The organism is Streptococcus salivarius (genome assembly GCF_000785515.1).
In the GTDB taxonomy this organism is placed as follows: Bacteria; Bacillota; Bacilli; order Lactobacillales; family Streptococcaceae; genus Streptococcus; species Streptococcus salivarius.
Map to the genome: position 1 here is coordinate 1,857,819 of NZ_CP009913.1, position 115,343 is coordinate 1,973,161.

General features: G+C 41.0%; 109 protein-coding genes and 1 pseudogene (2 of these 110 cut by a window edge). 22 read left to right on the top strand and 88 right to left on the bottom strand.

Annotated features, from left to right (window positions below; translation table 11 throughout):
• Positions 1-511 carry the 3' portion of a carbonic anhydrase gene (locus SSAL8618_RS08520; RefSeq protein WP_038676691.1) on the top strand. It extends 272 nt beyond the left edge of the window, so only the last 511 of its 783 coding nucleotides appear in the window; its start codon lies off the left edge, out of view; the stop codon is at positions 509-511.
• Between the two features lie 85 nt (positions 512-596).
• Positions 597-1,049 carry a GNAT family N-acetyltransferase gene (locus tag SSAL8618_RS08525; RefSeq protein ID WP_037602498.1) on the top strand — a complete coding sequence of 151 codons (453 nt, stop codon included), beginning with the start codon at positions 597-599 and terminating at the stop codon, positions 1,047-1,049.
• A 16-nt stretch (positions 1,050-1,065) separates the two neighbouring features.
• Here the strand turns inward: SSAL8618_RS08525 and SSAL8618_RS10645 are convergent, their stop codons facing one another.
• The 4 genes from SSAL8618_RS10645 to SSAL8618_RS08545 form a co-directional block, all read right to left on the bottom strand.
• Positions 1,066-1,728 (bottom strand): hypothetical protein, encoded by a 663-nt coding sequence (locus SSAL8618_RS10645; RefSeq protein ID WP_037602500.1) that lies wholly within the window; start codon positions 1,726-1,728, stop codon positions 1,066-1,068.
• 87 nt (positions 1,729-1,815) lie between these two features.
• The gene (locus SSAL8618_RS10245; protein ID WP_126405088.1) at positions 1,816-2,328 is read right to left on the bottom strand and encodes a hypothetical protein; all 513 of its coding nucleotides are present in this window, start codon (positions 2,326-2,328) and stop codon (positions 1,816-1,818) included.
• Positions 2,329-2,422: 94 nt separating this feature from the next.
• The gene (locus SSAL8618_RS08540; protein WP_038676693.1) at positions 2,423-3,367 is read right to left on the bottom strand and encodes a serine hydrolase domain-containing protein; all 945 of its coding nucleotides are present in this window, start codon (positions 3,365-3,367) and stop codon (positions 2,423-2,425) included.
• Complete coding sequence (locus SSAL8618_RS08545) at positions 3,367-4,122, bottom strand: CppA family protein (RefSeq protein WP_022495893.1); 756 nt, start codon at positions 4,120-4,122, stop codon at positions 3,367-3,369. Before SSAL8618_RS08545 ends, SSAL8618_RS08540 begins: the two co-directional genes overlap by 1 nt.
• Before the next feature lie 173 nt (positions 4,123-4,295).
• On the opposite strand from SSAL8618_RS08545, the gene SSAL8618_RS10440 reads away from it, so the two are divergent.
• Positions 4,296-4,967, top strand: a complete 672-nt coding sequence (locus tag SSAL8618_RS10440; RefSeq protein ID WP_080730936.1) for a CPBP family intramembrane glutamic endopeptidase — start codon at positions 4,296-4,298, stop codon at positions 4,965-4,967.
• Between the two features lie 89 nt (positions 4,968-5,056).
• On the opposite strand, the gene gla is transcribed toward SSAL8618_RS10440, so the two are convergent.
• Positions 5,057-5,923 carry an aquaglyceroporin Gla gene (gene gla / locus SSAL8618_RS08555; RefSeq protein ID WP_037602504.1) on the bottom strand — a complete coding sequence of 289 codons (867 nt, stop codon included), beginning with the start codon at positions 5,921-5,923 and terminating at the stop codon, positions 5,057-5,059.
• Between the two features lie 120 nt (positions 5,924-6,043).
• Here gla and SSAL8618_RS08560 point away from each other — a divergent pair, with 120 nt between their 5' ends.
• The gene (locus SSAL8618_RS08560; protein ID WP_038676696.1) at positions 6,044-8,311 is read left to right on the top strand and encodes a Xaa-Pro dipeptidyl-peptidase; all 2,268 of its coding nucleotides are present in this window, start codon (positions 6,044-6,046) and stop codon (positions 8,309-8,311) included.
• 79 nt (positions 8,312-8,390) lie between these two features.
• Here the strand turns inward: SSAL8618_RS08560 and SSAL8618_RS08565 are convergent, their stop codons facing one another.
• The 4 genes and pseudogenes from SSAL8618_RS08565 to SSAL8618_RS10450 all read right to left on the bottom strand — a co-directional run.
• On the bottom strand, positions 8,391-8,771 hold the full coding sequence (locus SSAL8618_RS08565; protein WP_038676698.1) for a hypothetical protein: 381 nt from the start codon (positions 8,769-8,771) through the stop codon (positions 8,391-8,393).
• A 124-nt stretch (positions 8,772-8,895) separates the two neighbouring features.
• Positions 8,896-9,261 (bottom strand): hypothetical protein, encoded by a 366-nt coding sequence (locus tag SSAL8618_RS08570; protein WP_013991116.1) that lies wholly within the window; start codon positions 9,259-9,261, stop codon positions 8,896-8,898.
• 217 nt (positions 9,262-9,478) lie between these two features.
• The gene (locus tag SSAL8618_RS08575) at positions 9,479-9,775 is read right to left on the bottom strand and encodes a bacteriocin immunity protein (protein ID WP_038676700.1); all 297 of its coding nucleotides are present in this window, start codon (positions 9,773-9,775) and stop codon (positions 9,479-9,481) included.
• Positions 9,776-10,573: 798 nt separating this feature from the next.
• Positions 10,574-10,708: pseudogene (locus tag SSAL8618_RS10450) on the bottom strand (Blp family class II bacteriocin); the annotation flags it as partial.
• Positions 10,709-10,961: 253 nt separating this feature from the next.
• Between SSAL8618_RS10450 and SSAL8618_RS08585 the strand changes: the two are divergent.
• Together SSAL8618_RS08585 and SSAL8618_RS10890 are read left to right on the top strand one after the other, a co-directional pair.
• A complete protein-coding gene (locus tag SSAL8618_RS08585; RefSeq protein WP_014634987.1) occupies positions 10,962-11,702 on the top strand; it encodes a response regulator transcription factor in 741 nt (246 codons plus the stop codon).
• Between the two features lie 581 nt (positions 11,703-12,283).
• Positions 12,284-13,033 (top strand): sensor histidine kinase, encoded by a 750-nt coding sequence (locus SSAL8618_RS10890; RefSeq protein ID WP_014634988.1) that lies wholly within the window; start codon positions 12,284-12,286, stop codon positions 13,031-13,033.
• Positions 13,034-13,119: 86 nt separating this feature from the next.
• Here SSAL8618_RS10890 and SSAL8618_RS10935 read toward each other — a convergent pair whose 3' ends face one another.
• From SSAL8618_RS10935 to SSAL8618_RS08725, 25 genes are all read right to left on the bottom strand, one after another.
• A complete protein-coding gene (locus SSAL8618_RS10935; protein ID WP_038676702.1) occupies positions 13,120-13,521 on the bottom strand; it encodes a hypothetical protein in 402 nt (133 codons plus the stop codon).
• A gap of 328 nt (positions 13,522-13,849) precedes the next feature.
• Positions 13,850-14,017, bottom strand: coding sequence for a hypothetical protein (locus SSAL8618_RS10650; RefSeq protein ID WP_002884432.1), 168 nt, complete (start codon positions 14,015-14,017; stop codon positions 13,850-13,852).
• 476 nt (positions 14,018-14,493) lie between these two features.
• Positions 14,494-14,724 (bottom strand): bacteriocin class II family protein, encoded by a 231-nt coding sequence (locus SSAL8618_RS08610; RefSeq protein WP_021143664.1) that lies wholly within the window; start codon positions 14,722-14,724, stop codon positions 14,494-14,496.
• Positions 14,725-14,883: 159 nt separating this feature from the next.
• The gene (locus SSAL8618_RS08615) at positions 14,884-16,629 is read right to left on the bottom strand and encodes an ABC transporter ATP-binding protein (protein ID WP_038676705.1); all 1,746 of its coding nucleotides are present in this window, start codon (positions 16,627-16,629) and stop codon (positions 14,884-14,886) included.
• Positions 16,622-18,379, bottom strand: coding sequence for an ABC transporter ATP-binding protein (locus SSAL8618_RS08620; protein WP_038676707.1), 1,758 nt, complete (start codon positions 18,377-18,379; stop codon positions 16,622-16,624). The genes SSAL8618_RS08615 and SSAL8618_RS08620 overlap by 8 nt, the downstream gene beginning before the upstream one ends.
• Before the next feature lie 63 nt (positions 18,380-18,442).
• Positions 18,443-18,838 carry a hypothetical protein gene (locus SSAL8618_RS08625; protein ID WP_014634994.1) on the bottom strand — a complete coding sequence of 132 codons (396 nt, stop codon included), beginning with the start codon at positions 18,836-18,838 and terminating at the stop codon, positions 18,443-18,445.
• 153 nt (positions 18,839-18,991) lie between these two features.
• Positions 18,992-19,519, bottom strand: coding sequence for a VanZ family protein (locus SSAL8618_RS08630; protein WP_038676709.1), 528 nt, complete (start codon positions 19,517-19,519; stop codon positions 18,992-18,994).
• Between the two features lies 1 nt (position 19,520).
• Complete coding sequence (gene rlmN / locus SSAL8618_RS08635; RefSeq protein ID WP_096832658.1) at positions 19,521-20,630, bottom strand: dual-specificity RNA methyltransferase RlmN; 1,110 nt, start codon at positions 20,628-20,630, stop codon at positions 19,521-19,523.
• Positions 20,631-20,693: 63 nt separating this feature from the next.
• A complete protein-coding gene (locus SSAL8618_RS08640; RefSeq protein WP_014634996.1) occupies positions 20,694-21,422 on the bottom strand; it encodes a YutD family protein in 729 nt (242 codons plus the stop codon).
• 54 nt (positions 21,423-21,476) lie between these two features.
• On the bottom strand, positions 21,477-22,832 hold the full coding sequence (locus tag SSAL8618_RS08645; RefSeq protein WP_038676711.1) for a bifunctional metallophosphatase/5'-nucleotidase: 1,356 nt from the start codon (positions 22,830-22,832) through the stop codon (positions 21,477-21,479).
• A gap of 274 nt (positions 22,833-23,106) precedes the next feature.
• Positions 23,107-23,337, bottom strand: a complete 231-nt coding sequence (locus SSAL8618_RS08655; protein ID WP_002884558.1) for a Blp family class II bacteriocin — start codon at positions 23,335-23,337, stop codon at positions 23,107-23,109.
• A gap of 479 nt (positions 23,338-23,816) precedes the next feature.
• A complete protein-coding gene (locus SSAL8618_RS08660) occupies positions 23,817-25,160 on the bottom strand; it encodes a DEAD/DEAH box helicase (protein WP_038676713.1) in 1,344 nt (447 codons plus the stop codon).
• A gap of 73 nt (positions 25,161-25,233) precedes the next feature.
• The gene (gene mraY / locus SSAL8618_RS08665) at positions 25,234-26,256 is read right to left on the bottom strand and encodes a phospho-N-acetylmuramoyl-pentapeptide-transferase (protein WP_013991131.1); all 1,023 of its coding nucleotides are present in this window, start codon (positions 26,254-26,256) and stop codon (positions 25,234-25,236) included.
• A gap of 1 nt (position 26,257) precedes the next feature.
• Positions 26,258-28,525, bottom strand: coding sequence for a penicillin-binding protein PBP2X (pbp2x, locus tag SSAL8618_RS08670; protein ID WP_038676715.1), 2,268 nt, complete (start codon positions 28,523-28,525; stop codon positions 26,258-26,260).
• A 3-nt stretch (positions 28,526-28,528) separates the two neighbouring features.
• On the bottom strand, positions 28,529-28,849 hold the full coding sequence (ftsL, locus tag SSAL8618_RS08675) for a cell division protein FtsL (RefSeq protein WP_002891750.1): 321 nt from the start codon (positions 28,847-28,849) through the stop codon (positions 28,529-28,531).
• Between the two features lie 2 nt (positions 28,850-28,851).
• Positions 28,852-29,802 carry a 16S rRNA (cytosine(1402)-N(4))-methyltransferase RsmH gene (gene rsmH, locus SSAL8618_RS08680; protein ID WP_002888254.1) on the bottom strand — a complete coding sequence of 317 codons (951 nt, stop codon included), beginning with the start codon at positions 29,800-29,802 and terminating at the stop codon, positions 28,852-28,854.
• A 113-nt stretch (positions 29,803-29,915) separates the two neighbouring features.
• Positions 29,916-30,944 (bottom strand): DUF6287 domain-containing protein, encoded by a 1,029-nt coding sequence (locus tag SSAL8618_RS10710; RefSeq protein ID WP_038676717.1) that lies wholly within the window; start codon positions 30,942-30,944, stop codon positions 29,916-29,918.
• A 30-nt stretch (positions 30,945-30,974) separates the two neighbouring features.
• Positions 30,975-31,436 (bottom strand): Wzz/FepE/Etk N-terminal domain-containing protein, encoded by a 462-nt coding sequence (locus SSAL8618_RS08690; RefSeq protein ID WP_038676720.1) that lies wholly within the window; start codon positions 31,434-31,436, stop codon positions 30,975-30,977.
• Between the two features lie 141 nt (positions 31,437-31,577).
• A complete protein-coding gene (locus tag SSAL8618_RS08695) occupies positions 31,578-31,976 on the bottom strand; it encodes a DUF805 domain-containing protein (RefSeq protein ID WP_021143652.1) in 399 nt (132 codons plus the stop codon).
• Between the two features lie 205 nt (positions 31,977-32,181).
• Positions 32,182-32,646 carry an IS200/IS605 family transposase gene (tnpA, locus tag SSAL8618_RS08700; RefSeq protein ID WP_002883780.1) on the bottom strand — a complete coding sequence of 155 codons (465 nt, stop codon included), beginning with the start codon at positions 32,644-32,646 and terminating at the stop codon, positions 32,182-32,184.
• Positions 32,647-32,840: 194 nt separating this feature from the next.
• A complete protein-coding gene (locus SSAL8618_RS08705; protein WP_038676722.1) occupies positions 32,841-33,233 on the bottom strand; it encodes a DUF805 domain-containing protein in 393 nt (130 codons plus the stop codon).
• Between the two features lie 94 nt (positions 33,234-33,327).
• Positions 33,328-34,578 (bottom strand): glutamate-5-semialdehyde dehydrogenase, encoded by a 1,251-nt coding sequence (locus SSAL8618_RS08710; protein ID WP_014635007.1) that lies wholly within the window; start codon positions 34,576-34,578, stop codon positions 33,328-33,330.
• 1 nt (position 34,579) lies between these two features.
• Positions 34,580-35,383, bottom strand: a complete 804-nt coding sequence (gene proB / locus SSAL8618_RS08715) for a glutamate 5-kinase (RefSeq protein ID WP_014635008.1) — start codon at positions 35,381-35,383, stop codon at positions 34,580-34,582.
• Positions 35,384-35,502: 119 nt separating this feature from the next.
• On the bottom strand, positions 35,503-37,092 hold the full coding sequence (locus SSAL8618_RS08720) for a hypothetical protein (protein WP_038676724.1): 1,590 nt from the start codon (positions 37,090-37,092) through the stop codon (positions 35,503-35,505).
• A 2-nt stretch (positions 37,093-37,094) separates the two neighbouring features.
• Complete coding sequence (locus SSAL8618_RS08725; protein ID WP_038676726.1) at positions 37,095-37,826, bottom strand: ABC transporter ATP-binding protein; 732 nt, start codon at positions 37,824-37,826, stop codon at positions 37,095-37,097.
• Positions 37,827-38,100: 274 nt separating this feature from the next.
• On the opposite strand from SSAL8618_RS08725, the gene SSAL8618_RS08730 reads away from it, so the two are divergent.
• Positions 38,101-38,832 (top strand): DUF554 domain-containing protein, encoded by a 732-nt coding sequence (locus SSAL8618_RS08730; protein ID WP_038676728.1) that lies wholly within the window; start codon positions 38,101-38,103, stop codon positions 38,830-38,832.
• Between the two features lie 351 nt (positions 38,833-39,183).
• Here SSAL8618_RS08730 and addA read toward each other — a convergent pair whose 3' ends face one another.
• From addA to SSAL8618_RS08805, 15 genes are all read right to left on the bottom strand, one after another.
• A complete protein-coding gene (gene addA / locus SSAL8618_RS08735; protein ID WP_038676730.1) occupies positions 39,184-42,837 on the bottom strand; it encodes a helicase-exonuclease AddAB subunit AddA in 3,654 nt (1,217 codons plus the stop codon).
• Complete coding sequence (gene rexB, locus SSAL8618_RS08740) at positions 42,827-46,147, bottom strand: ATP-dependent nuclease subunit B (RefSeq protein ID WP_038676732.1); 3,321 nt, start codon at positions 46,145-46,147, stop codon at positions 42,827-42,829. The genes addA and rexB overlap by 11 nt, the downstream gene beginning before the upstream one ends.
• 248 nt (positions 46,148-46,395) lie before the next feature.
• Positions 46,396-47,769 carry a GHKL domain-containing protein gene (locus SSAL8618_RS08745; protein ID WP_022495868.1) on the bottom strand — a complete coding sequence of 458 codons (1,374 nt, stop codon included), beginning with the start codon at positions 47,767-47,769 and terminating at the stop codon, positions 46,396-46,398.
• Positions 47,770-47,802: 33 nt separating this feature from the next.
• Positions 47,803-49,113 (bottom strand): ATP-binding protein, encoded by a 1,311-nt coding sequence (locus tag SSAL8618_RS08750; RefSeq protein WP_038676734.1) that lies wholly within the window; start codon positions 49,111-49,113, stop codon positions 47,803-47,805.
• Between the two features lie 280 nt (positions 49,114-49,393).
• Entirely contained in the window at positions 49,394-51,133 is a 1,740-nt protein-coding gene (locus SSAL8618_RS08755) for a DUF6287 domain-containing protein (protein ID WP_038676736.1), read from the bottom strand.
• Between the two features lie 9 nt (positions 51,134-51,142).
• Complete coding sequence (locus tag SSAL8618_RS08760; protein ID WP_002884593.1) at positions 51,143-51,403, bottom strand: hypothetical protein; 261 nt, start codon at positions 51,401-51,403, stop codon at positions 51,143-51,145.
• Positions 51,404-52,219 (bottom strand): ABC transporter permease, encoded by an 816-nt coding sequence (locus tag SSAL8618_RS08765; RefSeq protein WP_004183421.1) that lies wholly within the window; start codon positions 52,217-52,219, stop codon positions 51,404-51,406.
• Between the two features lie 8 nt (positions 52,220-52,227).
• Positions 52,228-53,013 carry an ATP-binding cassette domain-containing protein gene (locus SSAL8618_RS08770; protein WP_002891779.1) on the bottom strand — a complete coding sequence of 262 codons (786 nt, stop codon included), beginning with the start codon at positions 53,011-53,013 and terminating at the stop codon, positions 52,228-52,230.
• Positions 53,014-53,022: 9 nt separating this feature from the next.
• Positions 53,023-53,535 carry a hypothetical protein gene (locus tag SSAL8618_RS08775; protein WP_038676738.1) on the bottom strand — a complete coding sequence of 171 codons (513 nt, stop codon included), beginning with the start codon at positions 53,533-53,535 and terminating at the stop codon, positions 53,023-53,025.
• A complete protein-coding gene (locus tag SSAL8618_RS08780) occupies positions 53,532-55,130 on the bottom strand; it encodes an Hsp70 family protein (RefSeq protein WP_022495864.1) in 1,599 nt (532 codons plus the stop codon). The genes SSAL8618_RS08775 and SSAL8618_RS08780 overlap by 4 nt, the downstream gene beginning before the upstream one ends.
• A gap of 325 nt (positions 55,131-55,455) precedes the next feature.
• On the bottom strand, positions 55,456-56,151 hold the full coding sequence (locus SSAL8618_RS08785; RefSeq protein WP_022495863.1) for a hypothetical protein: 696 nt from the start codon (positions 56,149-56,151) through the stop codon (positions 55,456-55,458).
• A 4-nt stretch (positions 56,152-56,155) separates the two neighbouring features.
• Positions 56,156-56,602, bottom strand: coding sequence for a LytTR family DNA-binding domain-containing protein (locus SSAL8618_RS08790; RefSeq protein WP_022495862.1), 447 nt, complete (start codon positions 56,600-56,602; stop codon positions 56,156-56,158).
• A 210-nt stretch (positions 56,603-56,812) separates the two neighbouring features.
• Positions 56,813-58,540 carry a zinc ribbon domain-containing protein gene (locus SSAL8618_RS08795; RefSeq protein WP_022496198.1) on the bottom strand — a complete coding sequence of 576 codons (1,728 nt, stop codon included), beginning with the start codon at positions 58,538-58,540 and terminating at the stop codon, positions 56,813-56,815.
• A 51-nt stretch (positions 58,541-58,591) separates the two neighbouring features.
• Positions 58,592-59,773: a DUF6574 domain-containing protein gene (locus tag SSAL8618_RS08800; protein WP_022496197.1), complete on the bottom strand. Its 1,182-nt coding sequence runs from the start codon at positions 59,771-59,773 to the stop codon at positions 58,592-58,594.
• A 116-nt stretch (positions 59,774-59,889) separates the two neighbouring features.
• Complete coding sequence (locus SSAL8618_RS08805) at positions 59,890-61,275, bottom strand: Cof-type HAD-IIB family hydrolase (protein WP_021143635.1); 1,386 nt, start codon at positions 61,273-61,275, stop codon at positions 59,890-59,892.
• 71 nt (positions 61,276-61,346) lie between these two features.
• Between SSAL8618_RS08805 and SSAL8618_RS08810 the strand changes: the two genes are divergently transcribed.
• Both SSAL8618_RS08810 and SSAL8618_RS10655 read left to right on the top strand, forming a co-directional pair.
• Positions 61,347-62,315, top strand: coding sequence for an asparaginase (locus tag SSAL8618_RS08810; RefSeq protein WP_037602584.1), 969 nt, complete (start codon positions 61,347-61,349; stop codon positions 62,313-62,315).
• 3 nt (positions 62,316-62,318) lie between these two features.
• Positions 62,319-62,462, top strand: coding sequence for a hypothetical protein (locus tag SSAL8618_RS10655; protein ID WP_002884712.1), 144 nt, complete (start codon positions 62,319-62,321; stop codon positions 62,460-62,462).
• Between the two features lie 47 nt (positions 62,463-62,509).
• On the opposite strand, the gene SSAL8618_RS08815 is transcribed toward SSAL8618_RS10655, so the two are convergent.
• The 14 genes from SSAL8618_RS08815 to SSAL8618_RS08880 all read right to left on the bottom strand — a co-directional run bounded on the left by SSAL8618_RS08815 (position 62,510) and on the right by SSAL8618_RS08880 (position 77,986).
• Positions 62,510-62,722, bottom strand: coding sequence for a helix-turn-helix domain-containing protein (locus SSAL8618_RS08815; protein ID WP_022496194.1), 213 nt, complete (start codon positions 62,720-62,722; stop codon positions 62,510-62,512).
• 9 nt (positions 62,723-62,731) lie between these two features.
• Positions 62,732-63,340 carry a DUF2975 domain-containing protein gene (locus SSAL8618_RS08820; RefSeq protein WP_022496193.1) on the bottom strand — a complete coding sequence of 203 codons (609 nt, stop codon included), beginning with the start codon at positions 63,338-63,340 and terminating at the stop codon, positions 62,732-62,734.
• Between the two features lie 191 nt (positions 63,341-63,531).
• The gene (locus tag SSAL8618_RS08825) at positions 63,532-63,969 is read right to left on the bottom strand and encodes a hypothetical protein (RefSeq protein WP_022496192.1); all 438 of its coding nucleotides are present in this window, start codon (positions 63,967-63,969) and stop codon (positions 63,532-63,534) included.
• Positions 63,970-64,589: 620 nt separating this feature from the next.
• Complete coding sequence (locus tag SSAL8618_RS08830; protein ID WP_004183442.1) at positions 64,590-65,096, bottom strand: hypothetical protein; 507 nt, start codon at positions 65,094-65,096, stop codon at positions 64,590-64,592.
• 11 nt (positions 65,097-65,107) lie between these two features.
• Positions 65,108-67,138: an ATP-dependent DNA helicase RecG gene (recG, locus tag SSAL8618_RS08835; RefSeq protein WP_257001904.1), complete on the bottom strand. Its 2,031-nt coding sequence runs from the start codon at positions 67,136-67,138 to the stop codon at positions 65,108-65,110.
• Between the two features lie 120 nt (positions 67,139-67,258).
• Positions 67,259-68,362 carry an alanine racemase gene (gene alr, locus SSAL8618_RS08840; protein WP_038676741.1) on the bottom strand — a complete coding sequence of 368 codons (1,104 nt, stop codon included), beginning with the start codon at positions 68,360-68,362 and terminating at the stop codon, positions 67,259-67,261.
• Positions 68,363-68,389: 27 nt separating this feature from the next.
• Entirely contained in the window at positions 68,390-68,743 is a 354-nt protein-coding gene (acpS, locus tag SSAL8618_RS08845; RefSeq protein WP_038676744.1) for a holo-ACP synthase, read from the bottom strand.
• Positions 68,744-68,748: 5 nt separating this feature from the next.
• Complete coding sequence (locus SSAL8618_RS08850; protein WP_038676746.1) at positions 68,749-69,777, bottom strand: 3-deoxy-7-phosphoheptulonate synthase; 1,029 nt, start codon at positions 69,775-69,777, stop codon at positions 68,749-68,751.
• A gap of 84 nt (positions 69,778-69,861) precedes the next feature.
• Positions 69,862-70,893, bottom strand: coding sequence for a 3-deoxy-7-phosphoheptulonate synthase (locus SSAL8618_RS08855; protein WP_038676747.1), 1,032 nt, complete (start codon positions 70,891-70,893; stop codon positions 69,862-69,864).
• 23 nt (positions 70,894-70,916) lie between these two features.
• Positions 70,917-73,466, bottom strand: a complete 2,550-nt coding sequence (gene secA / locus SSAL8618_RS08860) for a preprotein translocase subunit SecA (protein ID WP_014635034.1) — start codon at positions 73,464-73,466, stop codon at positions 70,917-70,919.
• 182 nt (positions 73,467-73,648) lie between these two features.
• Positions 73,649-73,993, bottom strand: coding sequence for a hypothetical protein (locus SSAL8618_RS08865; RefSeq protein ID WP_223896456.1), 345 nt, complete (start codon positions 73,991-73,993; stop codon positions 73,649-73,651).
• Between the two features lie 2 nt (positions 73,994-73,995).
• A complete protein-coding gene (manA, locus tag SSAL8618_RS08870; RefSeq protein ID WP_038676749.1) occupies positions 73,996-74,943 on the bottom strand; it encodes a mannose-6-phosphate isomerase, class I in 948 nt (315 codons plus the stop codon).
• A gap of 65 nt (positions 74,944-75,008) precedes the next feature.
• The gene (gene scrK / locus SSAL8618_RS08875) at positions 75,009-75,902 is read right to left on the bottom strand and encodes a fructokinase ScrK (protein ID WP_038676751.1); all 894 of its coding nucleotides are present in this window, start codon (positions 75,900-75,902) and stop codon (positions 75,009-75,011) included.
• A gap of 182 nt (positions 75,903-76,084) precedes the next feature.
• Positions 76,085-77,986, bottom strand: coding sequence for a sucrose-specific PTS transporter subunit IIBC (locus SSAL8618_RS08880; protein WP_038676753.1), 1,902 nt, complete (start codon positions 77,984-77,986; stop codon positions 76,085-76,087).
• A gap of 189 nt (positions 77,987-78,175) precedes the next feature.
• Between SSAL8618_RS08880 and SSAL8618_RS08885 the strand changes: the two genes are divergently transcribed.
• On the top strand, positions 78,176-79,618 hold the full coding sequence (locus SSAL8618_RS08885; RefSeq protein ID WP_038676755.1) for a sucrose-6-phosphate hydrolase: 1,443 nt from the start codon (positions 78,176-78,178) through the stop codon (positions 79,616-79,618).
• An 8-nt stretch (positions 79,619-79,626) separates the two neighbouring features.
• A complete protein-coding gene (locus tag SSAL8618_RS08890) occupies positions 79,627-80,592 on the top strand; it encodes a LacI family DNA-binding transcriptional regulator (RefSeq protein ID WP_038676758.1) in 966 nt (321 codons plus the stop codon).
• Positions 80,593-80,682: 90 nt separating this feature from the next.
• On the opposite strand, the gene nusB is transcribed toward SSAL8618_RS08890, so the two are convergent.
• The 12 genes from nusB to uvrA all read right to left on the bottom strand — a co-directional run bounded on the left by nusB (position 80,683) and on the right by uvrA (position 90,426).
• Complete coding sequence (nusB, locus tag SSAL8618_RS08895; RefSeq protein WP_002884506.1) at positions 80,683-81,117, bottom strand: transcription antitermination factor NusB; 435 nt, start codon at positions 81,115-81,117, stop codon at positions 80,683-80,685.
• On the bottom strand, positions 81,110-81,499 hold the full coding sequence (locus SSAL8618_RS08900) for an Asp23/Gls24 family envelope stress response protein (protein WP_002884704.1): 390 nt from the start codon (positions 81,497-81,499) through the stop codon (positions 81,110-81,112). Before SSAL8618_RS08900 ends, nusB begins: the two co-directional genes overlap by 8 nt.
• A gap of 70 nt (positions 81,500-81,569) precedes the next feature.
• On the bottom strand, positions 81,570-82,130 hold the full coding sequence (efp, locus tag SSAL8618_RS08905) for an elongation factor P (RefSeq protein ID WP_002884532.1): 561 nt from the start codon (positions 82,128-82,130) through the stop codon (positions 81,570-81,572).
• Between the two features lie 115 nt (positions 82,131-82,245).
• On the bottom strand, positions 82,246-82,701 hold the full coding sequence (locus tag SSAL8618_RS08910) for a deoxycytidylate deaminase (protein ID WP_002884736.1): 456 nt from the start codon (positions 82,699-82,701) through the stop codon (positions 82,246-82,248).
• Between the two features lie 18 nt (positions 82,702-82,719).
• Positions 82,720-83,781 carry a M24 family metallopeptidase gene (locus SSAL8618_RS08915; RefSeq protein ID WP_022496297.1) on the bottom strand — a complete coding sequence of 354 codons (1,062 nt, stop codon included), beginning with the start codon at positions 83,779-83,781 and terminating at the stop codon, positions 82,720-82,722.
• Between the two features lie 132 nt (positions 83,782-83,913).
• Complete coding sequence (locus SSAL8618_RS08920; RefSeq protein ID WP_223896458.1) at positions 83,914-84,636, bottom strand: hypothetical protein; 723 nt, start codon at positions 84,634-84,636, stop codon at positions 83,914-83,916.
• Positions 84,626-85,447 carry an ABC transporter ATP-binding protein gene (locus tag SSAL8618_RS10715; RefSeq protein WP_038676759.1) on the bottom strand — a complete coding sequence of 274 codons (822 nt, stop codon included), beginning with the start codon at positions 85,445-85,447 and terminating at the stop codon, positions 84,626-84,628. The genes SSAL8618_RS08920 and SSAL8618_RS10715 overlap by 11 nt, the downstream gene beginning before the upstream one ends.
• Positions 85,448-85,575: 128 nt before the next feature.
• Positions 85,576-86,436: a thioredoxin family protein gene (locus SSAL8618_RS08930; RefSeq protein WP_038676761.1), complete on the bottom strand. Its 861-nt coding sequence runs from the start codon at positions 86,434-86,436 to the stop codon at positions 85,576-85,578.
• 266 nt (positions 86,437-86,702) lie between these two features.
• Positions 86,703-86,903 carry a hypothetical protein gene (locus tag SSAL8618_RS08935; protein ID WP_004183464.1) on the bottom strand — a complete coding sequence of 67 codons (201 nt, stop codon included), beginning with the start codon at positions 86,901-86,903 and terminating at the stop codon, positions 86,703-86,705.
• A 36-nt stretch (positions 86,904-86,939) separates the two neighbouring features.
• On the bottom strand, positions 86,940-87,089 hold the full coding sequence (locus SSAL8618_RS10660; protein ID WP_162837454.1) for a hypothetical protein: 150 nt from the start codon (positions 87,087-87,089) through the stop codon (positions 86,940-86,942).
• Positions 87,090-87,274: 185 nt separating this feature from the next.
• The gene (locus tag SSAL8618_RS08940) at positions 87,275-87,505 is read right to left on the bottom strand and encodes a DUF3923 family protein (protein ID WP_038676763.1); all 231 of its coding nucleotides are present in this window, start codon (positions 87,503-87,505) and stop codon (positions 87,275-87,277) included.
• 95 nt (positions 87,506-87,600) lie between these two features.
• Positions 87,601-90,426: an excinuclease ABC subunit UvrA gene (gene uvrA / locus SSAL8618_RS08945; protein ID WP_038676765.1), complete on the bottom strand. Its 2,826-nt coding sequence runs from the start codon at positions 90,424-90,426 to the stop codon at positions 87,601-87,603.
• A 296-nt stretch (positions 90,427-90,722) separates the two neighbouring features.
• On the opposite strand from uvrA, the gene SSAL8618_RS08950 reads away from it, so the two are divergent.
• The 3 genes from SSAL8618_RS08950 to SSAL8618_RS08960 all read left to right on the top strand — a co-directional run bounded on the left by SSAL8618_RS08950 (position 90,723) and on the right by SSAL8618_RS08960 (position 93,406).
• The gene (locus SSAL8618_RS08950; RefSeq protein WP_037611177.1) at positions 90,723-91,667 is read left to right on the top strand and encodes a magnesium transporter CorA family protein; all 945 of its coding nucleotides are present in this window, start codon (positions 90,723-90,725) and stop codon (positions 91,665-91,667) included.
• Between the two features lie 69 nt (positions 91,668-91,736).
• A complete protein-coding gene (locus SSAL8618_RS08955; protein ID WP_002884401.1) occupies positions 91,737-92,408 on the top strand; it encodes a DUF1129 domain-containing protein in 672 nt (223 codons plus the stop codon).
• A 116-nt stretch (positions 92,409-92,524) separates the two neighbouring features.
• Positions 92,525-93,406, top strand: coding sequence for a DUF4300 family protein (locus tag SSAL8618_RS08960; protein ID WP_038676767.1), 882 nt, complete (start codon positions 92,525-92,527; stop codon positions 93,404-93,406).
• A gap of 121 nt (positions 93,407-93,527) precedes the next feature.
• Here SSAL8618_RS08960 and rpsR read toward each other — a convergent pair whose 3' ends face one another.
• Genes rpsR through rpsF form a run of 3 tightly spaced genes read right to left on the bottom strand, consistent with a single transcriptional unit; the run spans position 93,528 to position 94,629 of the window.
• Positions 93,528-93,767, bottom strand: a complete 240-nt coding sequence (gene rpsR, locus SSAL8618_RS08965) for a 30S ribosomal protein S18 (RefSeq protein ID WP_000068665.1) — start codon at positions 93,765-93,767, stop codon at positions 93,528-93,530.
• 41 nt (positions 93,768-93,808) lie between these two features.
• Positions 93,809-94,327, bottom strand: a complete 519-nt coding sequence (locus SSAL8618_RS08970) for a single-stranded DNA-binding protein (protein WP_002891844.1) — start codon at positions 94,325-94,327, stop codon at positions 93,809-93,811.
• Positions 94,328-94,338: 11 nt separating this feature from the next.
• Positions 94,339-94,629: a 30S ribosomal protein S6 gene (gene rpsF / locus SSAL8618_RS08975; protein ID WP_038676771.1), complete on the bottom strand. Its 291-nt coding sequence runs from the start codon at positions 94,627-94,629 to the stop codon at positions 94,339-94,341.
• Between the two features lie 204 nt (positions 94,630-94,833).
• Here rpsF and SSAL8618_RS08980 point away from each other — a divergent pair, with 204 nt between their 5' ends.
• Both SSAL8618_RS08980 and mutY read left to right on the top strand, forming a co-directional pair.
• A complete protein-coding gene (locus SSAL8618_RS08980) occupies positions 94,834-95,787 on the top strand; it encodes a hypothetical protein (protein WP_038676773.1) in 954 nt (317 codons plus the stop codon).
• 1,167 nt (positions 95,788-96,954) lie between these two features.
• On the top strand, positions 96,955-98,106 hold the full coding sequence (mutY, locus tag SSAL8618_RS08985) for an A/G-specific adenine glycosylase (protein ID WP_038676775.1): 1,152 nt from the start codon (positions 96,955-96,957) through the stop codon (positions 98,104-98,106).
• 297 nt (positions 98,107-98,403) lie between these two features.
• On the opposite strand, the gene SSAL8618_RS08990 is transcribed toward mutY, so the two are convergent.
• The 3 genes from SSAL8618_RS08990 to polA all read right to left on the bottom strand — a co-directional run bounded on the left by SSAL8618_RS08990 (position 98,404) and on the right by polA (position 102,279).
• Positions 98,404-98,664: a hypothetical protein gene (locus tag SSAL8618_RS08990; protein ID WP_002884687.1), complete on the bottom strand. Its 261-nt coding sequence runs from the start codon at positions 98,662-98,664 to the stop codon at positions 98,404-98,406.
• A 20-nt stretch (positions 98,665-98,684) separates the two neighbouring features.
• Positions 98,685-99,086 (bottom strand): DUF6608 family protein, encoded by a 402-nt coding sequence (locus SSAL8618_RS10940; RefSeq protein ID WP_038676777.1) that lies wholly within the window; start codon positions 99,084-99,086, stop codon positions 98,685-98,687.
• Between the two features lie 553 nt (positions 99,087-99,639).
• Entirely contained in the window at positions 99,640-102,279 is a 2,640-nt protein-coding gene (gene polA / locus SSAL8618_RS09000) for a DNA polymerase I (protein ID WP_038676779.1), read from the bottom strand.
• 229 nt (positions 102,280-102,508) lie between these two features.
• On the opposite strand from polA, the gene SSAL8618_RS09005 reads away from it, so the two are divergent.
• The gene (locus tag SSAL8618_RS09005; protein WP_038676782.1) at positions 102,509-104,857 is read left to right on the top strand and encodes an endonuclease MutS2; all 2,349 of its coding nucleotides are present in this window, start codon (positions 102,509-102,511) and stop codon (positions 104,855-104,857) included.
• A 101-nt stretch (positions 104,858-104,958) separates the two neighbouring features.
• On the opposite strand, the gene SSAL8618_RS09010 is transcribed toward SSAL8618_RS09005, so the two are convergent.
• Together SSAL8618_RS09010 and SSAL8618_RS09015 are read right to left on the bottom strand one after the other, a co-directional pair.
• A complete protein-coding gene (locus SSAL8618_RS09010) occupies positions 104,959-105,501 on the bottom strand; it encodes a CvpA family protein (protein WP_037602641.1) in 543 nt (180 codons plus the stop codon).
• Positions 105,498-105,812, bottom strand: coding sequence for a cell division protein ZapA (locus SSAL8618_RS09015; RefSeq protein WP_004183554.1), 315 nt, complete (start codon positions 105,810-105,812; stop codon positions 105,498-105,500). Before SSAL8618_RS09015 ends, SSAL8618_RS09010 begins: the two co-directional genes overlap by 4 nt.
• 316 nt (positions 105,813-106,128) lie before the next feature.
• On the opposite strand from SSAL8618_RS09015, the gene rnhC reads away from it, so the two are divergent.
• The 3 genes from rnhC to recD2 are packed head-to-tail and all read left to right on the top strand — an operon-like array spanning position 106,129 to position 110,244.
• Positions 106,129-107,019: a ribonuclease HIII gene (rnhC, locus tag SSAL8618_RS09020; protein WP_038676784.1), complete on the top strand. Its 891-nt coding sequence runs from the start codon at positions 106,129-106,131 to the stop codon at positions 107,017-107,019.
• 18 nt (positions 107,020-107,037) lie between these two features.
• On the top strand, positions 107,038-107,679 hold the full coding sequence (gene lepB, locus SSAL8618_RS09025) for a signal peptidase I (RefSeq protein WP_002884233.1): 642 nt from the start codon (positions 107,038-107,040) through the stop codon (positions 107,677-107,679).
• Between the two features lie 60 nt (positions 107,680-107,739).
• Positions 107,740-110,244: an SF1B family DNA helicase RecD2 gene (gene recD2 / locus SSAL8618_RS09030; protein ID WP_038676786.1), complete on the top strand. Its 2,505-nt coding sequence runs from the start codon at positions 107,740-107,742 to the stop codon at positions 110,242-110,244.
• A gap of 51 nt (positions 110,245-110,295) precedes the next feature.
• Here recD2 and SSAL8618_RS09035 read toward each other — a convergent pair whose 3' ends face one another.
• Genes SSAL8618_RS09035 through tsaB form a run of 5 tightly spaced genes read right to left on the bottom strand, consistent with a single transcriptional unit; the run spans position 110,296 to position 113,467 of the window.
• Positions 110,296-110,622 carry an AzlD domain-containing protein gene (locus tag SSAL8618_RS09035; RefSeq protein ID WP_037611255.1) on the bottom strand — a complete coding sequence of 109 codons (327 nt, stop codon included), beginning with the start codon at positions 110,620-110,622 and terminating at the stop codon, positions 110,296-110,298.
• A complete protein-coding gene (locus tag SSAL8618_RS09040) occupies positions 110,609-111,301 on the bottom strand; it encodes an AzlC family ABC transporter permease (protein ID WP_038676788.1) in 693 nt (230 codons plus the stop codon). The genes SSAL8618_RS09035 and SSAL8618_RS09040 overlap by 14 nt, the downstream gene beginning before the upstream one ends.
• A 51-nt stretch (positions 111,302-111,352) precedes the next feature.
• Positions 111,353-112,366 carry a tRNA (adenosine(37)-N6)-threonylcarbamoyltransferase complex transferase subunit TsaD gene (tsaD, locus tag SSAL8618_RS09045; RefSeq protein WP_038676790.1) on the bottom strand — a complete coding sequence of 338 codons (1,014 nt, stop codon included), beginning with the start codon at positions 112,364-112,366 and terminating at the stop codon, positions 111,353-111,355.
• The gene (rimI, locus tag SSAL8618_RS09050) at positions 112,366-112,821 is read right to left on the bottom strand and encodes a ribosomal protein S18-alanine N-acetyltransferase (RefSeq protein ID WP_038676793.1); all 456 of its coding nucleotides are present in this window, start codon (positions 112,819-112,821) and stop codon (positions 112,366-112,368) included. Before rimI ends, tsaD begins: the two co-directional genes overlap by 1 nt.
• On the bottom strand, positions 112,781-113,467 hold the full coding sequence (gene tsaB, locus SSAL8618_RS09055; protein WP_038676795.1) for a tRNA (adenosine(37)-N6)-threonylcarbamoyltransferase complex dimerization subunit type 1 TsaB: 687 nt from the start codon (positions 113,465-113,467) through the stop codon (positions 112,781-112,783). Before tsaB ends, rimI begins: the two co-directional genes overlap by 41 nt.
• A 260-nt stretch (positions 113,468-113,727) precedes the next feature.
• Here tsaB and SSAL8618_RS09060 point away from each other — a divergent pair, with 260 nt between their 5' ends.
• Together SSAL8618_RS09060 and rnjA are read left to right on the top strand one after the other, a co-directional pair.
• Positions 113,728-113,958, top strand: a complete 231-nt coding sequence (locus SSAL8618_RS09060) for a DNA-dependent RNA polymerase subunit epsilon (RefSeq protein WP_022495963.1) — start codon at positions 113,728-113,730, stop codon at positions 113,956-113,958.
• Between the two features lie 4 nt (positions 113,959-113,962).
• A protein-coding gene (rnjA, locus tag SSAL8618_RS09065; RefSeq protein ID WP_002884294.1) for a ribonuclease J1 crosses the window boundary here: on the top strand, positions 113,963-115,343 show its 5' portion. The gene runs 302 nt beyond the window's last position; the window shows 1,381 of its 1,683 coding nt (coding positions 1-1,381); it begins with the start codon at positions 113,963-113,965; the stop codon falls past the right edge of the window.

A 115,343-nucleotide genomic window follows, 5' to 3' on the forward strand; every position in this document is an offset into this window, starting at 1 on the left:
AGCTCAAGTTGAAAATAACGGGCATACGATTGAAGTCAGCTTTAAAAATCCAAAGAATACCCTAACGATTGGTGATGATGTCTATAAATTACAGCAGTTTCATTTTCACGCACCTAGTGAGAATGAAATTGATGGTCAGACTTATCCTCTAGAGGGGCACTTCGTCTATAAGACAGATAATGGAAAAATCACAGTTATCTCAGTTCTCTATAATTATGGCGATGAAAATCAAGCCTTAAAACAAATCTGGGATAAAATGCCTCAGGCGGCCAATACAGAAACCGAGCTTCCTCAGGCTATATCACTAGACGATTTCTATCCTGAAGACAAGGACTACTACAACTTCGAAGGTTCCTTGACAACACCTCCATGTACTGAGGGTGTTAACTGGATTGTCTTCAAGAATCAAGAAACCGTTAGCAAAGAACAAGTGGAAAAATTCACCCAAACCCTTGGATTTGAAAATAACCGCCCTATCCAAGATACAAACGGTCGAAAAATTAAAGAATAAAACAAGATCAAAAGCTTGATGATACCTCCTCGCATCGAGCTTTTTTTCATTGACAACTAACTATAGACTTTGTTACACTTGCCCTATGATTATCAAACATACAAGAGACACACTCTCAGAAACTTACCTCGATGCCGTAGCCATCCGAAACACTGTTTTTGTAAAGGGTCAAGGCGTTCCTCGCTCCATCGAGATTGGTGCGAATGAAGCCTACTGCATCCACTTTGTTCTATATGATGACAAAGGCAAGGCTGCAGCAACCGTACGCCTACTACCGAATAAAGACTTGACTCAGGTTACCCTTCAACGTATGGCGGTGCTTGTTGACTACCAAGGTCAAGGTCTGGGGAGCATTCTCCTAAAAGAAGTTGAAGATTTTGCACAAGAACAAGGCTTCCAGACTATTTCTCTCCATGCTCAACTCGGTGCACTTAAGTTCTACCTCAATAATGGCTATCAAGAAGTCGGTAACATCTTTGAAGAAGCTGGTATCCAACACATTACTGTTGAAAAATCCTTAATAAGCAAAAAAGCTTAAGCAGTTGACCTACTGCTTAAGCTTCTTCTTTTGTCGCAAATATAGGATAACCATGCTCGACAGCTAGAACTGTCACATTTTTTCTAGCTTTTAATCTCTCTGTGATTTTTTTCCAGCTACGATTTCCCATAATGATAACGATTATCGTTACCATATAAACTAAAAAAGCAGGATATCTAGCAAAGTCGGTAAATGTCAATTTTAAGGACTCCAGAATTTTCCTGAGTATAAAGGCGTAACCAATCACAATATGAGTGAGTCCACAAAAGTACCCTAAACATATAAGCAAATACTCTATTTGAAGCTTCTTGGAACGCCTCTTGTAGAGCAACTTATAGTCTTGACCATACTTTTCAAAGACAGGAAAATGAATGTCAAACCCTCTTCTCATACGAAGGACTCTTAAATCGGGTTGGGCACGATACCCAAGGCAATGAATCAGTTTGTATAGTAGCTCTCTTATCAAAATATAAAAAGAAATAATAAGGTTAGATAACAAGCTAATAAATACCAAAACTACAAAAGAGACTACATCTCTATCCGTCGTCAAAAAAATGATCACCACTGTAAAACACATACCACAGACAAAGAGACTACTCCCGTTAAGCATGCAAAAGAGCAGACTCAGAAACCGAGGGACAAATCTACTTTGTTTAGGTGGCTTAAGCGACCGTTGCATTATGAACTCCTTCTTCATGATTCCAATCAAAACATGGTAATTTTTGATTAACTTGGTGAGCCCTTCGCATAAGCATCACTTTAGTCTTTATTTCTTTAGAAAAATAGGGTAAAAATACTCCTCTGAGATAACTTTTAAGTTAAAATAACGGACAAAGTGACTTTTCAGATGTATGAGCCATCTTACAGAAAAAATCAAAACACCACATAAGAGCAAGAAGATTATATAGCCAACTTTTCCTAAGGTGAAGCTATAACCGATTAGAATAACTAAGATGATTAAGAGATAGAGTCTACCAAGAGTCGCTAGGAAATAAAGAAATTGATGTCTAAGAGAGCGCTTATCATATAGTATTTTGTAGGCATTTGTCGTTTTTTCAAAAAATACTATATATGACATTCTACCTCGGTAATCCTCTTCTCCAAAGGGGCGGGCATGGTAACCACAGAAATGAAAAAGTTTAAATATGATACCATTCCCCATCCTATAAAATGTCACAACCAAAAGTACAACAGCAATAACTTTTGGAATATTCACCTCTTGCCCGACCTGACCAACACCAAATAGATGCTCCAACCATACAAATGTAACATAAGACAAGACTATCAAACATATCTTCAAAAAGATAAACAATTGTGTCGCCCCGACACTAATCTCACCTTCTAGAGGATTAAAAGATGCCCCTCTTCTATTTTTATTTGTCAGAATGTACCAACTCCTCCTTCATGATTTCAATCAAAGCGTCTCTATCCTTAATCCATTGAGCTCTCTCATCCTTGTAGTAAGTGCGATTACTTAGGAAAATCGCCGCACGTTGAGCTGGGATGTTAATCAGAACAAAGGTACCTGTATAACCAGTATGAAGAATCCAATCCCCTTGGAGGTCCCAAGCGACACTACGTTCCTTATTGGATTGGCTGATATTCTGCGTCAGATTTTTAGCAAAATCATCCCTCAAATAATGGTCAACAAAGATTTCTAAGTCCTTTAGGGTTGAAAAGATGCCTGCTGAACCTGTATGCTCTTTGAGCACTCGAGCCTTGGGATCGTGAACAGTTCCTCCCGGAATTCCCTCAACAGTTGGAACAGCAACCTCAACTGGCCCAAACCGTGTTTCAGACATACCAAACGGTTGAAAAATCTCGCTGTCAAAGAGCCTGTCCAGTCTTTGTCCAGAGACTTTCTCAAGCATCAAGCCTAGGAGAATAAAATTAATATCGGTATACAAGAAAGGTTTATCAGACTTAACTTTGATGGCATTAATAGCAGAAATCAAGCCAGCTTGGTCTAACTCATCACGGTTTGGAATAAAAGGATCAATGCCGCTACTGTGAGAAAGAAGCTGACGAAGGGTTAGCGTCTTATCCACTACTGCAGGATAGTAGGTCGATAGTTTCTCGTCCAAGTCCAATTTTCCCGCCTGCAAGTAGAAAAGACAGAGGGTCCCTACTCCTACCACCTTGGAAACACTAGCTAGATCATAGGTCAGTCCTGGAACTACCGGAATATTTCCATCCTGAGTTCCTAGATAATGCTCCTGCCAATCTTGTCCGTCATAAAGTGCAAGGCTGGCACCCGGGAAGATGTCAGCCTTGATGTAGTCTGTAATTGTTGACAATGTTTGTTTAAAATTAGTCATTATTTTGTTAGCCAAACCTCAATATTACTCATATCAGTCAGTGCGAGTAGGCTTTCTTTAGTATCTAGATAACTTGAGAACTGTTCCTTTTCAAGTTTCTCATGCAAGGCAACCAAGTCGTAGTCTTCAGCTACCTTAAATTCTAGAATTTCCAAATCCCAAGTCTGGTCTGGACTCACTTGGAGGTCAGGACCTTCTGCTTTCTCAAAGTGGATAGACAAAGGCAATTCTTCGCCAAAAAGATTGTCGTAAAAGAAAGCTGCTTGAGCTGTATCAACAACGTTCAAGGTCAAAGACTCGACCGTAAAGTCTGACACTCCTTTGAAATCTTCTTTTTCTTCAACATCTGCGTATTCAACTGTCTTGAGAGTAGACAAGTCATCTTCGGCATGCATCAAAATAAGACCATTCTCAGGTGAGATTGTTTCAAAAGCATACCCTTTTTCCCCTTGGAAAATAGCCTTGGCTTGGTGATCATCACGCGCCAAAAGGTACTCAATCTCAAGTGGATCTGAAACCTTGATAACCACTTTATTAATTTTCTTAGGGCCTTCAACCGCACGGCAACGGTAAGCTGGTGACTCCTCAATCACAAAAAGTGAGTTACGGTCTGTCCAATCTGTGAAGACCGCAAGGGCATTTTCCTCAGTCAAAAGCTTAAATCCTAATGTATTTTGGTAAAAATCAATATTTTCTTGTCTGTTATTCACACGAAAGATTGGTGTGTGAAACTTAAAATTCCCTGATTGCGTCATGACAACCTCCATTCTTTTCTATTTTATCCGAAAAGAGCCTGTGTGACAAGGATTTTCCTAAGAAAAAACAGGATTGTAATTTTTTCACATTCTTTCACATAAATTATGAAAATCATTATATTATATTTACCTTAGGACTAGCTATTTCCTCATTTTAGAGTATAATAGAGACTATGAAAACTCTTGTCAATAATCTGGCATTTAGACATGCCTATCAGGGATTTTTTTTACTGCTGATGATAGCTATCCCAAACCTGGCTTTAGGTATGACAACGTCATATAACAATCAGACTGGGTTGACCTTCACTAGCCTTGAAAGCTGGGGAATTATCGCTGTCAATCTCATTATTTTTTACATTACCTATCTTTGGGCTAAAAATGAAGGTTTGCTTACTCGCTTTAAACTAGACCGAAAGGATACTAAAGCTATTATCTGGGGCTTTGTGCTTATTTTTCTGATGGGAGTTATTGGGAGCAATCTTATGCTACTGACTCACACCAACTACCATGCAGAACTTCAAAGAACTCTTACGACAACGCCTATCCTACCAGTAGCCATTGGCATGATGACCACAGCCTTCTTACAAGAGCTACTCTTTCGCAAGTGGATTTTCTCTTGGCTGGCTCCTTATTCGACAGTTGCTGTTTTAGTGAGTACCGGTCTCTTTTGCCTATTCCATATGCCTACCAACCTTGCCCACTTCCTCCTTTATATTGGAATGGGCTTGGCTCTCTCTATGATTTACCAAAAAAGAGAAAATCTATCAGCGGCTATCTCACTTCATGTCCTATGGAATCTTTTCACCTTAGGTGCTACAATCCTGGTCATAACTACTCCTATGTAACTGAGAAAACTTTCTCAGTTTTTTTGCTACTTTTAAAATTTTTAGCGTAAAAAAAATCTGAAGCTTGAACTTCAGATTTTTTGTATTGATTAAAGGTAGAGGGCTTTGAACAAGTATACAGCCAAAATTCCTGCAAGGATTGGAGCTACAACTGGAACCCAAGCATACCACCATTTAGAATCACCTTTGTGCTCACCAAGAACTGATGTTGGCAAGATGTGGTGAAGAAGACGTGGCATCAAGTCACGGGCTGGGTTAAGGGCTGGTCCTGTAGGTCCACCAAATGAAAGAACCAAGGCACAAACCAAGAAACCAACACCGATGTGAGCTACAGCAAGAGATCCATTCGCCATTTGGCCTGTTACAGCTTCTTTATCATACCCATATTGGACTGCTTGTGAGACCAATTTGTGACCAAAGTAGTTGTTAGTCAAGGCAAGGGCACCAAAGAAGAGAAGGAATGAACCTGCAAACTCATTGGCAAAACCGTTAGCCCATGCACGATTACGATTTTCTGGAGTATCATCATGATCGTCAACTGCTGAGATCGTTGAGAAGGTACCAAGAATATTGTTAGGGTTCTCAGTTTGTACATAGTAAGGTTGGTGAACCCAAACCACGATAGCTTGACCTACAAAGGCACCAAGAAGTTGTGCAATAAGGTATCCAGGAACACCTACCCATGAGAACAAGCCAGATGCAGCAAGTCCAAGTGTGAAGGCAGGGTTGATGTGGTTACCAGAAACATCACCAAACATAAGGGCTGGCATCATAACACCAAAACCATAACCAAAGGCGATTACAATCCAACCAGATTTGTTACCTTTTGTTCCCTTAAGCTCAACGTTGGCAACAGCACCATTACCAAGTGCTACAAGAAAAGCAGTCGCGATAAACTCAGTGAGGTATTTCAAAACCCATTCACTGGTGAACGCTTCTTTTAGAAAATCATTCATTTGTCTCTTTATTTCCTTTCGATTTTACAATAATTTAGACATCTATCATTTTATCAAGTATAATGTCTGATGTAAAGATATTTCTGAAATGTTTACGTATTATTTTTGAGGTTTTTGAATATGAAATTTAATCAGTTTAGTTACATCCCAGTTAGTCCTGAAATAGCTTGTCAGGAACTTCGTTCTTTAGGATTTGAAGTCTCTCTAGATGCTAGTGCCAAAGCCAATTTTGAGGCCTTTGTTCGCAAGTCCTTCCTCTTCTTTGAAGACACCGACTTAGCTTTGAAAAATTGGATTGCTGATACAGAGACTGACCTCCTAACCTTCTTCCAATCAGACCGTTCTTTGACTGCTGATGTCTTTGGTTTGGTGGCTCTTCAAATGCTAGGATTTGTCCCTAATGTAGACTTTACAGATAGTGTTGCTTTCCTAGAGGAAATGGCTTTCCCAATTACTTTTGATGGTAGCCTTAATAACCTCCATCAATTGCTAGCAACACGCACACAGTCTGGCAATACCTTAATTGATCAGTTAGTAGCTCAGGATTTGATTCCTGTAAGTAATAACTACGTCTTCTTTAACGGTAAGAGCTTGGCAACATTTGACACTAATCAGCTTCACCGTGAGGTGGTTTATGTTGAAACACCTGTAGATACCGATAAAGATGGGCAGTTAGACTTGGTCAAAGTGACTATCTTACGTCCTGATGTGGACTTCCCAGTTCCAGCCATGATGACCGCAAGCCCTTATCAACAAGGGACTAATGAGCCTGCTTCAGATAAGCTTACCCACAAGATGGAAGGTGATTTGCTCGTCAAACCAGCAGGTGAAATCTCCCTTAACCAACCAGAAATTAAGACACCAGAGGCAGACCTTACGCCTATCAATCCTGTCACGAAGGCTCAGGAGCGTTTTGCTCACACAGATACCTACACGCTTAACGATTACATGTTGGCTCGTGGTGTGGCTTCTATCTATGTGTCGGGTGTCGGTACCTTCAATTCTGAAGGCTTCATGACCTCTGGAGACTATCAGCAAGTTCTGGCCTATAAAGCTGTCATCGACTGGCTCAATGGTCGTGCACGCGCCTTTACTAGCCGTAGTAGACAGCATACCATCATTGCAGATTGGGCATCTGGTAAGGTGACTACTACCGGACTTTCATATTTGGGTACCATGTCCAACGCCCTTGCAACAACTGGTGTCGACGGTTTGGAGATGGTTATCGCTGAAGCGGGTATTTCTTCTTGGTACGACTACTATCGTGAAAATGGACTCCTCGTCAGTCCTGGAGGATACCCTGGTGAAGATCTCGACACCTTGACCGAATTCACCTATTCTCGTGCCCTATTAGCTGGAGAATACCTACGCCACCAAAAAGACTACCAAGCCTACCTCAAAGAGCTAAGCACAGCCATTGATCGTAAGCATGGTGATTATAGCCAGTTCTGGCATGACCGTAACTATGTGCAGTTCGCAGATCGTGTTAAAGCTACTGTTGTCTTTACACATGGTAGCCAAGATTGGAATGTCAAACCGATTAACGTCTATCAAATGTTCAATGCTCTTCCAGACTCTCTTGAAAAACACCTCTTCTTCCACAATGGTGCCCACGTTTACATGAATGCCTGGCAGTCTATTGACTTCCGGGAAAGTATTAATGCCTTGATTTGTCAGAAACTCCTTGGTTTGGAGAATGGCTACACACTGCCTACTGTTATCTGGCAAAACAACCAGTCTGAACAGACCTGGGAAGTCCTCGATAACTTTGGACACGACAATGGTAAAAACATTCAGCTTGGTGAGGCTGAAGCTAGCATCACTAACCATTACGAAGAGGAAAGCTTCACCAAATACGGTAAAGCATACCAAAGCTTCAAGGATGACCTCTTTGCAGACAAAGCCAACGCCATTACCTTGGACTTTGAACTTGACCAAGATGTCCAAATCAATGGTCGTGTCCACCTAGAGCTCAAGGTTAAGTCTAACACAAACCGTGGTCTCATTTCGGCCCAATTTCTAGAAATGGGTGACAAGAAGTATCTCGCACCTATTCCCGCACTCAAACGCATGAATCTAGATAACGGCCGTCTCTTCAAGGAAGAAGCCTTACGTGAATTACCATTCAAGCAGGCAAAATATCGTGTCATTACCAAAGGACACCTTAACCTGCAAAATCGCAAGAACCTCCTTAGCATTGAGAATGTCAGTCCAAATGAATGGATGACTATCGGCCTGGACTTGCAACCAACCATCTACAAACTCAACAAGGGCGACAAACTCCGACTTGTTCTCTATACCACAGACTTTGAACACACTATTCGTGACAATAGTGACTACGAATTAACCGTGGACCTAAGCCAAAGTCAGATGACATTGCCTTATTAGTATTTATCGCAAAAAATCCCATAGGATGAGAACTCCCATGGGATTTTTTTATTGTGTGAAAATAAACAAGATTTAATCTTCAATTTTTACGATTCATTTTAATGTTATTTAAACAAATGATGTAGCCAAGACAGTGGAACAACACAAAGATATGCCAGAAAAAATAAGGCATTAAGCTGTCAGATTTAGTCAACGTATAAAAAAGAAAAATGGCAACTAATAAAATAGAGAACCACAGCGTCTTCTTAACGAATAAAAAGTATTGATGCCATATCTCTTTATCACCCAAAGTAACTTTAGATTTTTTACTTAGGAAAAGATGCATCAAAATCTCTGCTAGACTGCTAAGTACTGTTAAAACCAGAATCTTACTAAGAGGAATACCTAAAAAGAATCCCATCCACTCAATAAGCAATTGGGACAAAACAATGGCCGTAAGGGCACGTAGATTTTTTGACATAAAACTTAAACCTCACACTTCTCTCAAACAGAAAGTTTTTACAATACCTAGAAAGTTACCAAAGCATAGATAAGCACTTACAGCCTCGCTATTTTTATAGGCGTGTCTATCATAAACTGCCATTCTAACCTCGTTCACTTTGTTTAATGATTTTAAGCACTCTAGGTGTCAGAAAAACTAGTAAACAAATATCCAAAACAATCACAACAATAATGATTAGACGCCATTCGGCATCTCTCACCGTCAGCAAACGATAAATACCAGCTAAAATAATAGCCAAATGCGCCAAGCCCATACCAGCGTAAATTTGTTTAAGAGTAAACTGTCGTTCTTCAAGTGGACGACGGTCAAGCTCTCGCTTAATCAACAGGGGCAACACAAGTAAAAAGATTGATAGCAATACTAAAGGCAGCCAAAATAAGAAAGAAGAACCATTATATAATAATTCTAAACCAATATTTCCACCTATCAAACCAAAGGCAACAACCATGAGTCGTAAATAACGTAACGTTCCTGAACGAAGTCGGTTAAGATAAGGTATCGCACTCTCCTTTCATCACAATCACTTGTCCGCTTGGCATAATCATAACTAGGACTTAAGGATCTTTCTCTGCTCCTCAACAGATTGGAAAAGAACCTTTTTGCCCCATCTTCCTTTTCTCACTGGACAACTCAACCTTAAAACCAAGAAATCCTCCCTAATGACATCAATAGCCATAACGAATCGCTAGCAATTTTCGCAACTCTGCTATTCGCTCCTCGATAAAGGGAGACAAGGTCAGCTGGTCTTTTCTGACCACTTCGGATATTTCCAGTGACATCCTGCTTAAGATATAGGGAGTGGCTGAACGAGAGTCTGCAAGTTCCGTTCGGTAGGAGTGCAGGACCTGCTTCAAATCAGCATAATCTGACTTATCTCCAATAGTTTCAATTACTTCATCGATGATAGCTACTGCTTGTTCTCGTCTCTCTTTGCCTCCTGCAAACCATTTAAGTCCTGTCATTAAGAAAACCTCCTTATTTCTTTCAACTAATTTTTCAATCACATCTTTAGTATAGCACTCTGATAGTCATTTAAAAGCCAGCGTCCCAAAAAGTGGCTATATGTCCCGAGTAGTAAAAAAAAAGACTGAATATCATTTTTGATTCAGTCCATGTCTTATTGAAAAAGCTTTAACTAATTCTTTCTATACTGCCTATAGACTCCAAATAAAAAGAAAAAGAATCCTATTGATGCTAACAAAAGTTGATAGATATTTCCTGATGACAATAGTACTTTGCTATATAAATATATCATCGCAATAGTCGAAAAAATGATTAGGTATTTCTTCATTTGTATCACCTAGCTTATACTCCTTATTTTGTCAATTACTTACTTCTCTATATTATGGTTGATATACTTGATGCCCCATAAAAATAGTACGAAACCCAATAATGAAAAAAAAACCTACAAATATAGCGATAACTTTTTGATAATAGAAATCTGTTGTCAAAAAACGAAGGCAACTAAGTGTCAGTAACAAGAAACAAGCTAGGGAAGCTTTTAATTGATTTAACACAGTTGGTTCTTCTCTTCTTGTCATTATTTTTCGAATGAGCAATATATCAACCACAACCACTAAGAGGGCTGCTACGATGTAGACCAATTGGAATACGGATGATAAGTTATGAAGTAATTGACTAAAAAAAAAGTACCAGTAAGGATATGCTAACTACTTGGGCAATGACAAATAGCACTATATCCCTTTTTGAAACTCTATGTGTCATTGTTGTTCTCCTTAACAGCCAAGTAAGGCTACTCCACCTCCAATAGTTGCACCTACGGCGACAGAGGCCCCACACATTCCCCATCGTTCCCAATTGACTCGTCCTCCTTCAACACTAGCAAGTGTTTCAAGGTCGAGGGTGTTAAAGTTTTCAATTGTTTGAGTTCCCATGGCAACTACCTCCTAAAATTTTTATCGTGTGATCTCTCAATCACATCTTCAGTATAGCATTCAAGTGTCTCTATCAGAGCTAGCGTCCCAAAAAGTGGCTATATGTCCCGAATGGTAAATTCATACTATAAATATCACATGATATTTTAATCTTCTTTTCATCTAATTGTATAACTAAGTCATATTATGATATAATATTACATATTTATGAGTATAAAAACAACAGCATACAAAAATTTGGAGGGAACTACAATTGGATATATATATCTTAGAGGACAATCTCATTCAACAAGGACGACTGGAGATGGTATTGTCTCAAGAGTTAAAAAAATACAATAAAGACTTATCTATTGTACACACCTTTGATAAGCCTCAGCAATTTATAGAAGCGATTGATTCAACAACTTCTAACCAGCTCTTTTTTCTTGATATCGAAATTAAGGGAGAAAAATTAAAAGGGCTCGATATTGCTAAAATCATTAGGGAAAAAAATCCCTACGCTACTATTATCTTTGTCACTACCCACTCAGAGTTTATGCCACTAGTTTTTGATTACCAAGTATCTGCCCTAGACTATATTGATAAAAGTCTCTCTGAAATAGAATTTAGGAAAAAGATAACCAGAGCTTTAGCTATAACTATGAAACCACTTGGAATAGAGAATGACGAGATTTTTGATTTTCAAACACAACATACAGCTATTCGCATACCTTTAAACCAAGTTATCTATATTGAAACTTCTCCGCAAAAGCATTATGTGATACTCCATGGTACAAACAATCAAATGACCTTTCGTGCAAATCTAAAGGACCTTGAAAAAGCTAGTCCTTCACTCGTATCTTGCCATCGTTCGTATCTCATTAACCCTAACAACATTATAAGAATCAACAAATTAAAACGTGAAGTCGAAATGACTGATGGTAGTATCTGTCCTTTTTCACGTACCAAAGCTAAAATGCTGATGGATACTTTTAAAAGAAGGAACCTTCAATGATTATTTTTTTATTTTTGCTTACTGTTGTCTCTGAATGTTTCAATATTTGCCTGTTTCTTTACTTAATAAACAAAAGAGTTTCAATTAGGCATTTTCTTATTATCTTATTTTGTCGCATAGCATATACCAAAATATGTAACAGTCTATCCTGGAAATTCTTATTCTACTTTAACGAAGAAATATTCTATCTTTTATTATCTTTTTTTATATCACGAAAGCCCTACTTACAATCAAAGCTTAAAATATTCAATGCTCTTTTCCCCACAACTCTTAATAATATCAGTTTTAGAGTAATCATTTTCTTTATATTTCCTTTGTTTGGAATCAGTGTTGAAACAATAAAAGTTAATTATCTTATAGCTGTCTCATCTTCTTTCCTAACTATTTTACTATCCTTTCTTTTAATAAAATTATTCAAGGAAAGCTTTGGAGTTATACAGAAAAGACGATTAGCCCCTCTCATATCAAAGAGTATCATTATTGCTGATATCATTATGATTGCTTATACATTTACCCAGCAATATCTCGTCTACCTCGAAAACACTACTCATACATCCACTCTGATAATCAGGAAGTTAATTGTGGTTATTTATCTAGTCTTGTTCTTTATCATGCTTATCTTCTTAGATAGAAATATCCGAGCAACAATACAAAGTCAGTTGGACTTTCAAAAAGATATTCAACTATCGCATCTTAAGAATTATAACAAACAGATTGAAAACCTCTATCAGTCGGTTCGAAGTTTTCGTCATGATTATGCCAATATTTTAACAACACTCAAACTTGGTATCGAACAAAATGATATGGCTATTGTGAAAGAAGTCTACGACTCAGTTCTAAAAGATTCCGATAAGCATTTAAAATCGAAAACATTTGATTTAACTCGCTTAATAAACATAGGAGATAACACTATTAAAAGCCTACTTGCATCTAAGTTCCTAGAGGCAGAAGAAAATAACATTGATGTCTCTCTAGATATTCCTGAAACTATCAAACTTGAGGGTATGGAGATGGTCGATTTTATTACTGTCATATCTATCTTTCTAGACAATGCGATGGAAGCATCGATTCAGTCTGACATACCAAAAATGCATATTGGCTACTTCAACCATGGTAATAAACAGCTCTTTATTGTCCAAAACTCGACCCGGGAAGAATTCATTTCGATTACCTCACTTTTTGAGAGAGGTGTCTCAAGTAAAGAAGGTAATCGAGGTATAGGTTTGGCCAACGTTAGGAATATCCTAGACAACTATCAAAATATTTCTTTAAAAACTGAAAGTATGACTTTTGCATTTACACAGGAACTTAATATATCGAAAAAAGCTTGACTAGTTTCAAGCTTTTTCTGTTGCTCCATCTTACTATTTATGAAAGTATCTTCTAGATTACCTACAGAATAATCAAGTAAAATCATTTATTGTTTAAAATAGTTTTTGACTTGCAAGTAAGCTAGAAAATCACAGAGGATTAACAAAAGCATTAATACGGCTAGTACTATACGGTCTGTGGTATCACTGAATGTTAGTAATGTGTAAAACTCTACACAAAGCACTAGCAATGAGATGACAAGAAAGACAATGAAAGACTGCCGTATTGTTAACGGATTTACTGAATCTGGACGCTTCTTAAGCATACGGCAGAGCAGACCATTTACAAAAATAACTACTAAAGCTAGTGCTCCGACTGCTAACCAAATCTCTGGAGAGGTCTTGCTTTTGTAGAGAGAAATACTGGTACTTATAAGGAAAACTGCCAGTACAGCAGTGACGACCCTAGAAAATCGCAATACTCTTGAACTAACATTCTTTAACTTCATGATAAAACACCTAAATTATGAATAACCTCAGTCAGTCTTGTAAACTGAATAAGCTATTACATTTAACTCTATTCCTTTCTGTATTTTTTATACTGCTGTAAGATCTCAAAAAAGACCTTAGCGATTAAATTCTACTGGAGATGTAATACAATAGCGTCATTAGTACTGATATTTTAAATAAGCGAATATACATATCTTTGTTCTTTCTATTACAAAGATATGCAATCAAATATAATACAATTTCCGCTATCATTAGCAAGAATAATTTTACTTCGGGAACATCAACAATAAGCATTTGCAAGCACCTCACATTCAAGGGGGCCAAAAGTTACTTTTTAAACTGTGCCCATTTTTTAAAAAGCAGACTATAAAGAAGCAAGGTCAGGCCTAGCAAGTTAATGGTATGGTGGACTGCATCCAAACTTCTAAATAGATTAGCGAGGCCCATTCCGATGAGAATGGTAGCCAGTAAATACGGTTTTGAGTTTTTGAACATACTTTTCTCCTTAAAGTGTTTTTAGCTATCTGTGCAAAGCTATGAATTTTATTATAGGTTGCAAGCCAACAAAAAAGTAGTGACATAAATGTCACTACTTGTCTGACCTTATATCCTTGATAATCGTACACATAAGAAAGAGAAAAAGACATAACCCAATAAGATTTAGGCATTGAAGTCTAAAACTCAGTTTTTCTCCCAAATTATGTAAGGCAACAAGGATGAAGCCCATAGACATCATTAGAGACACTAGGCGTTTTTTAGTCATGAGTACAAATACCTCTTCTTTTATATCGAAGTTTTCAACCATTATTCACAGACCAGCAATTGACAAAGTCCTTCAATTAAGATTTCTTTTTAGCGGAATTGGTAGCTTTGTGTTTTTCAAGAAATGACATAATAGGCTTATCCAAAAAAGTCATCACAGCCATGAAAACCATCCCTAAAATATAACTTTTCAAATCAAACATAATCCATCACCACCAGCATGTTGCTCCATAACCAACACCACCTACGATAGCACCTCCGGCTGCTCCTGCGACAGCACCTTGCCAAGTACGTGTTTTGATACCTAATCGTAAACCATTACCAACTCCTGTAGCTACTCCTTGTTTAGCAAAACCTCCCCAGCTACATCCGCCACCTTCAACGTTTGCAAGTGCCTCGAGATCGAGTGTTTCAAAATTGTTCATTGTTTGTGTTGTCATTCTAACAACCTCCTAAAATATTATTTTTTAGCTTTTTCTCTCAAGCTATGGTTTTATTATAGGTTGCAAGCCGACAAAAAAGTAGTGACATAAATGTCACTACTCGATTTTGATTTTTAAGAAATCTTTTCGAATATAGAATCTATGGTCTAGACTAACTTACTCTCCTTCCATTGCACCTGCTTGTAGGCTGTACATCTTGTGGTAAGTACCACCGAGGGCTAGGAGCTCCTCATGGCTACCGTGTTCGATGATGCGGCCCTTGTCTAAGACATAGATGCAGTTGGCATCTTGGATTGTCGATAGGCGGTGGGCAATGGCAATGGTTGTGCGTCCTTGACGCATTTTTGCTAGAGAATTTTGGACAATAGCCTCTGTCTCCGAATCAATATTGGCTGTCGCTTCATCCAGGATTAGAATTTTAGGTTGGCTAGCAACGGTCCTAGCAAAGGCTAGAAGCTGACGTTGACCGGTTGAAAAACTTGAACCTCGTTCGGAAACTGGAGCATCATAACCTTCTGGAAGTTTGTCGATAAAGTGGTTGGCATCCACAAACTCAGCAGCGGCTTTGATCTCTTCATCAGTTAAATCCTGATACATTGCAATATTGGATTTGATTGTACCATGATAGAGAAAGGGTTCCTGAAGGACAAGACCAATGTTCTTACGCAGCTCTGCCTGACTATAATCGCGAATATCCACACCGTCAAGAAGAACTCGTCCTGATTGGAACTCATAAAAACGCATGAATACGTTGATAATAGAGGATTTTCCGGAACCTGTAGAACCAACAAAGGCGATGGTTTCACCTTTATTGACAGAGAAGGAAATATTATCTAAAATCTGGTGCTTACCATCATAGGAGAAGGAGACATTTTCAAAGCGAATATTCCCCTCAGTAACCTTGGCATCTGTGCATCTCTGTTTAGGCTCATAGGTGCGCTCGTCGATCAAGGCGAAGACCCGACCTGCTGAGACCATCGAGGTTTGCAAGGTTGAGAAGTTTTGTGTCACTTCAATCAAGGGATCAAAGAGGCGGTTAATATACTGGATAAAGGCATACATGGTCCCTGCTGTGATGCCCAAATAGATACCTCGGTAGCCAAAGTAGGCCATGAGAACAGCATAGCCCAGAAGCTTCAGTAAACTCATGGCTGGGCGTAGAAAGAGAGAATCCAGTGACATGGAACGGCTGGCGTAAATCAGATGTTCCTCATTAATAGCATCAAACTCTTTTTTGAGACGTTCCTCTTGGTTAAAGGCCTGAATGATGCGAATCCCTTCGATACTCTCTGACAGTTTGGCATTTATATCTGAAAGCAAGGCTCTGGTCTTTTCAATGATGACCACTGATTTTTTGCGGTAGAGATTAACCAAAAGAACAATCAGAGGAAGAAAGAGCACAATAAGCCCGGTCAGACGAATGTCCAAGATCATCATGGTGTAAAGGGTGGTAACAAAGATAAAGATAGCCGAAATAAAGCTAGACAGAATCCCTGAGAACATCTCGCTAATAGTTTCTGTATCATTGGTCAAGCGGGAAACGATAGAGCCTGCTGGAGTTTTGTCAAAGTAAGACATACCTAGTTTCTCCATATTGGCAAAGGCATCTCGGCGAATATCCCTGACAATACTGTAGGACACACGCGCAAAAAAGAGATTTCCCAAATACTGGACTAGCGTCTGCAAAAGATAAAGACCATAGTAACCAATCAGAATCAAGCTTGCCGCCTGATTCATATCATGAAGATAGTGGTCGATAAAATAAGAGGCCACAAGGGGAATGATACTCTTAATAATCGTTGTGGACAAGAGGAAGGTCAAAGCTAGAAAGGTCAAGAATTTGTAAGGCTTGAGATAAGTCAAGAGACGCTTAAAGACAGACCATTGGTTTTGATTAGGCATCAACTTCTCCTCCTTCCATTTCTAACTGTTGAGACTCATAGGTCTTGGCATACCAACCACCCTGAGCTAGTAAGTCCTCATGACGGCCCCGTTCAATGATACGACCATTTTGCATGACTAAGATGAGGTCAGCGTGCACCACCGCACTAAGACGATGGGCGGTAATGATCGTCGTCTTATCCTTGCGGGTATGTTTAAGATTGTCAATAATGGCATGTTCTGTCTTGGCATCAACCGCAGATAAGGAGTCGTCCAAAATCAAAATATCTGGATCCAAAATCATGGCACGACTTATGGCCAGACGTTGTTTTTGACCACCTGATAGGCTGACACCCTTTTCACCAATGATTGTTTCAAAGCCTTCAGGCATAGCCTTGATATCCTCATAAACTTGAGCCAACTTAGTCGCTTCTTCCACCTTTTCAAAGGCGAGGTCAGGATTACCAAAACGAACATTGTCTAAAATGGAACTGGCAAAGAGAAACTGGTCTTGGGGAACATAGCCCATCAAGCTACGCAAGTCTGATAGGCGATAGTCTCGGATGTCATGTCCATTTAAATAGATGGCTCCTTGATTGACATCGTGCTCCCGCAAGAGTAACTTGACAAGGGCCGTCTTTCCTGAGCCAGTCTGTCCAACCAAACCAAGGGTTTTCCCCTTGTCCAAGGTGAAATGAATATCTCTCAAAGTATCCTCATCCTCAAAAGCAAAGCGGTCAATCGCATACTCTAAGCGACCATTTTCGATACTTGGGAGAGGATGCGCAGGATCTTGAACATCTGATTCCTGTTCCAGAAGATTTTCAATACGTTGGTAGGATACATTTCCCCTCTGTGTGATATTAAAGAGGAAACCAATAGCCATTAGGGGCCAAACCAGCATGTCCAAATAGGTAATGAAGGTTACCAAATTTCCGACCGTTATCTGATTAGCCTGAATCATAAAGGCACCGACAAGAAGGGTCAAAACATAAGATGAGCCAACAAAGAGTAAGACCAAAGGATCAAAAAGGCTATCATACTTCATGGTATGCATATTCTTTTTGAAGGTCATCTTATTGGTCTCTTGGAAGGACTGAAGCTCAGCCTCCTGGTAGCCAAAAGACTTAGTTACCTTGATACCTGATACTGACTCTTGAACCTTATTATTAAGTTCTGAAAAGGCTGCCTGGGATTCTCCAAAAGCTTTATGGGTCTTGCGGCCCAAACGACTGGTCGCAAAAGCCATGAAGGGTAGAGGTAAGACAGCCACCAGTGTCATCTGCCAGGAAATGCTGAAAAACATGGTGATTAGGGTTACCAAGGCTGTGATAGACGCATCCACGGCTGACATGACACCTCCGCCAGCCAAGCGGGTTAAAGAGTTGATATCATTGGTTGCATGGGCCATGAGGTCCCCAGTTCGGTACTTTTGATAAAAAGAAGGCGACATCTTGGTAAAATGCTCAAATAGGTGTGAACGCATAATCTGGCCTAAGCGATAAGAAGTCGCCAAGATATACATGCGCCAAACATAGCGCAAATAGTACATCCCCAAAGCTGCCAAAAGCAAATAAACGAGATTCAAAAGCAAGATCTGATTGGTCAATTTTCCCGATGTGATAGCATCAATGACCCGCCCCATAACCATAGGAGGAATCAGATTGAGAACCGAAACCAGACTCAGTGCCAAAATCCCAACAATATACCGGCGTTTTTCTAACTTGAAAAACCACCAAAGTTTTGCAATGATTGATTCTTTAAAAGACAAGTTACTCCTCCTATCCTTACAAATGGTTAATAATAGACCTCGTATAAGTCTCGTATGATAAGGTTACTTCCAATAGCGATAGATTGTGCCATCTTCTAACTGAAAGTGACCAATATAAGATAACTTCCCAAAATCAGTAGACTCTGGCAATTGATAAGCAAAGGAATCAAAATTATAGACCTTGTGCCCATCATCCATAGAGTAGCTATCCTTATCATGGATAACGGATTCATCTTTCTTAGGGTTCCAAATGCGTCTGATTTCATCAGATGTCTTATACTCTCTGACAAAATTGTACAATTCAAAGTTAGTTGCCTCACTGAGATAGCGACCATCGGTGTTGTAGTTAGCTAATTGAGGCTCTCTCTTAGCCTCAGAATAATTCCAAACCTGTCCTCTTTCTCGCATGATATCGGCATCACGGCCACTTTGATAAGTATCTGCCTTAACCATCGTCATTGTTACTCCTAACGTTAATACGGTGACTACTGTCATCATTAAGTGTTTCATTGTTTCTCCAAACGTTTTTATTCATTTTTCCCTCTTTTGAATGTGTTGTATTTGTATGATAGAAAATAAGTGAAACCTGAGACGCGTAAGCTCCCAGGTTTTTTACTCTTTAAAATGCGTTTGAATCAGTTTTACAAGAAGGCGGTAGACACCTAGTGCCACCAAACCTCCCAAAGTGTTGGTCCATAAATCATCTAACTCAAAGACACGATTAGCATCAATGAGAAGATCTAGAATGACTTGTCCAACCTCAATCGTCAAAGACATGACAAAGGTCGCTAAAAGGACCTTTTTCCAAGACCTGAATCTGGGGTACAAGGCTAAAAGCCCTAAAATCAGCGGACTCAGCAAGAAAATGTTGGTCACATTTTGCCCAAGCACAAAGACAATCTCTTTAAGACTATCCAGCTGATAAAAGTTGGTCAAACTATTGAATGGGGTTAATAGGACCACTACACGACCAAAATGTTGAATACCAGGGGTTTCAACACCTTCAACTAGCCCGTACTGGGGTGTCCAACATAGGAGCACTAAACAAAGGAGATAAGCACAGACCAAAACTAGGCTTAGCTTTCTTCCTTTTGGTGTTAGTTCTCCATCCTTATCTACCCAAGTCTTAAGCTGAAACATCTTACTTACCTTCTGATTTACCAGAAGCTTCTGCCACTGCTTTTTGACGGTCGCGTTTCATAGTGTTTGAACGCAATTGTCCACAAGCTGCATCGATATCTGTACCGTGCTCTTGACGAACCACGCAGTTAACCCCATTTTTCTTGAGCACATCGTAGAAGGCAGCCACACGTTCTTTCGTTGAACGGCTATATTGATCGTGCTCTGATACTGGGTTATATGGAATCAAGTTGATGTATGACAACTTACGGATTTTCTTAGTCAAATCAGCCAACTCTTGTGCATTTTCAGGATGGTCATTGACCTCATTAAGCATGATATACTCAAAAGTTACACGACGGTTGGTTGTCTGGATGTAATACTCGATAGCTTCAAAGAGTTTTTCAAGTGGGAACGAGCGGTTGATACGCATGATGCTTGAACGAAGGTCATTGTTAGGCGCATGAAGTGATACGGCAAGGTTAACTTGAACACCTTCGTTAGCAAATTCCTTAATTTTTGGTGCCAAACCAGATGTTGACACGGTGATGTGACGCGCTCCAATGGCAAGACCATTGTCATTGTTAATGGTACGCAAGAAGCGAAGCACATTGTCATAGTTATCAAATGGCTCACCGATACCCATAACAACCACGTGGCTGACACGTTCACCGTCACCACGATCATCAAAGTATTTTTGTACCAACATGATTTGCGCCACAATCTCACCAGCAGTCAAGTCACGTTGTTTCTTAATCAAACCACTGGCACAGAAAGTACAACCGATGTTACATCCAACCTGAGTTGTCACACAGACAGACAAACCATAGTGTTGACGCATCAAAACCGTCTCAATCAACATACCATCTGGCAATTCAAAAAGATATTTAACGGTACCATCTTTAGATTCTTGAACGATACGTTGTTTCAATGGGTTTACGCAGAAATTCTCATTCAATTTAGCAATGAAATCCTTTGAAATGTTGGTCATTTCTTCGAAAGATTGCACACGCTTCTTGTAGAGCCAATCCCAAATTTGAGTAGCACGGAATTTCTTTTCACCGTGTTCCATAGCCCAATCAATCAACTCGTCACGAGTAAGACCATAAATAGAAGGTTTGTAGCCTTCCATATCCTCTAACTTCTGACGTTTACGGCGTTCTGGTTTTGCTTGTGTTGTTACTTCTGACATAGTTTAATTTCCTTTTTTTCTGATTGTGAAATGCTGACCATCTGACTTGGTCTGGCTTTGTTTCTTCGATGGGGTGTTTTGACCTTTAGATTTTGGAGCTTGCTTCTGACTCTTCTTGAAGTTAGGCTTACGCTCACGACCACCGTCCTCGGATCTAGATTTGAACTTAGGGCGACGCTTGATTTTCTCAAAGCTTGGACCCTCTTGATCCCTATCTCTTCGTTTGGACTTGTCTGGCTTTTGCTTAGCAGAAGCTTTTTGTCCTTTATTCTTTTGAGAAGCATTGCGCTCTCTATCTCTAGATTCCTGAGAAGAATTACGACGATTATTAGAACGACGGCGCTTGCGACGAGGCTCCGTCTCCTCTTCAAAGACGATTAACTGCGGCTCTTCATTTTTCAAAATAAAGTAGGCACAGCCAAAGGCACAGTATTCACGCAAATACTCCGATAATCGGCTAATGCGGTCTGTCTTACGCGTATTAGGGCGCTCGTCCTCGTAAAATCCCTTAAGACGAAGCTGATCATTAGACCAGTCCCCAACGATATAATCATACTTGAGCATGATTTCAGAAAAACGTTGCCCAAAGCGGGTAGCGTCTAAAGCATCCTTGTGATTTTCAAGAACTGTAAACTGACAGGCATCTGATTTCAGAAGATCAGCCACATACACAAAGTCTGGCCCTGGATATTTATTATAATTAAACATTTCTGGCAAGATTTCTTTACGCATGTGCCATCCTTTCTGCTCTCTCTTATTTTCTATCCTGATGCTGTAATAATGTCTCTATATCTTATCCCAATTGGCACCATTTTTTCCTAAATACTTGGCCACAAGTTCCCTTAACAAATCTGGAAAAAGAAGAGTAACTTCCTTTTCCTTAATTGTAGGGAAGTAAGAAGCAAAGTAGTACTGGTCCACAAGGACCAAACTAAACTTCTCATTGGAATCTACAACCCTTCTATTATACAACAAATTACCGTTTTTGTAAGCAAAATTCCCCGTGATTACTTCACCAAATGTCTTCCCTCTAAATCCCATACCTTTAATAGCTTGATTTTTAAGGAGTTCAGCCTTAGTAAAAACTTCCTGACAGATTTCTTTGAGCTCTTGTCCTGTCACGACTAGACGTGCCATCCGCATCTGGTGAGGAAGGGCTTCTTGCAGGTCTGCCATGGTCACTTGAGGACCTAGTGTTTTCATGATAAGTCCAGTATTTAAAAGCGTTAATTGGCTATGAGTCTCCTGACAAACAGCCTGTAAAACCAATTGACAGGTCTCATCAAAATCTAGTTCTCGACCTAGATTAGCTACTTTTTTCTGAGCTAAACGACGATGGCCTTCCTCACGCATAGCCTTGATAAAGGTTTCGTCCTCCTTGTCTAAATCCAAGATGTAGGACTTGGTGGGGATAGCCTCGATCTGACATTCTATCAATCGCCCATTTTCCACAGTAAGGTCAATACAGCCAAGATAATAGCCATATCTGTCAGCAGCTGCCAAATAGGTTTCATTGACTAATTTACCCTCTTCAAAAAGGTGATGCGTGTGGCTTCCGATGACAAGATTTACCTGTGGATAAGTCTCTGCAATCTGCTCATCATAACGTACACCTAGGTGACTAAGAACGACGACTATATCTGCATCCCTTACCTCAGGACGAGCCAAATCCTCTTCCAACCTAGCCATAGGCTCTAACACCTGCCAACCGTTGGGAGCATAGGTGATGTAATATGGGAAGGTATAGGCCAAGAAAGCAATGTTTGTACCTGCTTTAGTTTTATGGATAAGATAGGGTTTGGCCCATTCAGGCTGTCTCCCTTCATCCTTGAGATTTCCTATGATCGGCTGAAACTTAGCCTGCTCATAAAGACAGTCTAGCTCCTCCTTGGCCAGACCTATCCCCTCATTATTTCCAATAGTCGCATAGTCTATCCCCAACTCATTCATCAGGGCTACATTAAAACGCCCGGCTGTCGCATCAGATAAGGGATGGGACTTATCCACATTGTCCCCAAGATCTACCTTAATCAGCTCTCTATCTGTCTGACTCAAATCATCCACAGCTCGCTTGAGTTGTGGATACTGTTCAAAATGAGAGTGTAAATCATTGATATGAAGAATTCGAATCTTGTCTTTCATGACTCCTATTGTAGCACTTTTGCTATAAAAAAAACTTGACAATCATTTTGCCAAGTTTTTACATGCTATTTTTCAAACAGGAACGTATTCCTAGTTAACTTTCTTTTTAACATATTCTTCTGCGAGATGATAGACGTCATCTGCTAGGGATATACTGACATAGATGCACACAATTGAGAAAATTTCTCCTCTAAAGTGTTGCCAAGCAAAGAATATAAGCCCATAAATTAGGAGAGCAAGTACTATTTGGCCAAAAAATTGACTCAGTAATCGCCTAATAACGACAAATAAGTCCATAAGTAATCCCATCTTTAATACCATAACCAATACCCTTTAAGGCTGCACCTTGCCAAGTACCTGTTTGAATACCACCTTTAATGGCTCCTCCAACAGCCCCGACGCCTACGGCAGCTGTAGCTCCCCAAAAACTACATGCTCCACCCTTAACAGTAGAAAGATCTTCGGAATTAAGTGAGTTAAAATTGTTAATGATTTGTGTTGTCATTAAAACAACCTCCTTTAAAATATTTTTTAGCCTTTTCTCAAAAGCTATGATTGTATTATAGATAGAAAGCCAACAAAAAAGTAGTGACATAAATGTCACTACCTGATTTTGAGAGTTGACTCAACTAATAACCTCAAACTTACACATTATTTTACTTTAAACGGAAAGCTTCTTAAAAATGTCTGTGATAAAACTATTTAAAATCTGTCATAGTTTCAGTTCTTAAGACAGCCAATTATTTTGCGAGTGTAGTGAGCATATACTGAGACTTGTCGCTGTGATAATGACGACTAAGACTTTGTAGTCATAAGCGTTGGGAAGTTTTGAGACCTTAGGCTCAAAAGAAAAATATATCTTCAAACTAAATAAGGTCTTTTGAGTTTCCAAAAAGTTTGATAATAATCAAAAAAGCTGAAACACTTTGGTTTCAATCTTTTGAATTTTTAAATTAAAATTTGCTCTCACCTAGAAGCCAATGCTTAGAAGCTTTGCTTCTTAGCTTTACGCTCAGCACGCCCCTTAGCACGGTTAGCCGCACGACGTTCACGTTTGCGTTTTTCGTCAACCTTCCACTGAATTTTCTTCTTGTAGCCAGGTTTGATTTTTTTCTTTTTCTTCTTAACCAAACCGATCATTTCCGTATCAAGTTTTTGATAGGCTTTTTCACGGTTGGCACGACGGTCACGGTCATAGGTATCTTGAAACTCGCCGTCCTTATAGACTTTAGGTTCAAAGGTAATCCCCATCTTTTCAAGCTCACGAATATCTGAGTCGTCACTTGGTTGATAGAGGGTGATGGCTGTTCCTGACAAACCATTACGTCCTGTACGCCCTACACGGTGAACAAAGAAGGACAAATCTTGAGGGATAGCATCATTGATAACATGGCTAACCCCTTCAATATCAATCCCACGCGCTGCAAGGTCAGTCGCTACAATGTACTCAAAATCAAGCTTCTTGACTTGATTCATGATACGCTTACGTTCACGTGGTGGAATACCTCCATGAATTTTGGCAACCTTAAGACCATTTGACACTAGGTAGCTGTGCAAATCATCAGCACGTTCCTTAGTGTTAACGAAAATCATTGCCAAATATGGCTGCATTCCCTTAAGCATCTCAAGGATCTGTTCATTCTTGTTGCGACCTTTAGTAGATACCAACCAGTTATCGATGGTATCTGCAATAACTGTAGAAGTTTTGATTTGTTCCATGACTGGATTAGTCAAATACTTCTTCAAGAATGGCTGTAATTTTTGAGGAATGGTTGCTGAGAAGACCAAAATTTGCACTTCCTTAGGCAGACTTGCCGCAATCTTGTCCACAGTATCCAAGAATCCCATGTCCATGGTCATATCAGCTTCGTCAACAACAAAGGTATGGGCCTTGTGGATAGCCAACTCACCAGACTTAACTAGGTCATAAATACGACCTGGTGTTCCGATAACAATATGGGGTTGGGCTACCTTGAGTTTCTCAATCTGACGTTGCTTGTCTGTACCACCCACATAGTTAACCACACGAATTTCTGTATCAGAGTGTTTAGCAATCTGTTTTGTTGCTTGGTAAATTTGTGTCGCCAATTCACGTGATGGCGCTGTGATAACAACTTGAACATCGCCACTCTTCGGATTGAGCTTCTCAAAAATTGGCAAGAGGAAGGTATGTGTTTTTCCTGAACCCGTCTTTGATTCACCAACCAAATCACGACCTGAACGGACTACAGGAATCAATTTCTGTTGAACAGGCGTTGGCTCCTTAAACTTAATCTCGTCAAGAGCCTCCTGAATAAATGTTTTAAAATTAAAATCTTTAAATGACATGTTTATTTACTTCTTTTCTATCTAGTCTATCCCTATCATTATAACAAAAAAAGAGCATTTCTGCTCCTTTCATTTATTTCATAACGTTTCCAAGAACCATCCAAAGAGTAATGGCACTTGCAAGCGCTCCAACTGCCCAAAGGAAAGCATCAACCTTCCACTCTGACCATTTGTCACCCTTACCTGAAAGACCACCCAATTCAAGGTGATGGTGGAATGGTGTCATACGGAAAATACGACGACCTTCTCCATACTTACGCTTAGTGTATTTGAAATAGCTGACCTGTAGCATAACAGAAGCTGTCTCAAAGACATAAACCACACCAATCAAGAGTAGCGTCCACTCTACACGTAGGGCAATAGAGATAACCGCAAGCATAGCCCCAAGTGACAAGGAACCGACATCTCCCATAAAGACCTTGGCTGGCTTGTGGTTAAAGACGAAGAAGCCAAGAAGTGCCCCAATCATAGTGATAATGATAGTCAAGATAGCGAACTCACCCTTGACAAAAGCAATAATCCCGTAGGCAATCAAGCTGATAACCACAGAGATAGAAGCTAAACCATCAATACCGTCTGTCAAGTTCACAGCATTTGAGAAACCGACAATCCAGAATAGGACAAAGAGAACATAAAAGACACCGAGGTGAATGGTTAACCCACCAATAGCTAGGCTATCTGTCCCACTAGGGAGTACGTGGATAAAGTAGAAAAGCAAACCCGCAATAATCTGCAAGGCCATCTTTTGCCAAGGTTTAAGTCCCTCATTGATTTGACGGAAAATCTTAAGGAAATCATCAAGGAAACCAATGATTCCATAAATCAAAATGACAAAGAGAATCCCCGCTGTGGCACCATAGGCTTGGTGTCCCTCGCTAAAGACGTGGAAGTTGAAAATCAAGCTAACCAAGATGGCAACTACTAGGAAGACTGTCCCTCCCATAGTTGGTGTCCCAGCCTTAGCCAAATGCTGCTTCACATCTTCATGCATTTGTTGGCCACCGATTTTCTTGATTTTGTAGTAAGTAATAAAGTGAGGCATGGCTAGCACCGTCAACACAAAGGCGGCCACGCCTGCTATCAGACTCATAGTCATCTTAGTCTCCTAAAGTAATGGTAATCTTCTTGGTTTTAGACAGGGCTTTTCCTGCCGCAACACTTTGTTTGGTAACAGTCCCTGACTTGCCACCCTTGTAAGTAATTTTAATGCCCTTCCATTTGGCAAAGGTTTCAACGTTCTTCTTGGTCCACCCATACATGTCTGGAAGTTCTGTGAAGTCATTGGTCATGATAAGAATCTGTTCATTAGCCTTAATATTGGCTTTGGCATCTACAGAAACCTTCTCAATCTTATCACCAACACCCAAAACAATCGGATGAATCAAGTTTTGACGAAGGGTGTTAGCTGTCTCACCTGGACGCTTACCGATAATATCGCCAGTTTGATAGCTCGTTTCTTCGGTCTTTTCACTACCTTCAGAAACAGAAGTATCTAGGGTGTCGCCCATAGACATGGCTTCTTCCAAGACCGGGTTAACCACAGTCGCAAAGAAAGTGGTATTCCAAGACTCGGGTTCCTGAACAGTCACATACATGATATATTCTGGATCATCTGCAGGCACCATAGCTACAACTGAGTTGAGGGTTTCATTGGAACCAACCTTATACGTTCCAGTCTTTTCATCGGCAACTTGGGCCGTACCAGACTTAACCGCTACATCATAGTTACCAACCTTGATAATAGGTGCCCCTTCAGATTTATTGTAAAGGGTACCGAACTCTGGATCCGTACCAACGGAAATCATATAGTTACGCGTTTCAGAGGCAGCCTGCTTAGAAACTGGCTTACCGATAACTTCCTTCTTAGCTGTACGAGCTGTACCTTGGTTAACATCGGCAACTTGTTTGATAAATTGAGGTTCCAACATGATACCGTTGTTTGAAATGGCGGTAAAAGCTCGAAGCATTTGGACTTGAGTCACCGAAATCCCTTGTCCGAAGGATGATTGAGCTATATTAACAGAGTTTCGAGAGACAACCCCTGAAGACTCACCAACCATCCCAAAACGGGTTGGAAGACCAAATTTGTAAAGAGATAAGTAGTTAGACCAAACTTTGTCTCCCATCTCTTGTTCCAACATGGTCATACCAACGTTACTTGAATAAGAGAACCCTTGGGCAAATGACATGGTACGACCTGTTGAGATACCTTCATTGATTGACCAGTCATTAATTTCAACGTCGTCAACCTTAATACCATTAGCATTACTGTAGGTCGCATTCGGGTTAAAGCTTCCATTGTTAATAGCAGCTGACAAGAGCATGACCTTCATGGTTGAACCAGGCTCATACTGGGCTTCGTAAAGACGGTTAACCCAGTCATAATTCTTCTTAGCCTGTCCCTCAAGGGTATCCGAATTATAGGTCGGACGTTGTGTCGTTGCAAGAATCTCACCTGTCTTAGCATTAACAACTGTCGCTGAAGCATTTACCCCTTGCGTCTGCTCCATAAAGGTATCCATCTGCGTTTCTAGGAAGGTTTGAAGAGGCGCTGACAAGGTTGTATAGATGTTCTTACCATCGATTGCTTCCTTGGTAATGGTTTCCGTACCTAGAAGCGTGTTACCGTTTTTATCTTTCTCATAGATGGCCTCACCATCTGTCCCAGTCAAGAGGCTATTGAGCGAGCGCTCCAAACCAGTTTGACCAATCAAAGAATAAGAGCCGTCTTTTTTATTTTCAACAGCTTCGGCACGACCAAGAAACTCTGACGCGAAGGTCCCATTAGGGTACATACGTGACGTTGTTGCTTCAAAGGCCATCCCCTTAATTCCCGCATCTTTAAAGGCTTTCTCTAGTTCTTCTTTAACAGAGTAGGTAATTCCCTTCCCTTTTAGTCCAAATGAAACCTGATAAGCACCCTTGGTACGCAATTGGGCCAAGGCATCACTCTTTTCAATTCCTAGCTTATCCTTTAAAATATCGGCAACCTTGTCAAACTGACTATCTTGGACATAGAGTTTTTCTTGAGTTGCTGACACATAGCTGGTCGACACGATTGCGTAAATGGCATAACTGGTTGAATCCTCAGCCAAAACATTTCCATTTCGGTCATAAATCGTTCCACGCTTGGCAGCCACTGTGGTCTTAGTGTTATAAGACTTAGCAGCCTGGGTCGACAAATCGACACCAAACTTACTGTCTGTCCCGATAATCACGACAAAGTTGATAATAAAGACGAAAAAGATAAAGATGCTGAGAACCATAAGGTTCTGACCAACGTGCTGTCGGTTCTGGGCTGGCTTTCGCCTATCCCTAACGACATAGTTTAGAAATAAATGTTTAAGTTTTCTTAATCTGTTCATTAGCTATTTCACACTCTTAATACTATCGTTATTAATAGACAAGCCTGCCTTATTAGCAATCTCTTTAATACGGTCAGAGTTAGTCAACTCATTAACCGCCTGCTTAGCATTGTTAAGCTCTGTTTTTTCATCACTAATCTTGCTATTAAGGTCTGTGATTTGTTGCTTGATAGCCTGATTACGCCCTTGTAAAAATACAACAGCGATACTCATCACAATAGCTGTCAAAACAATTGCCGAATAGAAGGCCTTTTCCATACGCGTCATAAAACGAATATGGTTTCTAATGGCTCTATTAACAATCTGATGTTCCTTATTTTCCATAATTATTTCCTGATTTTTTTAGCCACACGCAATTTAGCAGAATGCGAGCGGTTATTAGCTTCTAATTCTTCCTGACTAGGTAGGATTGGCTTACGATTAACTAAGGCCACCTTAGGCTGGAGGTCTTCAGGAATAAAAGGTAGACCTTTAGGCACATCTACCGTACTGGCTTCCTTGAAAAGCTGTTTAGTCAATCGATCCTCCAAAGAATGGAAGGTAATGACCGAAATACGGCCATCTACAGCAAGTAAATCCAAGGCCTCTTGAATAGACTCATCCGCAGCACCAAGCTCATCGTTCACTTCGATGCGAATAGCTTGGAAAATTTGCTTGGCTGGATGGCCTTTCTTCTTCAATTCCTTAGCAGGCTTAGCTGATTTAATGATTTCCGCCAGTTCCGTCGTGGTCTCAATTGGTTTAACCTGACGAGCCTGTTCAATTTTACGTGCAATCTGTTTAGAGAACTTGTCCTCACCATACTTGAAGAAAATACGCACCAAATCGTTGTAAGGGTAGGTATTGACCACATCATAAGCGGTAAGACTCGCTTCCTCATTCATGCGCATATCTAGCTTAGCATCCTGTTTATAGGAGAAACCACGCTCACGCTCATCCAACTGTGGGCTAGAGACACCTAAGTCATAGAGAATGCCATCAATTTCAGACACTCCCAAGGCTTCAAGGTTGGACTTGAGATTACGGAAATTATCCTTGATGAAAGTCACCATACCCTTATCAATATAGTCCTTAAGACGCACTTGAGCATTATCAATAGCCTTTTGGTCCTGATCAAAGCAGTACAAATGACCCTTTTCAGATAATTGCGACAAAAGATAAGACGAATGTCCTGCGCCACCCAAGGTCGCATCTACATAGATGCCATCGGGCTTGATATCAAGCATATCAACAGTTTCGTGTAAAAGAACGGTTACATGGTGAAATTCATTAGTCATAACTTTTATTATAGCACAAGAATGGAGAAATTGTCTCGTTCTGTAAGTTGACAGGATAGTAAAAAAGCCAGACCTGTGGTCTAACTCTTTAGTTGATATATCATCTGATAAGATTAATCCACTCTGTAAAAATAGCTTTCCTCAGATGGCACTCCATTCGTCGCTAAGATACGGTCCTTACTGTTATCTCCCGCATTACTTGCATCGCTAACGCCCTTAGGACAAAGCTGAATTGGAGTATTCCCTACTGGACTAGAATCAACATAAGTTAAGGTATATATACCAGACACATACTGATTGGGTGAGACTTTGTCGATAGGATAAGTATAGCCCCAGAAATCCAACTGACCATCCGAAGTAATGGTGATGGTCTTTCCATTTGAAGACTTCCATGTCCCTACAGCTGATTTGTAATTGCCATTTTTGAGTTCATCAGGCTTAAGAGATGTTGAACTTGTTTGAGTTTGTGACGCTGCGCTAGAACTACTATTAGTAGAGGCACTGCTCAGATCCTTCCAATCCCAATTCGAAAGATCAGCCTTGTCTGCACCCGAATCACTGTCATCTTTTACAAGAGATTGACCATCACTACTAAAGTGGTAGCCAGAACCTCCACCAGCCATAGCACCAGCACTACCATAGTAGCTAAAGGTGTTATCCTTGAGGTAGGCCAAAGTCATGCGCTCACCCAACATGCCCAGTTGTGGACCTTCTGTCAGACGAATGACCTGACCACTATCCTTAGAGATAGTATAAATATCCGTAATCATATGCTCTTTAAAGAGTTTCCCCGGCTTAAAAGCAAGAATCAACTCATCAACACCATTACCATCCAGATCACGGTAAGTATAGACCGTTGAGGCAGGACTTGTTTGAGAATTAGCATAGGTAACAACGAGAGAATTAAGCGAGGCATCCGTTTGGTTGTTGGCCACAGCCGTTTGGTACTTACTAATGATGCTATCATAAGCAAAGGTATCTACCTTTTTCTCTTGACTAGAGCTTTCACTACTACTTGATTGTGACTGTTCTACTGATGAAGATGAAGTCGTCGAAGTCAAGCCATTTTGCTGGTTTGAACAAGCGGCTAATAGGACTAAACTAGATAATCCTGTTACTAATGCTAAAACTTTATTTTTCATTTCTAATCCTAAATTCCTTTTCTCTAACCCTTATTCTGTTGTCCCAGAGCTAACATCTGCGCTGTAGGCAGGTGCTGTATAGCTTGAAGCATCACTATGTGACTCTGTATAAGTTGTTGGTGGCACATAGCTATACTGGGGCGCTTGATAAGTCTCTTGTGCTGAAGATGGTGATGGTGTAGGCGTTGATGCTACCGCAGGAGTTGAGCTTGCTTCTGTCTGACTAGCTGCTTCTACCGTTGAACTTGCTGATGACGATTCACTTGAAGACTCACTTGAGGTTGAAGAAGATGACGAAGAACTTGAGCTCGATGACTTAGATGAAGCCTTGGGTTTACTAGACGATGGCTGCTTAGTAGCTACCTTGACTTGGACCTTAGCATGATTGTGTGCAGGCTGCAAAAAGACAATTGCCAAAGCCAAAAGAATAGCTGGTAGAGTAAATGCCAAAATAAGGTAACGTTTTTCTTTTAAATGACGAAGTAGTTTCATAGAGTATTCACATTTCTTAAATATATTTTTAGTATCGATTAGTCTCAGATAAGATTATATCAGAAATATTAAAATGTGCAACATTAACATAAAACTTTTTTAACATCAAAAAAAACAACTCAAAGAGTTGGTTGATTGCCATTATTGTTGTGGATTATTGAAGTTGTTAAATGGATACTCAACTTTAGTTGGTTTACATAGTAAAACAATGAAGATAATAGGACCTACAAATGGAATAAATGTAACAAAAATATACGGCCAATTGTAGCCAGCATCACGTAAACGGCGAACTGTTACAGCAAGACCAGGTAAGATGGCAGCAACACCAAAGGCAAAAAAGATAAATAGGATGATGAATGAAATAACAGCAAAAAAGCTTGATTCTGTAGCACCTGCAATGCCTCCAAAGATTGCCAGCAACACATAAAAAGCAATAACTGTTAACATATTTGCCAAATATGCAAACCAGTAATCTGAACGTGTTGAACGTCCCTCAAAATCTACGTAGCCCTTCCAAAACTTCTTATAAGCTTCGATCATAATAAAATCTCCTCATTTTTTGATACTTATACTATACCAAAAGACTGGTCTTCTGGCAAATCAATCATAACCACCCGTCTAACGGGTGGTTTGATCAAGGGCTATAAACCCATAATACCAGCCAGCGCCTAAAGACGCTGGCTTTCACTTTGTTCAAGCCTTATTGCTTTTGACTCGTCACAAGCCTCTCAAAGAGGCATTCGCATTACTTACCATTATCCCTAAAGGGATTTTCATATTCTTTAACGCTTAATTTGTCCAAAGCGATATCATGCTTCTCTTGTTCCTGGATATATTTCTTAATTGTGGCTTCATTAAGTCCTACCGTACTTACATAATATCCTTCTGCCCAAAAATGTCTGTTCCCAAATTTATATTTTAAATTGGCGTGTTTATCAAACATCATTAAGGCACTCTTACCTTTTAAATATCCCATAAAACTAGCTACACTCATTCGTGGTGGTATACTTACTAGCATGTGAACATGATCTGGCATTAAGTGGCCTTCTATTATTTCAACGCCTTTATATTGGCATAGTCTATGAAAAATCTCTCCCAGACTACTCCTATATTGATTATAGATTATTTTTCGTCTATACTTAGGTGTAAATACAATGTGGTACTTACACATCCATTTTGTATGTGATAAACTGTGAGCTTTTTGCGCCATAGTCTTAACTCCTTTCGTTTTACAATTGGCTTGAGCACCTATATTGTATCTCGTTTGGAGTGTTTTTGTTATGACGGTATAACCTTCGATGCGCACCCGCATAGCGGGTGGTTTATTTGTTTCGCACCTTCGGAGCGAAACGGACTTAAAGTCACATAACTAAAAAACAGCCTAAGGAGGCTGTTAAGTAACTATCATTGCTGAAGATTATTAAAATTGTTGAAAGGAAATTCTACTTTTGTTGGTTGACAAAACAAAACCAAAAGTACTATATCACCTATAACAAAGGCAAAACGTAAAAAAATCAAGGCCCAATGATAGCCCGCATCACGCAAGCGACGGACCTGAATAGCAATAGATGGGATAAAGCTAGCAGGAAAATAGGTCATTACAAGCAGATACAGTATGTTGAGAATAACATGATAATGACTATTCGGACTATCAAAAACACTTACAACTATAACTATGCTAAATAAAATGATACCTACAATAGTATTCGCTAAAACTGCCAACCAATAGTCTGAGCGAGTTGAACGTCCTGTAAAATCGAAATAGCCCATCCAATACTTCTTATAAGCTTTAAACATGGCAAAATCTCCTCATCCTTGATACTACCAGTATATCAGAAGACCTGTCGTCTAGCAAACCAACTAAAAAAGCTCCTTCATGGAGCTTTATGGGTTATTCTCTAATTTGTCCTTGTCCGTTAATATAGAACTTGGTTGACGTTAGGGCCTCCAGTCCCATTGGACCACGGGCGTGCATTTTTTGGGTTGAGATTCCGATTTCAGCACCCAGTCCAAAGACGAATCCATCTGTAAAGCGGGTTGAGGCATTAACATAGACAGCTGCAGCGTCAACATCATCTTGGAATTGCTCCGCACGACTGATATCCTGAGTCACAATAGCCTCTGAATGCGATGTCGTGTAAGTATTAATCCATTTAATAGCCTCATCAAGGCTATCTACCACTTTAACAGACATAATATAGTCAAGAAACTCTGTCGCAAAATCTTCTGGTGAAGCGGGTACGGATTTTTCCATAAGTTTCAAAGCCTTTTCATCCGCACGGAACTCAACAGCCTGAACTTTTGAAATAGCTTTTTCCAAGTTAGGCAAGAAGTCTTCCGCAATATCAGCATGAACAACGAGAGATTCTGCAGCATTACAAACACTTGGTCGTTGGGTTTTGGCATTGATGACAATCTGTGTCGCCATATCTAAGTTAGCATATTTATCCACATAAATATGACAGTTACCAACACCCGTTTCAATGACTGGAACCTTGGCTTTTTCTTTAACCGTTTGGATGAGACGAGCTCCACCACGAGGAATGAGCAAGTCAACATACTTGGTCGCCGCCATGAGTTCCTCTGCTACCTCATGAGAGGTATCTTCAACCAGCTGAACGGCATCTGCTGTGATACCCGCATTTTCCAAAGCCTTTCGGGCCACTGTAACCAAGGCCTTGTTGGAATTGATAGCATCACGTCCTCCTCGGAGAATGATAGCATTATTGGTTTTAAAGGCAAGGCTAAAGGCATCGATTGAGACATTGGGACGGCTCTCAAAAATCATAGCGATAACACCCATAGGAACACGCTTTTGAACGATTTTGAGACCATCCAGATTCGTATAGCCACGAACCACTTGACCAATTGGGTCCTGAAGGTCTGCCACCTGACGAACACCCTCAGCAATTCCTGCGATACGGTCTTCTGTTAAAAGCAAGCGGTCTTGCATAATCTCTGAAATACCATTTTCCTTGGCATTGGCCATATCCTTAGCATTTTCAGTGATAATATAGGCACTCTCAGCTACTAGAGCTTTAGCTACCTGATTTAGAAGGTCGTTTTTAGCTGCTGTTGATAATTTAGCAATCTGACGACCTGCCACCTTGGCCTGTTGGCCTAGTGTATCGATATATGTCATCTTAGTCCTCCTGTTTAAAAAGTGTACCAATCTTGGCTCCTTCTAGGACACGAAGGATGTCACGTGGATTTTCACCATTCATCAAAACCATTTGGCTATGATTTTCAAAAACCATCTGGGCGGATTTAATCTTACTCATCATACCACCCGTACCAAATTTACTACCGGCACCACCAGCTGAGGCAAGAATTTCCTCGGTAATCTCTGGAACATAGCTACGAAGGGTCGCATCCTCATAGACATTTGGGTTCTTATCAAAGAGCCCATCAATATCTGACAGCATGATAAGTAGGTCTGCACCAACAATCTTAGCAACGATAGCAGACAAGCGGTCATTGTCTCCAAACTTAGTCGCATGGTCCATTTCATCTACGCTGACAGCGTCATTCTCATTAACAACTGGGACAACCCCAAGCTCGAAGAGGCTCTCAAAAGCATTGATGGCATTGGCTAAACTCTCGGGATACTCAACCACATCACGCGTCAAAAGCAACTGAGATACCTTGGTCTGATAATGTGAAAAGACCTGAGAATAAAGGCTCATCATAGCCACCTGCCCTACACTTGAGACAGCCTGTTGCTTACCAACTTCTGCTGGGCGTTTCTCAAGGTCTAGAACATTGAGACCAAAGCCCATGGCACCAGAGGATACAAGGACAACCTCAATTCCTTTGTTATGTAGGCTAGAAATGACAAAAGCTAATTGATCGATTTTTTCAAGATTAATTTTCCCTGATGGCAAAACCAGAGAACTAGTCCCGATTTTGATAACCAGGCGTTTTACTGAGTCAAAATTTCGTTTCATGTTTATGATTATACACTAAATTCAGGTATTTTAACATATATAATGCATAAGTTTACATATTAAGGATTTTCAGTAAAAAAGAATCCCTCCAATCGGAGAGACTCTTTAAACAGTTTGTTCTAGGCAAAAAACATGGCTCTAATACGTTTCCAACGTCTGCGATCAACAAAGAGATAAACGATTAGGACAACTAAAGCTATAAGCCCAGATACTATAGCATTAACTACTAGGGCAATCCAGAACTTACTTGCAAAGAAGACAATACCTCCTAGCAAGGCAGCGATGAAAATTGTAAGAATAAAGATACCCATATAGAGCCACTGTCCGCCACCTCGATTGAAGAGCTGGGTAACTTCCTGCCAATTCACTTCCAACAATTTAAGGTCACGTTCAAAGTAATAGCCACCTACAAGATAGGTTGTTACGAGAAAACCAAGAGTGAAACTTGCCACCAAAATAAGATGGAGATGAGCCAAGAATATTAAACCAAGTCCTCCTAATAAGAGGGAAACACCGACTTGCAAGCTATAGAAAAGCCAAAACTTTTGACGAAGATAGTCACCCGTATTGATTGGTAGGCTACGAATAAAGTCAAAGTTTGTCCCCTCTAAGGATGTTGCTACACCAAGAAAACTTGTTGGTTGAGCTGAAAAGAAACCAAAGGCAATTCCGACCAAAAGCAGGAGTCCGAAATAGTCTGGGCCCAGATCTTTCAAAAATACCGCACCCCCACCTAACATGATCATATATAAGACCGGCACCACATAGGTATTGATAATGAGAGTTGAATTCCCCAAAGTAGATAAATGATGGCGGATCAAGACCTGTCTTTGGCTTCGAGTAACAGCTTTGGCCTGAGGCTTTCTAGCCTTTTGGTTATAAATGGCTTCGTGGAAATAACGAGGCATTCTGACTTTATAAAACCAATAGCCCAAGATAAGCACTACAACCAGGGGAAGATAGAAATTTAGCAGAGCCTCTGGAGATAGAGGGGCAGCTACGACATCATAGTAACCTCTTAGATAAGGAACCAAGGGAAAATCGGCATGTCCAGCACCATCAACATAACCTTTAATAAAACCAACCATCATAATAGGCAACATAATCAAAAGGGTTGACAAGGTCATCAAAATGGTTGAATAGAGCTTTTTATGAGAACTGCGAACAATCAGCGTTCCAATACTATTAGACAGAGTCACTGAAAAAACGAGATTGATAAAGAGAGAAACGATAAAGGTCAGAAATCCAACGACTATCCCCAATGGACCAATAAATTGCCAGTAAGCTAGAATGAGAAGACTAAGGATAGGTACCATGAAGGTCATCCCAACCATAGAACCTGACAGAGTCTTGGCCAAAAAAACTTCCGCTGGCTTCAAGGGAAGAGGCAGATAAGCCTTGCTATCCTTACTGTCATAAAAGGTACTATAGAGAGCAGTAAAGGTCTGGAGAAGCCCCATGATTGAAAATGTCAAGAGATATAGGGTTAAGACTCCAGGATTAGCCTTATAGTCGACACCTACAAAAAGATAGCTATAAACAACCGTAAAAATAACTAGAATCAAGAGTTGTTGCCTAAGCATGGCATTAACGATGGAGAAATTAGCTTTTTTCTTTTTCTCCTGACGTTTCTGTAGGTTAGTTACTGCTTGAGGATTAGCGTAGAGGAGATTAATTTTAAAAAGCTCCCAAACATGGTTCCAGTTCATGACTATACCTCCTCAATCTTACGTCCAGCCATTTCCAGATAAATAGTTTCCAAATCCTTATCAGGGTACTGAGATTTAAGTTCAGCTAGGGACCCTTGGAAGATAAGTTTTCCTTTCTTCAAAATAGCAATACGATCACAGAGCTGCTCGGCTACACTTAAAACGTGGGTTGAGAAAAGGACACTATTACCTTCCTTAGCATGATGACGCATGGCTTCCTTCAAGTCAAACGATGCCTGTGGATCCAGACCAGTCAGAGGCTCATCCAAAACCCAAATCTGTGGATTAACCAAAAGGGCACCGATGACAACAACTTTCTGACGCATACCATGAGAGAAGGAAGAAATGAGGTTATAACGACTTTCCGTCAAGTCAAAGGTAGCCATGAGATCAGTCAAACGTTCCTCAACCTGACTAGCTTCCAAATCATAGATACGTGTCAAGAAGTACCAATAGTCATTGGCAGTCAAATTTAGGAATAGGTCCGGTGAATCTGGCACATAAGCGATTTTTTTCTTGATGGCATCACGATGTTGACTGAGGGCCATATCATCAACGTAAACTTCACCGTAGCTAGCTTCAATGATAGACGTCAAAATGGAAATCGTCGTGGTCTTACCAGCCCCATTGTGACCAATCAGCCCAAAAATCTCACCATCTCGAATATCGAGGTTAAGATCTGAGAGAGCATCTTTATCTTCATAACGTTTCGTTACGTGTTCAAAACGAATCATCTTTTATCCTTTCTTGAGAATCTATTTAACAATAGTCTCATTTTACACTTTATATTAGATTATAAATTAGAGTTATTACCTTGTTTTTTCATGAACAATACTCTAATAATACCGAGAATAGGTTTAGATAAGGCTATTTCGTTACCTTCTTATTTATTGTATCATTTCAAGGGTACAATTTCAAGAAAACGTTTGTAAAAACGAGACAATTTTGCATTCGGTCTTTGATAATGCTAAACTTATAGTATTTAGAACACATAGGAGGAAACCACTGGTGCCAACTGGAATTATCATCAACTCGCTATCTATTATCTTAGGAGGAATTGCTGGAGGACTCTTCGGGGACTATCTCAGAGACGATTTCAAGGAGAACCTTAACCTTATCTTTGGACTAGCCTCTATGGTTATGGGGATTAGTGCTATTATGAATATGGTTAACATGCCTGCGGTTATCTTCGCGGTGGTTATCGGTACCATCATTGGACTAGCCCTAAAGTTTGGAAACCTCATCAACAAGGGAGCTGGTCTTATGGAAAAAGGCTTGTCCAAGATTACACCAAGTAAGCAAACAGGGTTAGCTCACGATGAGTTTTATGCGCAACTCTTGACAGTAATCGTCCTTTTTTGTGCGAGTGGTACAGGAATTTACGGTAGCCTTGAGTCTGGGATGACAGGCGATGCTTCCATCTTGATTTCTAAATCTATCCTAGATTTCTTTACGGCCATGATTTTCTCTTGTAGTCTAGGCTACATCGTCTCCATGATTGCCATTCCACAATTTATCATCTTCTTCCTTCTCTTTGTGAGTGCTGGTTTCATTCTTCCTTTGACAACAAAGGCTATGATTGGTGACTTTAAGGCTTGTGGGGGCTTTCTCATGATTGCGACTGGTTTTCGTATTATGAGACTTCGCCAATTTCCAACCGCAGATATGATTCCAGCCATGATTCTGGTTATGCCGATTTCCTGGGCCTGGGTCAATTGGGTGGTGCCTTTGATTAGTTGATATTAGGATTAAAATAAACTAAAACCGTCAGTCTAATGCTGGCGGTTTTTGTCTCTATTTATTGCCGTTATGGACTCTAACTATTAAAAACTAGTAATGTTTATGGTGTTTAATTCTAATTTTTCTAACCTTGTTTAGACTTAGATGAGTTTGTTATAATAACCCTTGTAGGCCTAAGCAACCTACAAGATACTTTTTTTCATAACTATTTCCATCCTCTAATATTTTAACGAACTTACAATACTGATGGAAATCTATCGAAAAGACTGGTGTGTGCACACCGGTCTTTTTTGGTGGGATTAAGACACAAAAAACCACTCTTTCACTATGAAAGAATGGTTATGTTATAGCTTATACTTCTACGACTTCCAAGTCTTTTCCACCTAGGAGAATAAGGTATTTATCAATCTTATCTATTTGATAGGCTTGGCTGAGTGCTTTAGCATAGAGGCTCATTTGCCCTTTGTAACGTTCCTTAAGCTCACTAAGATGAGTGAAGCGGTCCGTCTTATAGTCAAAGAGGACAATACGGTCTTCAAGAAGAAGGTAGCCATCAATGATACCACGGACGACAAAGTCTTCTTTACTAGCGGGATCTTCTGCCAACATGGCAAATGGCGCTTCACGACGCAACTTATCACGGTTAGCTAAAATGAGCTTCCCAAGTTCGGTGTCAAAGAAGCCTAGTAGCTTTTCTAACTGTACACGCGCCTTGACTTGATCATCTGCGGATACCCGACTCAAGGCCTGTGTCAAATCTTGGAGGGTCACCTTGTCAGAAAGAATCAAGCGTTGCATGAGTTCATGGGTGGCTGAACCAACTGCAGCTCCAGTGACCTTCGTTTTTTGCCCAAAATCTGGAAGTTCAAAGCTAGTGGATGTCTCAAGAGGTTGTACCTCCTCTTTCTTGTCCATAATATCCACCCCTTCGGTATCCATAACAGGTTCGTAGAAGGCTTTGAGCTGGCTGGGCGTCCGCACAGATGGCAGGTCAATCGCTGGTTCATAAAGTTGGTTGAGTTTTTCAACACTTTCTAAGACAGTTAGGGCACGCTTAATGTCTTCCGTCTGGCGATTGTTAGATAGATCATCAGCATCTACTGCCGCTTGAACTTCAACCTGACCAATAGCCTCTGGAGTCAACTCCTCAGCCTCAACAAAACGAACAGTAAACTTGAGATCCTTTCTCATAAAGGCAGTATCCAAAGCCATAACCCAATCCTGGTAAGTAGCGATTTGGTCACGTAGAGCTACTGGTAGGCGATTATTTTCAACATCCGTGCCAAATTGCTGGGTCAATTTCTCCTTACTGCCCTTACCAACTAGGTAGAGTTTTTTCTCTGCACGGGTCATTGCAACATAGAGCAGACGCATCTCTTCTGAGATACTTGCTCGACGCTCTTCCCTACGATTTTCTTGGAAGGTTAAGGTCTCGAGAACAACATTTAACTTAGGCAAATTAGTGTTTACCTGGTCTTTGAGATCAGCTAGATACTTAATGCCAAGTCCTTTTTCACGGTTGATAATATACTTACCACTTAGTCCATCCTTGCTGTGACCAATAAACTTGCGATTCATCTGCAAGACAAAGACATACTTGAACTCTAGTCCCTTGGACTTGTGAATAGTCATAAGGCTAACGGCATTTTTGGGAACCAAGTCTGTCACTTCCTCTAGGTCGTTACCGCTAGAAATGATCTTATCAATCATGCCAATAAAACGAGAAAGTCCCTTAAAGCCAGTCTTTTCATAGGCATTGGCACGCAAGGCAAGGGCGTAGAGATTGGCCTGGCGTTGCTCAGCTCGTGGAAGACTGCCGACATAATCATAATAGAAACGATCGTCGTAAATCTTCCAGATGAGGTCATAGAGCGAGTGCCACTTACTGTAATCACGCCAATCTGCCAGAGTCTCAATGAAGAGAGTCAACTTGGCCTCCAGTCCTTGCGTCACGACTTCTGGATGAAGTCCTGATTTAGTATGAGCCGCAAGAAGCTTGTCATAGAATTGTCCTTTGTCAGCCTGGACAGCAATCCGAGCCAGGTCGTCCTCGTTGAAGTTAAACATCGGTGAACGAAGGAGGGCAACCAAGGCGTAGTCGTTGAGAGGATTATTGATGGCACGAAGGGTATCCAACATAATCATAACTTCTAGTGACTCTAGGTAGCTTGACTTGTACTCGTCAGGAACCAAGGGAATTCCGTGCTCCTCAAAGCTTGCCATCAAGTCCAGATAGGTGTTACGGGTTGGTGCTAGGAGGGTAATATCCTCAAAACGTACACCCTGCTTATGAAGGTTGATGATTTCTTTGATAACCAAGGAAATCTCGCCGCTACTAATAGGTTGATCAGCACCTTCTTCGTCAGGAGTTTCACTCGCTTCATCACTATTGTAAATCAGAACCTCTGTCTCATTTTCAGGATGGGGTTCTTTTTGCTTATCGCTACCCGCTACCAGCATGTGAGTCTTGTCATAGAGGATGTCCCCGATTTCCTGGTCCATGAGGTGGCTGAAAACACCATTAGTCGCATCAAGAACCTCAGATTGACTACGGAAGTTCTCTTTAAGGAGAATCAGCTTACCTGCATCTGGATTTTCAAGGAAGAGCTGAAACTTGCCATTAAAAATCTGAGGATCCGCCTGACGGAAACGATAGATAGACTGCTTGATATCCCCCACCATGAATCGGTTGTGACCGTTAGATAGGAGCTCCAACATGCGTTCTTGAGTATGACTATTGTCCTGATACTCATCCACCATAACTTCATGGTAACGGTCGCGGTAGCTGGCTGCTACCTCTGGATTTTCCTCCAGAATACGGATGGCAAAGTGGGCAATGTCCGAGAATTCAAAGGCATTTTCCTGAACCTTGGCCTGTAAATACTGGTCTGAGAAATCAAGCACAAAGGCCTGAAGCACCTCCAAGAGAGGAAGAATGTCATCATTATGCTTGGTCAAAACCTCGAGGATTGTTAGTTGGGTGTCAAGCTCTCGCAACTGGGCCACAAACTCATTTTTGGTCTTGTTGTAAGCTTCCTTGTAGGCCTTGAGTTCCTCGTCTTTAGGACGGGTCATATTGGTCAAACCAGTCCCTCCTGACAAAGTCAAGAGTTGTTTGAGAAGGTCCTCCATATCCGTTTGGTCATTGGCCAAGGCTCCTTCAAGAAGGCTAATGGCATCTGACACATTATTTAGATACTTGGCCTTGGCAAATTCACGCTGAGCTAGGCCTAGATGGTCTCTTAGGAAAGCTAGAAAATCAGCTAGCAAGCCACCTTTGAGACCGTCTAAAAGCTCATGTTTAGCCTTGACTGGATCTGCCTCTGCCTGCCCTTTTAAAAGATTTTGACGCAGCCATTTTTCAGGGTCTGCAGTGGCTTGAGAAAAGCTATAAACATCGTAAACCAGGTCACGAAAAGCCTTACTAGTCTTGCCATTTCCAGCGAAGTTACGTACCAATTTTTGGAAGAGTTGAGCATCCTTCCCTTGCATGTAATCGTTAAAGAGATCAGCATAAACCTCATTTTTCATAAGCGTTTGCTCAGCAGGGTCTGTCATGATACGGAAAATAGGTGAGACACCCAGGAGATAGCCATACTGATTGACCAATTTCTGGGTAAAGGCATCCATGGTTCCGATATCAGCTGTCCCAATCTTGGCAATCTGGTCTGAAAGAAAGGCACGCTCTTCATCTGTCTCCACCTGACCCAGCTGCTCAGTCAAACGCTTTTCCAGACGCTCTTTTAACTCACCTGCAGCCTTTACCGTAAAGGTTGAGATAAAGAGTTGGTCAATGCCAACACCACGTCCAATCATATCAAGGATACGCTCAACCATGACAAAGGTTTTTCCTGATCCGGCTGAAGCTGATACAAGAATATTAGTACCATTACTGTAAATGGCCTCAATCTGCTCAGGTGTTAACTTGCGTTCCTTGTCAGAAGCTGCTTCTTGGGCAATGCGTTCCTCAATCTCTGTTGGACTTAAAAAAGCTTTAGTCAACATTGTTGTCCTCCTGGTCTTTTTTGTCTGCTGTCACAGCTTGGTCGGTGACTGGAAAGGGGATGATTTTTTCAGCAACTTGCATCTGATTCTTGTCCTCATCTTTTGCCATCAGCTCCAAATAGGCTTCCTTCTTGCCCCTACTTGGTAAACGCAGGAGCTTCCGAGCCTGTCCCATGTGGCGGTCGGCCTCAAAATGAGTAATTGCCTTGATTTGATCTCCTTGAACAGACTTGCCATCTTCGGTATAAGGATTAACCACAAAATTACCGCTTCTAATAACTTCAGCAGCACCTGTAAAGAGCTTAATGTTGTATTCTAGCAAGGTCTCTAGGTCCTCCTTGTCGTAGGTGACAGTCTTTTGTAAATCATAGTTTCCACCAGCCAGATGCTCCGTCTCTGAAGCCACAAAAAGTCCCTTATAGGTCAATTCCTTATGAGCCTGAGCCGCTAGCTTATCCAAACCAAACTGAGCCAGATTAAGCTGTGGCTCCTGCATATGTAGATACATGGCCCCAAAAAGCTGGTCGGCATCGACCTTATAGGTTTGGCGAAGGGCTTCTAGATAGGTTACCAACTGCGGACTAAGGCCATTGTAGAATTTTTGAATGTCAAAGACATTTTTACCTGACTTGTAGTCAACGACACCCAGAGCCCCATCCGTTAAACGGTCCACACGGTCAATAATCCCTGTAATCTTGATGCTATTTGCTAAAAGCAAATCAAACTTGGCTTCCTCACGCTCAACCTTAACAGCCGCATTGTCACGTAAAACACTAGCTGTAGAACGAGCGATATCTTCCAAAATCTGACGGGACAAACGACTCTCCTGGTCCTCCGTATAGAGGAGTTCAAAGGGTTGCTCCTGATTGGTCTGAGCAATTGCCTTTTCCAGTTTATCATCGAAGTTTTCTGACGAAGAATCCCCCATGACACGCTCAAAGACACGGTGCAAGTAAGTCCCGTGGTGTCGAGCATCCGGATGGATAGATTCCAACTCTTCAAGCCCCAAGACATAGCGCAAGAAATAAAGATACTGGTTGTTATAGAAGGTTGTCAGAGCCGAAGCTGATAATTTCAGTGGTTCTTCCCCCGGAAAGACCAACTGCATGACCTGATCATCCACCTTGGTCGTCGTCACATCGTCAATTACATGTGGAATCAAGACTTGGTTCTTTTCAAGTCTCTTACGGAGATAACGCACAGCAACTGACCAGAAAGTCTGGGTTTCCTTATCCAAATCAGCATCTAGCTGACTGCTGTTAAGAGCAATGACAGTCGACAGAAGGTCCTTGTAGTTCCCAATCTGGTCGCCCTTAGCCTCGAAACGATTACGTCCCTTTTCAACCAAAGGAAGACCAAGGTCAAGAAGCTCCTTCAAATAAACCGACATGTCAACCTGCGTCTCATTGAGAATCTGTGGCTGACTAAGCACCAATTGTTCACTAGCCGCATTGAAAAGTGACATAGCCACGAAATGCCCCCGCTGACTATTGCTCTGCGTAACAATATCCAAACTCCGGTGTTCATCCGTAGCTTCATTGATACGACTACGTTCCTCGTCAGACAGGAGACTCTTATTTTGCCCTACCTTTGGAAAATGCGACTGGGTCATGCCCAAGGCAAAAACATAAGGAGCAGAATGTGGCTGGATCAAATCGTATTTTTTCACATTGACCACATCAACAGTGGCTGGGACCGTACGGTAATCACAGGCCAACATTCCCGAACGCAAAATGGACAAAAAGTCGTCCACTGACAGAGTTTCTTCCCCAAAAATAGTCTCAACCTGCTCCAAGAGTTGAGTGAAGGCCTTCCAGACCTGTTCATTCTGTTCTTTTTCGGCCTCACTGGCCTTGGCAGTCAAACTAGCCATTTGACTTGGCACTTGCACAGCCTCTAAAAAGACCACAAGTTTCTTGAGCAGACTAGACCCCTTCTGTTTGCGACTATTAAGCAACTTGTCCAAGGGCTCTACCAGTTGTGACCGTAAGGTATTGAGCTGATCCAAATCATACTTATCACGACTATTAGCCGTGAAATCAGAAAGGAACTTGTGACGCCCCTTGATGTCTGCAAAATTGACATAATACTCAAAAAGGTCTAAGTCCTCTTGAGCAAAACCACCATAAAGACCGGATTTTATGAGATTAAGCAGATCCTCAGCACGATAATTATAGCGCTTGATACGTTCCAGCGAATCCACAAACTGCACCAAAGGGTGGCTAGACATACTTTCTTCCTTACCGAAATAATAGGGAATATCAAATTTTCGAAAAATCTGACCCACCTGAAGCTTATAACTCTCCTCATCACCTAGCAAGACCAAGATATCCTTATAGCGCTTGCCATCTGCTAGCAACTGACGAATACTCTTGGCAACCTGAGCCACTTCTTCCTTTTGGTTGACCACTTCCCAAACCTGCAAAGCTTGCTTGTCCTGAGCAGTCAGCTGTTCGTCAATCGTACTAAAATCATGACGGCTCTCCAAAAGACGGCTAATACGTGCAAAAGAAGGATTCCCCTCTTTGTCTGTCGTCACATAGTCGGGTGTCACCTTATAGGTCTGAGCCAGAGTTCTCAGAAAATCCACTGAAGCTTGATAAACATTGCCATAGACAAAATTAGCCCTATAAGCCTTTTGACTAGCATAAGTCCCAATGACAATTTGGTGGCACTTATCACTCAAGTGGGCAACTAGGGCCTCCTCCTCGGCAGAGAAACGCGTAAAGCCATCAATGACCAAAACCGTGTTACCCAGTGCCTTATCCAGATGTCCTGAGGTAATTTCCTTGAAGAAGGCACTAAGTTTTGATTGATTGTCAAAATCTCCTGCCAACAAGAGATCCTGAGCCGCACTGAAAATCCTGAGCAAATCCTCTTGTTTTTCAACCTGATCCAAATGCTGCAAATCCAGAACCGTCATATTAGCCTGCTGCAACTCTTTATAAAGGTCTACCAATTGATTAATAAAGTTACTATCCTTGCGCAAACGGCCATAAACCTTGAGCTCATCATCACCCATATGCGACAACACCTTATAAAAAATCATGGCCAGACCAGTATCATCCAGCTGCGTTTTGGGGTTGCTCGTATTGAGAATAAAGTATCTCGCCATCTGAGTAAAACGAGTCACCGTAATCTCAAAGGATGCTGACTGAGGCAGGTATTCCAAGACCTTACGCTCCTTCTCAAATGACAGGGCATTAGGGGCAATATAAAATACCCTCTTTCCCTTTTGAGCATAGCTGGTTGCCTGCTCCGTCAGAATTTCTGTTAAATCCTGAGACATATCCGTATAAAGTAATTTCATAAGACGTCCCTTTCTTATCTCTACACCAGTCGTTAGGCTAAGCAAGAATTGGCATTCACTTAGCGCTAACAACCACTAATCCTTGCTATTATAACACAGAATGAAGCAACAATCAGACTCTTCCCTCGCCCCTATCTCCTCCAATGTCCTAAGTTCCTCACATAAGCACAAGCACCACAGCAAAGAGCCCTCCTTTATGGACCTGTAAGTAAAAAAAGAGCCAAATCCTCTGATTTAGCTCTACATCTTTATTTAAAAATCAATTCCTGTTTGAAGAGGTAATCACCACTGCTTGTAATCAAATTGGCATCACTATACTTCCTAAGAATATCCTTGGCTGAGTGAAGGTTAAGACCTGAGGTCTTCTTCTGGTTTTCTTCCTGCATAATGGCATCAAGGTCAACTTTTTCTTCTCGCGTCCTATTTTCCATGACGAAATGGTAACTTCCATCCTCATCATGTCGATGAAAACTAAAATTGATTTGACTGGCAGGCACCTGCTTACTCTCATCAATCGCATTACTAAAGAAAATGGATACCAACAAGGTCAAGTCAACCACGTTCATGGTAAACCCTGAAATTTCCTCAGGAATATCACAAGTCACTGGAATATTACTACGTTTAGCCTCCATCATACGAGCCGAAAGAAGGCTACGTAAGGGTAAGGACTGAATATTTTCCAGCTTAGGATTATCAATGACACGGAAACGTTCAAACTCCTTGGCACTCTCTCTAAGGACATTCTGGTACACCTGTTCGGCAAGAGCCTCTTCCTGGTCACGTACTTCCTCTGAAAATTGTTCCACAACCGTCTGATAAGACTGTCTGTATTGTAACAACTCATTGTAGAGAAGATCAATCTTTTGGTTGGCCTTGGTCAAACTATTCAAATGCCTCTTTTCCTCCATGGTCAAACTCTCTTCCAAATACTGCCGAGACAGTTGATTAAGATGGGCAATTAGGAAAATGAAAGCCACTGCGGATAAGAGAACCCAGAGCATCCGAAATCTCAACTCCAACTCTGAAGAGTAGCCAGGGAACCAACTGTCTAAATTCACACTGAGATAGATTCCCAATAAATAAATGGCCATTGCTATAGCAACTCTTCTAGAAATCTGGAGGTTCTGGAAAGAGTCATCGCTATAGACCTTCCAACGCTTCAAATCCAAGCCCAAGAAACGGTCAAATACAAAATAAAGTGGCAAAATCAAACCGTAAGATAAGAGATAGAAAAGAGCATTTGACCCTACCTCAGCGACAGGGAGATTCAAGAGAAGGGGAATAAAGAAGAGTCCCAATAAACGATAAAGTAAATCTGACGTCACCACTGGAAACAAAGTATGAAAAGCATACTGGGTCACCGACCAGGTCTTCCCTTTAGCAAGAAAGGCCAAAATCATTAGGATAAAGACATCAAAAACCATAATCATGTTAGTAATATTATACTGAATGACTACATCTAACAGGGCTAAGGTCAAGAAGACCGTCCAGGAGATACGAATGTCTGTCATTCGTTTGAAAATGGCACAATTTATCGTCAGCGTTAAAATAAGCTGAATGGCTAGAAAGGCATCTGTATCATAGAGATTTAAAAAATTTATTCCCAAAAACGATTCAAACATCGAATCTCCTTTCTATATTTTTTTTACAAGTCTTTAGTATTCAAATTGCTGTCTATAGATGAACTTATCATTCTTAAAGCTAAGTTTAGACTGAGGGTAACGCTCCATAATATCTTCGAGCTGCTCATTGATTGATAAGTGACTCTCATACGTCTCGTGGGGCGCCTCGGCACTATCTTGCGAAAGGGTTGTCTCTACAGAGAGGACCTGGACCTCACCTCTTTGGTAATAAGACATACGAACTAAACTATTTTCTTGACCATGAGCTCTCAACAAGGCATTGTCCAAGAAGGTCGTTAGAACAGCTGATAAATCCACCACATCGATATGAACTGGGGATATAGGGTCTGGAACCTCCATGATAAAATCAACGCCAACAGCATGAAACTCCATATACTTACTCTCAATGACGGAACGTAACAATTGAGAAAGCAGGTTAGAAATATCTGGCATAACCTTGCTGAAGGGAACCTCTTCATCAGATAGGTTCTGAGTGTCTCCCTCTTGACTAGTAGCCAGAACGGTATTAGCCTTCTTAGGTACGACCACCTTAGGCACTCCATCACGGTATAGCTCCTGATAAAGATGGAGGATATGCCTACTAGATTCCTGTAAGCTCTGGAAATGACGCTCCTGCTCCTCTTTCAACTCCAGAAAAAGTTCATCCTTAATCCACTGGTTGGCATAGGAAACAACGATGAAGAAGGCTCCTGTTGCTAATAGAAGGATTAACTTGGCATAATTGTTAACCACTTCCACAGGCCAGATGCTAGCAAAGTAAGGCATGAAATCATTTAGAAGCCCGTATGAAAGAAAGGCAAAACTAACCCCAATAACAATAGGGGTGAAGTGAATGCGTAAGCGCTCCTTTTCCTCGACCTGCAAATATTCATAACCAATAAAACGGTGAACCAAGAGGTATAGAGGATAGGTAACTACCACACATATAAACTCCGTTAAAGATTCTGGAATACGGCTCATCAAGTCGGCTCCCAAAAGTAAAGGAAAGACGATTAATGACAAGCCCCGTATAATGATATTGGTCGTCCCCCAGGCATAAAAACTATTAAATACCGGCTCTATCCATGGCAAGTCTGGACGTTTGTAATAACTAAAACAAAATAAAATGAGAGGATTAAGTAAAAATTTGAATCCCATAGGAAGAAAGGGAATCAAAACAACTGATAAAAGGCCACCTAATAAAAGTAGCCACCAAGAAATCTTGACTCTACCAGCTGCATGAAACATCAGATAATTGACAAAGAAAATCAAGAGCGTGTCTATAGATACTAGCCAATGAAAATCTTTAAAAACAGCAAGTAGCGATTCAATAATAGAAGTCATTCTTTTCCCCCTCTCCCTCTAATCTGATTTAAGAAACTTCCTCAAAAATCCCCTAGGAAGCCCTTTTTACAACACTACTCATTATATAGCTTTTTGTAAGTTTTCACAATAATTAATTTTCTATTAAGGTCTACAATACCTCTAAGAATCCATTTATTTATAGAAGATAGACTTACTATTAAATTAAAGTTACAAATGTAACATAAAAAGTTGAGACAATTTTATCTCAACTTTTAGATTATAAAACTACTTTTTTGAGACTTACTTTTAAGCCTAAAGTCTAGTCAGCCTTGTAGTAGAATTGTTTGGCGTCAGATTGTGGTGATGCTGACTGAGTAATCAAAATACGATCTTTAGTATTATCCGAACCGTCCACAAATCCTTGGACTGTCGGAAGTGTGACTCCCTTAGGAATAAAGAGAATACCTGCTCCGGTAATTCCCATTCTTAAACTTGATGTGAGATACCCATTCTCAAGTTTTCCATTTGTATTTTCAACAACATAATTCTCAGGAGCTGTTAAATTGTCCTTAGAAAAATTCAGACTTAAGCCATTCCCATTCTTCCAAGTCCCTTCGAGGCTTTGGAAGTTATTATCTTTGATAGCATTAACATCCATGCCTGTCTGCTCGGTCTTGGTTTCCGTTTTTGATTCTGTCTTAGCCTCTGATGAGCTTGATGTTGACTCTGATGATTGTGAAGAACTTGAAGATTCTGAGCTATCAGACGTGCCAGCACTAGAGTAATGCTTGAGCAACTCTTGGTAGGCCTCTTGCATATCATCTGGTGCTACCTTATAGGTCTGAACAGCCTTCTTATCGTAATTGCCCTTCCAGTAGTTCGTCACATAATAAACGGTACCATTAGAGCCTAGAACGATTTGGTAAGAATCCTTATCTTGGTCAACCAAATCCTTATAAAGCTTGTTGTAGCCATTATAATTGCCACCAGTTTTGTCATCAGCTGAGAAGTCCTTAAAGAGGGCTTTTTGTTCAGCAGCATCGTCTTCATACATCGCATGTTTCTTATCCTTCAAGGTATAAAGACGGAAGGATGATGTTGGGCTATAGTCTGCGGTCTTACCACTATTGTCATTAATCCCTAAAGCAAAGGAATCAACCGTGTTTTTATAATCCTTGAAATCATAGTTTGAGACTTCCTTGCCATTGATGATACCACTTGGAACACCAGTAATATGTTCATAGCCATCCGCATTGATGAGATTAGCAAGGATGGTAATCGTTTGGCTGCTACCTTTTTCCTTAGGTGCCTTAAATGAAAGGAAGGTTGGACTACCATCATTGACCTTGGTGATGCTGTCAAAGCTACTTTGAACTAAAACAGCATCCTTGGCATAATCAGACTGATAGAGCCATTTCCCAAAGGCTTCTGTGATAGACTTAATGTCTTCAGTCGAATAGTCTGCAATATAAGTGGTTTCCTTATCACCATTGACATCAGTCTTAGTCTTGATATCTGCATTTGGCTTATTTGGATCGTTAGAAGACGATTCTGAGCTTGCATCGCTACCAGAGGATGAACTACTTGATTCCAAAATATCCTTAATAATACTTTTAACTTGGCTACTTGAAGAACTAGACGAAGCCTCGCTAGACTCAATGACTTCAGAGCCTCCCTCAACCTGAGTATAGGTATCTGATTCAGTCATTTCAACCTTTGCATCTCCTCCAGGTACCATACTTGGTGTGATACGGATAGTACCGTCTGAGTTGCCGTTAGTTCCAGGCAACTTAAAGCTCAAAGAACGGTCTTCGCCGGCTTGGGCATTAGCCTGATAAGTATCCCCGGTCTCCGTATTTTTGACTTCGTATTTGTCTCCCTTGATCTTACGAACTTCAAAACGCACCTTGTTCCCGGTATTCTTATCGACAACGGTTGTGGCATAAACTCTTGAAGACGATGTAAAAGCCGTGCTCTGAGTGTATTTTCCAAGTACCATGAAGACCAAAAAGACAATCAAGGCTAAACCGATAAACTTTTTATGTTTAAACTGTTTCATGAGGTCCTCCTAGATAAATAGATAGCCAACAACATAGCCAAAGAGAGCAATACAAATCAAGAGCAAAATTTCCAAAACTAAAAACCAGCTAAACTTGAGATCACCCAAACCAACCTTAGACAAAACTTGTCTGAATTTAGAATTTTTCTGTCTGCTCAAGCCACTAGAAAGAGCAAAACCAGTCTTAGCAGCTTCTGCGACTTCCTTATCACTTGGCTTGCGACCATGCTGCACTTGGAAGTCAATCAGCCATTCATCATATTGTTGCATTTATTTCTCCTTCTTCTGAAGTGTGACGAAAAAGAGTAGGGCATAAACGAGGCAATGAAGCACCAAGGCCCACCATTGTCCCCAGAATTCGCCTGTAGACCCTTGAAAGGCCTCCAACTGGCTCTTAGGGACTGGGACTCCGTACTTAGCCAAGCTCGATGGCAAGTCTGACAAGTCACTAGAAATCCCAAAAAGCTTGTGGCCATAACCAAGATAGATAAATTTTTGTACCCAATCAATGGCTTTGGGCAAAGACAGGATAGTTCCCGACAATGAAAATTGCATGATACCCACAACGACTGCTAGGATAACAGAGGTAATCTCAGATTTGCCAACCAAGGCTGAGATAAAGAGGGCAATAAAATGCGACGCCAAGAAAACCAGGAGCACTGTAATCCCAACTTCCCAACGGTAGGAACCAAAAATATGACCAGCATCTGGAAATTCCTTGTCAAAGAACTTACTAAAGACAGAGTAAGATAGGATAAAGACAATGGTTTCCAAAACGGCAAAGAAGGCGTGAATCCCCATACTAGCCAAGGCGAAGGCTGAACGACTCAAACCTGAGAAAAAGTCACGGTTGAGGACCGAGCGTTCCTTAGAAATATAAATACTGTTTTGAACCACAATCAAGAGACTGGTTGAGAAAAGCAAGAGAAAGAGGGTCATTCGAGTTGTTTCGAAATCTTTCAAAAATCCCTTGTCTTGGATATAGAGAATTAAGCCTTCAAAAGCGACAATGCCCAGAAGAACCTTCACAAAATCCATGTAGTGGTGTTTAAATTTATACCAACTTAATCGTAATGCTGCGTTCATAAATCTCCCTAAATCTTGTAAATACGTGTTGAAGCATTGAGCTCTTGGTAGACATCTGCGATATTCATATCCATATATTTACGAATCATATAAGGATCGCTAGTCTTGTATTCCAAAAGCAACTCTTCATAGGTTCCTGCAAATGTCGGACGTCCCTTAGACAAGAAGATGATCTTGTCAAAAATAGCCAAATTTTCTGTATTGTGAGTAATAACCACAATAGACTTGTTAGCTGATTTAGCCAAGATTTTCAAGGTACGTAAGAGATTACGATCACTAAGGGCATCCAAACCTGAAGACGGCTCGTCAAGGATAAAGTAGGGACTAGGGCTAAGAAGCTCAATACCAATAGAGACACGGCGTTTTTGCCCACCAGAAAGCTCTGAGATCTTCTTATTAGCAAATTCCGTCAAGCCTAAATCATCCATGATGCCTGCAATGCGATGCTTTTTAGTCAGCTTACCACTCCCTTTCAGATGGTGGTCCGCATAAAAATCAAAGGTCTCAGATACCTTGAGGTACTCACGTAGGAGATTTTGTTGGGGCACATAGGACCAAGAGCGTGAGCCAGCAGTCACAGGTTTGCCATTTTCTAAAATACGAAATTGTTGGCAAGTCGGTTTAAGCTGGCCTAGGAGAATCTCTGTTAAAGTTGTTTTCCCTGAACCAGAAGCACCCAAGATACCGACAACTTGGCCAGTCTCCATAGTAACATCCAAATCTGTAAAGAGCTGGTTATCATTTCCCTTATATTTGAAACAGATATGTTCAAATGTTAATTGATTGGTTTCCATTAATATCTCCTAAGACATAAGTAACATCAAAGCCACAATTAGAATGGCCCCGATAATAAGAACGATGACATTGATATTGAAGAAGAGAATCAAGCTTAGTAGAACCACAAAGGCGAAGGCTGCAAAGAGGTAATTTTTAAGAGGTGACTCTTTAGTCTGAGTCACCGCAACAGGTTCAAAAGGGATTTCCTTTTTACCTGATACATTGCTAGCACCAGTGGTCGTCCCCTTGTCAACTTCCAAGGCCTTTCTCTGAGCCTGTCTGAGTTTTCGGTCATATTGTAACTTCTCATGGTCTGAGAAAAAGATTGAGCGAATCGTGTAGAGCTCACTACGCAAACGCTCACCTTCTTTATCTAAGGTACCATTTGTCCAGAGCTCCTCCAGCTCCTCACGTAAAAAGGAAAGGGCCACGAAACAATCTTGAGCCGACATCTCTGGAGAGATACGGTTACTGACCTCTCTTAAATAGGGCACTTCCTGTCCTGTCTCTGTATCAATTGCTTTGTAGTAGTCTATCATGAGATGAATTTAGCAAAAATAGCTTGAAGTTCTGACAAATCTTCCTTAACCACTTCTTGGGTTTGGTTGACTTGTGCATTGACTGAAAAGCGTGCCACAACAGTATTGCTTCGAGGGTCCGACACTGTCACGGTAACAATTTGTTCTGAGTCAAAGGCATAGGTGACTTGTGCCAAGAGCTCACCTTTCTGACGAGGTTGTGGCACTTGCCCTTCCACTTGTCCCAAAATCTTCACAGCAAATGGATTTTCATAATTTCCTTCTGTGATACGAAGTTTAAACTTACTCTGTCCATCCACGACCGCAAAGAGATCCTTGGTAACAGCCAAAGGCAAGACTGAGTTACGTGGAACCACGACACTATTATAGTAGTCACCCACAAAACTGTAGTTCTTGTTTGGATTTTTCTTGAAGAGCAGACCGATTCCCTGAGAGGTCACATCCTTGACAACCACTCTATCTGTCTCAGTTGTCTTACCATCCTGGTGCTCAGAGAAGCTAACCTCATTATTGACGATAAGGTCAGCCAAAATAGAAGCCCCTTGTGCCACGATAGTATCTGGATTAAGGTCAAACTTAGGTTCCAAACCACTCATCAAACGAATCATCTGACGAATCATTGGCATACGTGTTGACCCACCCACAAGGAGAATATGGTCAATCTCTTCCCATTTCAAGCCAGATGCTTGAAGGGTAGATTGCACCTTGATTTCAGTATCTTTGAGGAGGTCCAAGGTAATTTCATTGAAAATCGCTTGAGTTATCAAGACACCGTAACCTTGACCATTGACATAGTGCTCATAGAGAGCTTGGTCATTCACAGATAGACTAGTCTTAATCTGCTCAGCCTTATATTGAAGTTGAATTTTTTCCTTCTCGGAAAGGTTAGTCATATTGACCCCTTGTTTTTCCAACTCCTGCATGATGTAGCCCACAAGACGCTTATCAAAATCAATCCCACCAAGGCGTGAATTCCCGTCAGTTGCCAAAATATCATAGGCATGATCAGCCACGCGCATGATGGTAACGTCAAAAGTTCCTCCACCTAGGTCGAAGACCAAGACATTCCCTTGAGCATTTTTAGTGTGGGCATAGGCAATGGCCGCAGCTGTAGGCTCATTGATAATACGCAAAACATTAAATCCTGCAATACGACCAGCATTCTTAGTTGCCGCACGTTGATCTGACGTAAAGTAGGCAGGCACTGTGATAACAGCATCCTTGATACCATCTGCTTGGCCCATCTCCTGCCCAACTACATAGGCACGTTTACGAAATTCGTTCAAAACCAAGGCCGAAAGAATAATAGAATTGACACGTGTGTGGTCTGGTGTATCACTAGCAATGGGACGCCCAATATCACGTTTAAAATCAAATTTAAAGTTTTCTGTACTTCCGATTTCTGTCCCACGTTCAATGGCTTCCTTACCAAAAGACACATGATTTTGGCCACTAATATTTGAGAAATAAACCGCTGAACGTAAGACCTGATCGTCATTCGTCCCCATCGGAATAATCTCTGGCACATCTTCACGAACAACAGCCATAACGGAATTCGTTGTTCCTAAATCAATACCAATCGCTTTTTTTCTCATAACAATTTCCCTTCTAGCCTCATTTTGAGTTTACTTGACTATCGCTCCAAGCAGGCATCCGCTTAGATTATCTCCATCATCGCTGTCACATAAAACTTCAAAAGAGTAAAGTTATTCCAGTCTAGTTTTTTTCACTATACTATATTATCACAAAAAAAGAGACTATAAAATAGGAAAAAAGGGAGTAGGACCGAACAACTTTTTAAAAATTGTTCCTTGTCCCACTCCCTTGAGTATTAGTTGATTTGAAAGACTTGATGAACTTAGAAATCCCAGAGCTATTGCCCTCCTAAATTGTCATGTTTATAGCAACCTCTCTCCTAACTTAATCAATCGAACTCTCACCAACATAGATAATTTCTAAATTACCCAAGGAAACATCGCCTTTGATGTAGAAGTCCTTGCTGGTCAAATTGCTAGGATTTTCCTCATGCTGTACAGCTGAAAGCGAATTATCCACATTCACATGTACTCGCCAATCACTGGGCACATAGAGGCTAAGACTTCCAAGAGAAACGTCCACATCAAACTGGGCTGATGGCCCCTCAATACGGCAATTATCAAAATAAACGGAAGCCTGCCCTAAACTAACATCTGCACTCCCATGCGTAAATTGCTGGTCATTAAGATACTTGGTCACTGCTGAAAAAGTGACATCAATATCATTTCCTCCATTATTAGCGTCTGAACCAGTTGCACCCAATCCAAAACGATTCTTTGTTTTACTAGAAGAATTGAAGAGAATGTTCAAGCCAATAACTGCAAGAATGGAAGAAAAGATAAGGACCGAATTAGATACTGGAAGAAAATGGAACTGTCCATTGAGTGAAAAAAGAGCCACAATACCATAGGCGAAACCAAGACCAAAATGTCGCTTCAAAAGACTAGAAAGGGATAAAATAGCTAATAAGACCACCCAGGCCAACATCCAAATACTAATTTCCCATTTTATAAAGTAGTCCTGTACAATTACTAAAGCTGCCAAAAGGATCAAGAGGATCCCAATTAATTTCTTTCTCATTATCTTACCTCATTTCGTTTAGTCGTTCTTTTAAAACTTGATAGTAGCGTCTTGATACATGGACCTGCTTGTGGGTCTGATAGAAATTCACCGTACTGGTCCCTGAAAAAGACTTCTCCAAAGAATAAATCTGCTTAGCATTAACAATCGTCGATTTGGAAATCCGACAAAAGGCAATCGGAAGCAATTCTTCCAATTCGTAGAGTTTTTGCTTTACCTCATAGGCCTCATCCTTAGTATGACCATAAATTTTCTCCCCGTCTGTTTCAAAAAAGAGAATATCTGCCAAATCCAGAAAATATTCACTGCGATTCTTGTAAAAGGCTAACGGAACTAACTTTTGCTTTAGAATAGACTCTTGGAGCTGGGCTAATTCCTGTGTTAACCGAGGAGCTCGAATCAAGATTTCAGGCTCATCCATGGATGGGTCTAATTCGATTCTAACTTTCATAAGACTCCTTTCCTGTCCTTTTGATGTTTCCATTATAACAAGTGCTTTACACAAAACAAGGCCTTTTAGGTAAGTGGCACAGTTTAGCCCCTAAGAGGTTAAAACAGACAAACAAAAGAACCTGGCTGTTGCCAAGTTCTCATTTTTAGTGTGGAGGACTCCCCTCCCATTTGTAATCTGTTCAATGCTAACTAACTGAGCAAGTAACTACTACTTCACAGTATCTTCACGACTCACTTTTTGTGATTCACCAGCCTTACCATTGATACGGTAGTCGCTGTAGTTAGAACCACTACTGCTAGAGTCACTATCGTCACCAACATATTCCACATTACATGACCAAGAGATTTTATCTTTGATATCTCCTGATGACTTAAATTTCGAATCATAACCATAATAGAAATCATAAACTGCTGTGAAGGTCACCTTGAAGGTCTTCTCACCAGTCTGAACGACTTCTGTGACGTCAACGTCTGAGAAAGAAATACTATCAGCAGCACGGTTTTTAGCACCCGTAGTATTTCTATCAATATCAGCCGTTACATCCTTGTACATGGTATCATCAGTACCATTTAGGAAAATGTCAGATACACCATCTGGTGTCGTGTTGTGATTAGAAGCGTAGCTGCCAAATTTACCGTAGGCAGCAGTCAAGAGACGATCTGCCGTATCACGATCAAGAACACCATCAGCATCTAGAGTAACCGTTTGACCTTCAGAAATTTTCTTAATAGACAATGTCTCTGTCTTGATAGAGCTACCATCTTCGAAATTCTTCTTAACATAAACGGCTGACGAACCAGCTACTGCTACCTTGTTAACATCTAGTTTCCCTGAGTTAAGAGTTCCAATCTTAGTACCACCAACGTAGAGGTCTCCATCCTTAAGATTAGACTTAACAGTAAAGCTGAGATACTCTACAGAAAGGTTGACTTCTGTTTTAGAGGTCACATTTTCCTCAGATGAGACAGTGATATCTTGATCATTTACCTTACCAGAAGCCACAAAATTGTAAGTTCCTGGATAGAGATGATTCAATTTAGCCGTGTAGTTATTACCATCTGTAGTAGCGTAAGAAACCCCGTTAATAGTCACATTCAAATCAGCTGTATTAACGGTCAAATCAACCGTTCCAGGATCTACCACGATTCGCCACTTAGGAAAAATAAGGAACTGACGTCCAACCTTTTGCATACGTTCACCAGACATGAGTTGGCTCTTGCTATAGGCTTGTGTACTTTTAGTGTCTGTGTACTTAACTTCAGATGTTTTAATTTCCTTTTTAGTATCAGACCATACTTGGTATTCCAAGCTATCTTTAAAGCTCTTCTTAGCTGCTGCTTCATAACGCTCTGCTACTTGACCACGTGAGTAGTAGTAAGAACCAAAGCCGTAACTAGCAAGTGCTAAGACTGCTGAAACAACACCAGCAATAATCAGGATTTTCTTCCCTTTAGCCATAGCTGGCTTGGCTGGTTTCGCAGCCTTACCATCTGAGATAAACTGATGGATGGTTGATACATCATAACCTGAAGACTTACCAAGTAGGAATTCCTCAGGAAGAGGCTGACGTCCAACATAGGTTTTAAAAGCCTTCATCCAGATAGCTTGTGCTTCTTTAGAAGCGGCCTCTGAATTTTCTTCAGCTTGACCTTGATCTGCTTGAGATACTGGTGCAAGCTCCTCAGTTTCTAAAGGAGTTGTTTCCTCTTCATCACCAAGCGGTACATCTTCAAACACTTCCTCGGCAACGTCATACTCATCAACTTCTTCTGTTGGTTCAGAAGGAGTGGCTTCTTGGTCCAAGCCCATTGCCGCAATGCCTTTAATAGCCTTTAAGTCAAAGTCTGCTTTCTGGCCTTCTTCAATCTCCAAAGCATGGGGCGGACGACCAACTGCCTTTTCAAATAAATCAATCCACTTTTCTTTTGTTGCCATAAAGACTCCTATAAACTTACTTTTTCAAAAAATGCTAGAGGTTTACTTAGATTAGAATAGAAGACCTACTGTAAATGATGACATGATAGCAAATACGATTGCAAACAAGATTGACAAAATCACACCATTCAAAAGTGCTGCCAAAATCATTTGATAGAATTTATCAGCCTTCCACGCTGTTGTTACAGGAACAATTGTAAAGAGGTTAGCAAGTGCAAATAAGAAGTAAACAACATAGAACAAGAATCCTGGGAAGGCTACAAGTCCAATAGCTCCCAACAAGATTGTTACGAGCAAGATTGGCAAGGCCAATGACGTCAAGCGACCAAAACGGTCAAAGCTATTCAAGAAAGTAGTCTCAGGATCACGGAAAATTGCCTTACGTGTTACAAATCCTGCCAAGATAAAGGCAAAGATAAAAAGGAAGGCAGCTAGGATACTAGCAAAGAAAGCTCCAAAACCAATGCTTGATGTCTGGCTTGAAACTGAAGATGAGTAAGCATCTGTTCCATAAGAACCAAAAAGGTTACTCAATGCGTTTGTTGTTGATACAATTGAACTAACCACTTTACGTGCCACAGCGCTCAAGATTGCAAAGAAGGCAAGTCCAGTAAAGAGTGACAAGAAGATATAGTTAAGCCAACCATTGTGTTTACCATAATCTGTCATGTCAGCTGGACGACGCCATGCATTAAGCAACCATGTCCAGTAGTTTTTGAAAGTTGTCGCAAATGCTGATGGTTGGGCTGGAACAACTACAGCTTGACCGTTGATAAATTGAACGTTTTGACCTGGTTGAAGAGGTTGACCGTTAGCAAAAGCTGCTTGTTGACCAGCTTGAGCATTGGCAAAACCAGCTTGTGGTTGTGCTGCCTGATTTGGCACTCCTTGTACTGGAGCAGCTTGAGCACCTGCAAAGGTTGGTTGAGGTTGTGCTGCCTGAGCATTTGTAAAAGAAGCTTGCGCTTGTGCGTCTTGTGCACTCGCAAAAGTCGGCTGTGGTTGCGCTTCTTGGGCACCAGCGAAAGTTGGCTGTGGTTGCGCCTCTTGGGCTGGTGTTTCTTGAACATTAGCGAAAGCTGGTTGCGCTGGCGCTTCTTGTGTTGGGGCAGTTTCTACTGCTGGTGCGTCATCTTGGAACTCACCAGCTGCAAGTGCTGCTGCAATTTCTTCTTCAGTCGCTGAACGACCATTGATGGCTTCAAAAAAGTCTAACCAATCTGCTTTAGTCATAATAATCTCCTTAAAAATACATAGAATGTCTTTATTTTATCACAAATAAATACATTAATAAATGTCATTTTTATTAGAAAAAGGCTTGGAGCAAACTGTCCAAACCTTTATATTTTCTATTTACTTCTTTGTAGAGATTTTTGAATCTGACGATCTAGCTCACGTTTAATGTGTGGTTCTGGTGCAAATCGCGCTTCCCAATCACTTGGTTTAAGAATTTTGTGAGTCACAGGATCAAAGTGAGCTTTGCCATCTGGGAAAATTTTACCCATATTAGCCTCATGAACAGTATCAAAGAAAGGCTTAGGATCCACACCCATAAGGACAAATGAGCCATAGGTCAAGTAAAGCAAGTCAGTCAATGCATCCACCTGACCAACCATAGTTGACTCTGAGTGCTCTTTAGAACTAACTTTGAGCGCTGCCTTATCAAGAGCAGCATGCAAATCCAGAACAGCCTGACCAAAGACACGCTTGTCCCCACCTGATGAAGCATAGAGGAATTCGACAATTTCTTCCAACTTGAAGTCCGAACGGTGACTAGCTTCCTCAATACCGTAAACACGAGGCATATCGGTAGTTGAGCCATCCATCAAATGGTGGAAATCCTTAACCTTGTTGAAGTTGTCATCATCACTGGTAAATGAATTCTCTGTTTCAAAGTGAATCAAACCGTAGTGTGACAAGGCTTTGGCAATCCCATTCTGGTTATTAGTATCAGTGACATGGGTAGCCTGGTCTTTCAGTTCGTCTTCACCATTACCCATGGCAACACCAATGCCGACGCCAGACAGCATTTCTAGGTCATTTTCCGAATCCCCAAAGGCCATAACCTCACTGAGTTCGAAACCAAAAACCTCACCTAGATGAGCGATACCTTTTAACTTAGATTGGTCCGCTGAAATAATATCGGCTGAATAAGGACTTGAACGGGTAATCTTCACATGAGGAAACTTTTCTTCAATATCTTGTGTTTCCCCCACCGTCGCTACCATAACCACCTGATAAATAGGCTCACGCATGATAGTCTTAAGAGTCTCAATACTTTGTGGCTTGAAACGACGAATCAAAGACTTGAAACTACGTTCCACCATCTTAGCCCAGGACTTAGGGACAATACGGCTGACGATTTGTCCAAACTTACTCGTTCCCATACTAATAATATTGGAACCAACAAGACCTGTGCTAGTCCCTAGAGAAATCTCTCTACGGTGCTTGGTGGCATAGCGAATCAAGTTGTAGACTGTTGATTTAGGGAGCTGATTTTGATACAGGACCTTGTCATGAGTCAAAATATATTGACCATTATAAGTGACTGCAAAATCCAGACCCAGATTGTCCATGAAAGGCTGAACAAATCCTGGACCACGACCTGTTGCCAAACCAACCAAGATACCATCTTCCTTCATTTGACTGATAGCTTTTTTGGTTGAACTTGACACACGTTTTCGGTCATTTAGAAAAGTCCCATCAATATCAAAAAAGACTGCTTTAATGGCCACAGAGCTCCCCTCCTTCTAACATATTATGCTAAAATAAATTATAACATATAATATAATGGTGAGTAATATAAATGACAAAAAAAATCCTAGTCCTTCACACTGGAGGAACAATTTCCATGTCAGCGGATAATGATGGCAAGGTCAGTCAAAACGCTGATAATCCCATGAACCATGTGGGGCTTGATTTAGACAATTTAGAACTAACCGTTCTCGATTTTCTTAATATCCCTAGCCCACATATCACACCCTACCACATGCTGGATATTTACAAAAAAATCAAGGAAACAGCTGGGCAATATGATGGTGTGGTCATCACCCACGGAACAGATACTCTGGAAGAGACAGCCTACTTCCTAGACACCATGGCCGTCCCTGAGATTCCAATCGTCCTAACTGGTGCCATGCGTTCGTCGAACGAACTAGGAAGCGACGGAGTCTATAACTATCTCTCAGCCCTACGTGTTGCTAGCGACGACAAGGCCGCTGACAAAGGAATCCTGGTCGTTATGAATGATGAAATCCATGCAGCCAAGTATGTGACTAAGACCCATACCACAAACGTGGCAACCTTCCACACACCAACCCACGGTCCACTAGGAATCATCATGAAGCATGACATCCTCTGGTTCAAAACTGCAGAGCCTCGGGTTCGTTTTGACTTGGAACAAATCACAGGAACAGTACCAATCATCAAGGCCTATGCTGGGATGGGTATCGGAGATGGAATCATCAGTCTCCTAGACCCTGAAAAGATTGATGGCGTGGTTATCGAGGCACTAGGTGCTGGAAACCTCCCACCATTGGCTGCAAGAGAAATCACAAATCTTATGGAAAAAGGAGTCCCTGTTGTGCTCGTTTCCCGCTGCTTCAACGGTATCGCCGAACCTGTCTACGCCTATGAAGGCGGGGGAGTCAAACTCCAAGAAGCTGGCGTTATGTTTGTTAAAGAACTCAACGCACCAAAGGCTCGCCTCAAACTCCTCATCGCACTCAGTGCGGGACTCAAAGACCAAGAATTGAAAGACTATATCGAGGGATAAGACATGAAACTTAGTATTGAAGCAACCGATAAATTGGAAAATAAAGATTTCCACTATGAGCTGACAGTCTCAAAAACACATATCGCCATGGTCTGTGGCACCGTGCTAGTCAGTCTAGCCCTGGTCGCATGGTTGAAGAAAAAATAAAAAGCTTGAAGCATGATCACTAGAGAAGTGACTACTGCTTCAGGCTTTTAATTTTCTTCATCTGATCTATATTCAAGAATATCTCCTGGTTGGCAATCTAACTCCTTACAAATAGCATCCAGAGTCGTAAAACGGATTGCCTTGGCCTTGCCGGTCTTTAGAACCGAGAGATTGGCTGGGGTAATACCAATACGTTCTGCCAACTCACCCGAGCGCATCTTCTTCTTGGCAAGTTCAACGTCCAAATTGACAATAATCATATGCCCCTCCTAAATCGTGTATTCATTTTCCTCAGCAATGGCATTAGCCTTAGTCAAAATCATAGCAACAGCATAGAGAACAAAGCTAACTAGCAAATAACTGATATTAAAGAAACTATAACTATGGTTGCCTGTCCCAAATGTAAAGATACCATTATTGATAAAGGCCCCAAGAACTAGCAAATGCGCTGACCAACGAACCAACTTAGCATTTTTAGCGATAAAAATATCAGAACGATAAAGATTAATCAGAAAGACACGTAGACACAACAAGAAGCCTATGTTGACTGACATACGAAGGAAATCAATGGTTGCTGCAAAAAGCGTCAGACTAGTGCTACTACTTTTCACGGTAACCCCCGAACCAAGAAGCATACGCAAACCTTGTTGTAAGAGTCCTTCATGACCAGTCAGGATAAAGGCATCAGTAAGAATGGTAATAACAAGACTTAAAAAGCCCGCAAAAAGGAGGACATTAACGAACAGGAGAATACTACGTAGACGTTTCTGTTCTTGCGTTTCCTGACGATTTTTAGCACTTTTGGCCGATCTCCAACCATAATAACTAGAGCCAGCCAAGGCTAGGATGATTAAAAAATAAAATAAGATAGTTGTCATGTGTTACCTCGATTGTAAATTCATTTGATTTCTTTGAGCATAGACTAGAAAAAGCCAAGGTGCCTCTAGGAGCCCTTGACCTCATACTAAATCATTAGCTAACTATTAACAGTATCAATTATATCGAATATCAATATAAAATACTAGTTTATAGGTAAGATTTTACTACTTTTCAAATAAGATTCCTTCAATTATTTGACAGCTGTTTGTCCCTTACGAAGACGGACAGCATCACAAGCTAGAGAGACCAAGAGGAGCCAGACTGATGTGCTGAAGTCCACTACAAGGTGATTAGTCGTTCCCAACTGCAGGAAGATATTCAAGGCTGATGGCACAAAGGTTAGAAGAGCAGCCTTTTTCAAGAAGAGAGAAAAATCTTCTGTCCAAAATGCCTTCCAAGTAAAGTCTTTAAGCTCTTTACGAAGGAGACAAAGCAAGGCAAGATAGAAGGCGAATTGTAACTCTGAGACTAGCCAGTAACCCCATCCAGAAAGGTAATGAACCTCAGCACCTGGAAAAAGATTAGTCACATCCACAAAAGGAAGGATAAGTAAAGCAAGCATTGCAAGACCGTAGATTGCCATAAGAAGAATAAGAACAGCGTTGATGATTGATTTAAGTGTTTTCATGATAAGTATTTCCTTTATTAAATAGTTTTTGGTATATAATTTCTCTTTTTCGCGAATAAGATTATCTTTATCGAAAACTTATTATCGTTTATCGATAATTATATATTACACTCTTTATTTCTCCTTGTCAACACATTTTTATCGTTTTTCGATATTTTTTATCTAAAATTCAAAAAATAAAAACCAGCCAAGAAAATCTCAACTGGTTAGCTTACTTATTTTAATCGCCTAGACTGGTCATGGTTCCGTCTAGACTTTTTATGAGTTTAAGAAGAGGGATTCTACGTTATGAAAAAAAGGAAAAAGGGATTTTGGAAAATGAGGGATGAAAGTTGTAGAATATGGGTAAATTGAGCCTCTTCCTAGCATCAATACTAGTTTTGATAAACCTTAAAGTCTTGAGGATGCTTCTGGAAATTTCGGTTGAAGGTTACTTTAATTTTTACTGTCATTGTTTTGTCCTCCTTTTTTAGGAATGGTTTGGCTTAGCCAAAACGTTTTATTATCAAAACCTATCTCGTTTTGATGGTTTTATTATAGGTTGCCTAACTTAAAGAAAGCTTGTAATAAGCTTGAAGGAAACTTAAAACTCTCAGTGAGTTTACTGAGAGTTTTTCTGTCTAAAGCATGGATAAAATAATTCCCAAGACCAGAGCCACCCAAACGGCATAGCGAATTGTCGCATGATAGCGGTAACTTTCAATAACCTTGGGTAGCTTTGTAAAGAGATAGGCAATGTAGGCAACTATGGAAAGAAAATACCCTTTAAAATTCCAGGACGAGCCTAAGATACTAAAATCTTCGAATAGGGGCACAAGCATCAGTACAGCCGTAAGCATACACCAGACCGGTAAAAGCGTCCTTTCCTTTTGATGCTGTATATGGATAATCAGCTGAGCTATAAAACCCGCGACGTACATAATCAGTAATACCGAACAAACTAGAGAGATAAGAAGTGAATAAAGATATAGGGTATGAAAGTCCGTCTTTCCTTCTATCAGCTTTGCCAATTCGGTAATAAACCAAATCAAGATGAAGGCGAAAAAATAAAACAGGAGACCTAACATCATAAGAAATAAGGGATGCAAGATAGCAAAAAAATCGATTTTTAACCGTTTCTTTTTCATGGGTTTCCTCCTCAATCAAACTCGCCTTGGCTTCTCAAATGAGCTCCTAGCACCTGCCAATCAGGATTCTCGCGCCAGTTAGGGTCAGATACAATTTGGCTGGCCACGCGCCTTGCTTCTTCTAGGATATTATAGTCTTCCACAATATCAGCCACTTGAAATTCAGGAATTCCTGACTGACGTGTCCCAAAGATCTCTCCTGAACCACGCATTTTAAGGTCCTCTTCTGCTAGAACAAAACCATCCGTAGTCTCACACATGGCCTGCATGCGTTTTTTCCCGGTATCATTTTTAGGATTAGCCACCAAAACACAGTAGGACTGCTTATGGCCACGACCTACACGTCCTCGAAGTTGGTGCAGCTGGCTAAGTCCAAAGCGGTCGGCATCCATAATGACCATAACCGTAGCATTTGGCACGTTAACCCCTACTTCGATAACTGTGGTTGATACTAAAATCTGAGACTTTCTGTCCTTGAAGTCCTGCATAATTTGGTCTTTTTCATCATTTTTCATGCGACCGTGCATCAGAGCCACTGTAGCTGAATCCCCAAAGAAATCTGTGAGTTCCTGATGAAGGGCCACCGCATTTTTCAAATCGAGAGCCTCAGACTCTTCAATCAAAGGTGAAATAAAATAGACCTGAGCATCTTTTTCCAACTCGCCCTTAATCCAAGTCAGTACGGTATCTAGTTGCTCATGTTTAACCCAACGGGTAATAATAGGCTTACGCCCAGCTGGCATTTGGTCAATGATTGACACATCCATTTCTCCAAAGGCAGTGATTGCCAAGGTCCTAGGGATAGGTGTCGCTGTCATCATGAGGACATCAGGATTGTCACCTTTCTCACGGAAAATACGACGTTGATTAACCCCAAAACGGTGCTGCTCATCAGTAATTACTAGCCCAAGCCTGTGATAAGTCACAGCATCCTGAATCAGTGAGTGAGTCCCCACAATCATCTGAGCCTCGCCAGATTCGATTTTGGAAAGAGCTACTTTTTTGTCCGCCGCCTTCATCCCAGAAGTTAGGAGCACTACCTCTAGCTCAGGAAAAAGCCCCTGTAAACTCTGATAGTGCTGCTCCGCTAAAATTTCCGTCGGTACCATGAGGGCAGACTGCAATCCTGCCGTATAAGCCCCATACATGGCCAGACTAGCGATAACTGTTTTCCCTGAACCCACATCTCCTTGCAAAAGACGGTTCATATGAGCCCCAGATTTCATATCAGCTAGGATTTCCGATAAACTACGCTGTTGGGCTTCTGTCAAGGGGAATGGTAATTCTGCAATTTTGGCTTTGATTTTGACTTCATCGTAAGCAATTGCTAGACCATTGGTTTCGGACTTATTCTCAGCCTTCAGCACCTGTAAGTTCATCTGGAAATAAAAGAGCTCCTCAAACTTGGTCCTACGTAAAGCCTGCTTATATTCAGCCAAATCTTTCGGAAAATGCATAGCACGCACAGCCTCTTGGCGTCCCATAAGACGATACTTGTCCATAAGCACCTGTGGGAGACTCTCCTCCAACAAATTCAAGGCCCCACTATCAAAAGCTGCCCTTATAGCCTTTATCAGCTGGGCCTGACTAACGCCCTGGGCCACATGGTAAACTGGCTGCATATCGTCCTCAACTTGAGCCAACACTTTCATACCAGTCACTGCAGACTTCTTCTGGTCCCATTTGCCAAAAATAGCCACTTCTGCCCCCATCTCAATCTTGTCCACAAGATAAGGCTGGTTGAAGAAACTAATGGCAATCACTGCCTCTCCTTGCTTGATTTTAAAACTCAGACGATTCCGTTTAAAGCCATAATACTGCACATTGGCAGGTGTCACCACCGTTCCCGTAATAACAGCCTTTTCGCCATCCATCAGTTCAAAGATAGACTTACTCTTAAAATCTTCATATCGGAAAGGAAAATAAAGCAAGAGGTCCCCAACCGTGTGCAAATCTAATTTGGTAAATTTTTCAGCGGACTTAGGACCAAAGCCTTTCAAATCCGCAATCGGTGAATCTAGTTGAATCATATCCTCTATCATTTCTATCGTGTTCTTCTCCTCGTGAAAAAGGAAGCCTTATCAGCTATTATAACACATGAAAATGGTCTTCACTAAAATCAAAAAATCCAGTATCAAACTGGATTTCTCTTTTTATTTATATTAATCATAGCTACGAGGTACACGATCACTAAGCAAACAAAGAACTTCGTAGTTGATAGTACCACGTTTTTCAGCCACCTCTGTCGCAGTGATGCTTGCTCCTCCATTTTCACCCATAAGAGTAACAGGAGTTCCTAGGGGATAAACCTTAGGAAGGCGAACAGTGATTTGGTCCATAGACACACGCCCAACAATAGGACAAAGCTGTCCATCCACAATAACGTGGAAACCTTGTAAATCTCTGGTCCAACCATCCGCATAGCCAATCGGAATGGTTCCAATAACCTCATCAGCTGTCGTCGTATACGTTGCACCATAACCCACATCTTGACCTGCTGGCAAGGTCTTAACATGAACAAGTGCTGTCTCCAAACTTAAAGCAGGACGAATGTTATATGGAAGGTCTAAAACACTGCCACTAGGATTGAGACCATAGATGACGACACCTAGACGTACCGCATTAAAGACTGTTTCTGCATGCCAGATACTCGTCGCAGAGTTGCTAGCATGTACCAAGCGAGGGCGGTCCACCAAGTTATTAACCAAATCCGTGAAGAAGGCCAATTGACGCTTGAATTTACTATCATCTGCCTCATCAGCTGTTGCAAAATGGGTAAAAATACCTTCGACATCCGCACCAAGTGACTTCAGACCAGCAATCAAACTATCTGCATCTCCTTGGCTACGCACCCCAATGCGTCCCATACCTGAATCAATCTTAATATGACAGGTCAAACCAGTCAAATCAAGCCCTTGCTTCTTAGCTATTTCCAACCACTCAAGCGAAGCTACCGTCAGAGTGATGTTTTCTTGAATAGCCAAAGGAACCTCGTCTGGCAAGACGACTCCTAAAATAAGTATCGGTTGCTCTAAGCCAGCCTGACGGAGTTCAAGTGCCTCGTCTAGGTTGGAAACACAAAAACCATCTACCTGTTTAGACAAATGCTTGGCCACCGCAACAGCGCCATGACCATAAGCGTTGGCCTTAACAACTGCAAAAGTCTGCACCTTTTTAGGAATGTGACTAACCACTTGTTCAATATTTTCTGAAATTGCTGATAGATCAACCTTTGCCAAGGTTGGTCGATGTAAACTTGAAATCATAAGCTATCCTCTTCCAACATCTATCTCTTAGTTTTTTTCTAAAATGACACTTGCCTGAACAAAATCACCGCTATGGGAAATCGAGATGAAGACATTGCCTTCAAAAGGCGACTGGGTCACCACTGGAGCTCCCTTGTTATTGGTCAAAATTTCAATATCCTTAAAGCCGACTGCTCCAATACCTGTACCCCAGGCCTTTGAAAATGCTTCCTTACCAGCCCAGCGACCTGCTAAATAGGACATCTGACGATTGCCAGAAAGAGATTCAAAACGCTCCCACTCTTTTGGTGTCAATACCTTTTTTGCAAAACGTGGATTGCGGTCATAAGCCTTTTTAACAGCTGAAATTTCCTGCAAGTCTATACCATGTCCAAAAATCATAATTGTTATGAAAGTCGATTGTAGATTTCACGAATAAGACTATCTGTCTTATCCCAACCAAGACAAGGATCTGTGATTGATTTACCGTAAACTTCAGGTGTGTCTTGACGACCATCCTCAAGGTAAGACTCAATCATAAAACCACGCACGGTATCCGCGATACGCTCATCCCACTCACGGTTAAGAAGGACTTCACGCACAATACGAACTTGTTCCATGAAGTTTTTACCTGAGTTATCATGGTTTGTATCAACAAGGATAAATGGGTTTTCCAAATTAAATGCACTATACTTGTCCAAAGCCTTAACCAAGTCTTCGTAATGGTAGTTGACAATGTTCTGTCCATTTTCATTGTTGGCACCACGCAAGATAGCGTGAGCGAGTGGGTTACCATCTGTTTTAACTTCAGCGCCATTGTAAAGGAAATGCTGTTGGTTCTGCGCAGCATAGATACCATTAAACATGACATTCAAATTCCCTGACGTTGGGTTCTTCAAACCAATTGGCACATCAATACCTGAAGCTACAAAGCGGTGTTCTTGATCCTCAACCGAACGTGCTCCAACAGCGTGGTAGCTAAGTAGGTCATCAAAGAAGGAAAGATTTGACGGATAAAGCATCTCATCAGCGATTGGGAGGCCTGTTTCAGTAATAATACGTGACTGAAGGTGGCGAACCGCCTTAACTCCAGCAAGAAGGTCTACATCACCCTCTGCGTCTGGTTGGTGGATAAGCCCCTTATAACCATCTCCATTAGTACGTGGTTTAGCTGTATAAACACGCATAACAATAAAGATTTTATCTTTCACTTCTTCCTGAAGTTTGGCCAAACGGTGAGCATAGTCAAGAACAGCTTCTTCATTATCAGACGAACATGGACCAATAACCAAGAGAATACGTTTGTCCTCACCCTTTATAATTTTTGCCAAGGCCTCATCATTGGCCTGTTTAGTTACTAGTGCTTCTCCCGTAAGAGCATGCAATTTCCTTACTTCCGCTACATCAATCAGCGGACTATTTTGATGAATTCCCATCTATTTCCCTCTCTTTGTGAAAAGAGAGCGAACCGCTTGGTCATCCAAACGGTTCACTCCCCATATATGGTTTCTGTTACCTTATTATTTTGACAAAGTATCGTGGATTTCACGAATCAATTCTTCTGTCTTATCCCAACCAAGACATGGGTCAGTGATTGATTTACCATAGACATCTGGCGCATCTTGACGGCCATCTTCAAGGTAAGATTCAATCATGAAACCACGTGCAACTTTGTTGATTTTTTCATTCCAGTCACGGTTAATCAAGGTTTGACGAACAATACGGATTTGTTCCAAGTAACGTTTACCTGAGTTATCATGGTTTGTATCAATAACGATGAACGGATTTTCAAGGCCCATTTGTTCATAATGTTCGATTGTTTCAAGAACATCATCATAGTAGAAGTTAGGCACGTTTTTACCATATTCATTCGTTGAGCCACGAAGAATAACGTGTGCCAATGGGTTACCTGAAGTTTCAACTTCTTCACCGTTAAAGAGGAAGTTTTGTTTGTTTTGTGCAGCGTAGATACCATTAAACATGACGTTAAGGTTCCCTGATGTTGGGTTCTTCATACCAGTTGGAACATCAATACCTGACGCAACAAAACGGTGTTGTTGGTCTTCTACAGAACGTGCACCGATGGCAATATATGACACAAGGTCATCTACCAAAGGAAGGTTTTCTGGGTAAAGCATTTCATCAGCAGTTGTGATACCAGTTTCAGTGATAACACGGTAGTGAAGATTACGCACAGCCTTGATACCATTGATTAGGTTTGGTTTACCTTCAGCATCAGGTTGGTGCACAAGTCCTTTATAACCATCACCATTTGTACGAGGTTTAGCTGTATAGACACGCATAACCATAAAGACTTTATCTTTAACTTCTTCTTGAAGTTTAGCCAAACGGTGAGCATAATCAAGAACTGCATCCTCATTGTCAGATGAACATGGACCAATAACCAATAGCGTACGGTCATCTTCACCCTTGATGATTGCTTCAAGCTCTTTATCACGAGCTTGTTTCTTGGCAAGGGCTTCACCTGTCAATGTAGTTGATTCTTTAACTGCATCAAAAACAATTTTTTCACTTACTGCTTTAAAAACCATAATAATTACCTATTTCTTTTTTCCTAAAATTGTTTACGACCGTGACAATTTTTAAATTTCTTACCAGAGCCACATGGACAGAAGTCATTACGACCAACCTTACTAAAGTCAATTTCTTGACCATTAGCATCTGCTTGGTGAGCCTGGATATTGCCTGTTGCTGTTGTTGAAACACGTTCATTCACATTTTCACGAGATTGTTCATGAATTTGTGCTTTCATCATTGTACGTGTCACATCATATTCAATTGCCCCAATCATATCTTGGAACATCTTGAACCCTTCAGATTGATACTCAACGATTGGATTGTTTTGGGCATAACCACGCAAACCAACGGCATTACGTAATTGATCAAGGGCATCGATGTGGTCCGTCCACTTGTTATCAACAACCATCAAAATCAAGACTTTTTGGAATTCACGGATAGCTTCCTCTGAACGCAATTTCTTGATTTGACGATCATAAACATCATCTGCTAACTCATTCAAGTAAACTTTAATAGCGTCATAATTAACACTACGTTTCGTTACCTCTCCCACTTCTCGTAAATCTTCAAGTGAGATGGCATTCTCAGGAACCAAGGCCTGACGAGCAAAGTTCAAGATACCTTTAAGAGCTTCCTCTTGATCATTGCGGCTGTGACCATCTACCGTACGGTTAATCGTACGCTTAATCATAGCCTTAATCTCAGGTTCAAGGTCACGTTCTGCTGTGATAACATCATAACGCTCAGCATAGATGATTTCACGTTGTTCACGCATAACGTCATCGTACTGAAGGACTTGTTTACGAGTATCGTAGTTATTTCCTTCGACACGTTTTTGAGCCGCTTCCACTTGGCGTGTCAACATACGTGATTTGATAACGATATCTTCATCATCAGCATTCAAACGTTCCAAGACTTGCTTGATACGATCAGAACCGAAACGACGCATCAATTCGTCTTCAAGTGAAAGGTAGAATTGAGATTCCCCTGGGTCCCCTTGACGTCCCGCACGACCACGCAACTGGTTATCAATACGACGGCTTTCGTGACGTTCTGTACCAATAACACAAAGTCCACCAAGTTCAAGAACACCTTCACCAAGTTTGATATCGGTACCACGACCGGCCATGTTGGTCGCAATCGTAACGGCACCACGTTGACCCGCATTCATGATAATATGCGCTTCTTTTTCGTGGTTTTTAGCATTAAGCACTTCATGAGGAATGCCTGCTTCAACCAACATCTTAGAAATCAAGTCAGATGTTTCAACGGCAACCGTACCAACAAGGACTGGCTGTCCCTTTTCATAACGACGTTTAACATCTTGTACCACAGCACGGAATTTAGCATCCAAGGTTGGGTAAAGAAGGTCGTCGTGGTCAATACGTTGAATTGGACGGTTAGTTGGAATCGGAATGATTCGCATGTTATAGATTTCACGGAATTCATCTTCCTCAGTCTTACCAGTACCAGTCATCCCTGACAATTTCTTGTACATACGGAACATATTTTGGTAAGTGATTGAGGCAGATGTCTTCGTTTCTTCTTGAACTGGCACACCTTCTTTTGCCTCAATGGCTTGGTGGAGTCCATCTGAGAAACGACGACCTTCCATGGTACGACCTGTAAATTGGTCAACGATAAGAATTTCTTGCTCAGGACTGACCACATAGTCAATATCATGCAACATGATGTAGTTGGCACGAAGGGCATTGTCAATATAGTGAGTCAAGGCAACATTATCAATATCGTACAAGTTGTCCAAATTGAAGAATTCTTCAGCCTTGTCAATACCTGAGTCATTCAAACCAATTGTTTTTGTTGGAATATCAATGGCATAATCGTCTTCTGTTAATGTTTTAACAAAGGCATCTGCACGATGATACAATTGGTTAGTTTCTGAACTTACAGGTCCTGATACGATCAATGGTGTACGGGCTTCATCAATAAGAACCGAGTCAACCTCATCGACCAAGGCATAGTTCAATGGACGTTGTACCATGTTTTCCTTACGAACAACCATGTTATCACGAAGATAGTCGAAACCTACCTCTGAGTTGGTTGAGTAAGTGATGTCACAGTTATAAGCTTCACGTTTTTCAGCTGGTGATTTGGCAGAAAGGTTAATCCCTACTGACAAACCAAGCCAACTATAGAGCTCACCCATTTCAGTCGCATCACGCTCTGAAAGGTATTCGTTAACGGTGATAACGTGTACACCTTCACCTGAAATAGCATTTAGGTAAACAGGCATTGTCGCAGTCAGGGTTTTCCCTTCCCCTGTACGCATCTCTGGTACGTCACCATGGTGAAGAACGATACCACCCATGATTTGCACACGATATGGGAAAAGTCCAAGGACACGTTTTGCCCCTTCACGAACAACTGCAAATGCCTCTGGCAAGAGTTGGTCTAGGCTTTCTCCGTTTTGATATCGTTTTTTAAATTCTTCTGTTTTTGCCTGAAGTTCTTCATCTGAAAGAGCCGCCATTGCATCAGCATAGCTCTCGACTTTCTTGGCAGTTTTTTCTAGTTTCTTAATTTCGCCTTTATCATTTTCAATGATTTTGCGTAATATATTTGCCATCTTTTTTCCTTTCGACAGTCTTTATCTCCATATTTTACCACAAAAGCCCCCTTTAAACAAGAAATCACTCAAGGATTGACAAAGAAAAAAGCCCTAGTTTAAGGGCTTTCACAATGGATTCGCAAATAAAGTAAAACTTTTTTATTAGATTCACTGAAAATATCGACAATAATACTTTATGCCTACTTCTCAGAATTTCCTTGGCTCTCTAGGATATCCTCAAAATCATGCAAGAGATTTTCAAAAGCCTGCTCAAAGAAAGCATGGTCGGTGCTACTATAGGCCTTCATTATCATAGGACTAGCTTCAAAATCAACGTAGAATTGATAGTCCAAAACACCATTTTTCCAGTAAAATTTGATGCTAGGGGAAGCTGTTTTTTCACCACACATACCAGGAATTACCCGCTGTAAGCCATAAATGTGGTCGCCATAGTCTTTCAGACGATAATAAACTCCCTCAAAATAATAGGATTTGTTGATTTCAATATGCTCAAATAGTGCCGCTAAAACTTTTTCATTACTCATACTTAAGCCTCGTTAGGGTGACTGACAATCATCTCCAATTGTCCATCAATTTCCCAATCTGTCACATCATTTGGAAGAATGAAGTGATCACCTTTTTTTAGACAATAAATGCGTGAATCGATAGTCATGGTCCCATTGCCAGAAAGTACGGAACAAAGCAAATAGGGAGCTGATTGCTTGAAGTCAACCAAGCCACTGAGTTTCCATTTATACACAGTGAAAAAGGAGTTTGATGTCAAACAAGTCGACTCTAATTGCAAGGTCTTAACAGTTGCTGGGACGCTATTTTCAGGATACCCTAGATTCAAGACATCAAGAGACTGTTGAATATGAAGTTCACGTTTATTGCCCTGATTATCCCTACGATCAAAATCATATACACGATAAGTGGTATCGCTAGATTGTTGAGTCTCTAAGATAAGGATACCTGGACCAATAGCATGCATGGTACCGCTTGGTACAAAGAAAAAGTCACCTTTCTTAACAGGAGTTTTCGACAAAAGTCCATCCCAATCACCTGCTTCAATCAAGGATGCCAGCTCTTCCTTTGTCTTAGCCTTGTGACCATAAATAATTTCTGCACCCTCTTCAGCATCAATAATATACCAACATTCTGTCTTTCCTAGCTCACCTTCGTGCTCTAGCCCATAGGCATCATCAGGGTGTACCTGCACTGAGAGCCAGTCATTAGCGTCCAAAATCTTGGTCAACAAAGGAAAAACACTAGTCTTGGGGTTTCCAAAAAGTTCTGGTTTATCCTTGTAAAGCTCTGCCAGGTGGAAACCAGCATATTTTCCATTTTTGACATAGGATACACCATTAGGATGGGCAGAAATTGCCCAGTATTCACCAGTGTGTTCACTGGGAATATCGTAACCAAACTCTGCCTTGAGGCGGTTCCCTCCCCAGATTTTCTCATGCATTGGTGAATCTAAAAATAAAGGTTCCATTACTTCCTCCTGTATAGAGCAAAACGCCTTAAGATTATCTCTCAAAGCGATTTTACATATTTTGTTTATTTGTTTGTATGCTTGTCAGCTACGTCTTTAGCAAGTGCGAAGTTACCAAGTGTTGCAGAACCATTACCTGAAACAGCAGGTGTCACAATATACTCATTTACATCTGGTACTGGAAGGTAACCATTCAAAAGAGCTGTGAATTTTTCACGAACACGACGAAGCATGTGTTCTTGCCCCATAACACCGCCACCAAAGACGATAACTTCAGGACGGTAAAGGACTGTTGCTTGGACAGCCGCTTGAGCAATGTAGTAAGCTTGAACATCCCAAACTTCAGAGTGCTGATCAATCAATTCACCACGAATACCTGTACGGGCTTCAAGCGATGGTCCAGCAGCCAAACCTTCCAAACATCCACGGTGGAATGGACAAGTTCCATTAAATTCATTGGAAACATCATTTGGGTGAAGAGGTACATATACGTGACCAGCTTCAGTATGACCCATACCACCAATAAATTCACCATTTTGAATAGCACCAGCACCAATACCAGTCCCGATAGTGTAGTAAACTAGGCTTTTAACACCTTTACGAACAAGCGTTTCACCATAAGCAGATGAGTTAACATCAGTCGTAAAGTAGAAAGGAACATTAAACTCTTTAGCAATCAAGCCAAGAAGGTCAATATTTGACCAATGTGGTTTTGGTGTTGAAGTCACAAAACCATATGTTTCAGAGTTTGGATCAACATCAATTGGACCGAATGAACCAATAGCAATTCCAGCCAATTGGTCTTCATAACGTTTGAAAAATTCAATCGTACGATCAATTGTTTCATAAGGTGTTGTAGTTGGGAATTGGGTTTTTTCAACGACTTGGAATTTCTCATCACCAACAGCACAGACAAATTTTGTACCACCAGCTTCCAAGCTTCCGTAAAGTTTAGCCATATCTAAAGCTATCTCCTTCTGTGATCTATAAATAACTATCTTATACTATTATAAAGAAAAGCAGGATAAAAGACAATCTAAATGAGGCCTTATTTGACAAGGTACAGACTACTCTGCTTCATACTTTTCTTTATGAGACTTTTAACTAAAAAAGCCGAATTGACTTCGACTTTTCTAGCTTATTATTTAACTGCGATGAAGTCTGCACCTTCAGCAACTGAACCAGTCGCTACTGATGAAACATCTTCGAAGTCTGCAGTGTTTGTAACGATAACCATAGTTGTATCGTCAAGACCTGCTTCAGTGATTACTGAGCTATCGAAGGTAGCCAAGACATCACCTTTTTTAATACGTTGATTTGCTTGAACTTTAGCATCAAATCCTTTACCTTCAAGTGAGACAGTGTCGATACCGATGTGGATAAGCACTTCAGCACCTTTATCAGATTTAAGACCGTAAGCGTGACCTGTTGGGAAGGCGATTTGCACTTCACCATCAAATGGTGCAACTACTTGGTTACCTGAAGGTTTGATAGCAGCACCTTTACCCATAGCTCCTGATGAGAAGACTGGGTCATTAACATTTTCCAAAGCTACAACTTCACCTTTAAGTGGTGCAGCGATTGTTTCAGCTTGCAATGCAACTGGAGCTGATTCTGCAGATGCAATATCTTCAGCAACAACTTCTTTTTGAGCTTCAACTTCTTCCTCTTTGTAACCGAAGATCCAAGTAAGAGCGAAACCAAGAGCAAGTGTTACAAGTACCATAATCACATACTTAAGTACTTGACCGTTAAGGTATAGAAGAGTACCAGGAACGATTGTTACACCAAATCCTGTACCAGCAAGGTTAAGGATTGATGCCAACCAACCACCGGCAGCACCAGCGATAAGACCCATGATAAATGGCTTACCGAAACGAAGGTTAACCCCAAAGATAGCTGGTTCAGTGATACCAAGTACCGCTGAAAGAGTTGCAGGGAAAGCAAGTGCTTTCAATTTAGCATCTTTAGTTTTAACACCCACTGCAAGTGTCGCACCAGCTTGGGCAGTCATAGCAGCTGTGATGATAGCGTTAAGTGGATCTTTACCAGTATTAGCAATGAGGTTAGCTTCAAGCAAGTTAAAGACGTGGTGAACCCCTGTAACGACGATAACTTGGTGAACTCCACCAAGAACAAGACCAGCAAGACCAAATGGCAAGTTAAGAATCCATTCTGTAGCAGCAAGAACATAGCTTTCAACAGTATGGAAGACAGGACCAATGATAAAGAGGGCCAAAGCTGACATTACTGCAAAGACGATAAGTGGACGTAAGAGAAGGTCAAGAACATCTGGAACCCATTTACGAACCCATTGCTCGAACTTAGCACCAAGCAAACCTACGAAGAAGGCTGGAAGCACTGAGTTTTGGTAACCTACTACTGGAATAAAATCAAAGAAGTAGATTGGTTTAGCAGCACCTGATGCAACATCCCAAGCGTTAGGAAGGGCGTTGTTAACCATCATCAAACCAAGAACCAAACCAAGAAGTGGTGAACCACCAAATACGTTAAAGGCTGACCAACAAATCAAGGCTGGGAAGAAGGCGAAGGCTGTATCTGTCAATACAACTGTGTAAGTGTAGAAATCTGTAGCAGCAAAAGCTTTTGATGTTGTACCGAACAAACCAAGAACTGTATCGTTATTGATTGCTCCACGGATACCCATGAAAAGACCAGTCGCTACGATTGCTGGAAGCAATGGAACGAAAACGTCACCGAATGAACGGATAGCACGTTGGAACCAGTTCCCTTGTTTAGCAGCTTCTGCTTTTTGTTCGTCTTTAGATGCTGTTGGAAGACCTTGAGCAACGACTTCGTCGTAAATCTTGTTAACAGTACCTGTACCAAAAATCATTTGGTATTGACCTGAGTTGAAGAAAGCACCTTGAACTTTTTCAATGTTCTCAGCCTTTTCTTTATTGATTTTGTTTTCATCTTTAACCATCACACGTAGACGAGTCGCACAGTGAGCAACACTGTTGACGTTTTCACGTCCACCGAGGGCATCGATGACTTCTTTTGCAATTTGTTTGTTATCCATTTGCAAAAATCTCCTTAATAAAATTTGGTATGAAAGCGTTTAGCTTTTCTTTACGATAACTATTTTAGCATCTTTATATCATATGTCAACCGTTTAGCATAATTTTTTATTTTTTTATGATAAATCGTTGATTTTTCTAGGTAAAACGTTTACTATATTACTAACAAATAGATTAGGAGATCACTTTATATGAATCTACCAACAGAAGTTCGTTACCGTCCATACGCAGATTGGACAAACGAAGAAAAAACAAAAATTAAAGAAAATGTTGCTAAATCACCTTGGCGTGCAAGCTACCATATTGAACCAGAAACAGGTCTACTTAATGACCCAAACGGTTTTTCTTACTTTAATGGTAAGTTCCAACTCTTCTACCAAAGTTGGCCCTTTGGAGCTGCTCATGGTTTGAAACAATGGGTGCATACTGAATCTGAAGACTTGGTTCACTTTACAGAAACTGGTGTCAAACTCTTGCCAGACCATGAAAATGATAGCCACGGTGCCTACTCAGGTTCTGCTTATCAAATTGGTGATAAACTCTTTATCTTCTACACAGGTAACGTTCGTGATGAAAATTGGGTTCGTGACCCACGTCAAATCGGTGCCTGGATGGATAAAGACGGCAAAATCGAAAAATTCGACAAGGTTCTTATCAAGCAACCTGCTGATGCTACTGAACACTTCCGTGACCCTCAAATCTTCGATTACAAGGGACAATTCTACGCCATCGTTGGTGCTCAAAACCATGATAAACAAGGTTTTATCAAACTTTACAAAGCGGTTGATAATGATGTCGAAAACTGGGTTGAAGTTGGAGACCTAGACTTTGGTGGTACTGGCTCAGAATACATGATTGAGTGTCCTAACCTTGTCTTTGTAGACGATAAACCTGTTCTTCTCTACAGCCCACAAGGTCTTGATAAAGCTGAACTTGCCTACGACAACATTTACCCTAACACTTATAAAATTTTCCAAGATTTTGACCCTGAGAAACCTGCCCTTGTTGATGGCACACCAATCATCAACTTGGACTACGGATTTGAAGCTTATGCAACGCAAGGCTTTAACACTCCAGATGGTCGTGCCCTTATTGTTAGCTGGATTGGTCTTCCAGACGTGGACTATCCAACTGACAAATATGACTACCAAGGGGCTATGAGCTTGGTTAAAGAATTGTCTATCAAGGACGGAAAACTCTACCAATACCCAGTTGAAGCCATTACAAGCTTACGTGCTAGCCAAGAAGATTTCTCTGAAAAAGTGTCAACAACTAACACTTATGAGCTTGAACTTAACTTCGAAGCTAACAGCCAAACTGAACTTGTCCTCTTTGCAGACCAAGAAGGAAATGGCTTATCACTTACGGTTGATACTGAAAATGGAAAAGTTATCCTTGACCGTTCTAAAGCTGGTGAACAATATGCGACTGACTTTGGCACAAGTCGTGAATGTACTCTTGATGCCGGTCAAGCTGCAACAGCAAACATCTTTGTAGACAATTCAATCGTTGAAATTTTCTTCAACAAAGGTGAAAAAGTCTTCACTAGCCGCGTCTTCCCAAGTGCAGAACAAACTGGTATCAAAGTGACATCAGGGAACGTTTCTGGACACTACTTCGACTTGAAATACTAAGGTGATTTATGGTCGCAAAGCTTACTGACGTTGCCGAACTGGCTGGTGTGAGCCCAACCACAGTTTCTCGCGTCATAAACAAAAAGGGCTACCTCTCACAGAAGACCATTGACAAAGTTCACGCTGCTATGCAAGAACTCAACTATAAACCTAATAATTTAGCTCGAGGTCTTCAAGGAAAGTCGGCCAAACTTGTTGGCTTGATTTTCCCAAATATCTCCAATGTCTTTTATGCTGAGCTTATTGAACGTCTTGAAGATGAACTCTTTAAGCAAGGCTATAAAACCATCATTTGTAACAGTGAGCATGATCCTAACAAGGAAAAGGACTATTTGGAGATGCTTGCCGCCAATCAATGTGATGGCATCATCTCGTCTAGCCACAATCTTGGCATTGAGGATTATGAGAAGGTTGAAGCTCCCATCGTTGCCTTCGACCGTAATCTCGCCCCAAAGATTCCTATCGTTTCATCTGACAACTTTGAAGGTGGGAAGTTAGCCGCAAGAGCTCTGGTTAAAGCTGGTTGTCAACGAATTGTCATGATTACAGGTTATGATAATTCGGATTCTCCAACAGGACTCCGTCAACTAGGTTTTAATTATGAGTTGGACAAAAAAGGTATTATCCGTCCCGTTCCAAACGATTTGTCTCTCATGCGACGAGAATTAGAAATCAAATCTATCATTTCTCGTGAAAAGCCAGATGGCATCTTTGTTTCGGACGATTTAACAGCTATCTTGGTTATGAAGGTAGTTAGACAATTGGAACTTTCTATCCCTGATGACCTTAAAATCATCGGTTATGACGGAACTGCCTTTATCCGTCACTTTTACCCAGAGCTAGCAACTATCCAACAACCTTTGGACGAAATTGCTAAGCTTTGTGTCGAAATTCTTCTCAAGAAAATTAAAGGCAAAACAGTTAATCGTGATTACGTGCTTCCAGTAAATTTGATTGCCGGTGGTAGTATATAAATAAAAGTCGCAAGAAATCTCCGCTTGCGACTTTTTTTCTTGTTAAATTTGTAGAAAAAAGAAGTTGAAACAGTGCTCAACTTCTTTTGCTTATGCTTCATCTGTCACGAACTGACTAAGTACACCGTTAATGAACTTAGCAGATGTTTCATCAGAATATTTTTTAGCGATTTCAATAATTTCATTGATAGCCACACGTCCTGGTGTTTCTTCAAATGACGTGATTTCATAAAGTCCTAAACGAAGGAGGGTACGATCTGTCACAATCAAACGTGAGAGGCTCCAACCCTCTTTCAATTTTTCTTCAATTTGACTATCAAGTTGAGCCAACTCTTCACGGACGCCTGTTACTAGGCTAAGGAGAAAGGCTGGTACATCAACTTCAGTTTCTTCGTCAATTGGCTTGTCATAAGTGTAAGCGAAATGTGCTTGTTCCAGAGCTTCACCACCAAATTCAAGGGCAAAAAGCGTTTGAAAAGCACGCTCACGAAGGTCACGACGTGAATCTTTAAAGATATTAGTCATTCAAAAAATCCTCGTTAAACAATTCAGCCAAGTCTGGTTTTTGTGACTTTTCAGTAACAATAGATTCAACGTGAACGTTGACTTCTGAAATTGCCACTTCTGCCATATCATAGACAGCTGCTTTAACAGCTTTTTGAATTTCAATTGAAACCGCTGGTACGTTAACCCCATACTGAAGTGAAACGTAGATATCAGCATTTACAGTACCATCTTCTTCTGTTCGGAGGTAAACACCACGTCCCAAGCTTGTTTTGCTGAGGCTATCTGTAACGTTCTTATTTTGAAGGGCGTAAACACCTTCCACTTTAGTTGCAGCGATACCTGTAATCACTTCGAGCACGCGAGGGGCAATTACAATTTCACCGATATTTTCTGTAGTCATCGCATGTTTCCTTTCCGTTAGTTTGGAAAATAAAGCCTTCAAACCAATGGTTTGAAAGACTTAGTTGGGCTTAGGCACGTGATACGTAAGTACCTTCAGCTGTGTTGATAACCAATTTTTGACCAGCTTCGATAAAGTCTGGAACGTTAACCACAAGACCAGTTTCAAGTGTTGCAGGTTTACCTGAACCTGTAACTGTTGCACCCTTGATTGATGGTTGTGTTTCAGTAACAGTCAATTCAACAGTTGTTGGTACTTGCACACCGATAACTTCTGTTCCGTAGAATTGGATTTTTACTTCTGAGTTTTCAAGGATAAATTTCAATTCTTCTTGAACGTTGGCTACCGGGATTTCATATTGGTCATATGTTTCAGTGTTCATGAAGTATGCAGTATCATCCATTTGGTACAAGTATTGTGCTGGTACTGTTTCGATGATTGCTTGTTCAAATTTTTCTTCTGGACGGTAGCTAGTATCAAAAGTTGAACCTGAGCGAACATCACGCAATTTCATACGCATGATTGTGTTACCTTTACCAGGTTTGTGGTGGCTAGCTTCAAGAACTTTGATCAATTTGCCATCGTTAGTTACGAAAGTCATACCCGCACGGAGTTTACTTGCTTCAATCATTATTAAATACCTCTTTGTAAAAAATTATTATCAGTTTATTCTACCATAAATGACAGCATGGCTCAAATGTTTTATAGATTCAAGCCCAATCCTCAGGCTTTTTTCAAAGAACAAACTAGTCATCCATTCCTAAGTGAACCTCTGGAACATCATGTTGCAAATAAGAAACACCCTTTTGTTCCATCAACTCAATCGCAAATGGGTGCGGTCTATAATTGGCCTTGTAAGTAATCTTTACGATACCAGCTTGCAAGAGGGCTTTGGTACAGTTGATACAAGGAAAATGAGTCACATAAATCTCTGTATTTTTGGTAGAAATCCCCTCTTTGGCACATTGGATAAGGGCATTCATCTCTGCGTGTACCGTACGAATACAATGACCATCTTCCATGTAGTGACCTACTTCGTTACAGTTATCAGTCTCAGAAACCCCGCCATTATAACCTGTAGCGATAATACGCTTGTCCTTGACTAAAACAGCCCCAACAAAGGCACGATCACACGTAGAACGCTTAGAAATCAGCTCTGCATTAGCCATAAAATAATCTTGCCAAGATAAACGGTTTGGCATAAAGTATTCCTCCAAATCTTAGAGAACAATCAATTCCTTAGGCGCAAGGGTAATCAATTCACAACCATTTTCTGTGATAATGATGTCGTCTTCGATACGAACACCATATTTATCAGCCAAATAAACACCTGGCTCGTCTGTCAAGACCATACCAGCTTCGATGGTTTCATCAGAATTACCAAAGTAAGGAATCTCGTGAATGTCAAGACCGATACCATGTCCGATACCATGTGTAAAGTAATCACCGTACCCCGCTTCGACAATAACATCACGCGCAACCTTATCATAGTCACGACGTGTCATGCCAGCCTTAGCCGCATCAATCAAGGCCTGGTTAGAACGTAAAACGATATCATAAATTTCACGCTCCTCATCAGTAGTGTCACCAATATGGATAGTACGAGTCATATCGCTAACGTAGTGGTTGTAGTAGCATCCAAAGTCCATAGTCAGGGTCTCACCAGATTGAATAACCTTTTCTGAAGCAACCCCGTGAGGCATAGCTGAACGGTAACCTGAAGCAATGATAGACTCAAAGGAAATCCCTGAAGCTCCGTACTCGCGCATACGGAAATCTAGGAAGTTTGCCACTTGTAGCTCTGTTGTTTGACCTGGTTTAATGAAATCAAGCACATCTGTAAAGGCACGGTCTGAGATAGAACAAGCCTTACGGATAGTTGCCAATTCTTTTTCGTCCTTGATCATACGCAACTCTTCCATGAAATTGCTTTGTGGTGACAAAGTGTAGCCTTCAAAAATCGCTTGAAGACCTTGGTAGTAAGCAAATGACACCTGATTATCGAAACCGATAGTTTCAAGTTTATCAGACTCGATAATTTTAACAATATCCTTAAGTGGATCCTTAGTTTCAATAATATCAAAGCCATGCACAGATTGTTTGGCAATGAGGGTATAACGTGAATCCGTTAAGAAGAGGCGACGATTCTTAGTAATGAAGACAGTCGCATTTGTCCCCCAGAAATCTGTTAAATAATAGATATTTTTTTGTCCTGTCACCAACAAGGCATCAAGGCCTGATTGGGCAAGTTTAGCATCAAATCGTTCAAGTCTACGTTGCATTATGAATTACTCCTTTGGTATTTTAGGTTAATTATACCAAATTTTCAGACTTTAAAGGATTAAATTGGCATTTTAGATAGTTTTTTTGATGTCATAAAGAAAAAGTCAGATGAAACTCTGACTTTATTAGCATTACACAAAGGCTCGCTTTTCGTAGATAGTTGGCGCAAAGAGGAGCAAAACCAAAGTCCAAGCAAACAAAACAAGGGCTTCGCGAAGACTGAAGAACTGTTGACCGCTAGTAAAGACTGCTCGCATAAAGCTAAATGGCACATAAGTCATCAGCTTAGTCATGGTATCCCCTAAACTAGCCAAATAGAGCGTAAAGAAAGTCATTCCTGTCACTCCAAAATAGGCCGTTACAAAGGCTGTCAAGGTATTTTTTACAAACAAGACAAGCAAAGAGGAAACCATATAAATAAAGGCTCCATAGAGTAGGAAATCAATATAGATGTTTCTAATATAATCCCACAAAGGAAAATCTACATGTTGCACAGAATACTTGTAGAAGACCAACTCCAAAACCAAAATAGTAGCAGCAACTATAGACAACACAAGGAAACTTAAGAGTTTTCGAAGAATAACCTCGCGTCCAGATAAGGAAGACACCCGAATCATATTAATTGTTCGATTCTGAAATTCTCGTCCAAGACTAGATACTGCTAGATAAGCAAAGACGATATCCACGATAAAGGAATAACTGGCAACAATCGCTGATGGCCCAAGGTAATCTCCCTTATAGCCATCACATAAGATTACAATTGCACCAATCAAGGCTACCAATCCAAGACAAATAAAGACACTCCTTGTCACACATTCCTGCTTTAAAAATACCGTTCTCAATTTACTTTTCATTGAATAGCACCTCACTTAATCCTTCTTTTTCATAAGTAAAAGGAATCCCCTCCCGATCCATAACCTGCTTAACAGCTGCTAATCCTTTGACTAAGATGTCATGATTTTGTCGTTCAAAAGATAGACCATTTAATTTGAGCAGAGACATCAATGACTTCAAACTTAAATCCTCAGTATAAATCTTGTATTTGACATTATCACTATCATCTAAGTAAATCAGCTTATGATTCTTCAACAAATAGTTTTTCGTACAAACCTGTTCAAGATTAGACAGAATATGACTTGAGATAATAAAGGTTAGGCCATGATTTTTAGCTAATTTTTTTATTAATGTGAGGAGACTGTTGATTCCATTAGGATCCAGACCATTTGTAGGCTCATCAAGAAGGATGAGTTCATCTGAAGCAATTAAGGCGATAAACAAACCCACACGTTGCTTCATTCCCAAAGACAATTTGGAAGCCTTGCGTCTAAAATAGGCCGCCACCTCCAACTCGTCCTTATAACGGTCAATCAACGCGTAATCCTTACTGTACAACTTACAATAGAATTTAAGGTTAGCTTCAACAGTCATGTTAGGATATAGAGCTGGAGCTTCAATCAAGGCTCCTACACTTTTTGTTTTTAAGTCAATAATATCCTTGGGTCCTGCCAAGATACCTGATACTAGTTTCATCAGGGTCGTCTTCCCTGCACCATTATTACCAATCAAACCAGCAATATCCCCCTTCTCTAACGTGAATGAGATATTATCCAAAACAGTTTGCTTTCCAAAACTATAGGTTAAGCCTTTCACCGCTAGCACTGTCATGTATTTACCTTTCTTTGTTTAAATAACTAGCCCAATCGCTTATGATACTCGAAGAAATGACCTTAGATTAAGTCCGATGAAATCATATTTGATAAATTTTTTTATTTCTCGACTTAGAAAATAGTCTGTTAGAAAAATTTCCCTAAAAGACTTATAAGCAGGTCTGTTAGATTCCTAAAAACTTGCTTAATTTGAGACATTAGGCTAGTAACAGACAGGTCTGTAGGATTAACTGTATTCTCACCACCATCCTTGATAGTATCTTCAGAGGGGGATTCAGGTAAGGGATTTTCCGCCTTCTCTACTACCTCTGTTCCCTCTGGTGTCTCCGTTTTCTCAGTTTCTTCCTTAAAAACAGCCTGATAAATAGCTTGGGCATCCGGAGCACTACCAAGATAGCCAGAAATCAATTGACCATTTTTGAGACGAATTACACTTGGAGTTCCTGGAATTCCTAGCTTATCAAATAGTATTTTACGAGATTCACGGTCTAACTGATCCGAATCTGTATTGTAATAAAGAAGCTGACCATCAATCAGGGTATTGAAATCCTTCAAAACTGGAGAATTTTGACGACAATAGTAGCAGGTTGGCCGGCCAACATAAAGGATATGGTCTCCGCCATCTTCAGTCAACATATTTGTGACATCACTATAAGAGACTGGCTTCAGGTTTTCAAGATTCTTTTCATAAGTTTCAACCGAAACCTCTTCGGACCTCACTTCTGTCTCAGCCACTCCTGTCTGTGATGATGGAAGAAGTGAATTTTCCTTTGTCTCACTATTAGATTCAGCCTTCTCAACCACTTGTTCGGAGGTTGTTTCGGAAGAAATCTGTACATTATCTACCTGACTATTCTCAACAAAATTATTGGATAATTCGATTGTAGATTCCTTAACATCTGGCTCATCCGCTGCTCCACTAAGCACTGCTAACTGGCAAGTACCTAAAACAAAACTCGCCATCAAAATAAATTGTATTTTCTTCATGTGTTCTCCTTATTTGTTTACTGTGTGACATCTTATCTTTTACCCATTAACAAAAGCAAGGGTACCATGACATTAATTACCATATTTCTCTCCTTTTTCTATTTAATTAGCACTTTAACAACTAGGTCCAAGCTATGAACTTCATTATAAGAGCTTAACAAGATAAAAAATAGTGACATAAATGTCACCATTCCATAGAATTAAAGACAAAAGAAAAGGCTAAGTATATAAACTCAACCTAAGACTATAGTAATCAACAGAGAAAATCATTTCTCCTTGTCCTTACCCGCTACCCTAAGGGCAAATAAAGAAAAAGCTAACGAAAGTGTTGACCAGACGAGACAATGGTCAATAAAGGCAACGCCTTCGGTGAAACTTAGAGTAGCATTTATCATCACAATAAATAGCCAGACGATCACGATAACAATGCTTAAGCTTCTAATAAGATTATTTTTCTGTTTATCCATATTACTCTTTCCCATATTTGGTACTCATGGTAACTTCTAATCACCATAAGGGTATTTCCTTTTCAACCACCATCTGTTCCAACCCAATCGTTCAGGTAAGGTTTGAGGTCTAGATACAAAATCACCCCCTGTGACATTTTCTAAGGTTTCAGCAGTGAGCTCTTCGCCATATGCCTTAGTTCGCATTCTTATTTCTCCTTTCTTGTCAAAAATAAATACAGCAATAACCACTTGGACTATTCAAAAACTAGTTGTCTTGGTAACCTAGTGGGTTTGGCTATAAGGTCATTATAGGTTCTCTCTTTTCAAAAAAATAGTGACATAAATGTCACTATCTCTGAACACAAAAATCCAGGCCTTTATAGGACCTGTTACAAAACTTGTTTATTTCTACGGTGTTTCAGAATAAGATAAAAAATAACCTCAAAAAGGAGAAAACTAAAATAAAGTCCTAAAACGTAAAGCAAAGTTTCCCATTTATCTGTTACTGATTGAAAATGGCCATGATGATCCACTGTACGGATGCTAATCAAAAGACAAACATCTAGAAATAGGGCTAGAAGAATACCATTAAAGCCTATAAAAAAACGCTTTTTAACCATAGTCTGACTCCTGTATGTTTTTTCTTAACCATAGAATAGCAAGCTCAACTTAAACCAGCCTAAAGCAAAAAAAAGACTCAAAGAGTCTTTTTACTTTATGTCAATTTTTCTTTCAAATATTGTCCTGTGTAGCTTTCTGGAACAGCTGCCACCTCTTCTGGAGTCCCTGTAGCTACGATGGTACCTCCACCGACACCGCCTTCAGGACCCAAATCAATGATATGGTCTGCGGTCTTGATAACATCCAGATTGTGCTCAATCACGAGAACAGTGTTGCCATCATCCGCAAAACGCTGAAGCACCTTCAAAAGACGTGCAATGTCATCTGTATGGAGACCCGTCGTCGGTTCATCCAGAATGTAGAAAGACTTACCAGTAGAGCGTTTGTGCAACTCACTAGCCAACTTCATACGTTGAGCTTCTCCACCTGATAGGGTTGTTGCTGGTTGTCCCAAGGTCACATACCCAAGCCCTACATCCTTGATCGTCTGCACCTTACGAGCAATCTTAGGAATAGCCGCAAAGAAGTCAACCGCGTCATCAACTGTCATATCTAGAATCTCCGCGATATTTTTCCCTTTATAACGAACCTCTAGGGTCTCAGAATTATAGCGTGTGCCATGACAAACCTCACAAGGGACATAAACATCAGGCAAGAAATGCATCTCAATCTTGATAATACCATCACCAGAGCAGGCTTCACAACGGCCTCCCTTGACATTGAAAGAGAAACGCCCCTTCTTATAACCTCGAATCTTGGCCTCATTGGTTTGGGCAAAAAGATCACGAATATCGTCAAAAACGCCTGTATAAGTCGCTGGATTAGAACGAGGTGTACGCCCAATTGGACTTTGGTCAATATCAATCAAACGCTCGATATGTTCAATGCCTGTCACTGATTTGTGTTTACCAGGTTTCTCACTATTGCGATTGAGCTCTTGGGCAATTTTTTTCTTGAGAATCCCGTTAACCAAAGTCGATTTTCCTGAACCAGAAACACCTGTGACTGCAATCAACTTTCCAAGCGGAAACTTGACAGACACATTCTTAAGGTTATTTTCGCTAGCTCCTGTAACCTCGATAAAACGACCATTACCTACACGACGTTCCGTAGGTACAGGAATTGATTTGGCACCTGACAAGTACTGACCAGTAATTGACTTCTTGTTTTTAGCCACTTCCTCTGGGGTTCCAGAGGCCATGATTTGACCACCAAAGGCACCAGCACCAGGTCCCACATCGATAAGCCAGTCAGCCTCACGCATGGTATCTTCATCATGCTCCACCACAATCAAGGTATTGCCAAGGTCACGCATCTTTTTAAGACTTGAAATCAAGCGATCATTGTCACGCTGATGAAGCCCAATAGAAGGCTCATCCAACACATATAGGACTCCAGAAAGGTTAGAGCCAATCTGTGTCGCCAAACGGATACGCTGACTCTCACCACCTGAAAGGGTTCCAGCCATACGAGAGAGAGTCAAATAATTAAGGCCTACATTATTTAAGAAAGTCAAGCGATCCTTGATTTCCTTAACAATTGGACGAGCGATCACTCCCTCGTTTTCACCTAATTCAAGGTTATCGATTTCCTTAAGATGATCTGAAATAGACAAATCAGAGATTTGACCAATATTGAGACCATTCTCACCACCAACACGAACTGAGAGTGCTGCTTCGTTAAGACGATAGCCATGACAAGTTGGACATGACAGCTCATTCATATAACCTCGCATGACATTGCGAGTGAAATCACTATTGGTCTCGTGATAGCGACGATTGATATTAGTCACAACCCCTTCAAAAGGAATGTCAATATCACGCACCCCACCAAAATCATTAACATAATGGAAATGGAATTCACGATCCCCAGATCCGTAGAGAATCAAATCTTGTTCTTCTTTTTTAAGATCTTCAAATGGCGTATCCATATCCACGCCGAACTGCTCCATAGCCTGCTCAAGCATAGCTGGATAATAGTTGGACGAAATAGGATTCCAAGGCGCCAGAGCACCTTCACGCAAGGTCTTACTAGCATCAGGGATAACCAAATCCATATCAACTTCCAGTTTATTACCCAAACCATCACAGGTCGGACAAGAGCCAAATGGCGCATTGAATGAAAAGAGACGAGGCTCCAACTCTGGCACTGTGAAGCCACAAACCGGACAAGAATAATGTTCTGAGTAAAGCAGTTCATTATCATCCATGGTATCCACAATCAAGTAGCCATCTGCTAAACGTAGGGCCGCCTCCACCGAATCAAAGAGACGACTACGGATACCATCCTTATTCACCAAGCGGTCTACAACTACTTCTATATTATGCATTTTAGACTTAGACAACTCTGGCACTTCTGTGACATCGTAAATCTCACCATCTACACGAACACGAACATAACCGTCCTTTTGTACACGCTCAAAAACGGCCTTGTGTTGCCCTTTTCTACGACGAACAATCGGCGCTAAAATCTGCATACGCGTACGCTCAGGAAGAGCTAGAACCTCGTCCACAATCTGTTCCACAGAGGATGACTGAATGGCCCCATGACCATTAGGACAATAAGGAACACCCACACGGGCATAAAGAAGACGAAGATAGTCATTAATCTCTGTTGCCGTTCCGACCGTCGAACGAGGGTTTTTGCTTGTTGTTTTCTGGTCAATGGAGATGGCAGGACTCAAACCATCAATCGAGTCCACATCAGGTTTCTCCATATTTCCCAAAAACTGGCGGGCATAAGCCGAGAGACTTTCAACATAACGACGTTGCCCCTCTGCATAGATGGTATCAAAGGCCAAGGAAGACTTCCCAGAACCTGATAAACCCGTCACCACCACCAGTTTATCACGCGGAATCTCCACATCGATATTTTTTAAATTGTGAGCTCTTGCTCCATGAATCACTAACTTATCTTGCATATTTTTAAGAGGCCCTAGCGCAAAAGCTACTGCCGCTCCTTTCTACAGACGGATGGAAAATCCATCCCGACTTTCTCTCATAATTATAACAAAATTTCAATTTATCCAGCCCAAAAATGTTTCAAATGTAGTATAATGGTGGAGTGTCTAAAAAAGGCAAGGAACATCATCCCAAGCCTCATTTGACAGCACTAAAAAAAGCTAAGAGCAGTGTTTATTGGACTTAAAAGCGATTGTAAAAATCCTTTTATAATCAAGACGCCAGCGCTTACTTAATGACGAAGGAGGGGTTCCCATTGAAACAAATGTTCTTATCCACCGGAAAAGAATTCAAAGAAATTGAAACATTCGAGCCTGGTGCTTGGATTCATTTGGTGAACCCTTCCCAAGAAGAAGCCATGAAGGTTGCAGAACGGTTTAACATTGATATTCAAGACCTCCGCGCCCCTCTGGACGTGGAAGAAACTTCACGTATCGATGTCGAAGATGACTACACCCTGATTCTGGTCGACGTCCCAACCCAAGAAGAGCGTAATAACAAAAGCTACTACGTCACTATTCCATTGGGTATCATCGTTACTGATGAGGTGGTTGTTACTACCTGTCTTGAGGACATCAGTCTCATGGATAACTTCCTCAACCATCGTGTACGTAACTTCTACACCTTCATGAAGACCCGTTTTGTCTTTCAGATTCTCTATCGCAATGCTCAACTTTACCTAACCGCCCTACGTTCTATCGACCGTCAGAGTGATAAATTGGAAGCTCAGTTGGAAAATGCGACTAAAAACGAGCATTTGATTGACATGATGGAATTGGAAAAATCCATTGTCTATCTAAAAGCCTCACTTAAGATGAATGAGCGAATTGTTAAAAAGCTAACAGGTAACGCCTCTAGCTTGAAAAAATATATCGAGGACGAGGATCTCTTGGAAGATACACTGGTCGAAACCCAACAGGCCATTGAGATGGCAGGCATCTATGAAAATGTCTTGAATGCCATGGCTGAAACCTCTGCCTCTATCATTGGCAATAACCAGAACACTATCATGAAAACACTCGCTCTCATGACTATGGCTCTGGACATCCCAACCGTTATCTTCTCCGCCTACGGTATGAACTTTAAAAACAATTCTATGCCACTAAACGATTTAGATAACGCCTTTTGGGTCATCTTCTTCATCGCAGCTTTCGGGTCATCCTGCGTTGTTATCTACTTTATCAGGAAAAAATGGTTCTAACATAGAGCCTCTTCTTTTCCCTAAACTTCAAAACTAAAAAAATAATACTATTTATCGAAAGGTCATCTCATGGACATCCAAAAACTCACCAAGAAAAACCAAGAATTTATCCACATCGCAACTAACCAACTCATCAAAGATGGTAAATCAGACCAAGAAATCAAAGACATTCTTGGCAATGTCATTCCTGAACTTATCGAAAATCAGAAAAAAGGAATTACAGGACGTGGACTCCTTGGTGCTCCAACTGTTTGGGCTGCTAGTTTCTCTCCTGAAAAACACCAAAAACCTGAAACTGATAAGCCTAACAAAGAAGTACCAGAAACAGATAAAACACCTTGGAAGATGTGGCTTGATACCTCACTCTTCCTTCTAGCCATCGTTGCTATCATGAACGCAATCTTTGGTTTCTCAGGTACACAAACTAGCTACGGTCTCACAACCCTTCTTTCAGTGTCATTCATTGGAGGCCTTGCTATGTATACCCCTTATCACTACATCTACCGTCACAATAACAAACCAAAAGAAGAACGTCCAAAATGGTGGTTCAGCATGACCGTCATCACACTCTCTTTTATTGCATGGTTTGCTCTCTTTAGTCTTACAGCCCTTCTTCCAAGCTACCTCAACCCTGGTCTTTCACCAATTGTGATCCTTATCATTGGTGTCATTGCTGGTGTTGCCAAATACTTCTTCAAACGTCATTACAACGTCCAAAGTACTTACGCACCTGCATCTTAATCAATCTCAACCTCAAGTACCCTTATGGGTGCTTTTTTACGTCAGAAATCTTGACACAGTTGGCTATTCTATACTAAAATGTTAAAGTTAATAGACAAAAGAAAGAATTCCAATAGATGCGTATCAAATTCCCTCTACTAATCATTGCTTGCTGCCTATTACTTATGGCTTGTGGCCACAAGAATACTCAGAAAAACTATCAAGCTTACTATAGTTTTAACAATGTGACGTCTTCCACTCAGGAAAAACAACTAGCAAAAGCCTTAAAAAGCAAGGGCATCCCGACAAAAGACTGGGACAATCTAGCCCCTTATATTAGTCGTTACAATCAGGAAAATACAAACCTCCAACCAGTTGTCAAAAATTGGACCAAAAGTAAAATCGGCAAGGATCAAAATCAATTCGTCACCTTCCTTAATGAAAAAACTTTCGAAGATAACAAATCACATTTTACTAATGACTTAAACTGCCGACGAACATCATTCCTCCTTCTTCATGATCTTATTACAAGTTCAGAGGACCTCACCAAATTGGACCTCCCCCTTCAAAACGAATTTATAGATCTTAAGTCACGCCACAAAGAGCTAACTGCCAAGGATCAAGCTCTCTATAGTCTCCTCTTTGGGGATAATATCAGCTATCAGTCTACAGATGATCTTCTTAAAGCTTGGAAAAAAGCTGGACTCAAGTTCCCAGAAAAGGTTAAACTCCTCTCTGTCTTTCAAAATAGCCCTGGTGATGTCAGCAATTTCCACACGGCTATAGCTTATGAAAAAGATGGCAGTATCTATGTCTTTGAAAAACAGGACCCCACACTTCCTTACAGGTGGAGCCGCTTCAATAATTGGGCAGATATCAAAACACATTGGTTATCCAATCGCTTCAAAGTCTTCAAAAATAATGTTGATATCCTCGTTAACGACCAAAAATTTGATGATTTCTTAGAAAACGCCCTCTTTATACCACAAAACAACCAACTAGCTCCTCAAGACAAATGAGAGACCAGTTGGTTTTTCTTTACGCTTAACTATAAGACTAAATCTCTCCATTTAGCCCTAGAAATGTCTAAAATCTACAAAATCAAGACAGAAAAAAATACCCTCAATCGAGGGCATTATTTTAGTCTTCGTTTACGTAAGGCATAAGTGCCATAACGCGAGCGCGTTTAATCGCTGTTGTTACTTTACGTTGGTTTTTAGCTGAAGTTCCTGTTACACGACGTGGAAGAATTTTACCACGTTCTGAAACGAAACGGCTAAGAAGCTCAGTATCTTTGTAATCAACATATTCGATTTTGTTAGCTGCGATGTAATCAACTTTTTTACGGCGTTTGAATCCGCCACGACGTTGTTGAGCCATGTTTATTTCTCCTTTATATATTTAATTCGTTTTGTCCATTATTAGAATGGAAGATCGTCATCTGAAATATCCATTGGGTTTGAATTACCAAATGGACTCTCGTCACGACCGAAGTTTGGTGTAGATTGCGCAGGCTGTGATCCACCAAATGAACCACCAGTTGAAGCTCCACCACCGAATGAATTTGAATTATCAAATCCTCCAGCGTTGTAAGAACCACCACTGTGACCTTCACGTGCCGCACGGCTTTCCAACATTTGGAAATTATCAGCGACAACTTCAGTTACGTATACACGTTGACCTTGTTGATTTTCATAGTTACGAGTCTGAATACGACCTGTAATTCCAATCAATGCGCCTTTCTTAGCCCAGTTAGCCAAATTTTCAGCTTGCTGGCGCCAGATAACACAGTTAATAAAGTCAGTTTCACGTTCACCATTAGCACCCTTGAAGTTACGATTAACTGCAAGACTGAATGTAGCAACTGCAACATTACTTGGTGTATAACGAAGTTCCGCATCACGGGTCATGCGACCAACGAGTACGACATTATTAATCATAATTTACCTTCTTACGCGTCAAGTTTAACGATCATGTGACGAAGAATGTCACCGTTGATTTTTGAAAGACGGTCGAACTCGTTAAGAGCTACATCGTCGTTTGCTTCAACGTTAACAACGTGGTAAAGTCCTTCACGGAAATCTTGGATTTCGTATGCAAGACGACGTTTTTCCCAATCTTTTGATTCAACAACAGTTGCACCGTTGTCAGTCAAGATAGAATCGAAACGTGCTACCAAAGCGTTTTTAGCTTCTTCTTCAATGTTTGGACGAATGATATAAAGAATTTCGTATTTAGCCATTGATATTTTCCTCCTCTTTTGGTCTAATGACTCATGGTCTTTCGCCACGAGTAAGTGAGGTGCACTCACAAGATATAATTCTACCAAAGTTTGAGGGATAATGCAAGGAAAAAGTAAAGAGTTAGAAATTTGAATCCCTCAGAAAAAAAGTTAAGCCCTATGCGTTATCTTTTCTCCGGTCAAACTTCATGCTAAAATAAGAGAATGCTTTATCATAAAAAGAAATTAGGAGAAAAACTAGGACTTCCAACCTTTAACCACTACTACAATACTCCTATTACTTTCCTAGAATATAACCTTAAAAACTTAGATCCGAGTGATACCTACATTATCACTTTCAAACAGGACAATAACCTCTTTGTTGTTGACATAAGACATCAGCTTGGTCATACCAGTCATTTTGATACCGTCTCCCTCTTTGAACAAGACAAGCTCTTATCAGGTATCGCTGCTGTCCCTTTAGCCTCTGTTCATAGCATACAAATCTTGTCTTTTCCAGACAAGTTACACTCTCTGGACCCTAGTCAGCGTTTAAAAAATCTCGTCGCTCTTTACTACAAGGATGAAGAAATCATGCGTTACCTCAAGACGACTAAAAATATCGGTGATCAGGTGACAAGATATCAATTAGAGGCTAATCGACTAGAAAGACAAGGTAAGAGTTTTGACTTTTTCAAGTACACCAGTCGTGGCAAAATACGAGAAGAAAACGGTCTATCGGAAGTGTCTAGCAAGGACTACGACTTCATTCCTGATTTTCATCCCTTCTTAACCTCGCCAAGAAGCCAGCAGGTTTTAAGCGTCCCAGTAACCTACTTTGATGACAAAACAAAACAGACCGCTAGAATAGAAATCATGGGGTGGTATATCAAGGACCGACAACTTAAGATTCGTTGGAAACCCAAGTACATGCGCAAACGCCGATGGCGCTCATCACGTATCTCAATTGATATCGTGACCGACAACTACTTCTTCCAAGGACAAATCTATAGAGACAATAGCGCCCCCATATTTCTGAACAACCTAAGCTTTGATAGCAAGATTCCTAAGAGCTTCCTGCCGCATCTTAAAAATCAATACCAAATCTTTATGGCTCTAGTCGAAGAACAAAAAAGACTGGCTCTCCTACGAAAGGTCCAGTTAAACAATAAGGATTAAGTACCTTTCAGCAAAATTCAACATATCAAAAAGCTCATTCTTACACGCTAGAATGAGCTTTTAAGATTCTTCAATTGTCATTAGAACATCCTTTTGGAATTTTGTAAAAAATATTTTCATAAGGAGGAGTCATTGTGTGTCACCATTTTTATACCTAGCAATCATAGATTACCTCCATCAACTTACAAATAACTTTTTTGTATTGTAAATTTTCTATTACATTGGTATCACTCCCTAAGCTATTTTATGCAATAACTTGAAGTGTCTCCATTTTTATAACGTCCTAAATTCATCATCATAGTAATCACCTCTGATTCGTATGATTTGAGACCTATCTCCCCATTGACCACTCAATGAGATTTACTTGTCGCCGTTCTTATAACGACTTACATCAAACATCAACATAAGCGTCACCTCGGTACTTTGTTACAAGATTTAAGCATTTAACTTTTGTCGATAGTTTACTCATTTGGCATCGGTATCACTCCTTAAGCTATTTTACGCAACAGCTTAAGTGTCTCCGTTTTTATACCTACTAACATTTCTCATGAGCTTTACCTCACTTTTTGACGTTAATCTTGAGTTTAGCTTTCGATTTCTGGTGGTATCACTCCCTTGTAGCTATTTTATGCAACATTTTTAATCGCCGTTTTTATACCTACTGATATTTTTCATGAACTCACCTCGTTCATCTTAAGAATATAGGATTTACGTTTCGTGTGGCATGGGTATCACTCCTTAGGCTATTTTACGCAACAACCTAAGTGTCTCCATTTTTATACCTACTAACATTTCTCATGAGCTTTACCTCACTTCTTCTTAAGTTAACAGATTTGAGTTTAGCTTTCGACTTCTGGTGGTATCACTCCCTTGTAGCTATTTTATGCGACTGAATTAATCTCCGTTCTTGTAACGTCCTACTGTCATGCGGTCACGCTCCTCAGAGATGATTGGTAAAGTTATTTGTTTTGCCTACTGTTTTGTTTAGAGATCTTAGTCTCCGTTTTTATACCTTGAAATATTGACTCTCACCATGGCTTTTACCTCCTTGATGAATCCTTATCTTCTTTACACTCTTAGTATAATGTAAACGCTTACTTTTGTCAATCTTTTTAACAGAAAAACGCATAATTTTTTGAAAAAAGATTTCTTTGCTACAATAGAGATATGTTAGATTTAAAAGAATACGGCATTGTCATGTGGGATGCTGAGAAAATCGCCTCTTTTCGTCGTACACTCCTGGACTGGTACGATCGAGAGAAACGAGACCTACCGTGGCGTAGAACTAAAAATCCCTACTATATCTGGGTTAGTGAAATCATGCTACAACAAACCCAGGTTCAGACTGTCATTCCCTATTACGAGCGCTTTTTAGACTGGTTCCCAACAGTTAAAGATTTGGCTGAAGCTACAGAAGAGAAGCTTCTCAAAGCTTGGGAAGGGCTAGGTTACTATTCACGTGTCCGAAACATGCAAAAGGCTGCTCAACAAATCATGGATGACTTTAATGGTCAGTTTCCAGATACTTATGAAAACATTGCCAAACTCAAGGGCATCGGACCCTATACTGCTGGTGCTATTTCCAGCATCGCTTTTGGACTCCCAGAACCCGCTGTTGATGGTAATGTTATGCGAGTCATGGCTCGTCTCTTTGAGGTTAACTACGATATCGGAGACGCCAAAAATCGTAAGATTTTCCAAGCAATTATGGACATTTTGATTGACCCTGACCGTCCAGGTGACTTTAATCAGGCGCTTATGGACCTTGGAACTGATATCGAATCAGCTAAAAATCCGAGACCAGACGAAAGCCCAATTCGCTTTTTCTGTGCAGCCTATCTCAACGGAACTTATGATAAATACCCCATAAAATTACCTAAGAAGAAGCCTAAACCTATGCAAATTCAAGCTTTTATTATCAAAAATGAAAAGGGAGAGTTTTTGCTCGAAAAAAATGTCGAGGGACGTCTACTAGGTGGTTTCTGGTCCTTCCCTATCATGGAAACGGACTTTATTGGTCAACAACTTAGTCTTTTTGAAAAGGACGATTGTATTCTCGAGACAGTCTCTCAAAAGGCTATTTTTGAGGAAAATTATGCCCTCAAACCAGAGTGGACGAGCAGTTATTTTACACCTGTAAAACATACCTTCAGCCACCAAAAATGGACCATCGAGATGGTAGAAGGTAGCGTTAATGACGACAAACTCACTACCGATAAGGAGCTATGCTGGGTAGCGGCTGAGGACTTCGACCAGTTCCCAATGGCCACACCACAGAAGAAAATGATTAAAACTTATAAAGACAGCAAAAAAGGATAGCATTGAGTGCTACCCTTTTTCTTATGCATCAAGTTTATTGTGCTTCCGACCACGCAAAGCAAGGTATACCTTTGAAAGAACTACTCCCAGAAAGATATAAAACAATTCCAAATAAGTCACATTTTTTGACATCAAAAATTCAATCATAATACGACACTCCTTTTTAGTAAGAACTCCTGTCTCTGTTCTCAGTTATGCTTCTATTATAGGTAAGAGGGTCAATAAAAAATAGTGACATAAATGTCACTATAGAGAAAACAAAAAAGCCAAAACATTTAAGTTTCAGCTTGGGAATTATTAGTCTACTTTGTAGAAGAAATAACTATCATCTGTGGTGCCATAAAGCGACTGCCCACCCCAGATACGATCCTTACTTTTATCTGACTGATCATCGGCTTTCTCATTTGGCGATGACATTACAGAACCAGTCAAAGATACTCCTTTGGGTAAAAATGCTAATGTTCCACCACCAGGACCAACTTCTTTTGGCACAAGTCCTGCTTTAAAAAAGCCATCAGTAATTTTACCATATTCAATTGCTACCTTTGCCGTATACAATCCTATAAATTGGAATTAATTTACTTCATTGTCTCTTTCTTTTTTCTACATTTGTACACAATAAAATGGACTATACAAAATATAACGAACATAGACGTGAAATTTATCCAGATGTCCATATACGCGGACTGAGCTAAATTTTCTCTAAAGCTCGTAGACCATACATAAAAAAATGCAAGCAAAACTGTCGGTATGTACGAAACTGCATATCTTAGAACCATAGGCTTTATAATCAGCTCTGTAGCCAGAGCATATGCCACTACACCTATTAAAACTATGATTGCTCTGTCTATTTCGTGCCAGTTTCCGCTCGGATCCTCATATATTCCGTTATATAAATACAAAATGCTGTTTAGCACCGTTACAAATGTATATAAAACCGTATATGCGAAAATCAAATTCTTATATTTATCCTTTTTCATTGCACTACTACTCCAGAAATTCAAATTTGTTTATCTAATTATAAAATAAAGGTTAACGATTAATCAATTTAATTATATAACTAAAATTAGAAATGTTTATTCCAAATTTATTTGAGAGCTGTTCTAAGTTATTCCTTCCTTTCTAAGTTCATAGATTAGAACTTGTAACTTGCTCTTCGGATGAAAGCCTCTGCTACCGGCCAAGGCTTAAAAAACCACCGAATAGTTCCACTTCAGCACCACCTTTGCTAGCTGACCCGACTAGCAAGTCTCATTAGTATATTAGCTACTGGTCGGGAACCCCTATCTAATATAACACTTTAGGGGGACTTTTTTGATACATCGTTAAAAACTTTTCGGAACCACTAGCATATCTGGTGGTTTTCAATAGACAAAAAAGCCGGACCTCAGTCCAGCTTTTATCTGTCTATTTCTACTTGGTCATAAAGTAGGTGATAATCACCAACACTGCTACGATAGCTAGAACAACGGCCAGAAATCCTAGCATGTAGCGCAAGAGAAAATAGGTAAATGGAAAATTTTCTTTCATGTTTTACTTTGCCTCATACCATGTGCGGCCGTCATTCTCATCTGCGATGAGAGGGACAGCGAGTTCGACTGCAGCTTCCATGGTTTCTTTGACCAAGGCTTTCATCGCTACAAGTTCGTCGTTTGGCACCTCAAGGACGATTTCATCGTGCACCTGTAGGAGCATCTTAGTTTTATAGCCACCTTCTACCAGAGCCTTATCTAGGTTAATCATAGCAATCTTGAGGATATCAGCAGCACTTCCTTGGATAGGCGAGTTGATAGCTGTACGCTCTGCGAAGTTGCGAACATTAAAGTTACGAGAATTGATATCTGGCAACTCACGACGGCGGTGGAAGAGGGTTTCTACATAGCCCTTATCCTTGGCCTCACGAACCACATTATCCATATAGGCCTTGATACCAGGATAACGTTCAAAGTAAGTATCGATATACTCCTTGGCCTTCTTACGGCTAATGCCTAAGTTGTTGGATAGACCAAAGTCAGAAATGCCATAAACGATACCGAAGTTAACAGCCTTGGCGTTACGACGATCGTTAGGTGTGACATCCTCTGGCTTTTCAATACCAAAGACACGCATGGCTGTAGAGGTATGGATATCTGCCCCCTCTTTAAAGGCTGCAATCAAATGCTCATCTCCCGAAATATGGGCAAGCACGCGCAACTCAATCTGTGAGTAATCCGAGCTTAAAAGCACTGCATCCTCAGTCGATGGGACAAAGGCCTTACGGATGAGACGACCTTGCTCCAGGCGAACCGGGATATTTTGCAGGTTGGGATCCACTGATGACAGACGTCCTGTCTGAGTTAGATCCTGCACATAACGGGTATGGATTTTACCATCCTCAAGGATATAATCCTGAAGCCCCAAGACATAGGTAGACTGAAGCTTAGTGATTTGGCGGTACTCCAAAATCTTAGCTACGATTGGAGCAATTGGTGCTAATCGTTCAAGGACATCCACAGCTGTTGAGTAACCTGTCTTGGTTTTCTTAGTGTATTCCAAAGGTAGACCCATCTTTTCAAAGAGGATAACACCCAACTGTTTAGGCGAGTTAATATTGAACTCCTCGCCCGCCATCTCGTAGATTTCTTGGGTCAATTTGTCAATGACCACTTGGTTTTCCACTGCCATCTCGTTAAGGGTTTGTCCCTTGACCTTAATACCAGCGATTTCCATCTTAGCTAGCACATTTGCCAGTGGTAACTCCATGTCAAAGAGAAGCTCTGATTGACCGTGTTCAGCCAACTTTTCTAGCATGACCGGTTTAGCGACCTGAAGGACCTTGACTTTTTTAGCCAGGTGGCTAAGTAAGACCTCTTTTTCAGGAACCGCACGCTTAGCTCCCTTGCCATAGACCACTTCATCTGTTTCCAACGGTAGGTCCGTATAGAGACGGGCAATGGTTGACAATTCATTATCCTCAACGGTTGAGAGGAGATACTTAGCCAGACGGGCATCAAAATTAGCCGTAGGCAAGTCAATCCCTAGATGGCTCAAAAGGACCTTACTACGCTTGAAATCGTAGATATTAACAGCTTTTGAAAGAGCTGTCTGGAATGCCTCTGATTTGAGTAGGTCAGTATCTGTAGACGCATAAATCTGCTTGTCATTCCCCCAAGCAAAACCGATGATAGGTTCTGTGTGATAATTGTCACCAAGAATCTCAAAATAGAAGAAATCATCAGAACTAAAGTGACCCGCTGTCACTTGGCTAGGCTCAGTATAGGCCACATCAAAATCCTGCGGCACAGCCTCTCCACCAAGGGCATTTTTGAACTGAACAAAGCCCATCTCGTCATAGAAGGCCGCCAATTTTTCAAGGTCAGGTCCCGTAAAGGCCGTATCATCTAGGCCAATTTCAATAGGAGACTGGGTATCAATGGTCGCCAAAGTCTTAGAAAGGAAGGCTTGATCCTTGTCGTTGATGAGATTTTCCTTCATCTTGGACTTCTTCATCTCATCAATATGCTCATAGATACCTTCAAGGGAACCGTGTTCCAAGAGGAGCTTAAGACCAGTCTTTTCACCAATCTTAGTAACTCCTGGAATATTATCGGACTTATCACCCATGAGGGCCTTGAGGTCGATGAATTGCGCTGGGGTAATCCCCATTTTCTCCATGAGGTAGTCAGGTGTGAAGGCCTCAAACTCAGCCACACCTTTCTTCGAAATCTCAACGACTGTGTTTTCGTCAGTCAGCTGAATCAAGTCTTTATCCCCTGAGACAACCGTGATTTGATAGTCTTCACTGGTGTTTTCAGCCATCTTAGCCAAGGTACCGATAATGTCGTCTGCCTCGTACTGAGCCAGGTCATAATAGGCGATACCACGTGCAGCCAACATCTCACGAATATAAGGAAACTGCTCACGGAATTCCTCTGGAGTCTTGGCACGACCAGCCTTATAATCCGCAAACATCTCTGTACGGAAAGTTGTTTTCCCAGCATCAAAAGCTACCAAGACATGAGTCGGCTGGATTCGCTCAAGCAGGTTGTCCAACATGAGGTGGAAACCGTAAATAGCATTGGTATGAAGGCCATTATTGTTACGAAAACGGTCAATTTGATTATAGAGTGCGAAAAAGGCACGAAAGGCAACGGATGAACCGTCAATTAGGAGTAATTTTTTCTGATTAGTCATAGGTTTATTATAGCATAGATGAGAGCATTGGTTTTGATTGAAAAACTCTTATTTTGCGGAGACTGTTTTATAAAATAGTCGTTCAAAGATAGAAACTGAAAGGAAAATTGTCCAGAGACAAGCTGTAAAAATAGTCAGTCAACAGCTGATGGCAAAAGTCCGCTCACAAAACGATCTCAGGCATTTCCCACCTCCACGCCCCATATCCAAATATGCTATAATAGGAGCTATGAACACAAAGATTTTAGACCAATTAGAATTTAACAAGGTCAAGGACCAGTTCACAGAATACCTGCAGACTGAACAGGCTCAGGCGGAGTTACGTGACTTGGTGCCTATGACCAATCCAGAAAGAATTCAAAATCAATTTACAGAAATTCAAGAAATGGCTGAGATTTTCGTAGAGCACCATGGCTTTGCTATTGGTAGCCTGAGAGATATTTCTGAGCCCTTACGTCGCTTGGAACTGGATGCTGATCTCAATATCCAGGAGCTCATTGCCATCAAGAAGGTGCTGCAAGCTTCGGCTGACCTTGGTCGCTTCTACGCTGACCTTGAAAATGTTGAGCTCGTCGCTCTTAAACGTCTTTTCGAAAAGATCGAGGCCTTCCCAAGTCTACAAGGAAGCCTTCAAAGTATCAATGATGGTGGTTTCATTGAGCATTTTGCTAGCCCTGAGTTACAAAATATCCGTCGTCAACTCAAATCTTGCGATGATGCCATTCGCCAGACCTTGCAAGACATTCTCAAGAAATCTGGTCACATGTTGGCTGAGAGTTTGATTGCTAGTCGTAATGGTCGTTCAGTGCTTCCTGTCAAAAATACCTACCGTAACCGTATTGCTGGGGTTGTGCATGACATCTCAAGCTCTGGAAACACAGTGTATATCGAGCCACGCGCCGTTATCCAGCTTAACGAAGAAATTACACAATTACGTGCAGACGAACGCCATGAGATGGCCCGCATCCTGCATGAACTGTCTGATCAACTCCGTCCACAAGCTGCTGCTATCGCCAACAACGCTTGGATTTTGGGCCACATGGACTTTATTCGTGGGAAATACCTCTATCTCCAGGATAAGAAGGCGGTTATTCCAAAGATTAGTGACAACCAAACACTCCAACTGCTTAACGTTCGTCACCCACTTTTGATCAATCCAGTAGCCAACGATTTGAGATTTGATGAGGACCTCACAGCCATTGTCATCACAGGTCCCAATACCGGTGGTAAAACGGTCATGCTTAAAACTCTAGGACTAGCACAACTGATGGCTCAATCTGGTCTTCCAATTTTGGCTGATAAGGGCAGTCGTGTGGCCATTTTCCAAGAGATTTTTGCGGACATCGGAGATGAACAGTCTATCGAACAGAGTTTGTCAACATTCTCTAGTCACATGACCCACATTGTCGAGATTTTGGATGCTGCCGACAACAACAGTCTTGTCTTGGTCGATGAGCTTGGGGCTGGTACTGACCCTCAGGAAGGGGCTAGTCTAGCCATGGCAATCCTAGAGCACCTCCGTTTGAGTCAGATTAAGACCATGGCTACTACTCACTATCCTGAGCTTAAGGCCTATGGGATTGAGACGCAACATGTGGAAAATGCTAGTATGGAGTTTGACACAGCAACTCTAAGCCCTACCTATCGTTTTATGCAGGGTGTCCCTGGTCGCTCTAACGCCTTTGAAATCGCTCGTCGCCTCGGCTTGAATGAGATTATTGTCAAGGAAGCAGAAAACCTCACGGATACTGATAGTGATGTCAACCGTATCATCGAGCAACTTGAAGCCCAAACTGTGGAAACACAAAAACGTCTGGAGCACATCAAGGACGTTGAGCAAGAAAACCTTAAATTCAACCGTGCGGTCAAGAAACTCTATAATGAATTCTCCCATGAGTACGACAAGGAACTCGAAAAGGCTCAGAAAGAAATTCAAGAGATGGTGGATACAGCTTTGGCTGAGAGCGATAGTATTCTCAAAAATCTCCACGATAAGAGTCAACTCAAGCCTCATGAAGTTATCGACGCCAAAGGAAAACTCAAGAAACTTGCCCCTCAAGTGGACCTCTCTAAGAATAAAGTCCTTCGTAAGGCCAAGAAAGAAAAGGCTGCGCGTGCCCCTCGTATCGGAGATGATATCATTGTTACCGCCTATGGTCAACGTGGTACCCTTACCAGTCAAGCCAAAAATGGTAACTGGGAAGCCCAGGTAGGTCTCATCAAGATGACACTCAAGGCGGATGAATTCACTCTTGTTCGTGCCCAAGCGGAAGCCCAACAACCTAAGAAGAAACAGATTAACGTGGTTAAAAAAGCCAAAAAGTCATCTGGCGGTCCTCGTGCCCGTCTAGACCTTCGTGGGAAACGTTACGAAGAAGCCATGCAAGAGCTTGATGCCTTTATTGACCAAGCCCTACTTAATAACATGAGTCAGGTGGACATCATCCACGGTATTGGTACAGGTGTCATCCGTGATGCTGTTACCAAATATCTCCGCCGTCATCGCCATGTTAAAAGTTTTGAATATGCCCCACAAAGTGCCGGTGGTTCCGGATGTACCATTGCAACCTTAGGGTAAAAATAGTTAAGAAAGACTGAGACCTTGTGTCCGGTCTTTTTCATATCCTACCAAAACAAAGAACAAAAAAGTCTCCCTTAATCAAGGAAGACTTCTATTTTCTATATCACACTTGTCCACAAATGCTGGATAATCTGACTAACTGGAAAATAGCCATTAATCAAGATACGTAAAACCCAGCTCGATGACAAGAGCGTTTGAATGTTGTTCATAGGAACAGTCGCAAGAATATTCCCCAACATAGTCAAAGGCACAAGACTCACTAAGGTGGCCAAGACCCCACCCACCACTTGGTAATGTCTCTGATCAAGTCGCTCAATTCTCACAAAATGGAAGAAAATACCAAGAAAGCGTAAGCCATAATAGGCTATACAGTAGATAGCAAAATAAGCAACACCCGCATAATAGACACGGTCAAGTGAAAAGATGTTCTGATCTTTAAAGAAAGCTATACTGGCATCCTTGGTTGGATTGGTATAAGGTACCCAAAGATTGATAGCCTCTCCTAGCGACCGGTAGAAATAGGCCGCCACACACATGGCGATAATGACTGAAACCACGTAATAAGCTTGCATAAAGAGGCCTCGACGGTAGCCAATGTAGAAATTCCAAGCCATAATGGCTAAGACAAGGAGTCCAATCATGCGTCATCCTCATCGTCATTTGTAGCTGTTGCCTTGACCTTAAGTTGCTCAAGTTGCTTAGCTCTCAACGTTTCCAACTCTTTTTCCATATCTTCAACTTGAATTTCGCGTTCCAACTGAGTCGACAAAGAATTGATAGCCATTAGGATAGCAATTGTTTCATTGTCAGCATTTTTCATCTGCTCTTTGATAATTTTATATTTCTCATGGGCAACACGCTCCACCTCTTCCATGAAAAGGTTGTCCTTATCAGTTGTTAGCGTGAGGTTCTTCTCTCCAAAATGAAATTTGTAACGGTTCTTATTTGCCATTTGCTTGTTAGCTGCCAATCAATGGTGGTCGCGGATTCGCCACCGCAGCTTCTCCTTATTTTATTGCTTGTATATCGCCATTTTTTAGCAAGATTCAGACACTTACTCTGAGGCGTGTTCGATACTTAAATGCCAACCCATTTTCTCTAATTGTGGAAAAAAGAGCATGGTTAGGCATTCTCTTTCTAATCATTATATCCTAAATTTTAACTTTCGTAAATTTTAGACTTTGCACTTCTCTAGAAAAATAATTTTCAGGGATTTCGAGTCTGTAAAATATCTACCAATTCTCCTTTTTTGTGCTAAAATAGATTTCATGGGCACAATCGTATTAAAAATGACAGCAGAGCAGATTTCGACACTCCAAAAGGACCTGGCAAACTATGCGACTGCGACTAAAAATCCTTATGCAAGTTTTTCAGCCAAGGTCGATGGAATAAGTGTCATCGCCTATACTTCAGGAAAGGTAACTTTCCAAGGAGCTAAGCCAGAAGTCTTGGCTAGCCGTTTTGGATACCAAGCTGAACCTAAGCATTCACCTGATGGGCAAAACCTAGCCCTAATTGGATCAGACGAAGTCGGAAATGGCTCCTATTTTGGTGGTCTAGCTGTTGTAGCTAGTCTAGTTACCCCGGCTGACCATGCCTTTTTGAAATCTCTTGGGGTCGATGATTCTAAAAATCTTAATGATATCAAGATTCGTCAGATTGCACCTATATTGGAGGAGAAAATTCCTCACAAGGCACTCCTTCTTTCGCCTAGAAAGTACAATGAAGTGGTTGGAGACGGTAAGAGTCATAATGCTGTGTCCGTTAAAGTAGCCCTCCACAATCAGGCTATCTTCCTATTGTTACAATCAGGTGCTAAACCAGATAAGATTGTCATTGATGCCTTCACCAGTGAGAAAAATTATCAGAAATACCTCAAGAATGAACGCAATCGCTTTGACTTTCCTATCACTTTAGAAGAAAAGGCTGAGGGGAAATACTTAGCTGTCGCAGTGAGCTCTATCATCGCTCGCAATCTCTTCCTGGAAAATCTTGACAAACTCAGCCAAGAGGTTGGCTACACCCTTCCTTCAGGTGCTGGCGCTAAATCTGACCAGGTCGCAGCTAAGCTTCTTCAAGCCTACGGAGATCAGGCTCTCCAAGCTACTGCTAAATATCATTTCGCCAATACCAAAAAAGCCTACCAACGCTTAAAATAACCCTGAAAGGCCTTAACTATGAAAAACAAATGGACCCAATACTTCCTCATTTTACTTCGTGAATGGGGACTCTTTATCCTCTTTATCACATTTTTCCTTTTGACTCGCCTCTTCCTTTGGCTCCCTGTCCAGGTTGACGGCCACTCAATGGATCCTACTCTAGCCAATAATCAACGTGTTATCGTTTTGAAACACACATCCATTGAACGCTTCGATATTGTCGTTGCTAAGGAAGTCGAAGACGGTAAGACGAAACAAATCGTCAAACGTATCATCGGTATGCCAGGTGATACCATTACCTATCAAAATGATAAACTTACTGTCAATGGTAAAGAAGTCAAGGAAGAATACCTCAAAGAATTCCAAGCTGCCTTTGCCAAGGATAAGCTACAAAAAGAATATGCTTACAACGATGACAAGAGCAAGAGTGGCTACTTCCAACAACTAGCTAAGGATGCCAAGGCCTTTACAACCAATGCTGACGGTAACACGACCTTCTCTGTCACTGTTCCTGAAGGCAAATATTTCCTACTTGGGGACAACCGTATTGTTTCCAAAGATAGTCGAGTAGTTGGTTACTTTGACAAGAGTGCTCTTGTAGGGGAAGTTAAATTCCGCTTCTGGCCACTTAATAAAATTGGTACCGTTGAGGACAACTAAAAATACTGAATAAGATAAGGTTGGGGAAACCCAGCCTTATTATGTATCTAGGAAAAACACATGCAAGAATTTTATTTTTCAGGAACTATCGAACGCGTCATTTTCGAAAACGCTAGTAATTTTTTCCGTATTCTACTCTTAGAAATTGACGAAACAGACAGTGATTTTGAGGACTATGAAATCATTGTCACAGGAACCATGGGAGATGTCATGGAAGGCGAAGATTATACTTTCTGGGGTCAGCTAACCAATCATCCAAAATATGGTGAACAACTCCAAATGACGCGCTACGAACGGTCAAAACCTTCTGCTAGCGGTCTTATCAAGTATTTCGCCAGCGACAATTTTAAGGGGATTGGTAAGAAAACAGCTGAGCGTATTGTCGAGATTTATGGTGAAGACCCTATTGACAAGATTCTCGAGGATCCGAGCAAATTAGAACAGATTCCTAATCTGTCCAAGGTCAATCGAGAAGCCTTCGTTGCAAAGTTAAAAATCAACTATGGAACCGAACAAATCTTGTCCAAACTTTCCAGCTATGGACTCACACCAAAAGCTGCCTCACAAATTTTCAACCAATATAAGGAAGAATCGCTCAACCTTATCGAAGAACACCCTTATCTCTTGGTAGAAGAAGTTCAAGGAATCGGATTTAAAATAGCCGACCAACTAGCCGAACGCTTAGGGATTGCTAGTGATGCTCCTGAGCGTTTACGAGCTGCCTTGATTCATTGTCTGCTAGAAACTAGCATGGAAGAAGGCGACACCTATATCGAAGCCAAAGCCTTGCTTGAACGAACTATCATCCTTTTGGAAAGTGCTCGTCAGATTGAACTTGACCCCGCCTTAGTCGCGAAGGAATTAACCAATCTCATCCAAGAGGATAAAGTGCAAAATATAGAGACTAAAATCTTTGATAATACCCTATATTTTGCGGAACAGGGCATCTATACCCACCTAACTCGTATCATGAAAGACCAACCTGACATCAGTGCAGAGGACAAAATCCAAGCAAGTCTTGAAGAGGTGGAAGAGGAACTTGGTATTACTTATGATAAGGTTCAAAAAGATGCCATTATCAAAGCCCTACAAAGCAAGGTCTTCATCCTGACAGGTGGTCCCGGGACAGGTAAAACCACCGTTATTAACGGAATCATTAAAACTTATGCCGACCTTCATGGTCTAGATCTCAAAAAGTCTGATTTGCCTATTATTTTAGCGGCACCAACAGGACGGGCTGCTCGTCGGATGAACGAACTCACCCAACTCCCTAGCGCCACAATCCATAGACATTTGGGCCTCAATAGCGAGGACGATTTCAAGACCTTGGAGGACTATCTCGATTGCGACTTGATTATCATCGATGAGTTTTCTATGGTTGATACTTGGTTGGCCAATCAACTTTTTGAAAGTATCTCTGATTCAACCCAAGTCATCATTGTGGGTGACCAAGACCAACTGCCTTCCGTAGGCCCTGGCCAGGTCTTGGCTGACCTTTTGCAGATTGATAACTTGCCTAAGGTTTCTCTGACCAAAATTTTCAGACAATCCGAGGATTCCACCATCGTTACTTTAGCTAGTCAGATGCGCCAAGGCCAACTACCCGCTGATTTCACAGAGAAAAAGGCTGACCGCTCTTACTTTGAGGCCAATGCCAACCATATTCCACAGATGGTTCCTAAAATAGTCTCTGCCGCTATAAAGAGCGGGATAGCTGCTCAGGATGTGCAGATTCTAGCTCCCATGTATCGAGGACAGGCTGGTATTAACAATCTCAATACCATTATGCAGGACCTACTTAATCCTCAAGAAAAGGCCAATCAGTTTGCCTTTAATGACATTTTCTTCCGTAAGAACGACAAGATTCTCCATCTGGTCAACGATACCGAACTCAATGTCTTCAATGGCGACATCGGCATCATTACTGATCTCATCCCTGGTAAATATACTGAAAGCAAGCAGGACGAAATTTACATGTCCTTTGATGGCAATGAGGTTATCTATCCTCGTAACGAATGGAATAAGATTACTCTGGCCTATGCCATGTCAATCCACAAATCTCAAGGGAGTGAGTTCCCAGTCGTTATCCTTCCCATCACACGCCAAAGTGGACGTATGCTACAACGTAACCTCATCTACACTGCTATCACACGCGCCAAGAGTAAGCTAGTCATGTTAGGGGAAATCACAGCTTTCGATTATGCTGTTCACAACGAGGGGGCTAAACGAAATACTTATCTCATCCAACGTTTTGAACAAACTTATACACAAGCTGTTGATAAGTCTGTCGAAAAGATTGTTAAAAACGAGGCAACAGGCGCCTCCAATCAAACAAAAACGAAAAACAACGACCCCTCAGAAACCCTTGAAAACAAAGACTTTTCGGAAAATATCAATCCATCCCCAGATCTTGTTAACACTTATTCACAACCTGTGGATAAGTCTGTTAACAAACCTGTGCAAACAGAAGAAAACTATCGTTTAACTGAAGAAAATTGGTCAACTCTAGATCCAATGATTGGTCTCAGTGAAGACGATATTGCTGCCTTTTTTAACAATAACTAAAAAAGACTTGGAAAGCGACTCACTAAGAGCAACTCCAAGTCTTTTCATTTGCTAAAATACGAAACGAATCAGGGCCATAGATATTATACCGACGATTACTGCATAGAGCAGATTTTTGCTCTTAAAGGCTACGATTACCGTTGGCACAGTAGCCAGTATTTCCATCCACTTAAACTGTGGCAAGTGACCAATCTTCTCAGCCGTGAGACTAGAGAGAATCAGAGCAAAGAGGATAGAAACTGGTAAGTAGTGCAAAAATCGAACAACGATATCTGGTAGCCCCTTGTATTTCACTAAAACAAAGGGGAGCACACGAGGAACCCAGCTGACCACAAACCCAAGTAGAATAGCAATGAGAATAAACTTATTGACGGCCATCACACATCACCCCCACACTACATCCAACCAAAGTAGCCACTAAAACAGCCAAAGATTCCGACAAGATGACACTAAAGCTCAGATAAGCCACAGCAATAGATAGTAAAATCAAGAGTAGCTTACGCACTCCTTCCCCTAACAAGGCATCAATCTGACTACTTAACAAACCTATAAACATGGCAATCAAAGCAAAATCCAAACCAAAAAGCTCAGGATTAGGAATCATGGAACCAATCAAACAACCAATAACTGATGATACAATCCAAACCAGATAGCTGAAAATATTGTTACCATGCATCCAGTTAGCAGGAATATCTTTATGATGCACATATTCTCCCAATAAAACACCATAACTTTCATCCGTGATCAGACTACCAATTCCCAGCTGATTCCAGAGGCTTGTTTTTGTAAAAATCGTCGTTGCATGTAAACTCATCAACATGTTACGCAAATTAACCAAGAAAACAGTCAAGGTTAACTCACCTAGACCAGCTCCTGCAACTACTAAGGCACACATGGCAAACTGGGCCGAGCCACCATAGACCAAGGCACACATGAGGCCAACCTCAAGGGCTGATAGACCCGAAGCAGCTGCTACAACACCAAAGGCTAGGCCAATAGCTACATAGCCTAAAGCTGTCGGTACCGCGGCTTTTATACCTAAACGAAAGTCAGACACACTCAATTCCTTTCTAAAGGAACCTCTTACCAAACTAGTAAGAGGCTCTTCTTATTCTTCAAATCCTGCAAAGGCTAGACTTGGTTTTGCATTCAAGTCCAACTCAGCAAAATGTTTTTGATTACATTCAATAGCGGCTGCTAGAGCAATCATACCAGCATTGTCACCACAAAGACGTAAAGGCGGAATAACCACATCTACATCTGTGATTTCTTCAGCCAAACGTTCACGTAATCCTTGATTAGCTGCCACACCACCTGCAACAACAAGTGTCTTGACAGGATAACGCTCCAAGGCTTTCTTAGTCTTAGCTAGGAGAATATCCAACACAGCAGCTTGGAAGGATGCACAAAGGTCCTCTTTGACTAGAACTTCTCCCTTCTGTTCTGCATTGTGATGCAAATTGATGAAAGCTGACTTCAGGCCTGAAAATGAAAACTCCAAGTGGTCTTCCTTAATCATAGCGCGTGGAAAATCATAAACATCTTTCCCTTTATGAGCCAATTCATCAATTTCACGCCCGGCTGGGTAGGTCAACCCCATCACACGCCCGACCTTGTCATAGGCCTCACCAACTGCATCATCACGTGTCTCACCAACAATCTTGTAATTCCCCGGTTCTGACACATAAACCAACTCTGTGTGTCCCCCAGACACCAAAAGTGCTAAGAGGGGATATTCCAATTCTTGAACCTCACGCGCTGCCATAAGATGCCCAGCCATATGGTTAACTGGAATCAAAGGCAACCCATGTGCCCAAGCGAAGGCCTTAGCCGCTGCCATCCCGACCAAGAGCGCCCCGACCAAACCAGGACCATAGGTTACTGCTACAGCATCTAGTTGTTCAGCAGTAATTCCCGCCTCAGAAAGGGCATCTTTAATGCAAAGAGTCACCACTTCCACATGGTGACGACTAGCCACCTCAGGAACAACACCACCAAAACGTTTATGGCTTTCCACCTGACTGGCAATAATATTACTTAAAAGTACTTTCTCATTTTTCAAAACGGCAACTGAAGTCTCATCACACGAGCTCTCCACTGCCAAAATATATCTATCTGCCATTAGACTTCCTCTCGCCTCATGATAACTGCATCTTCTTGAGGCTCATGATAATAATTTTTCCGAATTCCTAGACTTTCAAAACCAAATTTTCTATAAAGTGCCTGAGCGACTTGATTTGAAGCCCTCACTTCTAGGAATATAGGTTCACTACGCTCTTCCAAATGCTTCATCAGCTGACTAGCATAACCACGCCCCTGGTAAGCTTTTAAAATGGCGATATTGGTCACCTCAAGCTCACCCACTAAATTTTGAAGGGCTAAAAAACCAACAACTTCTTCCTGATCATAAACATAGAAATACTCCGTAGTATCCAAAGCCAAGTCTGCTACCACTTGTTCTATCGTCCACGGAGATTTGTCATAAACATCCGACAAAATCCGATAAATCAGTTGAGCTTGCTCTTGGCTACTCAATCTAGACGCGCTTGATGTAGTTGTCACGGTTAGTCTCCTCATGCGTCTTAAGCCAATTCTCCTCCGCCTCAACTCGCTTCAAGTAATGTGGAACAAAAGCATCTACATCAACAGAAGGCAAGGACAAGCCTAAACGACCAATTAACTGGGCAGACGGAAGACTTGACAAGATAGTTGCTTCTGGAAGGCTTTCTTTAATCTGATCCACAAAATTAGCCACTTCACCGACAAATGTCACCTTTTCAAAAGTTTTAGCTTGCTCCAGAACATCTACAAAAGATGCATGGCAATCTGGGACGAGGGCCTGACCATTTTCATAAAAACCAACGTAAACATTATTACGACGAGCATCCATGATAGGAATCACAACACCGTCAACTGTAAGGTCTGTCAGTGCCTGTAGACTTGAAACTCCCACCAAATCAATGTCGAGGGCATAGGCTAAAGTCTTAGCTGTTGCGACAGCCACACGAAGCCCTGTGTAGGATCCAGGACCCTGTGCAACCACAATACGTTCTAAATCAGACGGTTGCCAGCCTGCCTGAGCAACTAAAAAATCAATGGTGGGCATTAGACTAATACTGTGGTTCTTTTTTACTGTGACAGTTGACTCTGCCACTAGTTTCTCATCTTCTAACAAGGCTACTGATAAAGCTGTGCTAGAAGTATCAAATGCTAATATTTTCATCTTTTTTCCTTGTTTCCTTTTATGCTTTTCTATTATAACACAAGTCACTGTTTCCCAGAAACGAACATTTTCCAACTTTTTCCGCCATTTTCTTTATCTAGCCCTTATCTTATGGTACAATAATAGTAATTGTTAAACGAATCAAGGCTACTAGCTATTACTCATAAAGTGAATATCATAACGTCAAGTAAATCATAGAAAGATTAACTTGACCGGTTTTTTTATAGAATGGCAGAGCCTTTTGGAAAGAAAGGAAAACCATGATTTATAAAGTCTTTTACCAAGAAACTAAAGAGCGTAATCCACGCCGTGAACAGACAAAATCACTCTACCTAGATATCGATGCAGAAACTGAACTTGAGGGACGTATCCAAGCTCGTAAAATCATCGAAAAAAACACTGCCTATAACATCGAATTCATCGAGCTCCTCTCAGAAAAAGCCCTTGAATACGAAAAAGAAACAGGCGTTTTTGAAGTAACGGAGTTCTAAGACCATGGCATCAAAAATCAATCTAAAACCTGAAGAAGTTGGGGTTTATGCGATTGGTGGTTTGGGGGAAATCGGTAAAAATACCTATGGTATTGAATACCAAGATGAGATTATAATCGTCGATGCGGGTATTAAATTCCCCGAGGATGATCTTCTCGGAATCGATTATGTTATCCCGGACTATTCTTACATCGTTGAAAATGTTGATCGTGTAAAGGCACTTGTCATTACCCACGGTCACGAAGACCATATTGGTGGGATCCCCTTCCTTCTTAAACAGGCAAATATCCCAATTTATGCAGGGCCACTTGCTCTTGCTCTTATCAAAGGAAAATTGGAAGAACACGGACTACTTCGTGACGCACAACTCTATGAAATTAATGCTAATACAGAGCTTACTTTCAAAAATATGAGCGTGACCTTCTTCCGCACTACTCACTCAATTCCAGAACCTCTCGGTATTGTCATCCATACACCTCAAGGTAAAATTGTGTGTACCGGTGACTTTAAGTTTGACTTCACCCCAGTAGGTGAGCCAGCAGACCTTCACCGTATGGCTGCACTTGGTGAAGAAGGCGTTCTTTGCCTCCTCTCAGACTCAACCAATGCTGAAGTACCAACTTTCACAAATTCCGAGAAAGTCGTCGGCCAATCTATCATGAAAATCATTGAAGGCATCCACGGACGTATTATCTTCGCCTCATTTGCCTCAAACATTTTCCGTCTGCAACAAGCTGCCGAAGCCGCTGTAAAAACTGGCCGTAAGATTGTTGTCTTCGGACGTTCTATGGAAAAAGCCATTGTCAATGGGGTTGAACTAGGCTACATCAAAGTTCCAAAAGGAACTATCATTGACCCTAGTGAGATGAAAAACTACCATGCCAGTGAGATTCTTATCATGTGTACCGGTTCTCAAGGAGAGCCTATGGCAGCCCTTGCACGTATCGCTAACGGGATGCACCGCCAAGTGACACTGCAACCTGGTGACACTGTTATCTTCTCATCTAGCCCTATCCCAGGAAACACAACCAGCGTAAACCGCTTGATTAATACTATTCAAGAAGCTGGTGTCGATGTTATCCACGGTAAAATCAACAATATCCATACCTCTGGACACGGTGGTCAACAAGAGCAAAAACTCATGCTTCGTTTGATCAAACCAAAATTCTTTATGCCTGTTCACGGTGAATACCGCATGCAGAAAGTCCACGCAGGTCTTGCTGTTGATTGTGGTGTTCCAAAAGATAATATCTTTATCATGGAAAATGGTGATGTCTTAGCCCTAACAAAAGACTCTGCGCGTCGTGCAGGTCACTTCAATGCTCAAGATATCTATGTTGATGGTAATGGTATTGGGGATATCGGAGCTGCCGTTCTTCGTGACC

Bases quoted from the DNA above. Each gene is read 5' to 3' on its own strand.
- SSAL8618_RS08525 (WP_037602498.1), top strand. From the start codon at position 597: ATGATTATCAAACATACAAGAGACACACTCTCAGAAACTTACCTCGAT.
- SSAL8618_RS10645 (WP_037602500.1), bottom strand. From the start codon at position 1,728: ATGCAACGGTCGCTTAAGCCACCTAAACAAAGTAGATTTGTCCCTCGG.
- SSAL8618_RS08540 (WP_038676693.1), bottom strand. From the start codon at position 3,367: ATGACTAATTTTAAACAAACATTGTCAACAATTACAGACTACATCAAG.
- SSAL8618_RS08545 (WP_022495893.1), bottom strand. From the start codon at position 4,122: ATGACGCAATCAGGGAATTTTAAGTTTCACACACCAATCTTTCGTGTG.
- SSAL8618_RS10440 (WP_080730936.1), top strand. From the start codon at position 4,296: ATGAAAACTCTTGTCAATAATCTGGCATTTAGACATGCCTATCAGGGA.
- gla (WP_037602504.1), bottom strand. From the start codon at position 5,923: ATGAATGATTTTCTAAAAGAAGCGTTCACCAGTGAATGGGTTTTGAAA.
- SSAL8618_RS08560 (WP_038676696.1), top strand. From the start codon at position 6,044: ATGAAATTTAATCAGTTTAGTTACATCCCAGTTAGTCCTGAAATAGCT.
- SSAL8618_RS08565 (WP_038676698.1), bottom strand. From the start codon at position 8,771: ATGTCAAAAAATCTACGTGCCCTTACGGCCATTGTTTTGTCCCAATTG.
- SSAL8618_RS08570 (WP_013991116.1), bottom strand. From the start codon at position 9,261: ATGGTTGTTGCCTTTGGTTTGATAGGTGGAAATATTGGTTTAGAATTA.
- SSAL8618_RS08575 (WP_038676700.1), bottom strand. From the start codon at position 9,775: ATGACAGGACTTAAATGGTTTGCAGGAGGCAAAGAGAGACGAGAACAA.
- SSAL8618_RS10935 (WP_038676702.1), bottom strand. From the start codon at position 13,521: ATGAAGTTAAAGAATGTTAGTTCAAGAGTATTGCGATTTTCTAGGGTC.
- SSAL8618_RS10650 (WP_002884432.1), bottom strand. From the start codon at position 14,017: ATGTTCAAAAACTCAAAACCGTATTTACTGGCTACCATTCTCATCGGA.
- SSAL8618_RS08610 (WP_021143664.1), bottom strand. From the start codon at position 14,724: ATGACAACACAAACAATGAACAATTTTGAAACACTCGATCTCGAGGCA.
- SSAL8618_RS08615 (WP_038676705.1), bottom strand. From the start codon at position 16,629: ATGCCTAATCAAAACCAATGGTCTGTCTTTAAGCGTCTCTTGACTTAT.
- SSAL8618_RS08625 (WP_014634994.1), bottom strand. From the start codon at position 18,838: ATGACGATGGTTAAGGCAGATACTTATCAAAGTGGCCGTGATGCCGAT.
- SSAL8618_RS08630 (WP_038676709.1), bottom strand. From the start codon at position 19,519: ATGTTTCAGCTTAAGACTTGGGTAGATAAGGATGGAGAACTAACACCA.
- rlmN (WP_096832658.1), bottom strand. From the start codon at position 20,630: ATGGAAGGCTACAAACCTTCTATTTATGGTCTTACTCGTGACGAGTTG.
- SSAL8618_RS08640 (WP_014634996.1), bottom strand. From the start codon at position 21,422: ATGCGTAAAGAAATCTTGCCAGAAATGTTTAATTATAATAAATATCCA.
- SSAL8618_RS08645 (WP_038676711.1), bottom strand. From the start codon at position 22,832: ATGAAAGACAAGATTCGAATTCTTCATATCAATGATTTACACTCTCAT.
- SSAL8618_RS08655 (WP_002884558.1), bottom strand. From the start codon at position 23,337: ATGACAACACAAATCATTAACAATTTTAACTCACTTAATTCCGAAGAT.
- SSAL8618_RS08660 (WP_038676713.1), bottom strand. From the start codon at position 25,160: ATGTCATTTAAAGATTTTAATTTTAAAACATTTATTCAGGAGGCTCTT.
- mraY (WP_013991131.1), bottom strand. From the start codon at position 26,256: ATGACTATGAGTCTGATAGCAGGCGTGGCCGCCTTTGTGTTGACGGTG.
- pbp2x (WP_038676715.1), bottom strand. From the start codon at position 28,525: ATGAACAGATTAAGAAAACTTAAACATTTATTTCTAAACTATGTCGTT.
- ftsL (WP_002891750.1), bottom strand. From the start codon at position 28,849: ATGGAAAATAAGGAACATCAGATTGTTAATAGAGCCATTAGAAACCAT.
- rsmH (WP_002888254.1), bottom strand. From the start codon at position 29,802: ATGACTAATGAATTTCACCATGTAACCGTTCTTTTACACGAAACTGTT.
- SSAL8618_RS10710 (WP_038676717.1), bottom strand. From the start codon at position 30,944: ATGAAAAATAAAGTTTTAGCATTAGTAACAGGATTATCTAGTTTAGTC.
- SSAL8618_RS08690 (WP_038676720.1), bottom strand. From the start codon at position 31,436: ATGAAACTACTTCGTCATTTAAAAGAAAAACGTTACCTTATTTTGGCA.
- SSAL8618_RS08695 (WP_021143652.1), bottom strand. From the start codon at position 31,976: ATGATCGAAGCTTATAAGAAGTTTTGGAAGGGCTACGTAGATTTTGAG.
- tnpA (WP_002883780.1), bottom strand. From the start codon at position 32,646: ATGGCGCAAAAAGCTCACAGTTTATCACATACAAAATGGATGTGTAAG.
- SSAL8618_RS08705 (WP_038676722.1), bottom strand. From the start codon at position 33,233: ATGTTTAAAGCTTATAAGAAGTATTGGATGGGCTATTTCGATTTTACA.
- SSAL8618_RS08710 (WP_014635007.1), bottom strand. From the start codon at position 34,578: ATGACATATATCGATACACTAGGCCAACAGGCCAAGGTGGCAGGTCGT.
- proB (WP_014635008.1), bottom strand. From the start codon at position 35,383: ATGAAACGAAATTTTGACTCAGTAAAACGCCTGGTTATCAAAATCGGG.
- SSAL8618_RS08720 (WP_038676724.1), bottom strand. From the start codon at position 37,092: ATGAACTGGAACCATGTTTGGGAGCTTTTTAAAATTAATCTCCTCTAC.
- SSAL8618_RS08725 (WP_038676726.1), bottom strand. From the start codon at position 37,826: ATGATTCGTTTTGAACACGTAACGAAACGTTATGAAGATAAAGATGCT.
- addA (WP_038676730.1), bottom strand. From the start codon at position 42,837: ATGTTGACTAAAGCTTTTTTAAGTCCAACAGAGATTGAGGAACGCATT.
- rexB (WP_038676732.1), bottom strand. From the start codon at position 46,147: ATGAAATTACTTTATACGGATATGTCTCAGGATTTAACAGAAATTCTG.
- SSAL8618_RS08745 (WP_022495868.1), bottom strand. From the start codon at position 47,769: ATGTTTGAATCGTTTTTGGGAATAAATTTTTTAAATCTCTATGATACA.
- SSAL8618_RS08750 (WP_038676734.1), bottom strand. From the start codon at position 49,113: ATGACTTCTATTATTGAATCGCTACTTGCTGTTTTTAAAGATTTTCAT.
- SSAL8618_RS08755 (WP_038676736.1), bottom strand. From the start codon at position 51,133: ATGAAACAGTTTAAACATAAAAAGTTTATCGGTTTAGCCTTGATTGTC.
- SSAL8618_RS08760 (WP_002884593.1), bottom strand. From the start codon at position 51,403: ATGCAACAATATGATGAATGGCTGATTGACTTCCAAGTGCAGCATGGT.
- SSAL8618_RS08765 (WP_004183421.1), bottom strand. From the start codon at position 52,219: ATGAACGCAGCATTACGATTAAGTTGGTATAAATTTAAACACCACTAC.
- SSAL8618_RS08770 (WP_002891779.1), bottom strand. From the start codon at position 53,013: ATGGAAACCAATCAATTAACATTTGAACATATCTGTTTCAAATATAAG.
- SSAL8618_RS08775 (WP_038676738.1), bottom strand. From the start codon at position 53,535: ATGATAGACTACTACAAAGCAATTGATACAGAGACAGGACAGGAAGTG.
- SSAL8618_RS08780 (WP_022495864.1), bottom strand. From the start codon at position 55,130: ATGAGAAAAAAAGCGATTGGTATTGATTTAGGAACAACGAATTCCGTT.
- SSAL8618_RS08785 (WP_022495863.1), bottom strand. From the start codon at position 56,151: ATGAGAAAGAAATTAATTGGGATCCTCTTGATCCTTTTGGCAGCTTTA.
- SSAL8618_RS08790 (WP_022495862.1), bottom strand. From the start codon at position 56,602: ATGAAAGTTAGAATCGAATTAGACCCATCCATGGATGAGCCTGAAATC.
- SSAL8618_RS08795 (WP_022496198.1), bottom strand. From the start codon at position 58,540: ATGGCAACAAAAGAAAAGTGGATTGATTTATTTGAAAAGGCAGTTGGT.
- SSAL8618_RS08800 (WP_022496197.1), bottom strand. From the start codon at position 59,773: ATGACTAAAGCAGATTGGTTAGACTTTTTTGAAGCCATCAATGGTCGT.
- SSAL8618_RS08810 (WP_037602584.1), top strand. From the start codon at position 61,347: ATGACAAAAAAAATCCTAGTCCTTCACACTGGAGGAACAATTTCCATG.
- SSAL8618_RS10655 (WP_002884712.1), top strand. From the start codon at position 62,319: ATGAAACTTAGTATTGAAGCAACCGATAAATTGGAAAATAAAGATTTC.
- SSAL8618_RS08815 (WP_022496194.1), bottom strand. From the start codon at position 62,722: ATGATTATTGTCAATTTGGACGTTGAACTTGCCAAGAAGAAGATGCGC.
- SSAL8618_RS08820 (WP_022496193.1), bottom strand. From the start codon at position 63,340: ATGACAACTATCTTATTTTATTTTTTAATCATCCTAGCCTTGGCTGGC.
- SSAL8618_RS08825 (WP_022496192.1), bottom strand. From the start codon at position 63,969: ATGAAAACACTTAAATCAATCATCAACGCTGTTCTTATTCTTCTTATG.
- SSAL8618_RS08830 (WP_004183442.1), bottom strand. From the start codon at position 65,096: ATGAAAAAGAAACGGTTAAAAATCGATTTTTTTGCTATCTTGCATCCC.
- recG (WP_257001904.1), bottom strand. From the start codon at position 67,138: ATGATAGAGGATATGATTCAACTAGATTCACCGATTGCGGATTTGAAA.
- alr (WP_038676741.1), bottom strand. From the start codon at position 68,362: ATGATTTCAAGTTTACATCGACCAACCTTGGCAAAGGTTGATCTATCA.
- acpS (WP_038676744.1), bottom strand. From the start codon at position 68,743: ATGATTTTTGGACATGGTATAGACTTGCAGGAAATTTCAGCTGTTAAA.
- SSAL8618_RS08850 (WP_038676746.1), bottom strand. From the start codon at position 69,777: ATGGGAATTCATCAAAATAGTCCGCTGATTGATGTAGCGGAAGTAAGG.
- SSAL8618_RS08855 (WP_038676747.1), bottom strand. From the start codon at position 70,893: ATGGTTTTTAAAGCAGTAAGTGAAAAAATTGTTTTTGATGCAGTTAAA.
- secA (WP_014635034.1), bottom strand. From the start codon at position 73,466: ATGGCAAATATATTACGCAAAATCATTGAAAATGATAAAGGCGAAATT.
- SSAL8618_RS08865 (WP_223896456.1), bottom strand. From the start codon at position 73,993: ATGAGTAATGAAAAAGTTTTAGCGGCACTATTTGAGCATATTGAAATC.
- manA (WP_038676749.1), bottom strand. From the start codon at position 74,943: ATGGAACCTTTATTTTTAGATTCACCAATGCATGAGAAAATCTGGGGA.
- scrK (WP_038676751.1), bottom strand. From the start codon at position 75,902: ATGGCTAAACTTTACGGAAGCTTGGAAGCTGGTGGTACAAAATTTGTC.
- SSAL8618_RS08880 (WP_038676753.1), bottom strand. From the start codon at position 77,986: ATGGATAACAAACAAATTGCAAAAGAAGTCATCGATGCCCTCGGTGGA.
- SSAL8618_RS08885 (WP_038676755.1), top strand. From the start codon at position 78,176: ATGAATCTACCAACAGAAGTTCGTTACCGTCCATACGCAGATTGGACA.
- SSAL8618_RS08890 (WP_038676758.1), top strand. From the start codon at position 79,627: ATGGTCGCAAAGCTTACTGACGTTGCCGAACTGGCTGGTGTGAGCCCA.
- nusB (WP_002884506.1), bottom strand. From the start codon at position 81,117: ATGACTAATATCTTTAAAGATTCACGTCGTGACCTTCGTGAGCGTGCT.
- SSAL8618_RS08900 (WP_002884704.1), bottom strand. From the start codon at position 81,499: ATGACTACAGAAAATATCGGTGAAATTGTAATTGCCCCTCGCGTGCTC.
- efp (WP_002884532.1), bottom strand. From the start codon at position 82,130: ATGATTGAAGCAAGTAAACTCCGTGCGGGTATGACTTTCGTAACTAAC.
- SSAL8618_RS08910 (WP_002884736.1), bottom strand. From the start codon at position 82,701: ATGCCAAACCGTTTATCTTGGCAAGATTATTTTATGGCTAATGCAGAG.
- SSAL8618_RS08915 (WP_022496297.1), bottom strand. From the start codon at position 83,781: ATGCAACGTAGACTTGAACGATTTGATGCTAAACTTGCCCAATCAGGC.
- SSAL8618_RS08920 (WP_223896458.1), bottom strand. From the start codon at position 84,636: ATGAAAAGTAAATTGAGAACGGTATTTTTAAAGCAGGAATGTGTGACA.
- SSAL8618_RS10715 (WP_038676759.1), bottom strand. From the start codon at position 85,447: ATGACAGTGCTAGCGGTGAAAGGCTTAACCTATAGTTTTGGAAAGCAA.
- SSAL8618_RS08930 (WP_038676761.1), bottom strand. From the start codon at position 86,436: ATGAAGAAAATACAATTTATTTTGATGGCGAGTTTTGTTTTAGGTACT.
- SSAL8618_RS08935 (WP_004183464.1), bottom strand. From the start codon at position 86,903: ATGGATAAACAGAAAAATAATCTTATTAGAAGCTTAAGCATTGTTATC.
- SSAL8618_RS10660 (WP_162837454.1), bottom strand. From the start codon at position 87,089: ATGCGAACTAAGGCATATGGCGAAGAGCTCACTGCTGAAACCTTAGAA.
- SSAL8618_RS08940 (WP_038676763.1), bottom strand. From the start codon at position 87,505: ATGGTTAAAAAGCGTTTTTTTATAGGCTTTAATGGTATTCTTCTAGCC.
- uvrA (WP_038676765.1), bottom strand. From the start codon at position 90,426: ATGCAAGATAAGTTAGTGATTCATGGAGCAAGAGCTCACAATTTAAAA.
- SSAL8618_RS08955 (WP_002884401.1), top strand. From the start codon at position 91,737: ATGGACATCCAAAAACTCACCAAGAAAAACCAAGAATTTATCCACATC.
- SSAL8618_RS08960 (WP_038676767.1), top strand. From the start codon at position 92,525: ATGCGTATCAAATTCCCTCTACTAATCATTGCTTGCTGCCTATTACTT.
- rpsR (WP_000068665.1), bottom strand. From the start codon at position 93,767: ATGGCTCAACAACGTCGTGGCGGATTCAAACGCCGTAAAAAAGTTGAT.
- SSAL8618_RS08970 (WP_002891844.1), bottom strand. From the start codon at position 94,327: ATGATTAATAATGTCGTACTCGTTGGTCGCATGACCCGTGATGCGGAA.
- rpsF (WP_038676771.1), bottom strand. From the start codon at position 94,629: ATGGCTAAATACGAAATTCTTTATATCATTCGTCCAAACATTGAAGAA.
- SSAL8618_RS08980 (WP_038676773.1), top strand. From the start codon at position 94,834: ATGCTTTATCATAAAAAGAAATTAGGAGAAAAACTAGGACTTCCAACC.
- mutY (WP_038676775.1), top strand. From the start codon at position 96,955: ATGTTAGATTTAAAAGAATACGGCATTGTCATGTGGGATGCTGAGAAA.
- SSAL8618_RS10940 (WP_038676777.1), bottom strand. From the start codon at position 99,086: ATGAAAAAGGATAAATATAAGAATTTGATTTTCGCATATACGGTTTTA.
- polA (WP_038676779.1), bottom strand. From the start codon at position 102,279: ATGACTAATCAGAAAAAATTACTCCTAATTGACGGTTCATCCGTTGCC.
- SSAL8618_RS09005 (WP_038676782.1), top strand. From the start codon at position 102,509: ATGAACACAAAGATTTTAGACCAATTAGAATTTAACAAGGTCAAGGAC.
- SSAL8618_RS09010 (WP_037602641.1), bottom strand. From the start codon at position 105,501: ATGATTGGACTCCTTGTCTTAGCCATTATGGCTTGGAATTTCTACATT.
- SSAL8618_RS09015 (WP_004183554.1), bottom strand. From the start codon at position 105,812: ATGGCAAATAAGAACCGTTACAAATTTCATTTTGGAGAGAAGAACCTC.
- rnhC (WP_038676784.1), top strand. From the start codon at position 106,129: ATGGGCACAATCGTATTAAAAATGACAGCAGAGCAGATTTCGACACTC.
- lepB (WP_002884233.1), top strand. From the start codon at position 107,038: ATGAAAAACAAATGGACCCAATACTTCCTCATTTTACTTCGTGAATGG.
- recD2 (WP_038676786.1), top strand. From the start codon at position 107,740: ATGCAAGAATTTTATTTTTCAGGAACTATCGAACGCGTCATTTTCGAA.
- SSAL8618_RS09035 (WP_037611255.1), bottom strand. From the start codon at position 110,622: ATGGCCGTCAATAAGTTTATTCTCATTGCTATTCTACTTGGGTTTGTG.
- tsaD (WP_038676790.1), bottom strand. From the start codon at position 112,366: ATGGCAGATAGATATATTTTGGCAGTGGAGAGCTCGTGTGATGAGACT.
- rimI (WP_038676793.1), bottom strand. From the start codon at position 112,821: ATGAGGAGACTAACCGTGACAACTACATCAAGCGCGTCTAGATTGAGT.
- tsaB (WP_038676795.1), bottom strand. From the start codon at position 113,467: ATGAAAATATTAGCATTTGATACTTCTAGCACAGCTTTATCAGTAGCC.
- SSAL8618_RS09060 (WP_022495963.1), top strand. From the start codon at position 113,728: ATGATTTATAAAGTCTTTTACCAAGAAACTAAAGAGCGTAATCCACGC.